This window comes from Shewanella sp. SACH (genome assembly GCF_001887095.2).
Lineage (GTDB): Bacteria > Pseudomonadota > Gammaproteobacteria > Enterobacterales > Shewanellaceae > Shewanella > Shewanella baltica.
The window spans coordinates 57,672-145,598 of the sequence record NZ_MPDG02000008.1; the positions used below are offsets into that span (position 1 = coordinate 57,672).

78 protein-coding genes and 1 other RNA gene (1 of these 79 cut by a window edge) are annotated in these 87,927 nt (G+C 46.9%); 31 read left to right on the top strand and 48 right to left on the bottom strand.

Annotation, left to right across the window (positions count from 1 at the left end; all coding sequences use genetic code 11):
• The 5 genes from prpC to BM607_RS20000 all read left to right on the top strand — a co-directional run.
• Positions 1–425 carry the 3' portion of a 2-methylcitrate synthase gene (prpC, locus tag BM607_RS19980; RefSeq protein WP_071940618.1) on the top strand. 703 nt of this gene lie to the left of the window's left edge, so 425 of the gene's 1,128 nt are visible here — the last part of the coding sequence; the start codon falls outside the window, past its left edge; the stop codon is at positions 423–425.
• Positions 426–506: 81 nt separating this feature from the next.
• Positions 507–3,110 carry a Fe/S-dependent 2-methylisocitrate dehydratase AcnD gene (gene acnD, locus BM607_RS19985; RefSeq protein ID WP_071940619.1) on the top strand — a complete coding sequence of 868 codons (2,604 nt, stop codon included), beginning with the start codon at positions 507–509 and terminating at the stop codon, positions 3,108–3,110.
• A gap of 160 nt (positions 3,111–3,270) precedes the next feature.
• Positions 3,271–4,494 carry a 2-methylaconitate cis-trans isomerase PrpF gene (prpF, locus tag BM607_RS19990; RefSeq protein WP_071940620.1) on the top strand — a complete coding sequence of 408 codons (1,224 nt, stop codon included), beginning with the start codon at positions 3,271–3,273 and terminating at the stop codon, positions 4,492–4,494.
• Positions 4,495–4,549: 55 nt separating this feature from the next.
• Complete coding sequence (locus BM607_RS19995; RefSeq protein ID WP_071940621.1) at positions 4,550–5,413, top strand: isocitrate lyase/PEP mutase family protein; 864 nt, start codon at positions 4,550–4,552, stop codon at positions 5,411–5,413.
• Positions 5,414–5,819: 406 nt separating this feature from the next.
• Positions 5,820–10,346: an EAL domain-containing protein gene (locus tag BM607_RS20000; RefSeq protein ID WP_071940622.1), complete on the top strand. Its 4,527-nt coding sequence runs from the start codon at positions 5,820–5,822 to the stop codon at positions 10,344–10,346.
• Positions 10,347–10,446: 100 nt separating this feature from the next.
• Here the strand turns inward: BM607_RS20000 and BM607_RS20005 are convergent, their stop codons facing one another.
• Entirely contained in the window at positions 10,447–11,538 is a 1,092-nt protein-coding gene (locus BM607_RS20005) for a branched-chain amino acid aminotransferase (protein WP_071940623.1), read from the bottom strand.
• A gap of 399 nt (positions 11,539–11,937) precedes the next feature.
• Between BM607_RS20005 and BM607_RS20010 the strand changes: the two genes are divergently transcribed.
• Together BM607_RS20010 and BM607_RS20015 are read left to right on the top strand one after the other, a co-directional pair.
• Positions 11,938–12,210, top strand: coding sequence for a Rho-binding antiterminator (locus tag BM607_RS20010; RefSeq protein WP_071940624.1), 273 nt, complete (start codon positions 11,938–11,940; stop codon positions 12,208–12,210).
• A gap of 12 nt (positions 12,211–12,222) precedes the next feature.
• Positions 12,223–12,564: a hypothetical protein gene (locus tag BM607_RS20015; RefSeq protein WP_071940625.1), complete on the top strand. Its 342-nt coding sequence runs from the start codon at positions 12,223–12,225 to the stop codon at positions 12,562–12,564.
• Between the two features lie 128 nt (positions 12,565–12,692).
• Here the strand turns inward: BM607_RS20015 and BM607_RS20020 are convergent, their stop codons facing one another.
• Together BM607_RS20020 and BM607_RS20025 are read right to left on the bottom strand one after the other, a co-directional pair.
• Entirely contained in the window at positions 12,693–13,046 is a 354-nt protein-coding gene (locus BM607_RS20020) for a RidA family protein (protein WP_071940626.1), read from the bottom strand.
• Positions 13,047–13,126: 80 nt separating this feature from the next.
• Entirely contained in the window at positions 13,127–14,620 is a 1,494-nt protein-coding gene (locus tag BM607_RS20025; RefSeq protein ID WP_071940627.1) for a Na+/H+ antiporter NhaC family protein, read from the bottom strand.
• A 179-nt stretch (positions 14,621–14,799) separates the two neighbouring features.
• Between BM607_RS20025 and BM607_RS20030 the strand changes: the two genes are divergently transcribed.
• The gene (locus BM607_RS20030; protein ID WP_006083484.1) at positions 14,800–15,021 is read left to right on the top strand and encodes a cell division protein ZapB; all 222 of its coding nucleotides are present in this window, start codon (positions 14,800–14,802) and stop codon (positions 15,019–15,021) included.
• Here the strand turns inward: BM607_RS20030 and BM607_RS20035 are convergent.
• The 7 genes from BM607_RS20035 to BM607_RS20070 form a co-directional block, all read right to left on the bottom strand.
• Positions 15,018–15,230: a DUF1107 domain-containing protein gene (locus BM607_RS20035; RefSeq protein WP_006083486.1), complete on the bottom strand. Its 213-nt coding sequence runs from the start codon at positions 15,228–15,230 to the stop codon at positions 15,018–15,020. The genes BM607_RS20030 and BM607_RS20035 overlap by 4 nt on opposite strands.
• A gap of 507 nt (positions 15,231–15,737) precedes the next feature.
• Positions 15,738–16,346 carry a thiol:disulfide interchange protein DsbA/DsbL gene (locus BM607_RS20045; RefSeq protein ID WP_006083489.1) on the bottom strand — a complete coding sequence of 203 codons (609 nt, stop codon included), beginning with the start codon at positions 16,344–16,346 and terminating at the stop codon, positions 15,738–15,740.
• Positions 16,347–16,476: 130 nt separating this feature from the next.
• On the bottom strand, positions 16,477–17,499 hold the full coding sequence (locus tag BM607_RS20050; protein ID WP_071940628.1) for a serine/threonine protein kinase: 1,023 nt from the start codon (positions 17,497–17,499) through the stop codon (positions 16,477–16,479).
• Between the two features lie 2 nt (positions 17,500–17,501).
• Positions 17,502–17,834: a DUF3630 family protein gene (locus tag BM607_RS20055; RefSeq protein ID WP_071940629.1), complete on the bottom strand. Its 333-nt coding sequence runs from the start codon at positions 17,832–17,834 to the stop codon at positions 17,502–17,504.
• Between the two features lie 13 nt (positions 17,835–17,847).
• Complete coding sequence (locus tag BM607_RS20060) at positions 17,848–19,302, bottom strand: protein adenylyltransferase SelO (RefSeq protein ID WP_071940630.1); 1,455 nt, start codon at positions 19,300–19,302, stop codon at positions 17,848–17,850.
• Positions 19,303–19,311: 9 nt separating this feature from the next.
• Positions 19,312–19,623, bottom strand: coding sequence for a hypothetical protein (locus tag BM607_RS20065; protein WP_012090451.1), 312 nt, complete (start codon positions 19,621–19,623; stop codon positions 19,312–19,314).
• A gap of 144 nt (positions 19,624–19,767) precedes the next feature.
• The gene (locus BM607_RS20070; protein WP_071940631.1) at positions 19,768–20,604 is read right to left on the bottom strand and encodes a hypothetical protein; all 837 of its coding nucleotides are present in this window, start codon (positions 20,602–20,604) and stop codon (positions 19,768–19,770) included.
• A 274-nt stretch (positions 20,605–20,878) separates the two neighbouring features.
• On the opposite strand from BM607_RS20070, the gene BM607_RS20075 reads away from it, so the two are divergent.
• The 4 genes from BM607_RS20075 to BM607_RS20090 all read left to right on the top strand — a co-directional run bounded on the left by BM607_RS20075 (position 20,879) and on the right by BM607_RS20090 (position 23,506).
• Positions 20,879–21,238 carry a DsrE family protein gene (locus tag BM607_RS20075; RefSeq protein WP_071940632.1) on the top strand — a complete coding sequence of 120 codons (360 nt, stop codon included), beginning with the start codon at positions 20,879–20,881 and terminating at the stop codon, positions 21,236–21,238.
• A 147-nt stretch (positions 21,239–21,385) separates the two neighbouring features.
• Positions 21,386–21,784, top strand: a complete 399-nt coding sequence (locus BM607_RS20080) for a nitrous oxide-stimulated promoter family protein (protein ID WP_071940633.1) — start codon at positions 21,386–21,388, stop codon at positions 21,782–21,784.
• A gap of 70 nt (positions 21,785–21,854) precedes the next feature.
• Positions 21,855–22,769: a hypothetical protein gene (locus tag BM607_RS20085; protein WP_071940634.1), complete on the top strand. Its 915-nt coding sequence runs from the start codon at positions 21,855–21,857 to the stop codon at positions 22,767–22,769.
• Positions 22,770–22,921: 152 nt separating this feature from the next.
• On the top strand, positions 22,922–23,506 hold the full coding sequence (locus BM607_RS20090; RefSeq protein ID WP_006083498.1) for a YSC84-related protein: 585 nt from the start codon (positions 22,922–22,924) through the stop codon (positions 23,504–23,506).
• Positions 23,507–23,996: 490 nt separating this feature from the next.
• Here the strand turns inward: BM607_RS20090 and BM607_RS20095 are convergent, their stop codons facing one another.
• From BM607_RS20095 to BM607_RS20105, 3 genes are all read right to left on the bottom strand, one after another.
• Positions 23,997–24,287: a hypothetical protein gene (locus tag BM607_RS20095; RefSeq protein WP_071940635.1), complete on the bottom strand. Its 291-nt coding sequence runs from the start codon at positions 24,285–24,287 to the stop codon at positions 23,997–23,999.
• A 120-nt stretch (positions 24,288–24,407) separates the two neighbouring features.
• Positions 24,408–25,274, bottom strand: a complete 867-nt coding sequence (locus tag BM607_RS20100; RefSeq protein ID WP_011848102.1) for a PhzF family phenazine biosynthesis protein — start codon at positions 25,272–25,274, stop codon at positions 24,408–24,410.
• A gap of 463 nt (positions 25,275–25,737) precedes the next feature.
• The gene (locus tag BM607_RS20105) at positions 25,738–27,114 is read right to left on the bottom strand and encodes a PLP-dependent aminotransferase family protein (protein WP_071940636.1); all 1,377 of its coding nucleotides are present in this window, start codon (positions 27,112–27,114) and stop codon (positions 25,738–25,740) included.
• Between the two features lie 161 nt (positions 27,115–27,275).
• Between BM607_RS20105 and BM607_RS20110 the strand changes: the two genes are divergently transcribed.
• The 3 genes from BM607_RS20110 (at position 27,276) to BM607_RS20120 (ending at position 31,143) form a co-directional block, all read left to right on the top strand.
• Positions 27,276–27,884, top strand: a complete 609-nt coding sequence (locus BM607_RS20110; protein ID WP_071940637.1) for an NAD(P)H-dependent oxidoreductase — start codon at positions 27,276–27,278, stop codon at positions 27,882–27,884.
• 101 nt (positions 27,885–27,985) lie between these two features.
• Entirely contained in the window at positions 27,986–29,053 is a 1,068-nt protein-coding gene (locus tag BM607_RS20115; RefSeq protein ID WP_071940638.1) for a redoxin family protein, read from the top strand.
• Between the two features lie 29 nt (positions 29,054–29,082).
• Complete coding sequence (locus BM607_RS20120) at positions 29,083–31,143, top strand: protein-disulfide reductase DsbD domain-containing protein (protein WP_071940639.1); 2,061 nt, start codon at positions 29,083–29,085, stop codon at positions 31,141–31,143.
• A gap of 497 nt (positions 31,144–31,640) precedes the next feature.
• Here the strand turns inward: BM607_RS20120 and BM607_RS20125 are convergent, their stop codons facing one another.
• The 7 genes from BM607_RS20125 to BM607_RS20155 all read right to left on the bottom strand — a co-directional run bounded on the left by BM607_RS20125 (position 31,641) and on the right by BM607_RS20155 (position 37,331).
• Positions 31,641–32,087 (bottom strand): GNAT family N-acetyltransferase, encoded by a 447-nt coding sequence (locus BM607_RS20125; RefSeq protein WP_071940640.1) that lies wholly within the window; start codon positions 32,085–32,087, stop codon positions 31,641–31,643.
• A gap of 190 nt (positions 32,088–32,277) precedes the next feature.
• Positions 32,278–32,883: a hypothetical protein gene (locus BM607_RS20130; RefSeq protein WP_071940641.1), complete on the bottom strand. Its 606-nt coding sequence runs from the start codon at positions 32,881–32,883 to the stop codon at positions 32,278–32,280.
• 94 nt (positions 32,884–32,977) lie between these two features.
• Positions 32,978–34,015: an acyltransferase gene (locus tag BM607_RS20135; protein WP_006083507.1), complete on the bottom strand. Its 1,038-nt coding sequence runs from the start codon at positions 34,013–34,015 to the stop codon at positions 32,978–32,980.
• A 2-nt stretch (positions 34,016–34,017) separates the two neighbouring features.
• Positions 34,018–35,415 (bottom strand): hypothetical protein, encoded by a 1,398-nt coding sequence (locus tag BM607_RS20140; protein ID WP_071940642.1) that lies wholly within the window; start codon positions 35,413–35,415, stop codon positions 34,018–34,020.
• A gap of 193 nt (positions 35,416–35,608) precedes the next feature.
• The gene (locus tag BM607_RS20145; protein WP_071940643.1) at positions 35,609–35,959 is read right to left on the bottom strand and encodes a YkvA family protein; all 351 of its coding nucleotides are present in this window, start codon (positions 35,957–35,959) and stop codon (positions 35,609–35,611) included.
• 49 nt (positions 35,960–36,008) lie between these two features.
• Positions 36,009–36,767: an AraC family transcriptional regulator gene (locus tag BM607_RS20150; protein ID WP_006083510.1), complete on the bottom strand. Its 759-nt coding sequence runs from the start codon at positions 36,765–36,767 to the stop codon at positions 36,009–36,011.
• 24 nt (positions 36,768–36,791) lie between these two features.
• On the bottom strand, positions 36,792–37,331 hold the full coding sequence (locus BM607_RS20155; protein ID WP_011848111.1) for a YbhB/YbcL family Raf kinase inhibitor-like protein: 540 nt from the start codon (positions 37,329–37,331) through the stop codon (positions 36,792–36,794).
• A 907-nt stretch (positions 37,332–38,238) separates the two neighbouring features.
• Here BM607_RS20155 and speF point away from each other — a divergent pair.
• The 3 genes from speF to BM607_RS20175 all read left to right on the top strand — a co-directional run bounded on the left by speF (position 38,239) and on the right by BM607_RS20175 (position 43,080).
• Positions 38,239–40,401, top strand: coding sequence for an ornithine decarboxylase SpeF (gene speF, locus BM607_RS20165; RefSeq protein ID WP_011848112.1), 2,163 nt, complete (start codon positions 38,239–38,241; stop codon positions 40,399–40,401).
• Between the two features lie 86 nt (positions 40,402–40,487).
• On the top strand, positions 40,488–41,807 hold the full coding sequence (gene potE / locus BM607_RS20170) for a putrescine-ornithine antiporter (protein WP_071940644.1): 1,320 nt from the start codon (positions 40,488–40,490) through the stop codon (positions 41,805–41,807).
• Positions 41,808–41,925: 118 nt separating this feature from the next.
• Positions 41,926–43,080 (top strand): porin, encoded by a 1,155-nt coding sequence (locus BM607_RS20175; RefSeq protein ID WP_071940645.1) that lies wholly within the window; start codon positions 41,926–41,928, stop codon positions 43,078–43,080.
• Positions 43,081–43,541: 461 nt separating this feature from the next.
• On the opposite strand, the gene BM607_RS20180 is transcribed toward BM607_RS20175, so the two are convergent.
• Positions 43,542–44,102: a gluconokinase gene (locus tag BM607_RS20180; protein WP_006084481.1), complete on the bottom strand. Its 561-nt coding sequence runs from the start codon at positions 44,100–44,102 to the stop codon at positions 43,542–43,544.
• An 85-nt stretch (positions 44,103–44,187) separates the two neighbouring features.
• On the opposite strand from BM607_RS20180, the gene gntU reads away from it, so the two are divergent.
• A complete protein-coding gene (gntU, locus tag BM607_RS20185) occupies positions 44,188–45,531 on the top strand; it encodes a gluconate transporter (protein WP_006083518.1) in 1,344 nt (447 codons plus the stop codon).
• A 60-nt stretch (positions 45,532–45,591) separates the two neighbouring features.
• Here the strand turns inward: gntU and gntR are convergent, their stop codons facing one another.
• The 3 genes from gntR to BM607_RS20200 form a co-directional block, all read right to left on the bottom strand.
• Positions 45,592–46,590: a gluconate operon transcriptional repressor GntR gene (gene gntR, locus BM607_RS20190; RefSeq protein WP_071940646.1), complete on the bottom strand. Its 999-nt coding sequence runs from the start codon at positions 46,588–46,590 to the stop codon at positions 45,592–45,594.
• A gap of 390 nt (positions 46,591–46,980) precedes the next feature.
• A complete protein-coding gene (locus BM607_RS20195; RefSeq protein ID WP_071940647.1) occupies positions 46,981–49,419 on the bottom strand; it encodes a YgiQ family radical SAM protein in 2,439 nt (812 codons plus the stop codon).
• A gap of 216 nt (positions 49,420–49,635) precedes the next feature.
• Positions 49,636–50,046: an MAPEG family protein gene (locus tag BM607_RS20200; RefSeq protein WP_063884632.1), complete on the bottom strand. Its 411-nt coding sequence runs from the start codon at positions 50,044–50,046 to the stop codon at positions 49,636–49,638.
• A 157-nt stretch (positions 50,047–50,203) separates the two neighbouring features.
• Here BM607_RS20200 and BM607_RS20205 point away from each other — a divergent pair, with 157 nt between their 5' ends.
• Together BM607_RS20205 and BM607_RS20210 are read left to right on the top strand one after the other, a co-directional pair.
• A complete protein-coding gene (locus BM607_RS20205; protein WP_006083522.1) occupies positions 50,204–51,424 on the top strand; it encodes a threonine/serine exporter family protein in 1,221 nt (406 codons plus the stop codon).
• A 180-nt stretch (positions 51,425–51,604) separates the two neighbouring features.
• Positions 51,605–53,251 (top strand): hypothetical protein, encoded by a 1,647-nt coding sequence (locus BM607_RS20210; protein WP_071940648.1) that lies wholly within the window; start codon positions 51,605–51,607, stop codon positions 53,249–53,251.
• Positions 53,252–53,381: 130 nt separating this feature from the next.
• Here the strand turns inward: BM607_RS20210 and BM607_RS20215 are convergent, their stop codons facing one another.
• The 5 genes from BM607_RS20215 to rsmI all read right to left on the bottom strand — a co-directional run bounded on the left by BM607_RS20215 (position 53,382) and on the right by rsmI (position 56,087).
• Positions 53,382–53,630 carry a hypothetical protein gene (locus tag BM607_RS20215; RefSeq protein WP_006083524.1) on the bottom strand — a complete coding sequence of 83 codons (249 nt, stop codon included), beginning with the start codon at positions 53,628–53,630 and terminating at the stop codon, positions 53,382–53,384.
• Positions 53,624–54,133 carry a hypothetical protein gene (locus BM607_RS20220; RefSeq protein WP_071940649.1) on the bottom strand — a complete coding sequence of 170 codons (510 nt, stop codon included), beginning with the start codon at positions 54,131–54,133 and terminating at the stop codon, positions 53,624–53,626. The genes BM607_RS20215 and BM607_RS20220 overlap by 7 nt, the downstream gene beginning before the upstream one ends.
• A 9-nt stretch (positions 54,134–54,142) precedes the next feature.
• On the bottom strand, positions 54,143–54,466 hold the full coding sequence (locus BM607_RS20225) for a DUF883 C-terminal domain-containing protein (RefSeq protein WP_006083526.1): 324 nt from the start codon (positions 54,464–54,466) through the stop codon (positions 54,143–54,145).
• Between the two features lie 361 nt (positions 54,467–54,827).
• An RNA gene (gene rnpB / locus BM607_RS20230) (RNase P RNA component class A) lies at positions 54,828–55,179 on the bottom strand.
• Positions 55,180–55,244: 65 nt separating this feature from the next.
• Positions 55,245–56,087: a 16S rRNA (cytidine(1402)-2'-O)-methyltransferase gene (gene rsmI / locus BM607_RS20235; protein ID WP_012090476.1), complete on the bottom strand. Its 843-nt coding sequence runs from the start codon at positions 56,085–56,087 to the stop codon at positions 55,245–55,247.
• A gap of 88 nt (positions 56,088–56,175) precedes the next feature.
• Between rsmI and BM607_RS20240 the strand changes: the two genes are divergently transcribed.
• The 4 genes from BM607_RS20240 (at position 56,176) to dolP (ending at position 59,669) form a co-directional block, all read left to right on the top strand.
• The gene (locus tag BM607_RS20240; protein WP_087486588.1) at positions 56,176–58,080 is read left to right on the top strand and encodes a penicillin-binding protein activator; all 1,905 of its coding nucleotides are present in this window, start codon (positions 56,176–56,178) and stop codon (positions 58,078–58,080) included.
• On the top strand, positions 58,077–58,403 hold the full coding sequence (locus tag BM607_RS20245) for a YraN family protein (RefSeq protein ID WP_071940650.1): 327 nt from the start codon (positions 58,077–58,079) through the stop codon (positions 58,401–58,403). The genes BM607_RS20240 and BM607_RS20245 overlap by 4 nt, the downstream gene beginning before the upstream one ends.
• A 109-nt stretch (positions 58,404–58,512) precedes the next feature.
• Positions 58,513–59,106: a phosphoheptose isomerase gene (locus BM607_RS20250; RefSeq protein WP_006083530.1), complete on the top strand. Its 594-nt coding sequence runs from the start codon at positions 58,513–58,515 to the stop codon at positions 59,104–59,106.
• Positions 59,103–59,669: a division/outer membrane stress-associated lipid-binding lipoprotein gene (gene dolP / locus BM607_RS20255; RefSeq protein WP_006083531.1), complete on the top strand. Its 567-nt coding sequence runs from the start codon at positions 59,103–59,105 to the stop codon at positions 59,667–59,669. The genes BM607_RS20250 and dolP overlap by 4 nt, the downstream gene beginning before the upstream one ends.
• Before the next feature lie 92 nt (positions 59,670–59,761).
• On the opposite strand, the gene BM607_RS20260 is transcribed toward dolP, so the two are convergent.
• Positions 59,762–60,646 carry a DMT family transporter gene (locus tag BM607_RS20260; protein ID WP_071940651.1) on the bottom strand — a complete coding sequence of 295 codons (885 nt, stop codon included), beginning with the start codon at positions 60,644–60,646 and terminating at the stop codon, positions 59,762–59,764.
• Positions 60,647–60,766: 120 nt separating this feature from the next.
• On the opposite strand from BM607_RS20260, the gene BM607_RS20265 reads away from it, so the two are divergent.
• Positions 60,767–61,639 (top strand): LysR substrate-binding domain-containing protein, encoded by an 873-nt coding sequence (locus tag BM607_RS20265; RefSeq protein WP_006083533.1) that lies wholly within the window; start codon positions 60,767–60,769, stop codon positions 61,637–61,639.
• A gap of 63 nt (positions 61,640–61,702) precedes the next feature.
• On the opposite strand, the gene trpS is transcribed toward BM607_RS20265, so the two are convergent.
• From trpS to rpe, 3 genes are all read right to left on the bottom strand, one after another.
• Entirely contained in the window at positions 61,703–62,701 is a 999-nt protein-coding gene (trpS, locus tag BM607_RS20270) for a tryptophan--tRNA ligase (protein ID WP_012090479.1), read from the bottom strand.
• A 70-nt stretch (positions 62,702–62,771) separates the two neighbouring features.
• Positions 62,772–63,449 (bottom strand): phosphoglycolate phosphatase, encoded by a 678-nt coding sequence (locus tag BM607_RS20275; protein WP_011848128.1) that lies wholly within the window; start codon positions 63,447–63,449, stop codon positions 62,772–62,774.
• A gap of 2 nt (positions 63,450–63,451) precedes the next feature.
• Entirely contained in the window at positions 63,452–64,126 is a 675-nt protein-coding gene (rpe, locus tag BM607_RS20280) for a ribulose-phosphate 3-epimerase (RefSeq protein ID WP_006084504.1), read from the bottom strand.
• A 276-nt stretch (positions 64,127–64,402) separates the two neighbouring features.
• On the opposite strand from rpe, the gene BM607_RS20285 reads away from it, so the two are divergent.
• Both BM607_RS20285 and BM607_RS20290 read left to right on the top strand, forming a co-directional pair.
• Positions 64,403–64,768, top strand: a complete 366-nt coding sequence (locus BM607_RS20285) for a hypothetical protein (protein WP_071940652.1) — start codon at positions 64,403–64,405, stop codon at positions 64,766–64,768.
• The gene (locus BM607_RS20290; RefSeq protein WP_006083538.1) at positions 64,768–64,953 is read left to right on the top strand and encodes a DUF2970 domain-containing protein; all 186 of its coding nucleotides are present in this window, start codon (positions 64,768–64,770) and stop codon (positions 64,951–64,953) included. The genes BM607_RS20285 and BM607_RS20290 overlap by 1 nt, the downstream gene beginning before the upstream one ends.
• Positions 64,954–64,971: 18 nt before the next feature.
• On the opposite strand, the gene BM607_RS20295 is transcribed toward BM607_RS20290, so the two are convergent.
• The 9 genes from BM607_RS20295 to BM607_RS20335 form a co-directional block, all read right to left on the bottom strand.
• Positions 64,972–65,811, bottom strand: coding sequence for a Dam family site-specific DNA-(adenine-N6)-methyltransferase (locus tag BM607_RS20295; protein ID WP_012588791.1), 840 nt, complete (start codon positions 65,809–65,811; stop codon positions 64,972–64,974).
• Between the two features lie 48 nt (positions 65,812–65,859).
• Complete coding sequence (locus tag BM607_RS20300) at positions 65,860–67,311, bottom strand: AAA family ATPase (protein ID WP_012197749.1); 1,452 nt, start codon at positions 67,309–67,311, stop codon at positions 65,860–65,862.
• Positions 67,312–67,329: 18 nt separating this feature from the next.
• A complete protein-coding gene (aroB, locus tag BM607_RS20305) occupies positions 67,330–68,406 on the bottom strand; it encodes a 3-dehydroquinate synthase (protein ID WP_006084509.1) in 1,077 nt (358 codons plus the stop codon).
• A 9-nt stretch (positions 68,407–68,415) separates the two neighbouring features.
• Positions 68,416–68,931, bottom strand: coding sequence for a shikimate kinase AroK (gene aroK / locus BM607_RS20310; protein WP_006083542.1), 516 nt, complete (start codon positions 68,929–68,931; stop codon positions 68,416–68,418).
• Positions 68,932–69,147: 216 nt separating this feature from the next.
• Complete coding sequence (locus BM607_RS20315) at positions 69,148–71,199, bottom strand: type IV pilus secretin PilQ family protein (RefSeq protein ID WP_071940653.1); 2,052 nt, start codon at positions 71,197–71,199, stop codon at positions 69,148–69,150.
• 21 nt (positions 71,200–71,220) lie between these two features.
• A complete protein-coding gene (locus BM607_RS20320) occupies positions 71,221–71,736 on the bottom strand; it encodes a pilus assembly protein PilP (RefSeq protein WP_071940654.1) in 516 nt (171 codons plus the stop codon).
• The gene (locus tag BM607_RS20325; RefSeq protein WP_063884614.1) at positions 71,736–72,359 is read right to left on the bottom strand and encodes a type 4a pilus biogenesis protein PilO; all 624 of its coding nucleotides are present in this window, start codon (positions 72,357–72,359) and stop codon (positions 71,736–71,738) included. The genes BM607_RS20320 and BM607_RS20325 overlap by 1 nt, the downstream gene beginning before the upstream one ends.
• Positions 72,356–72,940, bottom strand: a complete 585-nt coding sequence (locus tag BM607_RS20330) for a PilN domain-containing protein (protein WP_006083546.1) — start codon at positions 72,938–72,940, stop codon at positions 72,356–72,358. Before BM607_RS20330 ends, BM607_RS20325 begins: the two co-directional genes overlap by 4 nt.
• Positions 72,928–74,007: a pilus assembly protein PilM gene (locus BM607_RS20335; protein WP_071940661.1), complete on the bottom strand. Its 1,080-nt coding sequence runs from the start codon at positions 74,005–74,007 to the stop codon at positions 72,928–72,930. The genes BM607_RS20330 and BM607_RS20335 overlap by 13 nt, the downstream gene beginning before the upstream one ends.
• A 188-nt stretch (positions 74,008–74,195) precedes the next feature.
• Between BM607_RS20335 and BM607_RS20340 the strand changes: the two genes are divergently transcribed.
• On the top strand, positions 74,196–76,730 hold the full coding sequence (locus BM607_RS20340) for a PBP1A family penicillin-binding protein (protein WP_071940655.1): 2,535 nt from the start codon (positions 74,196–74,198) through the stop codon (positions 76,728–76,730).
• A gap of 100 nt (positions 76,731–76,830) precedes the next feature.
• On the opposite strand, the gene argH is transcribed toward BM607_RS20340, so the two are convergent.
• The 5 genes from argH to argC all read right to left on the bottom strand — a co-directional run bounded on the left by argH (position 76,831) and on the right by argC (position 82,319).
• Positions 76,831–78,198: an argininosuccinate lyase gene (gene argH / locus BM607_RS20345; protein ID WP_006083549.1), complete on the bottom strand. Its 1,368-nt coding sequence runs from the start codon at positions 78,196–78,198 to the stop codon at positions 76,831–76,833.
• A 109-nt stretch (positions 78,199–78,307) separates the two neighbouring features.
• On the bottom strand, positions 78,308–79,546 hold the full coding sequence (locus BM607_RS20350; RefSeq protein WP_006083550.1) for an argininosuccinate synthase: 1,239 nt from the start codon (positions 79,544–79,546) through the stop codon (positions 78,308–78,310).
• Between the two features lie 60 nt (positions 79,547–79,606).
• On the bottom strand, positions 79,607–80,512 hold the full coding sequence (locus BM607_RS20355; RefSeq protein WP_006083551.1) for an ornithine carbamoyltransferase: 906 nt from the start codon (positions 80,510–80,512) through the stop codon (positions 79,607–79,609).
• 12 nt (positions 80,513–80,524) lie between these two features.
• Positions 80,525–81,307 (bottom strand): acetylglutamate kinase, encoded by a 783-nt coding sequence (gene argB, locus BM607_RS20360; RefSeq protein WP_011848138.1) that lies wholly within the window; start codon positions 81,305–81,307, stop codon positions 80,525–80,527.
• Positions 81,308–81,338: 31 nt separating this feature from the next.
• Positions 81,339–82,319, bottom strand: coding sequence for an N-acetyl-gamma-glutamyl-phosphate reductase (gene argC, locus BM607_RS20365; protein ID WP_071940656.1), 981 nt, complete (start codon positions 82,317–82,319; stop codon positions 81,339–81,341).
• A gap of 624 nt (positions 82,320–82,943) precedes the next feature.
• On the opposite strand from argC, the gene ppc reads away from it, so the two are divergent.
• A complete protein-coding gene (gene ppc, locus BM607_RS20370) occupies positions 82,944–85,613 on the top strand; it encodes a phosphoenolpyruvate carboxylase (RefSeq protein ID WP_006084518.1) in 2,670 nt (889 codons plus the stop codon).
• A complete protein-coding gene (locus tag BM607_RS20375) occupies positions 85,613–86,158 on the top strand; it encodes a DUF1439 domain-containing protein (RefSeq protein WP_071940657.1) in 546 nt (181 codons plus the stop codon). The genes ppc and BM607_RS20375 overlap by 1 nt, the downstream gene beginning before the upstream one ends.
• A gap of 141 nt (positions 86,159–86,299) precedes the next feature.
• Here the strand turns inward: BM607_RS20375 and BM607_RS20380 are convergent, their stop codons facing one another.
• Entirely contained in the window at positions 86,300–87,574 is a 1,275-nt protein-coding gene (locus BM607_RS20380) for a CinA family nicotinamide mononucleotide deamidase-related protein (protein ID WP_071940658.1), read from the bottom strand.
• Positions 87,575–87,927 lie beyond the last annotated feature (353 nt).

The window sequence follows — 87,927 nt, forward strand, 5'->3', positions numbered from 1 at the left end:
ACATGAAAGATGAAGCCGATGCGCGCAACATCTTAATGGGTAAACTGGAGCGTAAAGATAAGATCATGGGCTTTGGCCACGCGATTTACCGCGATAGCGATCCACGTAATGCCATCATCAAAGAATGGTCAGAAAAACTGGCTGCCGCCAACGGTGACGACCGTCTATACCGCGTATCGGTTGCCTGTGAAGCCCTGATGTGGGAACAGAAAAAACTCTTCTGTAATGCAGATTTTTTCCACGCCAGCGCGTACCACTACATGGATATTCCGACTAAGTTGTTCACGCCAATCTTCGTGTGTTCACGCGTCACAGGCTGGGCGGCGCACGTAATGGAGCAACGCTCTAACAACCGCATCATCCGCCCAAGTGCCGATTATGTGGGCGTGGCCCCACGCAAAGTCGTCCCTATTGCCAACCGTTAAGCCAAGCTAACGACTCTTGGCGCGAGACTTCTGTTAAAGGACAGTCTCGCGCCAACTTCATTTTCCGAAATGGATGATGTTATGAACACTGCTATGAATACCCAATATCGCAAGCCCTTACCCGGCACCAAACTCGATTATTTCGACACCCGCGAAGCCATAGAAGCGATTGCTCCTGGCGCGTACGCCAAGCTACCTTATACCTCGCGCGTGCTGGCTGAAAACTTAGTCCGTCGCTGCACACCTGCGGACTTAACCGCCTCGCTGAAACAAATTATCGAATCTAAGCAAGAACTTGATTTCCCTTGGTTTCCTGCCCGCGTGGTCTGCCACGACATTTTGGGGCAAACCGCCTTAGTTGACCTTGCAGGCCTGCGTGATGCGATTGCCGCTAAAGGTGGCGATCCCGCTAAAGTGAACCCTGTTGTGCCAACACAACTCATTGTGGATCACTCGCTCGCCGTTGAGTTTGGTGGTTTTGATAAAGACGCCTTTGCTAAAAACCGCGCTATCGAAGACAGACGCAACGAAGACAGATTCCACTTTATTGATTGGACGCAAAAAGCCTTTAAAAACATTGATGTTATCCCTCAGGGTAACGGCATCATGCACCAAATTAACTTAGAACGTATGTCGCCTGTGGTGCATTCACGCAATGGCGTGGCCTTCCCCGATACTCTAGTTGGCACCGACAGCCACACGCCACACGTTGATGCTCTGGGCGTTATCGCCATTGGTGTCGGCGGGCTAGAAGCCGAAAGCGTGATGCTGGGACGCGCATCTTATATGCGTCTGCCGGACATTATCGGTGTCGAGCTCACGGGCAGACCGCAGCCTGGCATTACGGCTACCGATATCGTATTGGCCTTGACCGAGTTTCTACGCGCACAAAAAGTCGTTTCCTCTTACTTAGAGTTCTTCGGTGAAGGCGCAGCGGCGCTGACATTAGGCGATCGCGCCACGATTTCAAACATGACGCCTGAATTTGGCGCCACAGCAGCCATGTTCTACATCGACCAGCAAACCCTTGATTATTTGACCTTAACGGGCCGCGAAGCCGAGCAAGTTAAGCTAGTTGAAACCTATGCTAAAACCGCAGGTTTGTGGGCCGACAGCTTGACCGAAGTGCACTATCCACGGGTATTACGTTTTGATTTATCCTCGGTGGTACGCACTATTGCAGGGCCATCAAATCCACATGCACGGGTGCCAACATCAGAATTAGCTGAGCGCGGAATTAGCGGCGTAGTCGAAAACGAACCCGGCTTAATGCCCGATGGAGCAGTGATTATCGCAGCAATTACCAGCTGCACGAACACCAGTAACCCACGCAACGTGATTGCCGCAGGCCTCATTGCCCGCAACGCCAACGCCAAAGGCTTAAGCCGCAAACCTTGGGTCAAAACCTCACTGGCCCCCGGCTCAAAAGCGGTGCAGTTGTATTTGGAAGAAGCCAAGTTATTGCCTGAGCTTGAACAACTCGGTTTTGGCATTGTTGGTTTTGCCTGCACGACGTGTAACGGTATGAGCGGCGCGCTGGATCCTGTGATTCAAAAAGAAGTGATCGACCGCGACTTGTACGCCACCGCAGTGTTATCGGGTAACCGCAACTTTGATGGCCGTATTCATCCCTATGCTAAACAAGCCTTTTTGGCCTCGCCGCCATTAGTGGTCGCCTACGCGATAGCTGGCACCATACGTTTCGATATCGAAAAGGATGTGCTGGGATTAGATAAAGACGGCAACCCCGTCAAACTTATCGACATTTGGCCATCGGATGAAGAAATCGATGCCGTGATTGCGACCAGTGTTAAACCTGAGCAGTTCCGCAAAGTGTACGAGCCTATGTTCGATTTAGCCGTCGATTACGGCGAGCAAATTAGTCCGCTGTACGATTGGCGTCCGCAATCTACTTATATTCGTCGCCCACCTTATTGGGAAGGCGCATTGGCAGGTGAGCGCGCACTCAAGGGCATGCGACCACTGGCGGTGCTGGGTGACAACATCACCACAGACCATTTATCGCCGTCGAACGCCATTATGCTCGACAGCGCCGCGGGCGAATACCTGCACAAAATGGGCTTGCCGGAGGAAGACTTTAACTCCTATGCCACCCACAGGGGCGATCACTTAACCGCCCAGCGTGCGACCTTTGCCAATCCCAAGCTTAAAAACGAGATGGCAATCGTTGACGGTAAAGTGCAACAAGGTTCACTGACGCGTATCGAGCCCGAAGGCCAGGTCACCCGCATGTGGGAAGCGATTGAAACCTATATGGAACGTAAGCAGCCACTGATCATCATAGCGGGTGCAGACTACGGCCAAGGTTCGTCCCGCGACTGGGCCGCCAAAGGCGTGCGTTTAGCTGGCGTTGAGGCCATTGTTGCCGAAGGTTTCGAGCGCATTCATCGCACTAACTTAGTGGGTATGGGCGTGCTGCCGCTGGAATTTAAAGCCGGCGACAATCGCGCAACCTACGCCATCGACGGCACAGAAGTGTTCGATGTCCTCGGCACGCCAGCGCCACGAGCAGATTTGACCGTCGTCATCACCCGTAAAAACGGTGAGCGCATCGAAGTTCCAGTAACCTGTCGTCTCGATACCGCCGAAGAAGTCTCGATCTACGAGGCGGGCGGCGTATTGCAACGCTTCGCGCAGGACTTTCTCGAATCAAATCAGGCTTAAATCGAACCTTGTTTGAGTCGAGTCTTGAATCAAGGCTCGGCTCAAGTAAAACACGAATATCAGCTAAAGATAAGCTAGCTAAACCGAGCGCCAATAACTTCCCCCATTAAGTTACTGGCGCTCATTTGGATTCCATTGGGAGTCCTTTTGGAGTCAATCTATGAATGCTTCAACACCCCACGCGCCGCAAATCAAAATTGCTGCGACCTATATGCGCGGCGGCACCAGTAAAGGCGTGTTTTTCCGTCTGCAGGATTTGCCGAAAGCCGCACAAGTTGCTGGCCCTGCCCGTGATGCGCTACTGCTGCGAGTGATTGGCAGCCCAGATCCCTACGGTAAACAAATTGATGGCATGGGCGCTGCCACCTCAAGTACTAGTAAAACTGTGATCCTCTCCCCTAGCACCCAAACCGATCACGATGTCGATTACCTGTTCGGCCAAGTGGCCATCGACAAACCCTTTGTCGATTGGAGCGGTAACTGCGGCAACTTAACCGCCGCCGTCGGCGCCTTTGCCATCAGCAATGGCTTAATTGATACGGCCCGCATTCCACAAAATGGCGTCTGCACTGTGCGTATTTGGCAAGCCAACATAGGCAAAACCATTATCGCCCATGTGCCCATCACCAAGGGTGAAGTGCAAGAAACCGGTGATTTTGAGCTCGATGGTGTGACCTTTCCCGCCGCCGAAGTGCAAATCGAATTTATGAACCCGGCTGCTGACGAAGATGCCAATTCTAACGGAGGGAGTGGCAGCATGTTCCCGACGGGCAATGTTGTTGATGTACTAGAAGTGCCGGGTATTGGCAGTTTTAATGTCACTATGATTAACGCTGGCATTCCCACCATTTTTATCAATGCAGAAGACTTAGGCTACACAGGTACTGAGCTGCAGGATGATATTAATAGCGACACGACGGCTTTGGCTAAATTTGAAACCATTCGCGCCTATGGCGCTGTGCGTATGGGCTTGATTTCGCATATAGATGAAGCGATTACACGCCAACATACGCCCAAGGTCGCCTTTGTTGCTAAACCCAAAGCCTATGTGTCATCGAGCGGCAAACCCGTCAATACCGATGATATCGACTTGCTCGTACGCGCGCTGTCGATGGGCAAACTGCACCACGCCATGATGGGTACGGCAGCAGTGGCAATTGGCACAGCAGCAGCGATCCCCGGCACCTTAGTTAACTTAGCCGCTAGCGGAGACACTAAGGACAAAATAGATGCGGTGCGCTTTGGTCATCCCTCAGGCACGCTGCGTGTTGGGGCTGAGGCGTCAATGGTCAACGGCGAATGGACAGTTGTTAAAGCCATTATGAGCCGCAGCGCCCGCGTGCTAATGGAAGGTTTTGTGCGAGTACCGAGCGAGTGTTTCTAATCGTTTATCTGGTTTTAGATTCAATCGCTAAAGGCGCACAAGGAAGAGGATTCAAATGAAAAAAACAACGGCATTACGACAAATGCTCAGTGGTAGCGATATTCACGTCGCCCCCGGTGTTTACGATGGTATGACGGCACGTTTAGCTGAACAGGCGGGGTTTAAGCTGATTTATGCCAGTGGCGGCGCGATTGCGAGAAGTAGTGGTTTCCCCGATATAGGCATGCTGAGCTTTAACGAAGTGTTGCATCGACTCGAACAGATGGTCGAAGTGACCCAAGTGCCCATCATAGCGGATGCGGATACTGGGTTTGGTAATGCCATCAACGTGAGCCGCACAGTAAAAGCCTTTGAGCGAGCCGGTGTCGCAGCATTGCACTTGGAAGATCAAACCTTTCCAAAGCGCTGCGGCCATCTGAATGATAAATCTTTGGTGAGTACCCAAGAAATGGTACACAAAATCCGTGTTGCCAAGGATAGCCAAACTGACCCAGATTTTACCTTAATTGCCCGCACTGATGCGATCGCCGTTGAAGGATTCGATGCTGCAATGGAACGATCACATGCGTATTTAGCAGCAGGTGCCGACGTGATTTTTGTCGAAGCGCCAGAAACCGTTGAGCAAATTGAATTGATCGCTAAGCATATCAAGCAGCCTAAGCTCATCAATATGTTCCACAGTGGTAAAACACCGCTGGTGTCACAGGACAGACTGCAAGCATTGGGATACAAGTTCATTATTATTCCCTCTGACTTACAGCGAGCGACTATCCATGCTTGTCAGCACACCTTACGCACGATTCTTGAGCAAGGTGACAGTGGCAGTATTTCCGAGCAGATGGTGTCGTTTGTAGAGCGTGAACGGATCATAAATACACAAGCATATTTGGATCTTGACCTCGGCTATGGACGTAACTGAGTCAATGCAAGTTTAACCCTGACATCTAATCGCTAAAACAGTTCAACCAAAGACCTTGCTTCTCCCCCTTCCGGCAAGGTCTTTTTCTATTCGCCCTCATGATTTTAGTGACTCTGCGCACTGGTTTTCGCTGCATTTGTCGCAGCATCATATGTTGGCCTATCTTAAACAGTGCTAAGATTCTTAAGCTTAAACACGGGAAAAAAAGCTCGTTATAACCAGCACAAAGACACTGAAACGGCATATTTAAGCTATCGCATGATCGATGACTGAATCGCGCCCATCGATTTTGGTTGTTTTTAAACCAAGTCAGCAATTTAAGCTAAAGTTTTTACAACAAAATGGCATTTAAGGTCTAGGCTAAGAACTAAACTAAATAGAAACCTAATCAGGATGGGTCCGTTTTTTGGTAGGGGAAAATTTGAGTCAACTAATCCACAAGCTAGTGCTAGGCGCGCTTTGTATCCTAAGTTTGTGGGGGATCTCGTGCAATGGATTAGCGCAACCATTGAGCGCGGCTTTCACGCAGCTTAAATTTGAACATATTCGCAGTGAAGATGGCCTCAACCAGAATACGATTACCAGCCTGTTTATGGACAGTGCTGGCATGTTGTGGATTGGTACTCAAGATGGTTTGCATGCCTACAACGGTCATGACTTCACTATTTTTACCCACTCCCCCAACGATCCTAGCAGTATTTCAGAAAGTTATGTCTCTGACATTATTCAAGATTCAGAAGGCTACATTTGGGTTTCCACATTCAGCCAAGGGGTCAATCGACTCGATTTGAGTACAGGGACCTTTGAGCACTTTGGCCAAGAACAAGGTCTGACCGATCCCCGCACCACCAAACTCAGCATAGTGGGTAATACACTCTGGATTGGCACTAAAGCGGGACTATTTTCCCTATCGACCAAAACCAAACGTATTACCCAAGTGAGTTTAGGTAATAGCGTCGAGCCCTATATCACTAGCTTAGCCAATGTTGAAAACACGTACCTGCTCGCAGGTACCCAAGATAGCGGCACCTTTGCCGTCAGTGCGAATACCATCACTCGCTTGAACGTGCCGCAAAATGTCACTGCCTATCAAATTAAAGCGAACTCGGCCTACTCGATCACTTTAGCCCTAGATGGACAACTATGGCACTACAACTTGGCCTCGCAGCAGGGCCAAATACTTTGGCAGACTGACGATAACGTGCCTTACATTAAGGATTTTATCCAAACCGAACAGGGTGACTTTTGGGTCGTCGGGCCTGAAGCGGGTCTCATTCAACTCGAGAGAAACGATAAAACATTCACTGCGACCGACCATAGATACGACCCTAAGCGCACCAACAGTATCAGTGAAAATAACATACTGAGTTTGCTGCAAGATCCCTTTGGCAATTTATGGTTAGGCGCCAGTTATTCGGGTTTAGATAAAATTAATACCCGCCGTCAGTATTTTCAGCATATTTTCGAATACACCACTGAGCTGTCGCAACAGAGCAACAATATTCGCACCTTATTCCGCAGCAAAGATAATGCCCTTTGGATAGGCACCGAAGGTGCTGGACTTAAGCGCATGTTAGCTAACGGTAAATATGAGCACTATACGGAGCGATTTGCTAACGCCTTAGGGGTGCATCAACGCAATTTAAACCTCACCCTGCGAGATATTGCTCAAGACAAAGCGGGCGTGCTCTGGTTTGCCACTAACTATGGACTCGGTCGGCTATCGCCAGAGGGAGATTTCCAATTACTCAAGGTCACAGCAAGTACAGACCAAGGCTCTGAAGCCAATTACATCCGAAGTTTAGAAATTGATGATCAAGGCCATCTCTGGGTAGCAACGACCCACGCCCTCTATCGCAAGGCTATAGATACCGATGAATTTACTTTTATCTCATTGGCACATATTGATAATTTCTATCCGGCACAAAACCAGTTTTTAATCCTAAGAGCACACAAAAATACGCTTTGGATAGGCACACTCGATGGTCTACTGAAACTAGATATGAAAACGGGCATAGGTAAATCTTACTTCCACCAATCCTCAGATAAGAAAAGTCTAATTAACAATCGTGTCCGCGATATTCTAGTGACACACGCAGGTGAGGTATGGTTCGCCACCCATGGCGGGATCAGTAAGTTACCCTCACAAGATGCCGATACAAGCTTTACTCATTACACCCGCGATCAGGGATTACCAAGCGATACTATCTACGCCTTACTTGAGGACCAAGAACATAACATTTGGTTTAGCAGCAATGCCGGCATAGGCAAACTTAACCCTAAAACCAATCGCGTCATCATATTCAACGAACAAGAAGGATTGCAGGCACTGGAGTTTAACGGCGGCGTAAAACTGCAGGACAGCGATGGCGATCTTTGGTTTGGTGGCATTAATGGCATCAATCGTTTCAATCCCAAGTCGATTCCAGATCAACGACCCGATGTTAAAGTCGCACTCACTGGCTATAGCATTGCGGGAAAAGGCCATACGATTCTCGATTTAAGCCGCCCCCCTAGCATAGTGATGGACTATAGCGATCAGCTAGTCAGTTTTGAGGTGACCTCATTAGATTTCAGCTACACGGGTAAAAACCGTTTCAGCTATTATCTCGAAGGGTTTGATAACAGATGGCATGAGCTACCCACAGGCAATGAAATCACCTTTACTAACATCAATCCTGGCCATTACCGATTACATGTTCGTCATGGGCTGCAATATAACTCAGAAGGTGCCTATGCGCTGCTTGTCGATCTGAATGTGCAAGCCCCCTTCTATCGCACTCAATTCGCCTATATCCTCTATTTCTTACTCACTTTAGGACTGCTGGCTTGGGTCATTATCTGGCGTAGGAACAAACGCCAACAACAACGTGAATTTGAAACCAGTATCCGCGCCTCAGAAGAGCGGCTAAAGCTGGCACTTTGGGCATCTGGCGATGGCATGTGGGACTGGAACATAGCCGAAAACCAAGTCTATCGTACCAATATGGACTCTTCGATTCCCCATTGGAACAGCAGCAATATTGCCCATGAGAGCATGCACTCTGAAGACAGAGAGAGATTCAAACTTGAGCTAAACGAGCACCTTCAAGGCCGCTCGCCTTTCTTCGAAGCTGAGTACCGTGTCGAACGCTCACCGGGTAATTGGGTGTGGATTTTAGACCGTGGCAAAGTGGTTGAAAAAGATAGCCTAGATAACCCGATCCGCATGACAGGGACTAACCGTAACATCACCTCTCGTAAGCTGATTGAGAACGAGCTGGTATTGTCCTCGCAAGTGCTCAACAGTATGAATGAAGCGGTTGTCGTGGCGGGCCTAGATTATCGCATTCGCTCGGTTAACCCTGCCTTTTGTGCCATTACTGGCTACACAGAGCGCCAAATCACCGACAGGCATTTCATTCATTTAGCCTTTGGGCGCCAACAGCGTGAATTGTTCAATACCATTGAACAACAGCTACTGCGCCATAAACATTGGGTCGGGGAACTGTGGATCCGCAATAAACAACGGCAGGCGATTTTAGTCTGGCTTGAGATCAACCAAGTTATCGATATTAAAGGTGAAACTAGTCACTTCGTCGCCGTATTTACCGATATCACACAGCGAAAAAAAGCCGAAGAAGATCTGCGTTTCCTCGCCAGTTTCGACACCTTAACGGGCCTGCCAAACCGAACCTTATTCCAAGACAGGCTCAATCACGCGATAACCCAAGCGCATAGGGCGAACAATATCGTCGCCTTACTGTTTTTAGATCTCGACCGCTTTAAACATATCAACGACTCCATGGGGCACCATGTCGGCGATTTACTGCTCAAAGCAGTCGCCAGAAGACTGCAAAATGCAGTGCGCGATGGCGATACGGTCGCACGCCTAGGCGGTGATGAATTTACCATTATTTTAGAAGGGGTGGCGAAAACAAAAGCCGCCACTTTGATCTCAGAAAAAGTGCTCAGAGCATTCCAAACGCCCTTCTTATTGGACGATAAAACGCTAACCATTTCGACCTCCATCGGCATCAGTCTCTATCCAAACGATGCTGATAATGCCGACTCGCTGATTAAATTTGCCGATACAGCCATGTACCACGCGAAATCGTCAGGTAGAAATAACTTCCAGTTTTATACTTCGAAATTAAATGAAATTGCCACTCGCCATGTGCAACTCGAAAGTGGGTTAAAAGAGGCGATTCAGCGCAACGAATTGAGCTTAGTTTATCAACCTAAGTTCTGTTTAAAGGATGGTTCACTCACTGGGATAGAAGCGCTTTTACGTTGGCATCACACTGAACTTGGCCCCATTTCCCCCGTTGAGTTTATTCCGCTGGCGGAAGAAACCGGCATCATCACCCAAATTGGCCATTGGGTGATCAATCAAGCCTGCCAGCAATTAGCCGAATGGAACAGCTTAGGATTCAATGGTATCACTGTCGCCGTTAACCTATCGGCTCGCCAACTTAAGGCCGATATTATCTCCACTATAGAAGTTGCCTTGGCAGTATCAGGTCTCCCGGCACAATCCCTTGAGCTTGAACTGACAGAGTCGATGATCATGGGCAATCCGCAGGAGTCAGTCAGTATTCTCTCTAAACTCAAAGCCCTAGGCTTGACCATAGCGGTGGATGATTTTGGGACGGGTTATTCGAGCCTAAGTTATCTCAAACGCTTCCCGATAGACACGCTGAAAATCGATCGAGAGTTCGTCAGAGATATCACCAATGATCCCGACGATGCGGCCATCACCAGCGCCATTATCGCCCTCGCCCACAGTTTAGACCTGAACGTTGTCGCCGAAGGGGTAGAAACCCAAGAACAACTCAACTTCTTGGCGATGCAGGGTTGCGATCAAGTGCAAGGTTTCTTACTCAGTAAACCCTTAAGTGCCGCGGATTTTTTAACTTTACTCAAGAATCAATCTAAGCCACAGCCGATTTGATTTGGTTTGATTTGATTTGAGGCGAAGTCTACAAATGTCATCGTCAAAATCAGCCAATAAAAAAGGCTCCTAGGAGCCTTTAATCATCACCACAACATCCTTACTTTGCTAAACGTTCAACACGCTTAACCCAGCCTTCTGGACCTTGAATGTGGCCCTTTTGGATTTCGGTATACAGTTTGTAGATGCGCTGAACATGCTCGCCCACTTCACCGTTACCGACAGTGACTATGTGGCCATCTTCAAAAATGTAGGAACCCACAGCTGAAACCACAGCTGCTGTACCAAAACCACCCGCCTCGATAATTTCACCAGATTCGATATCGGCGATAAATTGATCAAGTATGACAGTCTCTTGGCGCACTTCACAACCAAGCATCTCACCCAATTCCATGATGGATTGCGAGGTGATCGACTTAAGAATGGTATCGGTGAAGGTCGGAATGATCACTGTGCCATCTTTTAAGATGTGGAAATGGTTCATCGCACCCGCTTCTTCAATCTGTTGATTGGTCGAGTCGAGATATAACACTTGCGATGCACCAAAGGCTGCCGCAGCTTTACCCGCACGCAACGACGCCGCATAGTTACCCGCCGCTTTTGAGGCGCCAGTGCCGCCCGATACCGCGCGATGGAAAGTTTTGCTGATCAGTAAGCGTATGCCTTTGTTCACGCCCGCTGCGTAATAAGCACCACTTGGGCTTAATACCACACAGAAGGTATAACGCGTGCTTGGGCTAACAGAGAGTCGGTCTTCAGTCGCAAAAATAAAGGGGCGAATATACAGACACGCACCTTCTTGCATCGGGAACCACAGGCGATCGACATCGATCAACGCATTGATCGCATCCATCTGCACTTGTTCATCTATATTAGGAATACAGACGATATCGGCGGAGCGATTCATCCGCTCGGCATTCTTATTAATACGGAAAGTATAAATCTCGCCATCTTCGTGCATAAAGGCTTTCGCGCCTTCGAAGATCGACTGGCCATAATGCAACGCCATTGCACCCGGTGCCATTTCAAATGGACCATAAGGAACGATGCGCGGATCGCACCATTGTCCGTCATGATAATCCATCAAAAACATATGATCGGTTCTGAGGCTACCAAAGCCCACATTCCCCTCGGGCTTGAATTGCTCAGTACGGCGCTCGGACGCAGGTTTTAAATTGTAGGTTATTTCCATCGCATACCACCTTGATTACTGAACAAGCAGACTAGGGAGCGACAGGAATAAAGTCAAGAGGGGCGCGCATATCTATACCCAAACAATCTGAAGATGCAGGATTCAGCGGCTGATGTTAACGGAATGGTAACGCACTTTAGGCAAGGCCCTTTATTGCTCCTGCATAAATGGCATTCACGCCATCCATGGCGATTGCGGTTATTTGCGGACCTAGTGGGCTAAGTTAAAAATAACCAACACAGCATAAAGTGCATTAAAACTCGCCGGGACGGAGCGCCTAGGGCTCAGCCTTTCACACTGTCTTAGATACTAGATAAAACAATCAGCATTGGGTCACGCATAATGCCAATGGCAAGTATTTTTGCCACAATGGGGTCGAACTCCCGATGAGATAAACCTATGTCTGACTATAAGATGATCCCCTGTGAGCACTACGATTACCTCGAACTTGCCTGCCTGCGCGGTTATCAACTCAAGATTGAGTTGATTGATGGCACGCAGTGCCAAGGTCAAGCCATCACCACGCAGACCAGAGCCGACAAAACCGAGTGGCTTGTTATCCAGCAGCAACAAAATAAACAATCTCTTAGGCTCGACCATATCGTCGCTATCACGCCTGTCGATGTGAATGCTGAATTTGGCAGGATGCAGATTGCCACTAAACAAGGTTAGCGAGGACAACACATGGCAAAGATAATGTTAGCAGTTGAAATCGGTCACTGGACCGGTGGGCATAATGGCCAATATCCCCAGCTGATTGAGTTTGATACGGCGCATCTTGATAGACCCTTTCAGGTCAGCGAGGGTTGGGGGCATGGTTTAGGTGGCGCGGCTTACTCACTCGCACAATTTGTCGCCACGCCTTATTACCTAAAGCTCAAAACTGAGGCTCCTTGGGCGTTTGCCATTATCGAACAGGGCTTAGCACAACAGAATATGGATGCGATCGCCGCGGCACTCTCAATCCAATATGTGGATCATCCACCGCTTGTGCCTGCACATTTAATGGAATACTTATTAGGTTAAAGCTGAAGGGTTTCGTTAGAAGAGAGTGAACGTGCTGAACAATGCAGGTTTAGATAGCGAGGTGTAGCTTCACCGAGTCATGACACTCGGTGACAGGATTCTAAACTGGACGAAAAATAGCTCCGCGCTTAAACAGCGACCGCCGCTATTACAGACACTTCAACCAAATATTCCGGCTCAGCAATAGCAGCTTGCACGCAAGCGCGGGCTGGCGCATGGCCTTTAGGCACCCAAGCATCCCATACGGCATTCATCGCATCGTAATCACCCATGTCTTTCAGATAGATAGTCGCTGACAATACATGCTCACGCGAACTCCCCGCCTGCGCCAACAAGGTATCGACTTCTTCAAGCATAGTGACGGTTTGTTCAGTGATATTTTGATACTTATCCTTCGCCACTTGACCACACAGATACACAGTACCTTGGTGAATGACTATGCTGCTCATGCGGGTGCCAACGTCTAAACGGGTAATGCTCATATTGATCATCTCTTAAATCAGTACATTTAAATAATTGGTTTAACTCAAACCGAATAGGCCATTTTAACGATAAACAGGCGTTATGTCTGCGCCGCTAACTTAGGCCAAGGCGAATAGAAGCGCGCCATCAAGGCAAATAAACCGAGACCACAGCTCACCACGGCCAACCACACTAACGGCGTCGCCACTTCTAAATTCACTAATTGGAATCCTACCAAGGCCGAACACGCCGCGATTAACGCAAAGGGCAACTGAGTCACCACGTGGTCATGGGGGGCGCAACCTGAACTGGTCGCACTGAGCACGCTGGTATCTGAAATCGGCGAGCAGTGATCGCCAAAAACTGACCCCGACATCACAGCGCTCAATACAGGCAATAACAGATGAGGATCTAAGTTATGGGCAATCTCGGCGCCAATAGGGATCATAATCGCAAATGTGCCCCAACTCGAGCCAGTCGCAAAAGCCATTATCGCGCAGAGTAAAAACATGCCCGCCACCAGCAAGTGTGGAGAAAGATAAGATTTAGCCCAAGCGGCCAACAATTTCGCCACGCCCAGATCTTGGATAACAGCGCCAATCATCCAAGTGCAGAGCAAGATCGCAATGGCGAAGGCGATCATGCGCACACCGTGGCTTAAATCCCCCACTAACGCCGTTAAACGTCGTCCAGACAAGCCCAACATAATCAGAGTGACCAAGGTCGCCAATAAACAAGCATCGCGCATAGAGGCGCCAATATCGGCCTTAGCCAGCCAGAGCGACACATCCCAAGAAGAGACCTGCTGGGCACCAGACCACAAAGTTAGTCCCACTGAAGCCAATAATAGAGTCAGCATAGGAATAGCGAGCAGCCAAGGATTGCCCTTGGTCTCGACCGCATTAGAGGATTTGACCTCTGTTGGGGCGACAAAAGAGCGAAAACCCACGCCATACCAAGCGACGAGCACGGACAAACCTAAGGTCACTATGGCGTAAAAGTTAAATAAGGCCACATCGATGAAGGCTTCCAGCGGCGACACGGGCAAAAAGCTGATCCCCGCGATAAGCGCCATCACATAGGGGCCCCAACTGGAGAAAGGCAATAGCGCACACAGGGGCGAGGCATTGGAATCCACCAGATAAGCGAGCTGCTCATGGCGAATGCCATAACGCTGGCTCAGTGGCTGACAAACATGACCGACGGCAAGGCAACTGAAAATCCCATCGATGAACACTAACCAACCGAGGAACACCACTCCCAGACGCGCCTGACGCTCAGTGCGGATACGGCTATATAGCCAATCGCCAAACTGACCCACGGCGCCGCCACGTGCTAACAATTGCGTCATGCTACCTAGCAGCAACATGGCCAATAGCACATTGAGGTGCCACGCTTGCCATGCGTCCTGGGCATAAAATTGTTTAACACCGATATCAAGCAAATACCGCCCAGTTTGCAGCGGATCAAATTGGGCGATCAATAGGGCGCCAGAGACGATACCAACGCCTAACGCCACCAGCGTGCGGCGTAAAAACAGGGCTAAAGTTAAGGTCAACAGTAACGGGAGTATGGCGAGCAGACTAGGCGACATGGACCATTCCGATAAAAAATAAAACCAAGAATACTAACGAGTTAATAACAAATGCAAAAAAACTTAATTTAGAACCCAGTAATAGGGTGTTTTTTAACCAAACGATAAGAATCGCTATTCCTTAAGTTCTAGGCACTGCTAGAATCACAGTCCCATCCAGAAACCATAGGACTCTCCAGATGAGCCTTGAATTACTGTCCAAACTGGAAACCAAAATCCAGGCTGCACTCGAAACGATCGAGCTTCTAAAAATGGAGCTTGAAGAAGAGAAGCAAAAAGCGTCTACGCTGAGTGAGCACAATCAACAATTGAATGCGCAAAACCAGCAACTACAAGAAGAACTCACTTCTTGGAACGAAAAAGTGACTGGCCTTGTTGGCTTGTTAAACAGCGAAATCTAAACAGCATTTGTTTGATGATGCTGCGCTTCGATCAGTTCGTTCAATTCTAAAATAGCCTGCTTCACTTTTGGCAGGCTTTTTCTTGGCAGTAAAAACCGCCCCTTCTCAAATTCCAATCGTCCTAAGTCTTTAACCCAAATAACACCAGTGAGAAAAATACGCGCGTGCTTAACGATAAGCTTAGGTGCGTAGACAGGAAAAACTCTCATATGACCACCTACAAGCATTCTTGTTGTTATTGATTACAGTTGTTTGACAGAAGCTTTACCACTTGAGTTCATCCTTCGGGGGCTTTTTTTCATATTTGATTGCCCAACACTGTTAATCATATGATTTAGTTAACTTACCAATATGCCATACTGCAAACCAAAAAAACCAAAACGCCATAATAATGTCACTTGCCAATTTTTTGACGCTCTGTTAAATTAGCAGCGTTACTCAGGGTAAAAATGAGTCCTCTGGCTCAAGTCCGTACTTTCCGTTATAAGAAGTACGGTTTTTTTTGCCCATTTTTTGCCTCGCCTTTATTCAATAAGTTCAAACGACTAACCGCTATAGCCGCCTACTGTGTGCCTTACAGCGGCTGTCTCAGCTCGTTTCGCCTTACTGTTGTTCTTTGCCGCAATAAAAAAGGAGCCTTAAGGCTCCCTTTAAAACGCTGTACGTGCAGTATTATCAACCGCTCACATTACAGCGGTGTGATAAGGTCATCCGAACTATTTTTTTGCTAAGTAGAAAGCGATATCTAACAGTTCGTCGTAGGATTTAATCGCACCGGTTTCAACACGATACTTACCGTTAACGACGAGAGCAGGTACGCCAGTCAGCTTAGCGTTTTCAGTGTCACGCTTCATTTTCGCCATTTGCGCCTTCACCATGAAAGACTCTGCGGCCGCATCGAAGGTTTTACCATCGACACCGTTAGCCACGAAAAGAGCGCGAATATCGGCAAGGCTAGTGAAGTGTTCTTTTTTCTCATGAATGGCAGAGAATAACGCCGCATCCATTTTATCATCGACGTTTAACTGATGCGCAACTGCGAATGCGCGTGACATTTCAACGCCCATTTCTTTACCAATAAAATCAACGTGTGCTTGGTTAAACGCTACGCCCTCAGGCTTTTCTGCGAGAATTTTTGGCACTACCGTTTTAGAGAAATTAAAGCAGTGTGGGCAATAGAAAGAGAAAAACTCGGTGATCTCTGGCTTAGCGGTTGCTGGGCCATCGTTAATCACTGTGTAATGCACACCTTCTTGGTATTCCACAGCCGATACAGCCAGTGGCGCCAGTAATAAAGCCGCGGCCATAAGTAATACTTTTTTCATGAACATTCCTTAAATCATTTTTGATAAATTGGCTGGAGACTAACATATTCCATTTTTTGAGTGTAACTCAAGCTTAAGAGTTCAATCTAATGTCACAAGATACGTCTGTGACATCATATTTTGCTCAATACTAATAAGGCACTAGGCTCAGTGGTGGCTCGCCAAGAGCAAAAAGTTGCTCCTTAAATGCCAAGATTTGCTGCTCCCAATACTTTTCATCCCCAAACCAAGGGAAGTTCATCGGGAAAGCTGGATCGTCCCAGCGACGACCAATCCACGCGTTGTAGTGCACCATACGCAGCGCCCGCAGCGGTTCAATTAAAGCTAACTGCCTTGTATCAAACTCACAAAACTCTTCATAGGCTTCGAGTAATATCTCAAGCTGCATCAACTGCTGCGCTCTATCACCCGTTAACATCATCCATAAATCTTGAATCGCCGGCCCCATGCGAGCATCGTCTAAATCGACGAATCCGGGACCATCTGGCGTCCACAAAATATTGCCTGGGTGTAAATCGCCATGCAAACGAATGGCCGCAAAAACTTGGCGATCCCAAATCGCATTCGCCTTAGCCAACACTTGCTCAACGACGGTAAAAAACGGCAAGCGTAGGCTATTAGGCACTAGATTAGATTGCTTTAACCACGCAAGCGGCTCGGCACCTAAAATCTGCGGATTCAGCGGTTCACGTTCAGCAAATACAGTTTGCGCCGCGTACTGATGTATACGACCGATGAATCGGCCAACTAATTCCAGCTGTTCTAAATTATCGACTTCAAAGGCGCGGCCACCCAAGGAAGGAAACAGGGTAAATCGATAGCCTTGGTACTTGTGTAACGTATGACCTTCGATGATCACAGGCACGGCAATTGGGATATCTTCTGCCGCGAGTGCGAGCGCATAATCATGTTCCTCTTGGATCTGCGCGTCGCTCCAACGGTCGGGGCGATAGAATTTCACCACATAACGCAGTCCTTCATCACTACGGAACTGATACACGCGGTTCTCGTAACTGTTCAGCGCGAGCAGGCCCGTTTCCGGGTACACGCCCAGACTTTCGATCGCATCTAAGATCAAATCCGGCGTTAGGGCTTGAAAATGGAACTCAGCGCCTCTAGAACTCGTGGCTGGTGGCGTCATATTCTGACTCATATTCAGTTCACTCTTAGGTGAGGTTGTAGCAAAGTGGCTAAGTATTCCAGCACCTCAAAATCGGCTTCTCGTTCGGTCGAGAGCCAGCAAATGTTGCCGTAAAACTCATAATTGAGCCATAACTGGCTGCCTTCAAATTCTAATAACCATTGATGCCTGTCGGCGCCCCACTGACGCTCGCGCACAGTGCAATCGAGCGCCGCGGCTAAAGGTTCGGCAAAGTCGGCGAAACGATCAAAATCGATATCCGCACTGACCGCTAAACTTAAGGCGCTTCTATCTAAGCGAATGGTATCTAAGCTAATGGCTTTTAGATGCGTGCTTGGTAATTTCATGCTTGTTATCCCATCAACTACTACATGACATGATCAAACCTTGGCCCCAGTCCGGTGGACGCTTGGCCAAGTCTTCATGCTCTGCGTGTTCGGCAAAGGGCTGAGTTAAGATTTTTTGCAGCAAATGCAGCGGCGCAAGATTACCCTCTTCTACTGCGATTATCGCCTCTTGGGCTAAATAGTTACGCAAAATATATTTGGGATTCACACTATTGCGCTCAGTTTGCCACGCGGGGATATCCGCTACTGCGCCCAATCTTTGTTGGTAGGCTTGATACCAAGTATCAAACTGACTGACATCGATAAAGTCATCCCGCAGCGCACTGTGTTTACTGGTTGGATCTAATTTGCCTAATTGGCGCCAAGTCTGAGTGTAATCGAGTTGATTTTTCTCCATCTGCACAGTGAATCGACCTATGAGGTCGAGATCCTGTTTGTCCTGCTCCGCCGACGGAACATCAACGGCAGATAGACCTAATTTCGCTCGCATCAAGCGCAAATAAGGCTGCACTAGCGCCTCTTGGTATTGATTAAGAATGGCAATTAAGTCATCGGATGGGATCACGGGCGTGAGCGCCTGCGCTAAACGTTGCAAGTTCCACAAACCGACACCCGGCTGCTGACCAAAGGCATAGCGACCTTCGGGATCCGAATGATTGCAGATAAAATCTTCTTGAAATGTATCGAGGAACGCAAAGGGACCGAAGTCAAAACTGTCACCCAGAATCGACATATTGTCTGTGTTCATCACACCATGGGCAAAACCGACCGCTTGCCAGTGGGCAATCATCTTGGCGGTATCTTGCACTACCTGCAAAAACCACGCTTTATAACCTGCGGCATCACAACTCAAATGGGGATAATGCTGAGTAATAGTGAAGTTGAGTAATTGAATCAGCTTATCGGCACGACCGCGTTCACTGTGGCAGAAAAACTCGAAATGACCGAAACGAATATGGCTACGGGCTAAACGCACAGTAATGGCTGCGGTTTCTTGGCTCTCGCGCCATACGGGTAGGTCAGAGCCAATCACCGCCAAGGCACGGGTCGTCGGCACATGTAAATGATGCAGCGCCTCAGAGACTAAAAACTCACGCACGGCAGAGCGCATCACAGCGCGGCCATCACCACGGCGCGAATAAGGCGTCGGACCGCCGCCTTTAAGGGCGACATCCCATGCGCCATTTGGGCCAATCGCTTCACCTAAAATGATCGAGCGTCCATCCCCTAAGCGCGGCGTGTAACCGCCAAATTGGTGGCCGCTATACACTTGAGCATAGTAAGTTGCGCCATCGACGGCGGCATTGCCAGACAAGCCCAATAACAGCTCATCGGTGGGTTGGCTCAAGCCAATCAATTGCGCAGCGTCATCACTCCATGCCAGCCATTCTGGCTTAGTTATACCTTGCGGGTACACTTGCGAGTAAAACTCAGGTAACTGCGTAAAAAAATCCTGTTTAAACTTCATCTTGTCCACCTATTGGCTCATGGTCTTGCAAACCAGCACCGACTTATCGTCGAACTCACATAGGTGCCCACATTGATACACACCAAGGCCAAAGCCACTCACGCCAGAGCTGCTTAGACGCTGCATGCCGTGGGCCTTGCTCTGGCATTGCGCTAAGGTGTCGTAGTAGCCATTAATATCCTCAGCCTGCAAAGGCGTCACCGGAATGGCACTCACATCGGGATAATAAAATAGGGTCCATTCTGGGGTTTTAGTACAGCCACTGAGTAGCAATAATCCAAGCCCGAATAAGACATTCGGTAAGGCATAGCTTAGTTTCATTTTTCCCCTATCAAGCCCATAAAAAAAGCGAACCTTAGTTCGCCTTTTGCGCATTCAGTTAGCAGGGATTCTACACTGCTTAGACGAGGGAAATAACCGCTTTTCGTTTAAGGGTTTACCCGCTAAGCGCTCCCAACCAAAGTGTTAAGCCGTAGTTGCTTTAGCCTGTGCTTTCTCAATCCGATTGATCCGGCCCTCAAAGCCAGTGACAGTGCCATCGCTCAGCCCAAGCTCTAATGCTTTACGACAAATGACAATGGCTGCATCGAAGGCTTGGGTATCATTTAGCAAGGTGGCTAAATGCAAGAAACCGGAAGACTTAAGCTCAGTATCTTTGCCTTGCTCGGCGCTAGCTGCTTGGAACAGTGCGACATATTCTTCAGCTAACTGAGCGCCATAGTTGAGATAATCCGCCGATTTACGCTGCTTGTAGCACTCAGCGACCATATTTTGCAGCGCGGTATAGCGAGCACTGGCGGACGTTGCCCCTTGATACTCTTCAAAGGCCCGAACTAAGGTTACATTCGCCCAAGCCCCTGGCGCACCGACCTCTGAACGCGTGCTCGATGCTGGCTCTGCTTCAGTCTTAACGTCAGCTTGTTCATCTGTTGGCGTGGTGCCTAAAATGATCACCGCCTCTTCATTATGGGCCGCAGGAATATCGACTTCGATGATATCTGTGTCTAGCTCCACCGAAATGTTCGCCGGCTCATTCGTCTCACGGGGCATCAATTCGGCTTCAACTTCGATGACAGGCTCAACTTCCACCACGCGAGTGTCCTCTGCCTGCTCAACTGGCTCAGGCTCTACTCGCTCGGACTCAGCAGCGGAGGAAATAGGTGCGTCTTCGGTAGGAAAAACTGGTTTTACCGTGGTCGATTTAGGTTTCATCGCCTCTTGTTCTTCTTTCGCCAATCGCTGCGCGCGAAGGAATAAAAACACCCCGACAGCAATTAGTATAAATACGACTATGATCTTCATTCTTGTTCACCTTTGATGGCCGCTTCTCGTCAGAAGCCGTGTCAATTGGTTTGCCAAAATCCATTAGGACAGTGTCCATGGCAACCGAGTCTAGCTAAAAATTGAGCAGAGATTAACCGCTATTAAAGTCCATTGTGTCGGTGTAAATCAAGTATTTATGCCTTTTTATACGATCTTGCGCTCAAATAGTTATAGCCAATTGCGCTAGACTGACGGAACCGCGTTGCCTTATCACCCCAATCGCCCAGTTTACGACAAATATAAGGAAAACCTGATGCAAAGTATTCTTATCGTGGCCCACGCTAGCCCCTACGGGACAGAAAAGCTATTTAACAGCCTACGCATCGCATTAGCACTGAAGGATCAGGATGAACAAGCCGTCGATCTTAAACTCTTTCTCATGTCTGATGCCGTGTTTGGCGCACTCAAAAATCAAACCACACCCGACTTAAGCTACAACCTACAACAGATGTTCGAGATCCTCTCAGCGCAGCAAGTGCCGATCCTGCTTTGTAAGACCTGCGCTCAAGCGCGAGGCGTCACGGCGAAAATGATTATCGAAGGCGCGCACATAGGTACGCTACAAGATTTAACTCGCTGGACACTGGCTGCCGACAAAGTGATGCATATCTAAGGTTTACTTTTAGGTGCGGATGCTAAGATGGCAGGATTGTTTAAAGCCCCATTTTGTGCGCACCTTCATAAATTGGCGCTTTCGTTTTGTCAGCGCCAATTTCACTGCCTATGATGGGATATCCGAGTGACAAGCTAAGGTATTCCAATGGGCACAGCCACACTGCTTACGGGCAAACTCCTGTACGAACACCAAACCATTGCCGCTATGGTGACGATTTATTGCAAGGCGAAACACCAAGGCCAAGACGCGACGAGCCTATGTGCAGATTGCATTGAGTTATTGGATTATGCCGCAACACGGCTAGATCGCTGCCCCTACGGACAAAACAAACCCACCTGTAATAAATGCCCAGTGCATTGCTACAAACCCGCGCAGAAACAAATCGTCAAAGAGATCATGATCTTTTCTGGTCCACGGATGTTATTACCGCATCCCGTTCGTGCAATCAAACACTTACTCGCGGAACGCATTCCCGTTCCCAGCGTTGTGCCTGAGGCGGCTTCAAATCGCCATCAGCGCATAGCAAGCCAACAGAAAAACTAACGGCGATACTTTTACAGAGCCGATTTCCCTGATATAACAGGGCTCGATGTGTCGTATATGAACGAATTTAATGAACGAATTTAATACTTTTTTCGCTGAAGCTTACTGGTGGTTGTCGTTATTTGGAGGCGTACATTGCCTCGCGTTAGCTATTTATATTCGCTATTTTTATCACCCAGACGCTAACCAAAAACTCCTTGCAACCTTCTTAAATCTCATCGCCCTATATTTCCTCACGGGTATGCTGAACCGCGATAACAGTCCAATTCCCATTCATATTCTATTCAACCTGATTAACCCTGTTTATTTTTTGCTTATGCCTTTGCTCTATCTCTATTGCAAACGCAGTTTAGCACCAACTAATAAACCGCTGGGGTTTTCAAAGCATTACTGGCCATTTGCATTAACATTAGTTTTCGCCATTTTAGATATTGCCCTAAGATTAACTGCACATCCCATCAACGAGTGGCAACCCATAGCTCTGATGCTTAAAGAAATGAGTATCAGCCAATGGGGCGCTCTACTCCCAGCGCTGTTATCTGTACAAACCTGTTGTTACTTTATCGCGCTGTGGATGTTGTTTCGTCGACATAAACGCAATCAAAGAGATGTCACTCAAACCCAAGAGGCGCTCGGCACCATTCGGTTTCGTTGGCTGATAAGCTTGACCTTGGCCATGTTGTTGAATTGGTTAATCCGCGTATTTGTGGTGATTTTGCCTTTCTATCTTGGTGATAATCTATCACTACTTTCCCACGCATTGCCAAGGCTGACCTTACTACTGAGCATGTATATGCTGGCGGTGTATGGGCTAAAGCAAATCACCCGCTCTGCCTACTTAAAAGGCCGCATGGCCGAACCAGAGTTAGAGCAACGCCCACTCGTCATTGAAAATGTTCTCACCCCAGAGGAGTATGAATTTTTACATCAAATTCAGCAGGACGACGCAGAAAAACCCCAAGCTTCTTCACCACCTAAGAACTAATTGGCGAAACCACACTCCAATAATCACCATCAATATCACTCCAACCATTGAGTCGAACACTGAACCTAAGCTGACACAGGAGTCACTTTGGGCTGTCATTTGTGTCGATAAAGGCTAGTCTGGAGCAACTGAAGACTTGAAGAGGCGTTACCATGAAATCATTTTTAACTGCCATTGCGGCATCGACATGCCTTATCGTGAGCCTATTTGCGGCGCCCACTGCACATGCAGATGAAAGCTATGATCAGGCAGTAGTCAATTTCCAAAAAGCGAAAGAAACCAGTAAGTTTTTCGACACAGCCTATGGCTATGCGTTATTCCCGACTGTGGGTAAAGGCGGCATAGGCATTGGCGCAGCCTATGGCAAGGGCCGAGTCTATCAAGGCGGTGTTTATATGGGTGATTCGAGCCTGACTCAATTATCCATCGGTTTTCAATTAGGTGGCCAAGCCTACAGCGAGATCATCTTCTTTAAAGATGCTAAATCCTATGAAGCCTTCACGAGCGGCAGTTTCGAGTTTGATGCCCAAGCATCAGCAGTTGCCATCAACATGGGCGCGAGTGCTCAAGCGGGAACCACAGGCAACTCAGCAGGCGCAGGCCAATCGGGTGGCAATCGCTCGGCAAGTGGCTCGTACATTAACGGCATGGCGGTATTTACTGCAGCGAAAGGCGGTTTGATGTTTGAAGCAGCGCTTGCGGGTCAAGCCTTTAGCTTCGAGCCTAAAGCTAACTAACACGAGCTAACACGAGCCATTAAACGGTTAACTCAAACGGCGAGCCTTAGTGCTCGCCGTTTTTTGTTAAAGTTAATCTAACGTTCTGATTCAACATTTCTCGTTTAAACCTACTTGTCGCAGAACCCTAACCATGACATAACAGTGTCAATAGGAACAATTACTTAGCTAAATAATGTAACCCTACATAGACATAAAATGTACCCATAGTCTGACAAATAGGAGTAACCGAAAATAACTCAAGTGGGAAAGTGTGATGTTACAACGAATGTGATTTAAACCTTTGCAAACTTACAATTGGACAAAAGCGAGTGAGGTATCTGCTAGAGATAAATGACAGGTTTCAGCTTGTAAATCAAACTTGCCTAGTTAGATTCAAAGACACAATTAGAGGCTAAACAATCATTAGATAAGCTATGGTTAACGCCAAATGAACAAGCTGAAGAATAGGCCACCGTTTTTAGTCATATTAATACTTGTTAGTTCCGATTTACTCCAAACTACTCAGGGCGGTATATGAATCAAACCCTATTTCCTGATAGGTACCTTTATCCAAACTCACGGTATGAAATTCTGGCTTCCCCTCACCATTAATAAAATTAACTTCAAGCCAAACTTGCTCGTGCTCATCAATAAGCCAGACTTTCCAAAGTAGCTTAGAATCTATGAGCAATTTATATACTCTATAAGTTCTGTAGAGCTCTGACTTTGTATTTTGAGACGCTTCTAGTAGATCGCTAGGTAAGTTGGTTACTTGAACCAAATAGTCGATGATTTTCATTTTCTATCTGCCTTTCTCATGCTTCTCCCCAAATAAGTATTTCCACCAAGTCACTGCACACCTCTCAAACTTACTGCAATCCCATAGCGCCAAGCGTTACAGATTTGCTTAAATTATTTGTTATACGGAGATTTCCTGCAGCCCAACCTCATGCGCAAATCCACCAACCATAACTTTGAGAATATCCTGCTCCTTCGACGTAACTGACGCCGTAATTATTGAAATACAGTCCATTGCCCTGCCCTGCTCGAAAGTAAAACGACTCGTATGTTCACCGCCAAGGTGCTTGGTTAGATAACATGCTAATGCTCCACTAGCACTCCCCGTAGCGGACTCTTCTGGAATACCAAACAAAGGAGCAAAATTCCGACAACTCGCTGTCAACCCGCTGTTTTCATCACATAATTCAAAAGCATGAATACCAATAACATCATGTTTTTTACAGAAGTCACTGAGCAAACTTTCATTCACTTGGATTCTATCTAGATATCCACATGGCACTGGAACAATAATATCAGGCAAGCCTGTTGAAATAACCTCAATAGGTAACTGAGTTGACTCTAGTACTGCCGGATCAATGCCAATTAACTCAGATATTGCCTCGTAACTAAACATCCCAAGGTATTCAGGTAACTTCAGCTCCATCACTATATTGCCATTAGACTCTATCGTTACGGTAAGTAAACCCGCTTTAGTCCTTTGCACATATTGCCCTTCAGCTACCATCCCTTTTTGATGCATTGTTGAAAATGCCGCTAATGTTGCGTGACCACAGAAATCAACTTCACCCGTTATGGTAAAAAAAGACAACTCAAAGTCGACTTCGTCATCTTGAGAAACAAAGGCAGTTTCTGAATAACCAACGGCTTGTGCTATTGCTAATTTTGCTTCGTTAGACAGATTATCGGCGTTCAACACTACGCCTGCAGGGTTTCCTCCGCTTCCATTGGCAGTAAAGGAATTAACCAAATAAGCTTCAACTTTCATCAATATCAATTTCTCCGTATACCGTCTTAGTATTTATGCGTTGCGCTGATAGCAGGGTATAAATCGCGTGTTGACTCAATCTCAACTATGGCCGTTGCCACGTCCATGCTAACTGATGTTAATGAGCTATAGAAACTTGCTTTTGGGGGATAGCTGTTTCATGCGGCTTTGAGCGTAATCATTTGATATCGTTTTTGCTTTTTTTATTCACTCTGGCTCACCTAGAGTGATTCACGGGCACGATTTAACGCATTAATGTCAATGGTTTCTACTTCGAAACAAAACTGGTAGCCTTTGTTTTTGTGAGCAATGTCTTTGCTATAGAGCCTGTTTAATGCAGAACAAATGCTCCATTGCGACTATGTGACGCATAGTTTTCAACTAAGCTCCACTTTCGCAACTACTTCAGTTCATTTCTCCATAATAAAATCAAGCCATTTCTATAACTCTCTCTCACGTACAATTAGCATTGCCCTAAAATATCTTTGAAGCGAGAAACTAAGGTCCGACATTCTTCTTCAGTACTAATATTGGTGAAACTTAAAATTAAGCTTGGGTGAACGGGTCTTGATGACCATTGCGATAACCCTTGAGCAAATAACCCTGCCTTCATCATCTTGTTGGCCAGCTCTGCATCATCAATATTGGGGTCGGTCAATTTTACCATCATATACATTCCACCCGGTTGTGGTTCAATCGATACCTTATCGCCTAACACTTGTTTAAAGACTCTGGCGGTTAATTCTCTGCGCTCTCTATATAGATTTTTCATCCGTTGAATATGCCGGGAAAGATGGCCTTCCTGCATAAAAGCCAACACGCAAGCTTGGGTAAGCCCCGAAACATTGCCGGCATACAGTTCAGAGCATTGCTCGAACGCTGACACTTTGCTTTTGGGCACCACTATATAAGCCATTCGCAAACTGGGGAAAAGCACCTTACTGAAGGTGCCTGAATATATAACCCTATCAAAGTTGTCCAAACTTTTTAACGCCGGTAGAGGCTGACCTGTATGGCGATACTCACCGTCATAATCATCTTCAATAATCCAACTTTGGTTAGTCTCTGCCCAACTGAGTAATTCCTGTCGACGCTGGAGCGATAAGGACACGCAAGTTGGACTCTGGTGAGCTGGGGTCACAATCACCGCGTCCGCTTGGGTGTTGGGCGGTAAATTTATGCCTTCTTTATCGACAACGATTGGCACAATATTAAGATTCTGATTCGCTAAGATTTTCCGAGTCAGTGGGTAACCGGGATCTTCTACGGCGACATTGGCTTGTGGCGTTAGCAGCACATGGGCTATCCAGTTAATGGAATGGACATATCCAGAGGTGATAAACACTTGGGTGGGCTCACATTTTACCCCTCGGGAAAGCTGTAAATACTGCGCTATGGCTATCCTGAGTTGCGGGCTACCATAAACAGAAGGATAAATCAGATCATCCATCTGGATGTTACGGGCGCATCTTGCCGCCATTCTTGACCAAGCTTGCCTTGGAAAGGCATCTAACGCTGGAATACCTAGCTGAAAGGGAAGTACGACAGAAGTTTCTATTTCAGTGTGGAAACCGGGCTGGCGAGTGTTTAGCTGAATGGTTTGGACCTTAGCTAGCTCGAAAAAATGTCGACTGACCACAGTACCAGCTTGGCCTTTAGACTCAATGTAGCCTTCTGCTTTTAAGATGGCATAACCTTCCTCTACCGTTCCGCGTGCGACCCCCATTTCCTTGGCAAGGGTACGAGCAGAAGGGAGCCGCTCACCGGACTTGAGTATCCCTTGCAAAATCGCAGTATGAATGCGTTGATAGACTTGCTTATAGGCCAAGACTTTAGTCATTCCTCTGCTCCTAGAACTCAGTAGTAAGCGACACACACCTGCGAACATGGTCCACTAAAAAAATAACTTTATGGCTCTTATTATGAGCCATGGGTATTTGTATCATATCGGCGTATTGGGGAAAACTGAAACATGATAATGCTTATCTGTAGAGAGAAAATATGAAGATTTTAGTGATTAACTGCAGTCCGCAACAGCTAGCGTCCTCGACCTATAGTGTGGCGCAAGCCATGATTGACCAACTCACTGATTTACATGAACTCAATATCGATATGCTCGATGCCACAGGACTGCCACACATCGACAGTGATTATGCTAACTCACTCTGCGCAGCTGACAGTACTCATGATCTTAACAAGGGCAGTTTAGCCATTTCGGATCGATTAATCTGCTCACTTGAGAGGGCAGATCTGGTGATCATAGCTTCTCCTATGCATAACTACTCCGTACCTTCCTGTCTTAAAAGCTGGCTAGACCACGTGGTTCGAGCCGGCAAGACCTTCAATATTACCGCCACCGGAAAGCAAGCATTATTGGCCGATAAGCCGGTTTATGTTTTAGTCTCGTCGGGTGGGGTGTTTTCTGGTGAAGCCGCCTACCAACCCGATTTCTTTACCCCCTATATCAAAGCGATCTTGGCCACCATTGGTCTCAATAGAGTCTTATTTTTCACGATTGAAGGCACAGCAAATCGCACTGACTTAGTACAACAAAAAATCGCAGATGTTCAACGTCGAGTATGTGAGCATTTAGCGACCGCCTTAGCTTAATCAACTGTCTCTACGGCCATTTAATTCATGACCTTTTGGCACTGGGACACCCAGGCTAATAGGTATCTTACGCTTTCAGTAAAAATGATAGGAAAATTGTTATGACAACCGGCTTTAATACCTTGTTAAAAGCACCATTGATCGCATTGTTATGTTTATTTACCTTGGCTCAAGTGGCCCATGGCGCAGACGACGATTATTCGGCTGAGGGTGAACGAAGAGCTAAAGCAGCTGGGGAGTCCTTGGTTGGCACACCAGCCCCTCAAATGAAGATGACAACCATTGATGGTAAGGCGATTGATCTTGCTGATTTGTATGGTAAGAAGCCGGTTTATATTAAGTTCTGGGCAACCTGGTGTGTCCCGTGCCGTGAACAAATGCCGAGCTTTGAAGATATCTATAAAAAGTACGGTGACAAGGTTCAAGTCATTGCGGTGAACACAGGTATCAGCGATAACATAAAATCTGTCACTGCATTTAGTAAAAAAATGGGCTTGACCATGCCCATTACTATTGATGATGGCAAGCTAGCACGTGCGTTCCACTTACGTGTTACCCCTCAACATTTATTGATTGATAAAAATGGTAAATTTGCTTATTTCGGTCATAAGGATGATAAAGAGTTTCATCAGGCTTTGGATAAAGTAGTCGCTGAAAAAGCGACAGGTAAACCTTTACATAATCCGACCTTTGTAGCGAAAGATTCAGGTTATAACTTGGGCGATACAGTGCCTGATCTCGCTTTTTCTACCATTGACGAAAAGCCGCTTAATATTCAATTTAATACCGCCAGCAGTAAAAAAGTGGTCGCGGTGTTCTTTGGCCCTTGGTGTGAGTGGTATTTGGAAACAACAGAGCCTAAGACGTCACAGGCCTGTACTCGGGTGCGTGAGCTGTTGGAGAAAAAATCGCAAGCATCCACAGTGCAATGGGTAACGGTTTCGACCAACTTATGGTCATCAGTTGCTGAGCTTAAGGATTATCGTAAGAGTTATGGCACGACTATGCCAATCGTGTTTGATCGCGATGGTGAGTTGTTCAAGCAATTTGGTGTTAACCAAGTACCAAGCATTAGTTTAATCGACGCTGACGGTAAGGTTATCCTAAAGTCCTCGATTCAAGATGATGATTTTGATGCCGTTTTACACACGATTTCAGCATTAAAATAACCCCTTCATCTTGATAATAAAGGCGTGACATGAAACGTTTAGCTCAGTTTATAACAGGATTTATTATCCTAATATGTTCGTTGCAAGTTATGGCCAATGAGCTAAGTCAGTCTCAGCGCCTAATTTCTATTTCCATGATGATGGAGTCTGACAAGCCTGCAGCTGGAACCCACGAGCTCGCTATCACCATGACACCTCAAAAAGGCTGGCATGGTTATTGGCAAAATCCCGGTGATGCAGGCTTTCCAACGCGGTTTGATTGGCAGTTGCCCGAAGGCGTGACAATAGGAGAGGTGCAATATCCGGCACCGAGTCAGCTGGTGACCAGTGATATCATGAATTACATTTATCACGGCGAATATACCTTGCTTGCGCCTATCACTATTGATAGCAGCATTGCAGTTGGTACTTCGTTGCCCATCAAGCTCGATATCAGCTATCTAGTATGCAATCCAACAACCTGCTTGCCAGAACAACAGACGATCGAGCAAGACTTCATGGTCGGGGATGGCAAGGTTGAGCAGAATCATCAGCGGCAATTTAGCCAATGGCGTCAGATGCTACCTAGACCATTGGATGCTAAGGGGCAGTTTGCAGTCGAGAACAATACTCTGACGCTGTCTTTACCGCTACCCGGTTCAGTCGACAGCCGTAATGCCCATATCTATCCCATAATCAATAATACCCTAGTAAACAATGCACAGCAGATCCTGAACCATGAAGGCGATGTGCTGAGTATGCAAACGCAAGTGGGTGATGAATTAGCTGATTTATTTCAAGGAGTTTTAGTATTAGAAAATGGTACCGCATTACGCTTTGATGCCCATAAAACTGACCATGTCGCGTTTATTGTACCGCCGATAAATGAAGATAATACCAGCAATCAAAACATCTGGTTGATTGGCATCACGGCTTTTGTGGGCGCAATTCTAGGCGGCTTACTACTTAACATCATGCCCTGTGTATTTCCGATCCTGAGCTTAAAGATTTTGAGTCTGTCACATCAAGGCTCGGAAAAAGCGGCGAGGATAGGCTCAGTTGCTTATACCTTAGGTGCGGTGTTGGTCTGCATTTGCTTAGGTGGCGCTATCTTAGGCCTTAGGGCCTTGGGGCATCAAGTCGGCTGGGCATTCCAGTTGCAAAGTCCAGCTGTAATTGCCGCATTGATCCTGTTAATGAGCGCGATTGGGTTTAATTTGGCGGGCTTGTTCGAAATAGGGACATTAACCTCAGGTTCTAAATTGCAAGATCAAAAAGGCCCCATGGGAGATTTCTGGACTGGGGTATTAGCGGCATTTATTGCAACGCCTTGTACCGGGCCCTTTATGGCGACAGCTTTAGGTGCCGCCTTAGTATTACCAACGACGGTGGCATTGGTAATTTTTGCTGGCTTAGGTTTTGGCATGGCATTACCGTTTCTATTGGTGGGTTTTGTGCCGGCATTACGTACTCGCTTACCTAAGCCAGGGGCTTGGATGGTCACCGTAAGGCGGATCCTTTCTTTGCCTATGTTTATTACCGTATTAGGCCTAGTGTGGATTTTGATGCGTCAATCAAATGATAATTATGTCTTGTCTGTACTTGCAGCCACCATGCTATCCACCTTTGGTCTATGGCTAACTGGTTTGTGGCAACACTCGCAGCATAAAGGCCAGTGGTGGCCTAGCCTCTTATTGACGTTACTGCCTCTGTTGGCACTCATTTATTGGGTTCCACAGGCTGAATCCCATGCACAGGGTGAACAAAAAGAGGTGGCGGAAGCGCTTGCCTTTAGCCAAGAACAACTCAATATCTTAGGCGCGCAGCAAGATGTGTTTGTGTATTTTACGGCTGACTGGTGTTTAACCTGCAAGGTAAATGAGAAAACATCGATTGAGCGCCAAGAAGTCAAAGCAGCGTTTAAACAACATAATGTCGCGACTATGATTGGCGACTGGACGAACGGAGATAGTCAGATCACTGAGTTTTTATCACAACATGGGCGTTCTGGAGTACCTTTGTATTTGTGGTATAAAAAAGGCGTAAACAAACCGATTGTTCTACCTCAAATATTGTCTCAAACAATATTAATTGAACAGGCCAAAGGATAAAAGTTTAAATACGACACTGTAATGTCACATTTTAAGCATTAATTTAACCATCTGCACTTAGTGTTGGCTTTGCTGAATAAATCCTAGCATTAATCAACTTTGACGTAATAAGCAGTCCTGATGACTCATTAGGACTGCTATCACCTAGATGCCATTAAGATATAGATCGTTGATTACTTGGAATTTACTCTATTCTATCCCTGAATATTAAGGAAGCTACCTCACAAAGATGCACCACCAAACATCCGATCAATCACGAGTGTCATGGCAGCGCACGTTCCTCCGGGCGACAATGAGCAGGACATCGCAGCCCCCCTATTTTCCGCTTAGCCCTTCGGGCAACTCGAACAGCAGTGCTTTAAATATCGTGGAGGTGATCAGGGAGTGAGCGTAGTCCATGTCCTGCGGTAGCAATGGATTAGCCCCCAGTTTGCATTCAACCAGTTAGTACAGGAACTGGCTCGCATGCGGACCGGCATTGATCAACAAAACATTATTCATGCTTGTTCCCCACCCCGAAGTTTCTGGGTGAAGTGCATACCACGAGCCAGCAACCCATGACGAAAATAGAAGCGTTGTGCTAAGGGCTTATGCAGGCCGGTATCCAAGACAAAGTGATCACATTGACGCTTCACAGCCTCATCACGCACGGCAGCCAACAGTCGTCCTCCCAAGCCGCTGCGTTGAAGGTCTGGGCTCACGACTAGGTCATCGACGTAGATGAAACGTCCGTAGATCAGGTTTTTCAGCTCGCGGTAACCCGCCAAGCCGACGATGTGAGCACCGTCCCACGCTGCGAGCAAACGGTAATCTTGCTCGGCCTGACGCGCCAATTGCGCGACATAGACAGCTGAAGAGGTGATATGCGGCCGCAAGATACGCATTAGGTCAAAACTGGCCCCAAAGGCCTCTTTGCTATCAAGGTGTTGAAGTGTGTAAGTCATGCCCGTTGTCGGCTAAAAAGTGATGGTCAACTTTAAAGCCGCAATGACTTAAGCTACAGGGCCAAAAAGTGCATAAATGACTAGGCCATGAATGCTCCATTCAAATAATACCGCTGAAGTGGTCAATAAAAATTGGCCAACTTTATAGAGCTATGTGGATAACACTACCAACGGTATGGGTTCAGCTAAACTACTCATGCCCCCAAGGTTTTGGCGGTAATACAACAGGTTGAGTGAGATCAAAATCGACTTTGAAATCGCGGTTTTCGCGCGTGAGTTGATAACTAAACGTTGTTGGCGTAATTTCCATGTGCCACACATTCGTGATCGACTGAGTGAGCCCATTCTTAACGAAGTTGTCGATAGATTCCCTATCAATGGGAAACGATTGTTTCAACACTGTCCCATCATTCATGGTATCGCCGCCATACATAGTCACAGCATCTTCACTGCCATCTTGATGGCGATGGTCGTGTTTCAACTTAAGCCCTTGCTGCGTTTTAGTCAGCACCCAAGTACGTGAATGGTCATCACCGACATGGAACGGGATCTTAAGCTCAGTGTCGCTGCATTCGCGCACGTGCATAATTAAAGACTTACCGCTAAAGGCCGAGTCCGCAGTGTCATCCGAAACCACTTTTCCCGCAAAAGCTTGGCCACAATGGGCAGCAATTTGCGTGAAGAAAGTATTCTGCGTCTCAGTGGATAAGGGCTCAGCTTGAGCCGCTATGGATGGTAAGGCAATCGAAGACAAACTGGCGAGCGCGAGACTTTGTAGGGCAATTTTGGACTTCATCATGTTCTCCATTTTTTAGATGAAAAACACCCTAACACTAGGAAATAAATTCAAACTGAATTTTCCCTAGTGTTAGTGATGATAAGCCAAGTAATTACCAGCCGATATACGTGCGTGAACGGTTACCGAGACGCTTCTTGATAAAGCGAGCTGTAATAATACTGCCCATCATCAGGAAGATAAAAATCCCCGCAGAGAAGAGCACGCTAGTGACCCAAGATCCCGGCGGTAAACGGTAACGCATTAAGGTCGCAGTGGCGTTAAACATCATGTCGAACAGCGGATGAATAAAGAAAATCGCAAAACTCATCTCAGCCACTTCCACTAACCAAGGCAATCGACTGCGCCCCGACAACCATTCGCAGAAATTCAGCACTAACACACATAAACAGAGCTTTTGAATAAACTGCCAATCGATGCCGTTATATTCAAACGGAGCCTTATGGTAGTTACCAATATGCTGCACTATGTAAGTTTGCTCGACTAAGCTCACCACTAAAAAAATCATCGCGAGGGCAGTAAAGATAGAACCAAAGCGCGTCACAATATGTTCATCTTGCGAATATAAAATACCAATCAAATAGAAAGGCATAAAATACACCACTGAGTGGATGAAATTGACGTTGCCTATGGGTCTATGCAGCAGAATAGCCACCACACAACTCAGAACAAATAGCGTCCAACGCATCTGCTGTGAGCAACGGATAAACCACAAAAATATCGGCGAAAATAAAAACACCGCCATGATGAATGGAATATACCAATGCGGATACAGGATATAACCGTTACGTATTGTGTAAAAAATACTCAGCAAGAGTTTATCGAGCGACTGGTGCTCCATAAAAATCCAGCGCAAACACAAACAGAATAAACCGATCAGAGAGACGACTAAAAAAGGATAAAGTACGTTCTGTACTTTGTTCTTCATGAACTTGCTGTAGTCGAAATCCTTATAAAAAATACGATGGAAAAAGTATCCCGAGATAAACACGAACAAGGCCGTGCCACCGCGTAATAGGTTTTCCAATAACAGCGGGAAACCTTCCCCAGAGTTGTAAATACTGTGGCCAAGCACGATAAAGATAATCGCAATGCCACGCATGTAGGTAAATTCGAGCTGATTTTTTCTCATTATTAATTCATCGCACAGTAGAGGGTTCTTCCATCAACAACACTCGCAGAAACCCTAATAGTTCCATGGACTTCTGCTTCATTGAATACCAGATACTGACCCTCACGCTGAAAGGGGAATGCCAAAGGTAACAGAGTTGCAGCCTCAATGCCCTCACAATAATTTTGTACAGGAACATCGAGTAATGGACTGCCACTCACTGACAAGTTACTAAATTGCGCGCTCATCCCTAGGTAGGCTTGCGTCATTTCATCTTGGTACGGCACAACATAAAAACCAGAACGCACATCACCCACATCAATAAAACTACTGCTATCGCTCACGCTCGGCATCACCAATAACGGTACTCTAACGTCCTGCGCATTCAATAATAGCTGCGACAATTTCGCTTGAGTGGCGGGATAATACGCCAGCATTTCCTGTAACGGCTTCTTCTGTTTATTGTCTTTTCTTTCTACGGGCGGCACTGGTTTCACGCGATTTAACAGTAAATCTAGCGGTAACATGCCCGACATGACGGACTCTTTCCACACATAAGGATCTTGAGTGCTATCCAACAATATGCCCGCCAAGGCGCCGATGTTTTCCGCCTCAGCCGTCCAACCACCCAACATTTTCCTCTGCTGGTAATAGTCGTGCACATATTGGGTCAGTATTTGCTGATAACCGAGTAAGGTTTGATTTTGGCTTAAGATACGTGCGCCAGCGGCCAATTCCACATACTTAGCGCTGCCTTCGACGAGGTCGTTGATGTAACCGACTCTATCCTCGTTTGGCGCAATTTGACGCCATTGCTGCAACCAATAGGCCGCATGGCTCAAGTGTAATGACTGCTGCTCGGGTTGTGCCAGCGCCGCCATTAAGGCATCAAACAACTGTAAACGGTAATAACGGGCATCGAGGCTGAGCGGAAACACTTCGCCCTCGTAACGCCTGCCCTCTTCTAATACTCGCCATTCGGATTGCGCATAAAAATGGAAAGCTTCATGCAGACCATTACTGGCCCAGATTAAAAAGGCTAAATCCGTGGGCTTAGTGTCGGAAGTGAATTGGATGTTCGGCGCTTCGAGTTGGATTAATACCCCTGGCTGACCTTGATATTGCGGAAAACCGAAATTAACAGACAAACCAGACTGCAGGTTGACTGACTCTAAGACACTATTATCTTGAATGATTTCGCCACCGGGCTGACGCAGCCAGACGTTGCCGCCATAACTAAAGAGGTGCACTTTATCTTCGAGGCGAAAACCCGGCCACAAAGCTTCGCTCTGGCGACTATTCTGCGCCATAAAATCGAGGTAAAGACGGGCGAGTTGTTCCGGAGAGGCCTCATCGGCAAACGCGGGGGTAGCGGCAGAGACACCTAAAAACCATAGGATCACTACCATAATATTTTTCATTTATCTGCCTAAACAAACACAAGGGGTTTACAAAACAGCGCTAGCATATAGCGCAATCAAGCAATAGTGAAACGTTTGCAAAAAAATATTTTTACCCCAGAAAATCTAAGTAAAAACCAAATCCACGACTCCTAATAAAATCATATTTTTAGCGCAATTTAGCATCACTTAGGTCTTGTCGCGCCCATTAGGCTTAAACCTTAGTTTCCGTCGGTTTATCGCCAAACCAGAGCGCCAGTTTATCCGCCGCGAGGGATTTCACTTCGTCATCGATATATAAGGTCACCATAGTCAAAGCTGCGGCAAGGGCACCTAAGTCATCGGTAAAACCCACTAAAGGTGTGAGATCGGGGATCGCATCTAAGGGAGAAATAAAATACGCTAAGGCGCCGAAGATGACAGACTTGGCCCACTTAGGCGTATTCGGCTGCTGCGCCGCATAATAAAGCCACAGGGCACGCTCGATCACTTCCCTACCCGCCTGACGGCTAAAGAGTTTAACCTTGTTCCAAAATCCGCTGTCAGTAAATTGCTCATCCGCCATCATATCGCTCCTGCAGCTTGAGATTGTTTGAGTATCAATCTATTCCTCCTCACAGTGTACGACGATAAGCCGCAGGGGTCAGGCCAAATTGTTGCTTAAAACGTAAGGAAAACTTTTCCGCCGATTGATAACCACAGGCTAAGGCCACTTGTAGTAATGGCTCGCCCGAGTTTTGCAGCATGGCCAAACCATGGCTCAGCCGGACTTCGACTAACAACTGCCTAAAACTGGTGTCTTCTAACGCCAATTTACGCCTAAGGCTGGCCGTGCTCATGTGTAACTTGTCGGCAATCTCCTCCTGCTGCCATGGCGCCGAAGGACTCACGCTCATCAAAGCCAAGGCCGCTTGAGTCACGCTGCGTTGCGTGTGACCATACAACCAGTTCACACTGCGTTTATCAGGCAAACTGAGCAGTAACGCAGCCAGATAATGCAGCTGAACAGAATCAGCCAGCGACAAGCTCAAACTCTGTAATAACGCATTCCAAGCTAAGTCCACCGCGCGCGATACGTTTTGGACTGGCATAGGATCGCGCCAATCGGCCGTGCTCGATAAAATGCCTTGGGGTAAATCGTGGGGAAGCAATAACTGCACTGCCCGATAGCGCCCAAGAAAAGGCCGATTCACAAAGCTGATATGCGAACCCGCAGGAATTAACAGTAACTGACCTTGGCCCACCAAAACGGATTCATCTTGCCAGAGTAAAGACTTTTCCCCATGGATAACCCGAATAATCGACGGCTGGTGCACAGGTACTTGAGATAAAGATTGTGCCTGCTTCGAATCATATTCAAACAAACGGATCATGACACCAGCCTAATTATCAATGGATTATCGGTTATATACCGCAGTCAACTTGGCGCTACCTAAGGCTTGTGCTCTGAGCATAAAGCCTAATAATGCAGGGCTAGCGTCCTTTGGCAGATCTAATGCACTGGGCAATGCCCACACAGTGAATTCATACCTATGTACGCCATGACCTTCGGGCGGACAAGCACCACCAAAGTCTGTGGTGCCGAAGTCGTTCTTCAAAGCGATAGCGCCTTTGGGCAGTGCATCTGCATGCGAACCCGCGCCTTGCGCCAGTGATGTTTGCGCTGCGGGTAAGTTATATACCGCCCAATGCCACCAACCGCTGCCCGTTGGTGCATCAGGATCATAAGCCGTCACCGCAAACGCTTTCGTCCCCGCTGGTACTTCAGTCCAAGTCAATTGCGGCGAAATGTTTTCACCTTGGCAACCGAAACCATTAAATACTAATTGCGATGTGAGTTTATTGCCCTCGCTCATATCTTTGCTCGTTAACGTCATAGCATGTGCCTGTCCAAATAAGCCCAATACTAAACTCGCCCCTAGCCACCATTTATTCATGTCTATCTCCCATTGATGTTTCGACCTGACTAATCTACGTCAATCCAAAAGATCACATCTGCCCTAAAACGGCAATTTTCTGCCCCAAATGCTCAAATGTGAGAAAAAAACTGTCACTTTTGCAATCTTTCAGCATGCATGTGATTTTGTAAAGAGAATTTATGCATAACTATGCAGGCGCATCGTGCGGTATAAATCAAGAAGCTTATTACTACAGCCTTTTAATTAAAATTAGAAAAAAAGAATAAAATGTTTTATGCAAATTTATTATTTAAATAACACTGACAATATTTACTTTCATAATTTAGATAAAGATACTTAAGTATGATTGACTCAGTTTAATATCGATTAAATAAGTTAAATTTAAGTGCTGATTATTAAAAAGTAAGACATAGGTCATGATTTTATTTATAACTCACATATAAACTTCACTCCGTAATAAAAACCTAACTATTTTCTCTAAGTCATAATGGAGTCGTATATGAAGAGGAAATCTAAAATCATGGCGCATATCCGGCGCACGCGGCATATCATGATGCCTAGTCAACGTGACTATTTCGATCACTCCTTTATCTTCCTCCGCTAATCTCAGCGCAGGTAGTAGGCCAACGAACAGGTCTAAAGTGCTATTGCTCTAATTTTTGCAAACACTTAATGTACTGTCTTTTTTTGGTTTATTAACTTGCGTCACTATCAAAGCATTCTTTTATCAGTGCAGTTTTACTGCGGCTAAGCTATTTGCACGCCAAATAAATATATTTCAACTTTTATTTATTTCGCGACATTGGCATAACCACATCTAATCTGCGTACGGAATAGCTATATCTAATTTTTATGCCATTAATGTTTTTAATTAGGTATAGGCACACTTGTATCTATTTTTTAAAAAGTAAAAGGGAAATTAACTATGAAATCATTAAAAGTAGCCGCTAGCTTATCTGTTAGATCTTGTTTCGATATCGACAGAGAAGTCGTCAATGTATTAACCACAGATTTTTGCGATGTGGGCGCGGCTGTAGTCTCTGTTGATGATGTTAGAAATGGTATTGTTGAAAAGATTAAAAACACCGGATTGAAACTACCGATTTTCGTTTCAGTTTGCTGCGAAGAAACTTTCCCAGACGATGTTTGCTCATCTATTACTGGGGTATTTGAACTCTGCGGCGATAACACTGACTTCTACGGAAAACAGGTTGAAACTGCGGTCGATAAATATGAGCAAGCGCTATTACCTCCTTTCTTCGGCACACTGAAAAAGTACGTTGAGATGGGTAATTCCACCTTTGCTTGTCCAGGTCACCAAGGCGGACAATTCTTCCGTAAGCATCCTGTGGGTCGTCAGTTCTTCGACTTTTTTGGCGAAACGATTTTCCGCGCCGATATGTGTAATGCCGACGTCAAATTAGGTGATTTATTGATCCATGAAGGCGCACCACTTGCAGCGCAGAAATATGCTGCCAAAGTCTTTAATGCCGATAAAACCTACTTTGTACTTAACGGGACTTCATCTTCAAATAAAGTGGCGACCAATGCGCTGCTTGCTAAAGGTGACCTGGTATTATTCGACCGCAATAACCACAAATCAAACCACCATGGCGCGTTAATCCAAGCTGGTGCAACACCCGTTTATTTAGAAACCGCACGTAATCCCTTCGGATTTATTGGTGGCATCGACGCTCATTGCTTCCAAGAGTCCTATTTAAGAGATCAAATTCGCGAAGTCGCCCCAGAAAGAGCCGATGAAAAACGCCCCTTCCGTTTAGCGATAATCCAACTCGGCACCTATGACGGCACCATCTACAATGCTCGCCAAGTGATTGATAAAATTGGTCATCTGTGTGATTACGTCTTGTTTGACTCAGCTTGGGTCGGTTACGAACAGTTCATCCCTATGATGAATGACTGCTCGCCACTCTTGCTCGAACTGACCGCTGAAGATCCGGGCATTATCGTGACTCAGTCGGTGCATAAACAGCAGGCGGGCTTCTCGCAAACATCGCAAATCCATAAAAAAGATAAACATATCAAAGGCCAAGATAGATATTGCAACCATAAACGCTTCAACAACGCCTTTATGATGCATGCTTCTACCAGCCCCTTCTATCCTCTATTTGCGGCGCTAGATGTGAACGCGAAAATGCATGAAGGCGCAAGCGGTCGTTACCTGTGGCGCGAAGCGGTAAAAGCCGGCATAGAAGCACGTAAGCTACTGTTGAAAAAGTGTAAATATATCAAGCCATTCGTGCCAACCATGATAGATGGCCGCCTATGGCAAGACTATGAAACTGAGCAAATGGCCGATGACTTACGTTTCTTCGAATTCGAACCTGGTCAGAAATGGCACTCCTTCGAAGGTTATGACAAAGGCCAATACTTCGTTGACCCTTGTAAGTTCCTATTAACAACACCAGGCATAGATGTAGAAACCGGTAAATATACCGACTTTGGTATTCCAGCGACTATTCTGGCTAACTTCTTACGGGAAAATAATATTATTCCTGAGAAGTGCGACTTAAATTCGATTTTATTCCTGATGACGCCTGCGGAAGATATGGCCAAGATGCAACATCTGGTCTCGCAAATATCTCGATTCGAGAAATTAGTCGATGAAGATGCGCCATTATCTGAAGTTTTACCTAACGTCTATAACGCGAATAAAGCACGTTATCAAGACTATACCATACGCCAACTTTGCCAAGAAATGCACAATCTTTATGTCAGTCATGACGTAAAACAACTGCAGAAAGAAATGTTCCGTAAAGCGCATTTCCCAACCAAAGTCATGGATCCACAGGAAGCAAACCTAGAATTCATTCGTGGCAAAGTCGAATTAGTCCCGCTATCACAAATTGAGGGAAGAATTGCCGCAGAAGGTGCACTTCCTTATCCACCAGGTGTGCTATGTATGGTACCAGGTGAAATATGGGGTGGCTCTGTTCAACGTTATTTCCAAGCTCTCGAAGAAGGTATCAACTTATTACCTGGATTCTCGCCAGAACTACAAGGTGTTTATCTCGAAAACACCCCTGACGGCAAAATTCAAGCAATGGGCTATGTACTAAATAAATAATGAAGACTGACTGCAGAGTTTATTAACCCCGCTCTGCAGTCAATTTCATACTCCCTATAATAAGTCACCTACATTAGGTTATTAGTATGAGTAAATCAGAAAATAAAATTGGCGTCGTCCAATTAACTATTATCACCATAGTCAACATGATGGGTTCGGGCATTATTATGCTGCCAACCCAATTAGCTCAAGTCGGTACTATTTCGATTTTATCTTGGTTAGTCACGGCGGCGGGCTCAACTGCCCTCGCCTACGCTTTTGCCAAGTGCGGTATGTTCAGTAAGAAATCCGGTGGTATGGGCGGTTATGCCGAATATGCCTTCGGCCGCTCTGGCAACTTTATGGCTAACTACACCTATGCCGTTTCGCTGCTCATCGCCAACGTCGCCATTGCGATCTCGGCCGTGGGTTATGCCGCCGTGCTGCTTGATGTAAACCTAAGCCCAATGGCCATTTGTCTTGCAACCGTTGGCGTGCTTTGGCTGGCAACGATTGCTAACTTCGGTGGTGCCCGTATCACAGGTCGTGTGAGTAGCGTGACTGTGTGGGGGATTATTCTACCCGTGATTGGCGTGTCGTTAATTGGTTGGTTCTGGTTCGACATCGACCTCTACAAAGGTGCATGGAACCCGCATGATATGCCATTCTTCAAAGCGTTAGGCGGTTCTATCGCCATGACTTTGTGGGCATTCCTTGGTTTAGAATCGGCCTGTGCCAACTCCGAAGCCGTCGATAATCCAGAGAAAAACGTCCCTATCGCAGTAATGGGCGGTACTTTAGGCGCGGCGGTAATTTATATCGTCTCTACTAACGTCATTGCCGGTATTGTGCCAAACGCCGAACTTGCCATGTCAAACGCGCCCTTCGGTTTAGCCTTCGCGCAGATGTTTAACCCTGTGGTCGGTAAAATCGTGATGGCCTGCGCCATTATCTCTTGTACTGGCTCGCTACTAGGTTGGCAGTTCACTATTGCCCAAGTGTTTAAAGCCTCTGCAGATGAAGGATTCTTCCCTAAAATCTTCTCTAAAGTCAGTAAAGCCGATGCGCCAATTTGGGGTATGACCATTATCGTTTGTATTCAAACCGTTTTATCTCTGATGACTATTAGCCCATCACTGAGCAAACAGTTCGAAGCACTCGTTAACCTCGCCGTCGTCACCAACATTGTGCCTTACATACTATCGATGGCCGCCCTTGGCATAATGCAAAGACAGCAAAAAGTACCGGTTAATAAAGCCCGTATTGCCAACGTGATTGCCGTGATCGGTGCCTTATATAGCTTCTATGCCCTGTATAGCTCAGGCGAAACCGCAGTAATGCTTGGCGCCATGGCCACCTTCTTCGGTTGGACTATCTTCGGCGTGATCTCAAACAAAGCACCCGTTGCCGATACGCGTCCAGCCTAAATCCGGCTAGCGCATTATCGAAAACGATTAATTACACCATCTAAAAGAACGGTTACTCAGGGATCATAGGTTAAGCCTATGATCCCCTGGAGAATACTTGCTCATTATCGGGGGATTTATGAATAAGACTTGTCTCGCCTTAGTGTTACCTATGCTATTAACGGCCACCAGCAGTCAGGCAGTTGAGCTCTATAAAGATCAAAAAAACACATTAGATTTAACTGGTTGGTTGGGGTTTGCCGCCCTGAATGACAGCCACGACACCTCGGTTATCGACGATTCATCACGCTTAAGATTTAGCTTCGAGCGCAGTGAGAGAAACGGCTGGACCGCCTTCGCTACCACAGAATGGGGGATCAATATGGTCTCCAGCGACGATGGTTTAGTGATGCAAGGGGGCAAACTCGCCGCCGAAAAGACCGATGATTTTCTCTATAACCGCTTAGGTTATGTCGGCATGTCCCACGATGTCTGGGGGAGTTTGAGCTTTGGTAAACAATGGGGCGCCTATTACGATGTCGCCGGCACCACAGATTTACCCAACGTTTTCGCCGGTTACAGCGTTGGTGCCTACACCTTTGGCGATGGCGGCCTCACTGGCACTGGCCGTGCCGACTCCGCCTTTATTTACCGCAATAGTGTCGGCCCAGTGCAAATTGCACTGCAATATGCCGCCAAAACCAATGGCGATGTCAGCTTAAAAAATGATGACGGCAGCGAGATGAGTAACTCTGAGTTGAGTTTCGACAGCAGTTACGGCGCCAGCATCACCTATGCGGCAACCGACAAATTCAAGCTACTCGCAGGCTTTAACCGCGGTGATTTTGAAGGCCACTTAGGTAATACCCAAGTCGATGAGACCAATGAAATTATTGGCATTGGTGCCATGTACGGTGACTACTATCACTATGCAGAAGGACGCGAAGCCAGCGGTCTCTATGTGGGTTTTAACGCTCACCAAAGTAAGAGTAATGAACTGGTCAATGGTGATCTCTACGACGCCACTGGTGCCGAGTTGATGACAGCCTATCAATTCGACAACGGTTTTGTGCCTTTGGTCGTGCTCAGTTATTTAGATTTAGACACAGATGCAACTACGCCTATCCAAGGTAAATGGACCCGCCAATTTGCCATGCTGGGTCTGCACTATCGCTATAGCAACGACACTGTGATGTTTGCTGAAATGAAGTTAGATTTCAGTGATATGGATGATACCGCGCTCGAGGCCCAGGAAGACAACAGCTTCGCAGTCGGGATTAATTACTTCTTTTAAGGCTCAAGGGAATTTGACTAAGGTGGCTAAAGCGCTCATTCAACTTTGGCATACCTTGGTCATATATAGCGGGATTGTTTTAAATAACAGTCTTCAGTGGCTGTTTTAGTCACATGTTTAATTGAACCATGTTTTGCAGGACAGGCAGCTCGCGTCATCGCTCATATGCGTGAGCTTATTTGAGGCTGAGGTGCGGCGCACGTTTCGTCTACAAACGCTCGCCGTAACACTCATTGGATGGTACCGCAGGCTTACCATTATCTCTACGCCACTCCAAGTCAGTTTCTGGAGTGGTTTTTTTTCAATTTCGAGCGGCTAGCTCCAGATTTGCTTCGACCTTCAGCGTCACTTATTAATGCCGACGACTGTCGTTCAGCTACCCCTTCGCTTTAAAGGCTAATCTGCAACATCATGATAAAGCAGACAAGCCTCGCGTTAAGTTCCCAATAACCGACGTTTGTCTATACTTCGCCATTTATCGCCTGAATACAGCGCTGCACGACTTCTTCGAAAGTGCCATCTATGCTCACTTGGATAACGTCAGCTTCATCGGTCGCGGGCATTTCCAGCGTATCGAACTGACTCTTGAGTAGCTCAATCGGCATAAAGTGGGCTTTTCTGGCAAACATGCGTTCTTTGACTAATTCAAAATCACCATATAGATGAATAAACACCAGCTTACTGTTGTTCTGACGGATTAAGTCACGATACTGACGACGCAGCGCAGAGCAGACAATCACCCCCTGTTCACCTTTTTGTTCAATGCTATACACAGCATCGTTGATGCGCTCAAGCCAAGGTGCGCGATCGCTATCGTTAAGCGGTGAGCCAGATTTCATCTTGATAATATTGGCTCTAGGATGCAGATCATCACCATCGATAAATTTCGTCTCTAACGCCTTTGCGACCGCAGCACCAATCGAAGATTTGCCACAACTAGAGACGCCCATGAACACATAGCTATTGCCTTTTTTTCTCTCAGTCACTTTGTTAACCTCATGCCAATTCTCGAATTTAGTCACTTCCCACTCTATCATATTACGGGTAACATGTTACCGGTAACCTACAAAAATGTGGACAACTTAACTAACAAGGAAAAGTCCTCTTATGTCTGATATGTCATTGATTCTGACAGCGCTGGGTTCAATCGCCCTGCTACTGTTCTTAGTGATGAAAGTGAGATTACATGCAGTGGTATCACTGATACTGGTGTCGATCATTGCCGGCCTTTTCTCCGGCATGAACCCAGCCGATATCACTAATACTATTCAACAAGGTATGGGGGGAACACTGGGCTTTGTGGCGGTGGTGGTCGCTTTGGGGGCGATGTTTGGTCGCGTCATGGAAGAGACCGGCGCGCTAGATCAGATAGCCCATACACTGCTGAATAAATTTGGTAACGACAAAGCCCACTGGGCGATGACCTTTACTGGCTTTATCTGTGCGCTACCTCTCTTCTTCGACGTTGCTGTGGTGTTGCTGATTGGCATCGCCTTTGCCGTGGTTCGTAAAGGGGGCGGTAGCGTCGTTAAAATTGGTATTTCGCTGCTCGCGGGTATTGCCACATGTCAGGCGTTTCTTATCCCTGCACCTGGGCCTATTTTGGTCGCTTCACAGCTCAATGCCGACTTTGGCTACATGATAGTATTTGGTCTGCTGGCATCGATTCCGGCGATGATTCTAGGCGGTCCACTCTTTGCCAGTCTCATCTCGCAAAAAGTCCATGTTGAGCTACCAGCCCACGAGCAGCAAGAAAAAGGTGAACGAGAAGGCGGACCTATCCCCTCATTCGCGCTCTCAATCAGTATTGTGATTTTTCCACTGCTGCTTATCGGTTTAAAGACGGTGGTGTCGCGCTTTATTGATGAAAAATCCGATCTGCATAATTGGCTCGCCTTGATAGGTCATCCTTTCACCGCCATTCTGCTAGCCTGTTTAATCGCATTTTATGTGCTGGGCGTGAGACGTAACATTCCCAATGACCGCATCATGGAAATCTGTAGCAGTGCGCTCCAACCTGCTGGGGTTATTATTCTCGTCACCGGTGCTGGCGGCGTGTTCAAGCAAGTGCTGATTGATTCGGGTGTCGGCGATGCTTTAGGGAATATGTTGGCAGGTTCTGGATTACCGATTGTGATACTGGCATTTATTTTGTCGGCTTCGGTGCGCGTTATCCAAGGTTCGGCAACCGTGGCCATGTTAACGGCTTGCGGCCTTATCATCCCGATACTTGAACCATTGAACTTAGATGGTGCTCAATTGGCGGCGATTACGATTGCCATTGGCGGTGGTTCGATTGTGCTCTCGCACGTTAATGACTCAGGCTTCTGGCTCGCAAACCGTTTTCTTGGATTGTCAGAAAAACAAACGCTGCAAACGTGGACGGTAATGGAAACCATTATTGGCACGACGGGCGGCATAGTTGCAGTCATCATCTCAGCGTTTCTCTAACGCTAGCCAGAGATCAAAAACATTAGGCATTAGCCGTTAAGCGAAAGATCAAGGGGAAGTCTACAATGTTTCCCCTAGATCAATACGATAGCCCAGATCGATAACCGATTCTGCTATCTCTTTGCCATTTAATCGGTCTAATAACTCAGTGGCAGCAATTCGACCTATCTCCTTTCTCGGGGTAATAATGCTCGCCAATTTTGGCGTCATGGATTGCCCAATATCATGGCCATGAAACCCTGCAACGCCTATTTGTTCGGGGATCTTGATGCCTTGTCTTTGACACTCAAATATCACCCCCGCCGCCAAATCATCGTTGGTGCAGAAAAAGCTATCCACATAGGGATATTTCGCTAAGGTTTGTTGCAATAACGACGCACCCAAGGAAAACGACGAGGCCTCATTTGTGGTCATCGCCAAAGGTGTGAGCTTGGCTTCCTGCATCGCTAACTCGTAGCCTCGCATCTTAAGCTGAGTGCGAATATCCATGCGCGCGCCTAAGTAAGCAATGTGGCGATAGCCTTGTGCAATCATGGCCTTAACCATTTCGCATGCAGCTGCTGTGTTATCGAACCCCACACACTGTTGAATTGAAGACGACACACTATCCATCATTTCAATGACCGGAATGCCCGCCGTTTCAATCATTCGCACGGTACGCGGCGTGTGGTAACTTTCGGATAAAAGTAAGCCATCAATATTGTAAGAAAGCAGTGATGCCACCCGCTCCTCTTCTAATTCTGCCTGATATCCGTAGTGAGCCAGCATGGTTTGATAACCGCGTTTGCCAGTCACATTCTCAATACCGCGCAGCACTTCGGCAAACACTTGGTTGGTTAACGACGGCACTAACACGCCAATGGCGCGGCTGGTTGCTTGCGCCAAAATTTCCGGAGCGCGATTAGGTATATAACCTAAGGTTTCTAGCGCGATAGCTATCTTTTCTTGAGTGCTTTGCGCCACCCTTGTTGGATTTTTTAAATAGCGGCTCACCGTCATTTTGGTGATCCCAACTTGATCGGCAACGTCTTGAAGAGTGGGTCTACGCTTTTTATTCATAGTATCTAATGTTAGTTAACAAGCCGCGGGTATGGGTGAGATGTATAGCTAAAATATCGAATATAAACAAATAGTAGACATAAGCATCAGACGAGATTTTATAATAGTTCGCCCTGCGATACCAGTTAGGACTATTTTATCGCGGCGCCGCTCATTGTAAGCATTTATCGGTAAAGATGATGAGGGGCTGATAACAAAAAGCTCAAGTGCTAGCACGTATATGCATTAACTTATTTCAGACTGAGCTAAGGTAAACATACTGGAAAAATTGTGGCGAAATCAAAAAGGATTGTAAAAAAGGAGAGTATCGCAGGATGATCGTGCTAACTAGGCCACTCCAAGCTCATGTCTGGAGCGGCCTTTGTACATTATTGTGATAGCTAAAAGTGATTACTTAGCCTGTTGGCGACCTTGGGATGGCTTACCTGCTGGTTTACTACCACTTTTTGATGGACTTCCAGCTTTAGCCTGAGAACCGCTTGCCTTAAAACCAGACTGGCCGAAGGGCGCTTTCGCTCCGGGACGGCTCGAATGGGCTCCGCTAGGTTTAGAACCACTGGGTTTAGCTCCCGCTGGCTTAGAACCGGCAGGCTTAGCGCCATTCGCTGCAGGTTTTCCACCTTTGCTGGCCGGTTTTGATTCCGCGCCCGCCTGAGCTTGCGCGCCGCCTTTAGCCGCACCTTTAGATTTGCCATCGCCCTTGCGGTCATCAAACTGATTACCCGAGAAGCGCGTAAAGGCTTTTTGGCCTTGGTTGGCATCTTTCATCCACTTAGGTCCGCGCTCATTTCGACCTTCTGGCGGCACTAATTGATGTGGGCTATTGCCGATCAAGTCTTCACGCCCCATGGCAGTTAACCCTTCACGGATCAATGGCCAACCCGCAGGATCGTGATAACGCAGCAATGCTTTATGCAAGCGACGTTGACGCCCTTTCTTCGGCACAGATACCACTTCGCTGGTGTGCTTGACGTTTTTCAGCGAGTTTAACTCGGTATGATAAATCGTGGTCGCATTCGCCATTGGTGACGGATAGAAGTTCTGCACTTGGTCGAGCTTGAACTTACGCTCCTTCAACCACAGCGCTAAGTTCACCATGTCTTCGTCGGTCGTGCCCGGATGCGCCGAAATAAAGTAAGGGATCAGGAACTGCTCTTTGCCCGCTTCCTTCGAAAACTTATCGAACAATTCTTTAAACTTATCGTAGGCGCCCATGCCGGGTTTCATCATCTTGCTGAGCGGACCTTCTTCGGTATGCTCAGGGGCGATTTTTAAGTAGCCGCCCACATGGTGCTGCACTAACTCTTTTACATAAGCCGGATCTTCGATCGCCAAGTCGTAACGCACGCCAGAGGCGATCAATACTTTCTTGATGCCAGGTACAGCACGCGCTGCGCGGTACAAGTCGATAGTGTGTTTATGATCTGTGCCTAAGTGGCCGCAAATCGATGGGAACACACAAGAAAGACGGCGACAGGTTTTTTCGGCCTTTTCGCTAGTACAGCCTAAACGATACATGTTGGCGGTAGGGCCGCCTAAATCGGAAATCACCCCAGTAAAGCCTGGCACTTTTTCCTGAATATCTTTGATTTCTTTAACAATCGATTCTTGTGAACGACTCTGAATGATGCGGCCTTCATGTTCGGTAATCGAACAGAAAGAACAACCACCAAAGCAGCCACGCATGATGTTAATAGAAGTCTTGATCATGTCATAGGCAGGGATTTTTTCCTTGCCATAGATAGGATGAGGAATGCGCTGGTAAGGTAAATCGAATACGGCGTCCATCTCATCGGTATTAAGCGGCCATGCGGGCGGATTCACCCAAACGGCGCGATCGCCATGGGGTTGGAATAACGCACGGGCACAACCAGGGTTTTGCTCTTGGTGCAAAATCCGTGAAGCATGGGCATATAAATATTTGTCTTCAGAGACTTTTTCAAACGCTGGCAGCAGCACATAGGTTTTATCCCATGGCTTAGGTTTAGGCGGCTGAACGCTAATTGGCTTAGGGGCTTCGTTATCGAATATCTTCACATCCGACGGGCCAGACAAGTTAGCACAACCCACATCATCGGCGCCGTAAGGATTCGGCAGCGGCTCTATCTTATGCAGTTGGTCAATCTTGCGCGAGTCCATACCGCGCCATTCGGGCAGCGGCTCTTTACGGATAACAGCAGTGCCGCGCACATCGTGCAGCGAGCTAATCGGTTCGCCCGCAGCTAAGCGGCGTGCCACTTCAACTAAAGGACGCTCGGCGTTGCCGTACATCAGAATGTCGGCCTTGGCATCGAAAATCACACTGCGACGCACTTTGTCCGACCAATAATCGTAATGGGCGATGCGGCGCAAACTGGCTTCAATACCGCCAATGATCACAGGCACATCTTTAAAGGCTTCTTTACAGCGCTGGGTGTACACAGTCACAGCGCGATCTGGGCGCTTACCGCCAATATCGCCAGCGGTATAAGCATCGTCAGAACGTAAACGACGGTCAGCGGTGTAACGGTTGATCATCGAATCCATGTTGCCGGCGGTGACGCCAAAAAACAGGTTCGGACGACCCAATTGCATAAAGGCGTCTTTGCTCGACCAATCGGGCTGGGAAATAATGCCGACTCGGTAACCTTGGGCCTCTAACATACGGCCGATCACTGCCATGCCAAAGCTTGGGTGATCCACATAAGCGTCGCCTGTGACTATGATAATGTCACAGCTATCCCAGCCAAGCTTATCCATCTCCTTGCGGGACATAGGTAAGAAAGGCGCAGTGCTGTCGCCTGTAGCCCAATACTTGGGATGACTAAAGAGTGTGGATTCAACTTGCATCGATTATGACCCGAAAACGTAATGTCAAATAAAGGCGCCACTGAAAATAAGTTACACCAATTTAGGGACGCGGAGTATAGCAGGCAACGAGGGATAAGTGCGATTAAAAAAACATCAATCAAGGCGTTTTTCGGGGTATTTGAGCCTGAAGCCTAATACCCCTAAATCCGCTATGGATATGGCTTAGGGCGGAATCAACCGCCCAATCCCAAGCGTCTAGAGACCCTTTCCTAATCCTTGGGCAAAATGCAGCAAATTCACCAATGCCAGACTGATGATCACTATCCAAGTGAGCAATACGCCCCAGAAACGTCCAAAATGGTAACCGCCTTGGCCTTGGGTTAAGCCGATAGCATGGAGCAGGCGCGCCACTATCCACACAGTTCCAAAGCAGTGGAGATAAAATACGGGTAAGCCACCGGCTTCGGCCACCAGCATGAGAATCAATACGATAGGCGCATTTTCGATCAGGTTTACATGGACGCGATTCGCTAAGGCAAGCGCATTGTTACCGCCATCCCCTAGGCCAATCTTGTGACTTTTTCTGACCTTCACCACGCGATAGGCTAAAGCGACAATTAATAGCCCAGTGAGGCTGGCGTAAAGACCCGTTACCATCAAAGACATATCTATTTCCCCTTATCAAAAAGCTGACTATAGCCCGAGCTGCAAAAATTCAGCAATTTATTTGTATTAAGGTTAAAAGCCGTTAACCTTTTATAGACAAGATAGGTTAATATGCGCGCGTTAATCCCTACAACTTTTTATACAGTGAAGACCCCGATTGGATAACGACGAGTTTATCGAAAAACGCAGATTTATCATCAAGCTAGGCAAGGCATTGCATAAGTTTGGCACACCCGCTTATCGCCTAGAAACCCACTTACAAACCGTTGCGCGCACCTTAGGTATCGAAGGCTACTTCCTTATCTCGCCAACTTCGATGACCTTCGTTTTACAACACGATACAGATCAAGAATATAACCATGCCGCTCGGGTCAAGCCCGGCGAACTCGATTTAGGTTCACTCGCCCGCACCGATGAATTAGTCGATGAATTAACTTCGGGCAAGCGCACTTTGGCCGAGGCCTTAGACCGCTTAGAAGAAATCGCCAACAAACCCAATCCCTATGGCCCAGTGCTAACCTGTTTTTCCTTTGGTACTTCAGCCGCTGCCTTTGCCATGTTGATGGGCACAGGTTGGAACGATGTATTTTGGTCGGGGTTATTAGGCTTATTTGTCTATGGCTTGGTATACCGCGCCGAACGCTCGGCACGCATGGCCGAAGTGCTCGAACCCTTCGCCACCATTCTTTGTGCCATCGCCGCCTGCGGCATAGCACGTATCGATCCCAATATTAATATCCCGGTGGTGATCCTCTCATCGATCATTATTTTTATTCCCGGCTTAGCATTAACCTTAGGTCTGGCCGAACTCGCCGCGCGGGATTTGATTTCCGGCACGGCGCGCATCATGGATGCGATTATGCAATTGTTTAAACTGTACTTTGGTGCAGTGCTCGGCATGGCGATTGGTAAAGCCGTGTTTGGCGAAGCGATTCATATCGAGCCAGAAGGGTTGCCGCGCTGGGCAATTTGGTCGGCGGTGCCGATTTTATCTATGGCGTTAGTGTTTATCTTCAAGGCACGGATGCAAGATTCGCCTTGGGGCGTATTAGCTGGAATTGTGGCGTTTTTCTCGGCCATGCTCGGCGGACATTATTTTGGTGATTCGGTAGGCATTTTCTTTGGCGCCTTGGCCGTAGGGATTTACTCCAACCTCTTCGCCCGCTGGATGAAAGCTCCCGCCTCCATCGCCCTGTTGCAAGGCATAGTGATCTTAGTGCCCGGCAGTAAAACCTATATCGGACTCAATGCCTTAATCTCGGGTGAGACCATGCTCAATCAGTCCCATATTGGCTCACAAATCTTTTTAATTTTTATGTCGCTGATCGCAGGATTGATTTTTGCCAACGTCGCCGTCCCGCCAAGGCGAACATTGTAACAATTGTGAATTGGGCTGGAGCCCGCGCCCAGCCGCCACCTTAAGTTAACCTTAAGTAAAATCATAAACTTATTAAAATGTTTTCTTGACTAACACCCGCTTTCCATGTGTTATTAAATTGTGAATTGCAGAGTGAAATTGTTTTCGCTGCAGTCGTCAATTTCATGGGAGTGGCCTTTTATGCAGAAATTCATTCAGTATGCATGCATCCTACCTTGTTGTGTTGGCAGCCTAATCAGTGCTGCCCAAGCAGAAGACGCTAAGCTCGCCGATCCCGCAACACAGGCTCAAGCAACCAAAAAAGTCAGCAAGATAGTCGTAGTTAACAATCCTATTTTTGATGAATCCGATCCCGATGCTTTTTTCATCCACCGCTGGGCGAACGCTTTACACATCAACACCAAAGAATATGTGGTGCTCGATAAACTGACCTTCGGCGAAAATGATACTGTCGCCCAGAAAGACCTCGACGAATCGCAACGACTGTTGCGGGCGGTGCCCTATATCCGCGACGCCAAAATTTATGTCGCCGAAAAAGATCCCCTAGCCGATACCGATCCCACGGTGGAATCCGTTGTCGTCGAAACCTGGGATAACTGGTCATTATTACCAACTGCGAGCCTGAGTAGTTCAGGTGGCGATACTCGTTATTCTTTTGGTGTTAAAGAAGACAACTTACTCGGAACAGGTATCCGCACTCGACTCAAGTACCAGTCCAACGAATCCCGTAATGGCTACAAATTTGCGTTCGAAGCTCCGCTGAGCATTATCGAGCACGGCACGGTTGCCGCCGAGTTTTACGACAATAGCGACGGCGAAGCTAAGCACGTTTATGTCAGTAAGCCTTTCTATTCTCTCGATACCAATACCATGTATTCGGCGGAGTTTTTAGACGAAAACCGTATTGATACCCTGAGGCAAAATGGGCAAGAGATAAATGAATTCGAACATACAGTCGACTACCTTAATCTGCAATATGGCTGGTTAATTAATAAGAACAGTGAGCATCTTTCTCGCTTTATTACCGGTGTTACCCAAGACAAACACGAGTTTGCCAATTCAGATCTCTACCCCAATTCGATGCTGCCTCAAGACCGGGACTTTATGTATCCTTGGGTCGCCTACGAGTTTATCCAAGATGATTTCCATGTACTGAATAACGTTCACCTGATCACCAACAACGAAGACTTTAACTTAGGCTGGCATCACTATGTGCAACTCGGCATAGAAACCAACGATATAGGCGACAACAATCCTGTCGGCTACCACGTCAATTGGCAAAGTACTGGCGGCTATAAGTTTGACGACCAACTGTGGCTGTTAGAAATGGGCGGCACTAGCACAATCGGCACAACCCAAAAAGACACTTACAAGATCGATGTCCAAGCCGAGTATTTCTATCAAATCAATCCTAAGTGGACAGCCTACGGCAAAGCATGGGCCAGCCTTTCACAGAACACTTATCTGGATCTGACCAAAGGGCTGGGGGATGAAACTGGCGTGCGCGGTTATCCAAACGAATACCAACAAGGGGACAATCAGTGGTTATTGACCGCCGAGATACGTAATTACCCCAACATCAACTTATACCAATTGGCTGAATTGGGCTGGGCCGTCTTTACTGATTTGGGTCAAGCTTCCGGCGGCCAATTTGCCGAAAATAACGAAGTCAGCGGTCCACTGGGCAGCATAGGTATAGGCGCGCGGATTTATTCCTCTCGCTCCAGCTATGGCAACGTCGCCCATATCGATTTTTCGATTCCTTACACGGGCGGCGAGTCAGTGAACAGTTGGGAATGGCGATTCCTAGTGAAACGCAGTTTTTAGCAGCTGATTTACGAATTGCAAATAAGGTAGGGTGCCGAGTTAAAGCGCATTGATAAGATGTTGATCTACAAAATCATGCCGGTTAGCCCTACAAAAGCAAACGCTAACCGTCCAGAGAATGACTGGGCAGTTAGAGTTTGGTCATCCAACGCAGACCGAAGGTACTACGCAGCAGTTTTACTGTGCTGTTGTGGCGCATTTGAAACAGACAACCCAAGCTAAAACTGACAATAAGACCGGGAGTCGAACCGATGAAAGCACGACCGCTTTGCGCTAGTTGTTGTTTCCTCACCTGCAATAACTCATGCTGCAGCTGACCTTGGTCGGTGAGCACAGTGAGCTTCAATTGCTGTTTTTTCAGTAACTGTTGCACTAGCATTGTTGATCTTCCTGTTGTTTGTGGGCTGATTTTTGAGTAGAAAACAACAGCCGTAACTGCTGCCAAGTCTTTGAGAAACCCGCTTGCGACAGCACATAGCTCAGACTACGCCAACACCAAATCAATAACACAAACTGCAATACCACTAACGCGCTCGCGGTAATCAGCAACGAGCCGCTCAGTTGAAACAGCAAATAGCCCAGCAACAACAAAATACTGCCCCAGAATAGGGTAATACCCGTCCCAAAACAGACAACCAAAGCCGCAGCAACAATCAAGCTGCGACCCGTTAACTGCCATTCTGCCGTTGCTATTTTCCCTGCCAAATTTAACTGATTGATATAGGCTTGCTTCACCGAGCTGCTCTGTGCCGCTATCTCAGCCAATTGCTCAATGGCCTGATCAACCACTTTATTCTGGGCAGCGGATGTTGGCTGCCCAGTGGATTCAGCATGCTGGGCAGGTCTTTGCTCTGGCGCCTCTGACTGTGCACGGTTTTGCATAACCCCACCTTAGCGACGGCGTAACAAAGCCGTCAACACTACACCAGCAGCAAACGCTATCCCGGCTGTGGCCAGAGGATTTTGCGCTGCAAGCTCACGGGTTTTACTGTAAGAGCTTTGCAGTTGCTGTTTGATTTCCTCTTGCTTGTGCGCCAGCGTTTCCTGCGAGCTGGCGGCGGTTTTACGCAAAGTATCCTCTGCAACAGCGGCTTTCTCTGCCACAGCGTCAACGGCATGATGCGTCACTTCGCTGGCTTTCGCTGTGGTTGGCGAATTTAACGCGCCGTTATCTTTACTGTTAGTTTGTTCTGTTACACTTTTTGAACTGGCCATTAGCAGACTCCTTGATGAACTGAGTGCAATGCAACAAAATGCTGCACTTTGCATATAAACCAATGCAATGGCTAAGCCAATCGATATAAGCAAACAAAAACAAATGTTTAGATTGAAATGCTTTATATCCGCGCCCTCAGTTAACGGTAGATGTTACCTACATAGGGTAATTTTTACCTGCAGCGAAGGATGATAAAGAGAGCGACAGAACAGACAACTAAATAGGATATAGATTGGATACGGACGGGGAATTCAATACTTTGATTTTTAATAGTTTAAAAAGTAACGGTCACTTAAAACTGCAACAGTTAAAAAACAAAAAGCCCGTTTGTCATTACGACAAACGGGCTTTTTATTGAATGAGGTGAGTTGGCCGATAAGCCGGGTCCTGTCTTGGACAGTCATTCATCTAGGCCTGCAATCGCTCACAGGCTCAAGCGACCTACCCGGTTCCAACGCGAGCCACGCCATACGGAACCCTATTTGGTCTTGCTCCGGGTGGAGTTTACCTTGCTACGAACTATTGCTAGCCGCACGGTGCGCTCTTACCGCACCCTTTCACCCTTACCGACCTGATAAATCAGGCAGGCGGTCTACTCTCTGTTGCACTTGTCGTCGGTTCACACCGCCCAGGCGTTACCTGGCACCCCGCTCTTTGGAGCCCGGACTTTCCTCCCCGTTCTTGCGAACGCGGCGACTGTCTGGCCAACTCGGCGCGGATTATAGCCTAAGCCACCCTGATGCACCACAGATAATCCGCTCGCGGCCGTTTTAGCGCTTATAAATCAGACTCTAGGCCGTATTTATACAAGGCATTCTTTTTAAGTCCATGAATTTGCGCGGCAATTGCAGCGGCTTTCTTCAATGGCAATTCTTCACATAAGAGTTTGAGCGTGTTGATGGCGACCGTGGGAATCGCTTCGTCATCACTCAAATGGTAGCCATGCACCATAAGAACGATTTCACCCTTCTGCTGATTAGGGTCAGTACTCACTTTAGCGAGCACTTCTGAAACTGGGCCAGATAAAAAGGTTTCGAAGGTTTTCGTCACTTCGCGCGCCATCACCACATGGCGATCACCGCCCAGCACTTCGACCATAGTCGTTAAGCTATGCTCGATGCGGTGGGGTGATTCGTAAAAAATCAGCGTGCGCGGATCTTCTTTCAGTGCCAATAACTTATCGGCGCGGGCTTTTTCTTTAGAGGGCAGAAATCCTTCAAAAGTAAAACGGTCCGATGGCAAACCCGAGGCGCTTAAGGCGGTAATCGCCGCGCAAGGGCCTGGCAATGGGATCACATTAAACCCAGATTGGCGCACATGTGAGACTAAGTGGTAGCCAGGATCGGAAATCAACGGCGTACCCGCATCGGAAATTAATGCTATCGACTGACCCGCTGCAAGCTGATCCACAATCCACTGGGCACGCGCACGCTCGTTGTGGTCATGCAAGGCCGTGGTTTTAGTGGTAATGCCGAAGTGGCTCAACAACTTACCGCTGTGGCGAGTGTCTTCACAGGCGATCAATGAAACCTGATTCAGCACCTCTATTGCCCGCGAGCTCATATCGCCCAAATTACCTATGGGAGTAGGAACTATGTAGAGTGCGACGCTTTGGTCCATATATACCTCTGTAATGACAGTGCCAAGACTTTCGTCAAGCGCGAGAGAAGGTTAAACTAGAGGCCGCATCTTACCAGAGTGAAGCCCAGTGTTAAAAAGCCTGAATACAACTAAGTTCGTTTCCGTGGCCATTTTATCGGTAATCTTGGCGGGTTGTGGTGTTTCATCGCCCAATTCCACTGGAACAACCGCCACATTGGCTACCTCATTAGCATCCGCACCTTTGGCGGCAAATGTCTATTTGGCGCAAGCGGCCAATAGTAAAGATCCGCAGCAGCGCGATACTAATCTGCTGCTAGCAGCACATGCCTATATTAATGCCAATGATTACGCCGCGGCGCAGAAGCTACTTAAATCGATACAGCCGAGCTTAACTCAGAACCCAACATTACTGGCCGAACATAAATACTTAACTGCACGTGTGCTTGAACACACGTCCACCTACAGTGATGCCCTTAAAACCTTAAATTATCCAAGTAATTGGAGCCTGCCAAGCTGGCAGATGACGGCCTATCACCAGTTCAAAGCGCATTTATATCAATTGAATAAACAGCCAATTGAACAAGTACGCGAGTTGAGTTTACTGACAACTTACTTGCCACCCACCCAAGCCAACGAAGTGAATAACACCATTTGGCAAGTGCTGCAGCCGATGCACGAACAAACCATAAAGACGTTTACCCAAGATGCTAAAAGTCCAGTGTTTGCAGGCTGGTTACAACTGGCTTATATCGCTAAGCATTATGCCGTCGATCCCACCCAGTTAGTGCGCTACTTAGGTGAATGGCAGAAACAAAATCCTTATCACCCAGCTGCGGCAAAGTTGCCTGCCGATTTAGACAGAGCCCTCAACGCTAAGCCTTTTACACCGAAAAATATTGCCGTACTATTGCCGCTGACGGGCCCAAGAGCGAACGCCGCCAATGCGATTCGCCAAGGCATATTAGCCAGCTATATGGCGAAGCAAAACGATAAAGTCGCAGTGAATTTTTACGATACGGCCAACGATGCGGCGAGTGCCTATCAACAGGCGCTGATGGCGGGAGCCGAGTTTATTATTGGCCCATTACTGCCGACTGAAATCGAACAACTACAAGTGATGAATGCGGCAAATACTGCCGCCACTAATGCGGTGGCCAATGCTGCCAACCCAGACAAAACGGCCAATACGGTTGCAGCGGCTCCTGCTGCGCCTGTACCACAACTCTTTTTGAATCAAGTTGATAAGTTCACCCCCGATCCAAACAAATTCTACTTTGCGCTATCGCCAGCCCAAGAAGCAGCCGATGCCGCCGAGCATTTATATCAAGATGGCGTCACTATGCCATTGCTGCTCGCCAGCAATGATGCCCTTGGCAAACGTATGGCCGAGAGCTTTATTCAAGCGTGGAAAAAGAAGAGCGATAACGTCGTCGAAGTCTATTACTACGATGGCGGCGACCAAATGAAAACCACAGTGCAAGATGCCCTTGGCGTTCGTGATAGCCAAGCCCGTATCGCACGCATCAAGGAGCTGCTGGGTAACTCAGTGCAGGCTGACTTCCGCTCACGCCAAGATATTGATGCCATTTATATGATTTCAACGCCGCAGGATCTGACTCTGCTCAAGGCCTTTATCGATGTTAACTTCAGCGTGTTCACTCAACCTGTGCCCTTGTATACCTCAAGCCGCAGCCGAGTTGAGAACGAAAGCACACAAACGGCGCAGGATTTAAATAACCTCACCCTCAGTGATGCCCCTTGGCTGATGCAAAACGGCGAAGAAAACCTAATGGTTAACACGTTATTTTCGGGCTGGAATAACAGTCAGAAACGTTTGTTTGTTATGGGTTATGATGCGATGGACTTGATCGGCCGTTTAGCACAAATGCGCTCATTTACGGGTTACCAATTCAATGGCCGCAGCGGCGCTTTATCGGTTAGTCCAGATGGCATAGTAAACCGCCAATTAAGCTGGGGACGTTACCAAAGAGGCAGCTTCCGCCAGCTATGACACTCGGACAGCAGGCAGAAGCGCACGCACAACGTTACCTTGAACAGCAAGGGTTAACTTTTGTCGAACGTAATGTCCGCTATCCGTTTGGGGAAATTGATTTGATCATGCGCCATAAAAGCCATTGGGTATTTGTTGAAGTGAAGTATCGCTCGGCAACCCAATATGGCGGCGCATTACAGGCTTTAAGCGCGGCGCAAATCACGCGAATTCGCAAAGCGGCCAACCACTATTTGCAACTCAATAGACTCGATGTGCACTGTCGTTTCGATGTCATCGCCATGGAAGCCGATCAAATTCATTGGCTCGTCGATGCCTTTTAAGCGCCAATAGTGCGAGAGTAGCGACACAAATTATTTTTAACGTCTGTGCCTCAACACGCTTGTGGAAATATGGCATGATAGCAACACTTTATCCTGAAAGGATTTATCCATGTTAGAACGCATTAAAGACAGCTTTACTGAATCTATCCAGACAAAAATCGATGCAGCCGAAGCACTGCCAGAATCAATCGCCAAAGCGGCCGAGATGATGGTGCACTGTCTTTTGGGTGGCAATAAAATCCTTGCTTGCGGTAACGGCGGCAGTGCTGGCGATGCACAACATTTCTCAGCCGAACTGCTAAACCGCTACGAGATTGAACGTCCACCCTTACCGGCCATCGCCCTGTCTACTGACACTTCAACCATCACAGCTATCGCCAACGACTATAGCTATGATGAGATTTTCTCAAAACAGATTTTTGCCTTAGGTCAACCGGGCGACATTCTGCTGGCAATCTCAACCAGTGGTAACTCAGGTAACGTGATTAAAGCCATGGAAGCCGCATTAAGCCGCGACATGACGATCGTTGCACTAACGGGTAAAGATGGCGGCGCTATGGCAGGCCTGTTGAGCGTGGGCGATGTGGAAATCCGCGTGCCTTCAAACGTCACCGCACGTATCCAAGAAGTGCACTTACTGGTGATCCACTGCCTGTGTGACAACATTGACCGCACACTCTTCCCGCAGGACGAGCAGCAATGAGACACGCTGCCCCGCTGTTAATGGTTTGCTTGCTGCTACAAGGCTGCGCCGGTGCCGTTATGGTGGGCGCAGTGAGTGGCGCTATGATGGCCAACGATGAGCGTACTGTTAAGACACAGATTGATGATACTAATACCGATTTTAGGATCACTAGTGCGCTACTAGAGCAAGAAGATCTTAAAAAACAAACTAATATCACTGGTGTGTCCGTCAATGGCAATGTGCTTATGATAGGCCAAGCCCCTAACTCTACGTTAAGGGATAAAGCCATCAAGGTCGTACAAGATCTTAAGCTAGGCGGCAAGATCCACAATCAGATCCGCATTGGCAACCCAACGTCTTTCACCACACGCAGCAACGACACTTGGATCACCACCAAAGTGAAGGGCCGCATGCTAAACGAGAAAGATTTGGATATGACTCGCATTAAAGTCATCACTGAAAATGGTGAGGTCTTCTTGCTTGGCGTTATCCATCGCTCGCAAGCAGACTTAGCCGTTGATATCGCGCGCAATACTGCAGGCGTGCGTAAAGTGGTAAGAGTATTTGAATATACAGAGTGATTTTACAATTTGAGCAGGTTGTAATTTGAGCGTAGTGGAAGTGAAGCCTAAGTCGCGAGTCAACTCGTACACTTAGGCTTAAACGCTCACCATTATTTCCCCGCTAGCGTATCCGCTATCTTAGGTGTCGATTTTGATAACAACGACCCTAACCAAGGTAAAAACAACGAAGGCAACACAATCAAAGCGGCGCCAAGCCAGCTTAAATTATCCAACCATTCATCGAACAACAACCAGCCTAAAAAGACAATAAATAACAAGCCACTATATTCCGCAATCGCGATATCGCTCGCCTGTGCTTTACGGTACGCCAGCACGCAGAACCAGTGATATACAAGTAAGAATACGTTGCTCAGCAATGCCACGCCCACCAGCTCCCAACTCAAACCTTCAATTCCCTGAAACGCCGCAATCACTAACGTCGCCGGAATACCCAGCAAGTTATACAACATCAGCGTTAATACGGGATGTTCAGCATGGGGCACTTTTTTCAGCGCTAACTGATTCACTGCAAAGGTAAAAGCAGAAAATAGCACAGCAATGCCATACCAGTTCATTTCACTCGGTCGCAGGATAATCAAAATACCGACAAAACCTAAGCCTGTGCAGATGGTCTGGGCAGCAGTGATCCGCTCTCTCAGGAAAAAATACCCCATCAAGATGATCATCAAAGGCGCCGAGTAAAACAATGAGCTAACCGTCGCGAGTGGCAATGCCATCAAGCCAATAATTAAAAAAAGCGCGCCAACTGAGCCTATGTTGGCACGCCAAAGGTGAACTGAAATATGTGTTGTCATTGGCCGCTGTGAATACAACCACACTGGCAACAGCATAAAGACTGAGGAAATTTGCCTGACAAGGAGGAAAGTCGAGGCATTTGCATCGTCCGGCAACCACTTGATCGACACATCATAGAAGGCACTGAATAGATTACCTACTATCAATAAAATCAAACCGATAACAACTGGGCGTTGCATTTTTTAACATCCATAAATCTCAATGGCGGCATGATAATCCTCGCAAAACTTAAGCTGAAATGATGCTTTCTCATGCTAGATGAATTAGATTCATACTAAAGCCTTTAGATATTGAAAATAATGAGAAAGCTCCCACCATTACGCGCTCTGCAAGTGTTCGAAGCCGCCGCCAGACAACAGCATTTTTCTAAGGCGGCCGATGAACTGTGCATCACCCAAAGTGCGGTTTCTCACCAAGTGCGAGTATTAGAAGAGTATTTTGGCGAGCAACTGTTCGACCGTCAGGGGCGTAAACTGCAGTTAACCCCAAAAGGACACGGACTATTTCTAGAGTTAGAGCGGATATTCAACGAGTTAAGTGATCTTAATTTGAAGGTTCGCGACACGCCCAATCAGCAGCTGTGCTTAGCTGTTTACAGTTCCTTCTCGGTGAAATGGTTGATCCCCAGACTCACCGATTTTCGCCGCCAATATCCGAGCGTGAAAATCCGCCTCGAAATGATCACCCAAGATCCTGATCTCAGCACTAGCACGGCGGATATCTTTATCGCAGGTAAACTGAATCAACGCGGATACTGGCAACAGTTACTGCATAAAGAACGGTTAATCCCAGTGTGCAGCCCAAATTTCTACCTTAAATGGCGCGACATTAGCCTGAGCAATTTCCAGCAACAAGCCCTGCTGGTTGTCGATGAAGGCCCACTCGGACTCGACTGGCATAAGTGGTCATCGGCACACCAGATCCCACTCGATAACGAACAGCAGCATGTGTTTAGTCATATTGTGATGGCGATTGAGGCGGCGATTGCAGGCCAAGGCTTAGCCCTAGCGCCGGACTTTATGGTCGCTGGCGATATCACCACAGGGCGTTTAGTCGCTTTGAATCTTCCCGATGTGCATACCGGATTTGAATTTACTTTCTTTTGTAAGCAACGCCGTTTATCAGAACCTGCGATTGCTGCCTTCTCCTCTTGGCTAAAGTCACAGGCCTAAGGTGAATGGACAGACACAAAAAAGCCGACGCTGACGTCGGCTTAATTTATCGATATCGATTGATTACACTAATAAACCAATCTTCTCGTACACTTTTTTCAATGTCACTTCGGCGCGCGCCTGCGCACTTTCAGCGCCAGCTTTCATCACTTGGTCTAAGTAAGCACGGTCGGCACGAATCGCGCGGTAACGCTCTTGCAGCGGCTCTAACATGCTCACAACCGCTTCGCCTGCTGCACCTTTCAAATGGCCATACATCTTGCCTTCAAACTCGGCTTCTAGGCTTGCAATGCTTTGCCCCGTCACACCCGACATGAGACTCAGCAGGTTAGAAACGCCTGGCTTATTCTCCATATCGAAACGCACGACTGGCGGCTCATCACTGTCTGTCATAGCTTTTTTCAGCTTCTTCAGCACGGCTTTTGGATCTTCTAGCAGGCCGATGACGTTGTTACGGTTCTCGTCTGACTTAGACATCTTCTTCAGCGGCTCCTGCAACGACATCACTTTCGCGCCATGTTCAGGAATAAATGGCTCAGGAATGGTGAAAGTATCACCGTAGGCATTGTTGAAGCGAGTCGCGATATCACGAGTTAACTCAAGATGTTGCTTCTGATCTTGACCAACTGGGATTTCGTTCGCTTGATAAATCAGAATATCCGCCGCCATCAGCACTGGGTAACCAAACAGACCTACGTTGATGTTGTTAGCATGCTTTTGTGACTTATCTTTAAACTGCGTCATGCGGCTCAACTCGCCCATTTGGGTGTAGCAGTTTAATGCCCAACCTAATTGCGTATGTTGTGGTACCTGTGACTGGATAAACACTGTGCTCTTTTTAGGATCGACGCCACAGGCCAAATACAGGGCTAAGGTGTCTAAACAAGCTTCGCGCAACGCTTTAGGATCTTGACGCACGGTAATGGCATGCAAATCGACCACACAATAGAGACAGTCGTGGCTATCTTGCATCGCAACCCATTGACGCAATGCACCCATGTAGTTACCTATGGTTAATTCGCCGGACGGCTGTGCACCGCTGAGTACTATGGGTTTGGTCATTACGTCATTGCTCCACTATCTATATATAAAAAGACTATAAAAAATCGACTAAAGAACGGGTAAACATCTATTACTTGGTAGGTTTTACCCAATTCAAAATCTCACTAAATTGCTCACATACGGCATCTGGGCCACTGAGCCCAATATCTTCACCGTAGTTGTAGCCGTAGGTCAAGCCGATTGACGCTATCCCAGCCGCTTTCGCCGCTAAAATGTCGTTTTTAGAGTCGCCGACCATCAATAACGCCTCTTTATCCAATTGCCACTCATGTAATAAGTGCTGTAGCGGCAAAGGATCGGGCTTCATCTTAGCGAGAGTGTCACCACCTAACACTAAGCTGAAAAAGTCATTAATCCCAAAGGCATTGAGTAATGGCAAGGTAAAACGATAGGGTTTATTAGTGACAACGGCGAGCTTAAAACCTGCATCGAATAAGGTTTGCAGTACTTGATGCACGTCGCTATACAGCGCACTGTGCTTCTCAAGATTCTCTTGATAGTGATGCATAAAAATCGGCATGGCCGCATCAAGCGCGGTTTGCTCAACATCCGATCCCAAGGCATGGGTCATGGCGCGGCGCATCAACATCTCTGCGCCGTTACCGACCCAAGTACGCACTTGGGCCTCAGAGCAGCTCTTTAACCCTAGCTCGGCTAAGGCTTCCTGCGTGGCAACGGTTAGGTCAGGCACACTGTCGATCAGCGTGCCATCAAGATCAAACGCAATCGCTTTAATCTTATCCCACATACCTATGCCCCAACTTTAGCAAGTTCGGCACGCATCTCATCAACAACGGTTTTGTAATCTGGCTTGCCGAAAATGGCAGAACCCGCAACAAACATGTCGGCACCGGCGGCCGCGATTTCGGCAATATTGTCAACCTTAACGCCGCCATCCACTTCTAAGCGAATATCAAAACCACTGGCATCGATACGCGCACGCACTTGACGCAGCTTATCTAAGGTCGATGGGATAAAGGATTGACCACCAAAACCAGGATTCACTGACATCAATAGGATCACGTCGAGTTTATCCATCACATGGTCAAGATAATGCAGTGGTGTCGCAGGATTAAACACGAGACCCGCCTTACAACCGCACTCTTTGATGAGCTGAAGAGTGCGATCGACGTGTTCTGAAGCTTCTGGATGGAAAGTAATAATAGACGCGCCCGCTTTAGCAAAATCAGGCACGATGCGGTCAACTGGCTTGACCATCAAATGCACATCAATATCGGCGGTAATACCGTAGTTACGCAGCGCTTGGCACACCATAGGGCCAATTGTTAAGTTAGGAACATAGTGATTATCCATCACATCAAAATGCACTACGTCGGTCCCCGCATCTAACACGGCTTTTACATCATCGCCCAAACGGGCAAAATCGGCAGATAAAATCGATGGAGCAATCAAGAATGGACGCATAAAACACTCGCTGCTATTTGGATAAAAAGTGCCTTATTTTACCCTGAGCCAAGCTAAGCCTCTATAGCTAAAGCCACATTTCTGGCAATTGATACGCGATGCAGCTGTCAGCAAAGCAACACATTCTGCAACTATCGTAGTCGATAGGGGTCTAGATAAGATGAAATTTGCTAACATTTACGCGCATTTTGGCGGCAATTGATAAATTTTTGTTCATAAACTAGGCGAGTTTGTTATACTCGAGGCGCAATGCTGGTTCATTTCAAAGGAAGCGTTATGAAGGGGCGGTTTAGTTTGTTTTCACACTATGTTAGGTCGGTGACATTTAAGTCATCTATGATGTTGGCATTCACTGCAGTTGTCGTGGCCACGTTAGCCTTTGGCGTTGAAAAACTGACGGAAAATACCGAAACAGCTTCTTGCGCTTGTAGCAGTGACACCCGTTACAATAGTGCTTTACCTAGTAGTCATCCTAATAATCGCTGCGCCGATCAAGCGCAAACCCTAAGCTGGAAAACGTGGCTCACAGGTAAAAACCGTTCTAGTCAGTTCCACTTTGTCGATCTGCTTGAGCTATTACACGGTCATCAAGATAAACCTATGGATGATCTCAAACCCACTACGTCGCATCTCGCCTATTAATGCTTAGCCGTATCTGGCAAGTATTCCACAGCACAGTCGCCGCCTTTTTCGGGGTACAAACTGACGACAATCGAAAAAAAGATTTCCAAACTAGCTCGCCATTACCTTATATCGCAATGGGAATCGTGTTGGCAGTCATCTTAGTGGCAAGCCTGATGTTTCTCGTAGGACAAGTGCTTAGCTGAACGTAGGCTATGTCAAACCTAGTCATCCTTTGGATCGTAATTTTCATCATATAACGCCATCAACTCATCCACTTTGTTACGACCACTGCCATTTTGGCTAATGTTACGTTGCACTTGGATTTTCGCTAAGTGAGCGCCGCGGTATAACTCGCGAGTCAATGGAATATCGTGATTACTGATCAACACTGGAATACCACGTTCTAGTGCTGTATGGCGCGAATGACGGGCCAGCAGCGCTTGGTCGTCTAGACTAAAGCCCGCACCGACATACGTAGTGAAACTGGATGTGGTAGATAATGGCGCATAAGGAGGATCGCAGTAAACCACATCGCCGCTACGTGTCTGCTCAAAGGCTTTTTCGTAGCCTATGCATTTAAACTCGGCACGTTGCGCTTTTTCAGAAAAGGCCCAAATTTCCTTTTCGGGGAAATACGGCTTTTTATAGGAACCAAAGGGCACATTGAAGCCGCCTTTACGGTTATAACGGCATAAGCCATTAAAACCATGACGGTTTAGATAGAGGAAATACACGGAACGTTGGAAAGGGTCGCGACATTTATTAAAGTCGGTCCGCACCTGATAGTAAGCGTCTTTTTGATTCATCTCATCAACAAACATTGCCTTAGCCGCGGCAATGTAAGCTTCTGGTTGATGCTTCACAATCTGGTATAACTCAATCAAGTCCTGATTAATGTCACAGAGCAGGTAGCTAGGATAATCCGTATTTAAGAAAACGGATCCTGCACCCACGAATGGCTCGACCAAACGGTCTCCTGTGGGTAAATAACTGGCCAAATCATCCACCAATTTAAATTTACCGCCAGCCCACTTAAGGAAGGCTCTGTGTTTTTTTATCATTTAACTTGATGAATGCCGACAAAAATAAAGGCCATGATTGTACTCTGTTTATTCTGAAATTTCACGATTTGGCAGACTTTCTTCTAGTTGATAATCTTTTAAATCCGCCCACTTTCTTACCCAAGGCTGCTCGAAACGATACTCTTTAACCAATTGTGCCGCCGCATTCGAAGCTGACTTGCTACTACCGTAGTTGCCAACGAGGACAACCCAACGCTGCTTATGTTGTGCAACGCGAACGCCCTCAAGATGCTCAATACTCTTTAATGTTGCACGCAGGGTATCCAACTGAGCAACACTGGCAATCTGTATTGTGTAACCTTTGAGCGGCTTTTGCGTATCCAAGCCCGCTTTAGCTACCGGCTTATCGGCCTTTGCAGCATCAATGGTTGCGGGTTGAGTCTGAGCCGCTTTAGCTTGTGGTTCAGTATCCTCAGGCGGCTTATCCTCACCAAAAGACTTGCTACTCACTTCACCCACACTCACTAAGGCAGCATCGTCAGGCATGGGATGTGGCGCTTCACCGTGGAATTCACTTAAGGGATCGACGGCTTGTTCAGTTTTGGCTTCTTCTGCCGTCTCTATTTCAATAACTTTCGCAGTCTCCGCGGCGAGCTTCAGTTGCTCAGCGCGCAGCGTAAAATACGGCGTTAAGACTTTTTGCCCGTAGGACAAAAAGGCGGGTGAATCTATCGCAGGATAAGTCGCAGCCTCTAAGGCTTGCTCCTCAGAAAAAGGCTGAGTAACGCCAAACCAAATACCTAAGGCGAGTAACATACTCACTGCAGTCACCATCACAGCTTTATATTTCACCAAGGAAGATGTCTTCTCAGGCGCGCTATGCAAGGCTTTATCTAATAAATTAACCACTTCCTGCGGCGTACCGGTTTGCTTCTCAAGCTGACTGCGCACAATTTCCCTTGGCGTAAAAGGATTTTGTTCGCTGTATCTCAGTAGCGTTTGATACAAGGCCTCACGCTCAGGCATGGTTAACGGCTCAATACTGATAGGCAATATTTGCCGCCGTAGTTGCTCCGGTAATTGTGGCAATAGGTCTGCTAAAAATGCCGGTGGAACCGTGAGTGTGACAGCGATATTCTTACCCGCACACTGAATTTGATTGAGAATAATGCACTCAGCCCATAATGCCTTAGGCAATAAATGCGCATCATCGATAATGATATGTAAGGGTTTAGTTTGCGTGCTCGCAAGCCGCAACAGGGTATCGGCAAGGGGAATATCGTCGTCAAAAATAGGGGATGAAATTAACTGGACCAGAATTTTACGGCGGATCTCAGCGTTATCGGCATGCATAGGACAAATCACAAATGCCGCATTTGACTCGTCAAAATCGGTCGCTAATCCGGTCACTAAGGTGGTTTTGCCTGAACCGCTGACACCAGAAAGCACCAGTAGCTGATCGCTATAACTGGCAACATGATGCATTCTTTGTATGAGGGCTTCCTGAGAAGGAAGCAAGACAGAACCTTGAAACGTCACTCGCCCACCACACAGTTTTTATGCGCAGCGAATAACCTGTTCAAGGGTAGATTCTGTGACTTGACTAAACACATCCGCGCGGCCTATTGCCGTTGGGAGCACCAGTCGAATCTGACCGCCTAAAACTTTTTTATCGCGTCGCATATGTTGAATGAAACTGTCGAAATCCATAGATTCCGGCGCACTCACTGGAAGATCAAAAGCTTGTAGTAACTGTATGATACGACAAACTATTGACTCATCGATAAGCCCCAGTGCCTTAGCTGTTTGAGCAGCAAGGACTGTGCCAGCTGACACGGCTTCACCATGCAACCAATTACCGTAGCCCATTTCGGCTTCAATCGCATGACCAAAGGTATGACCTAGATTCAATAAAGCACGTACACCCTGCTCAGTTTCGTCTTGGCTAACCACATCGGCCTTAATCTCACAGCAACGGGAGATAGCATAAACCAATGCTTGGGCATCTAAGGTTTTTAGTGCCGTTACATTATCTTCAAGCCATTGAAAAAAATCAGCATCCCACATGATGCCATACTTGATGACTTCCGCCATTCCCGCCGCAAACTCGCGCGCTGGAAGCGTATGTAAACATAAAGTATCGATAAGCACGATTTGTGGCTGATAAAAGGCCCCAATCATGTTTTTACCAAGAGGATGGTTAACAGCCGTTTTACCGCCGACGGAAGAATCCACCTGCGACAATAGGGTTGTCGGAATTTGAATAAAATCGATCCCACGTTGATAACATGCCGCGGCAAAGCCCGTCATATCACCAATTACGCCGCCACCCAAAGCCACCAGCACAGAATCTCGACCATAGTTTTGCTGCAGCAATGCAGTAAAAATTGTATCTAGATGCGCTAAGTCTTTGAATTGTTCGCCATCGGGGAGGATAACACTCTCTACCTCACCAAACGAAGCCATCGTCTCTTGTATCTGTTTAAGATACAAAGGCGCGACAGTTTCATTGGTGACGATAAGAATACGTTTTTTAAGCAGGTAGCGAGACAAGGTCTCGCCATCACTCATCAAATTCTGGCCAATGTAAATGGGATAACTACGTACACCTAAATCAACCTGAATTTGCTTCATAAATTCTGCCTAAAAACCTAATTGCTCAATGATCTGATTGGCGACAATCTTTGCGCTTTGATCATCGGTTTTGACAATCACATCGGCAATTTCTTCGTACAATGGATTACGGATCTCTGCAAGATTCTCCAACACTTCTCGAGGATCATCCACTTGCAATAATGGGCGTCGCTTGTCTCTTTGAGTACGAGCGACCTGTTTGTCGATAGTGGTTTCCAGATAAACCACAATGCCACGAGCAGACAGATGATTACGGATATCTTTGCTTTGTACTGAACCACCACCGGTGGCAAGGACAATACCTTGTTTTTCAGACAAATCAGCAATAACCTGAGCTTCACGACGACGGAAGCCTTCTTCACCTTCGACGTCAAACACCCAAGCAATATCAGCGCCTGTGCGTTGCTCAATCTCTTGATCTGAATCGTGGAATTCTAAATGCAGCATTTGCGCCAGATGGCGACCAATTGTGCTTTTACCTGCGCCCATAGGGCCTACCAGAAAAATATTACGTTTTTCAGCCATTTCTTGTACGTCTGAATCTTATTGAAAAGTATGCCTATATCGACTCAAAATCAAGCCGACCTATATGTTACCTTGCTCTTATGAGACTTGACCGAGGATTATCTCAGCTTAGGGTCTACTATGGCAAGCCATGTGCGCTATTTATGCAAAGAATTGTATAACTGTAATAATAAAGCCAGCAATCACTGCTGGCTTTAGTCGATACATAGCAAGTGCTTAGATCTTCTCACCGACTATTTTTGGGGTAACGAAAATAAGTAGCTCTTGACGCTCATTTTTGTCTGTTGTGTTCCTAAACAGGAAACCGACCAGAGGAATGTCACCTAGAATTGGTACTTTACTCACACGGCTGATCAGATTTTGCTGATAAATACCGCCAAGCACTATAGTTTCACCGTTATTAACGAGCACTTGGGTGCCGATACGTTGAGTATCGATGGCAACTGCGGGACCCGTTGGAGTATCAACGGTTTTACCCTGAGAATCTTGAGTGATTTCTAAATCTAAAATGACTCGGTTATCAGGCGTAATTTGGGGTGTAACCCGTAGAGACAACACCGCCTTCTTAAACGTGACTGACGTTGCACCACTCGAAGTCGACTGCACATAAGGGATCTCGACACCTTGCTCAATATAAGCCGCCTTTTGGTTAGAGGTGGTGATACGAGGGCTAGCGATGATCTCACCTTTGTTTTCTTGCTCTAACGCACTTAATTCCAAATCAAGAATGGTACCGTCCGCCAATTTAGCGACATGAAAGGCAATACTCGCTGGATTGGTGGCTGCCGCGGGTAAGTTAACGTTCAAACGCTGATCGGGAGTGGGAATAATCCCATTGGCAATACTCTGTGCACCTTCTAATGTGCCAGAGGTTCCCTTGCTACCCTGCTGATCTGTGACGCCCCAACGAATACCTAAGTCTTCGGAGACATCATCTTTCACTGTCACCATGCGTGACTCGATCAACACTTGGCGGATGGGGATATCAAGCACTTCGACTAAACGGTGAATGTTCTCAATCGTTTCAGCCGTATCTTTCACTAACACTGTGTTAGTACGTTCATCGACCGCGACTGAACCGCGTGGTGAAAGTAAGCTTGAATCCGCGCTTTTCAATAACTCAGCAATATCGACTGCTTTAGCATAATTAATTTGCAAGTACTCAGAATAGAGCGGTGCTAACTCTTTAACCTCTTGTTTGTTTTTGAGGTTCTGGCTTTCACGAATTGCCAGTTCTTCGCTCGGCGCCACCATTAAGATGTTGCCTTCGATACGCTTATCTAATCCTTTGGTTTGCAAAATTAACTCTAAAGCTTGATCCCAAGGCACATCGTCCAATCTTAAGGTGATATTGCCTTCCACAGTATCGCTGGTGACTAAGTTAAAGTTGTTATAGTCGGCGATGATCTGCAACACAGTACGCACTGGGATATTTTGGAAGTTAAGCGATAAAGTTCGACCATTGTACTTTTTAACATCTTTCTTGGCGGCGGCCCTCTCGACTTTATTCATTGAGAGTCTAAAGAGGTTATCTTCTTGTTTGTAAGTGAATTCATACTCGCCAGCGATATCAACTAATATGCGCGTTGTTAAGTCTTCTTTAAAGGTCTCGAAACTTTTTACCGGTGTGGAGAAGTCTTTCACATCCATAACATACAGAAGATCGTTATTAATATCTGTGTTATATAACTTCACTTCGAGCTTAGCGCCCACTTGCTCGACATTAGCCGCAACCGAGCGATTATTTAGATAGACTAATAATTCACCGCCACCATTATCATTACGACGGAAATCGATATTTTTAATACTATTAACGAAAGGGTTTTCAGCTTGGGCTTGAGTGCCCGCCACCTCATCGTTAATTGTGAGTCGATATGAATTGCCCATGACAGAACCTTGGTAAGGTTTCACTTTGGACATACCTAAGATGACTTTAAGGTGAGTATCTTGTTGCTCAGTGGTGATGTCTGTCACCCCGACCTGGTTAATAGGTAAACGATCCTTAGATAAACCTGAGATACTATTATCGAAGGTCAGCACTAGCTCTGCGGGCGAGGCATTTGAGTCTATTGCAGGCGGAGTGACCGCATCTTCAAAGACCAGCTCTAGCTCCAATTGATGGTCAATCAAAGCATGGTATTTAACATCCATTAATCGATTTGCCGCAAAACTCGATGGCAAAATTCCAAATACCAGTGCGATCCCTATAACAGACTTGATTAAGCCTGAAGAAATTAACGGGACTTTTATCGCGGCAGAAGATTTCATTATTTCCTCATCCTTCGCTCGTTATTCTCCAGAAAGTTCTAAATTGCTTGTCCTTTCAGACCAACAACCAGAACCATCTGGAATTAATTCTACTACTTCAACATTTTGTGAAGTAACTTTAGAAATGCGTCCATTAAACAGACCTAAATACTCACCAGCTCCCATCCGATACACACTACCGTCATTTGTCTCGACTAACGCCCAAGTCGTATCAGCTTCACTTAAGGTGCCGCGCATTTTTAAATTATCTAAAGGATATGTTTCTAACCGCCCTTTTCGACGCTTTAAATCCGGTTGTAAACAATCTTTGCTGGTATCAACAACCTCTTCCGTTAATTCACGTGAAGGAGGAACAAAGGGACTACGCATTAACTCAGCTTGATAGGCAAAGTGCTCAAATCTCGGCGGTTCTTTTAAAGGTGGAATATGAGCAACGTGTTGAGCTTTGGTTGTAGTAACAAATAGCTCTAAATCACTGCGATCGCCAACACAACCCATTAAAAAAAGGCTCAAAGCTAATAGAGGTAAGAATTTCATTATTTCTTCCCCTTCTTAGCAGGCTTTTCTGGCGGTAATTCAGCCCCCTCTTTAAAGCGATAGGTCTTGGCTAAAATGTCCATTGCTAAGTTGCCAGCATCATCGCGCTTAATGGTAAAATCATGAAGGCTGACAATACGTGGCAGTTTTGCTACGCCACTCACCATATTACCTAGCTGATGATAATCGCCCGTCACGGACATTTTGATGGGAAACTCAATATAGAAATCCCGCTGAATTTCAGGCTCCCAATCTAAGCTCTTTATTCGAAGTCCTGCATCGGTCGCTACGAAGGTTAAATCGTCTAGCAAACCAGGCATTTCATTCTCAGAGGGCAGCATCTTCAGTAACTCGGCAAATTGCACTTCCATCGTTGCTAACTGCTCACGATAGAGTTTTAAATTTGCGGCAAGTTGATACTTATTCTTAAAGTCATCTCTGAGTTGTACTTCCTTATCTTGCTCTGCGGTATAAGTATCAACCGAATCTGAAACGACTAAGAAATAACCCGCAGCAAAAACACAAAGTGCTAATAGGACCGCGAAAAAACTTTTAACTTGGTTAGGCCAACCACCAATATTTTCAAAGTCGATATCATTAAACTGACTTAGATCGAGTTTCATTTACTCGCTCCTTTTGTCATTTTCTCAGGCTCACCCACATTCGCGCCTTTAATCGTGACTCTTAAACTGAATCGCTGTAATTGCCGTAATTCTTCATTTTGGGTCACGATCGATTGCATATTCGGATCGGTTAGCCATTCAGAGGTTTTTACCTTACGCATCATATTAGCAACGTTATTATTTGATTCGCTACGCCCTTCTATCAGTAACAAACTGCCCTTTTTCTCTAAGCTAGAAAGGTATATTCCAGGGGGCACTATTCGCACTAGCTCATCCAACACATGAGTAGGCAAATTACGGGATTGTTGTAAATTGAGAATAATTTCAGTGCGGCGCTCGATGTCTTTCTTGCGCTCGGTAATTTTCTTAATCTCAGAAATTTGTGTTTCGAGCAGGCCAATCTCAGATTGCAAATAACTATTACGCGCTTTTTGCTCATCAGTCATAACGTCCAATAGAGATACTGCCACATAGACTAAAATCGCCGACGCTAAAAATACCGCAGCTAAAATACCAATATAATCGCGCTTTTGTTTTTCTCTCGCCTCTTCTCGCCAAGGGAGTAGGTTTATGTTCGCCATTGACCGTAACTCCTCAATGCTAAGCCACAAGCAACCATATATTTGCTGATTGTAGGTTGCAGCATACTTTTAACCGACTCATCGGCGTGCAAACATCCTTGAAATGGATCGGCGATAATAGTGTGAACCCCTAATTCATTAGTCAGTAAGTTTGCCATACCTTCTAATTTAGATGTCCCACCACATAATACGAGATAGTCGACTTTATCTTTACCGCTTGAAGTACAATAGATTTGTAGCGTACGTTTTATTTGTTGTAATAGCTGAGTTTGGAAAGGTGACAAGACTTCAAACATATAATTTCGTGGTAGGTCGCCTTCAACTTTTGCTTTCTCAGCTTGATCGTAGGACATGCCATAGAAAGATAAAATTGACTGAGTAAATTGCTCACCACCGAAGGCTTGCTCGCGAATAAAAGTCGTCTCACCCGCTTCAACTACAGAGAAAGTGGTCATATTCGCGCCGATATCAACCATAGCAACGGCCTTATGTTTCGCCCCTTCGGGTAGTTGTGCCAGAATCAATTCGGCGGCGCGGCCTAAAGCATAACCCTCGACATCAACAACTTTGGCCTCAAGCTCTACGCTATCGAGCGCATCGACTCTGACATCAATGTTGTCAGTACGGCATGCGCTCAACAACACATCTACCTTGGTTGGATCTGTACTATTTACGCTGAGGGTTTCAAAATCTATGCTGACTTCATCGAGTGAATACGGAATAAGGTTGTCGGCTTCAATTTCTATCTGCGCCTCCATTTCTTCCTCGATCAGCGAAGCATCCATGTAGATCACTTTGGTCATCACAGCAGAGCCTGAAACACAAACCGCCGCATATTTAACCGATTTAGGTAAATTGCGTTTTATTTGCCTAAGGCATTCGACAACGGCATCAGCATCACGAATATCATGATCGTTAACGGCCCCCTTTTTAATGGGTACCGCCGCATGACTCAATATCTTGTATCCATCAGCAGTCTTGCTCAACAAAATGGCCTTAACTTCATGGGAACCTATGTCAATTCCCACCATCTGCGGAGCCTGACGCTTCCATAAATTTGAAAGCATATCCATTGTCACTTTTTTATTTATATTTCAGTAAAAGAGATTAGCACAAAATCAACTTGTTATACTTACTTGTATCGAATGTTTCATCATTTTACAAACGCTATTTTAAGCTTCTCACGTTTTTACTTCACCAAGAGGTGTACGCCTTATATACTGTCGCACTTAACGGAACATTAGGATAAATTTTGGTGAAGTGGTTAAAACGTATTGTTATAGCACTATTCAGTCTAGCCCTTTTGGGAGTAGGCGCCATTGTGGCAGCATACTTTTATGTTTTGCCGGATTTGCCGGATGTTTCAACACTAAAAAATGTGCAACTTCAAACACCTTTACGCATCTACAGCAGTGACGGCAAACTTATTTCACAATTTGGTGAGAAACGTCGCATTCCATTGAAGTTAGACGAAGTACCAAAACCCCTACTTCAGGCGTTTATCGCAACTGAAGATGCGCGTTTTTACGAGCATGGCGGTATAGATCCCGTTGGCGTACTTCGCGCCGCATTAGTGATGTTGACCACAGGTGAGAAAAAGCAAGGTGCCAGTACCATTACCATGCAGGTTGCGCGTAACTTCTTCTTAACCCGCGATAAAACCATTATTCGTAAAGTGAAGGAGATTTTTATCTCCTATCACATTGAAGAATTACTCACCAAAGACGAGATTTTAGAACTCTATGTGAACCGCATTTACTTAGGCCAACGCGCCTATGGTGTTGGTGCCGCTGCACAAGTTTATTTCGGTAAAGATGTTAAAGACCTTACACTCTCAGAAATGAGTATGATCGCAGGCTTACCCAAAGCGCCTTCGACACTCAACCCTGTGACCTCACTTTCTCGTGCCGTCGCTCGCCGTAATGTCGTCCTCATGCGGATGAATGAAGTAGGTTACATCAGCCAAGCTGAATACCAAGCCGCACTACAAGAACCGCTGGTCGCTAAATACCACGGCGCCGAAATTGATCTCTATGCCCCGTATATTTCAGAAATGGCACGGGATTATATGGTGCAGAAGTACGGTGAAGAAGAAGCCTATACCAATGGCTACAACGTCTACACGACCATTTCATCGGATATACAACTGAAAGCTCAGCAAGCATTACGTAATAACGTTTATGCCTATGATGAGCGTCATGGCTACCGTGGTCCTGCCGCCGTTCTGTGGACAGATGAAAAACCAGATCAAGCTCAAATCAAGGCTGAACTTGCTAAGGTGGCTTCAATTCAAGAACTGCAACCCGCAGCCGTCATCAGCGTGGCAGATCAACAAGCCAGTGTCATGACCGCCAAGGGCGAGACAAAAATCATTACTTGGGATGGTTTGAAGTGGGCGCGTAAATTTATTACCGATAAGCGTCAAGGCAGTGTACCTAAGTCAGCTTCTGACATGCTCAAGGTTGGTGAGCGTATTTGGATCCGTGATAACGGCCAATATTTGCAGTTATCGCAAGTACCAGAAGTTGCCAGCGCGACTGTGTCACTCGACCCACAAAATGGTGCGATTCGTTCTTTAGTCGGCGGATATAGCTTTAGCCAAAGCCAATACAACCGTGTCACTCAAGCAAAACGCCAATTAGGTTCGAATATCAAACCTTTCATCTATGCTGGCGCATTAGAGAAAGGCTTTACCTTAGCGACCCTCATCAACAATGCACCGATCAATAAACCCGATATCAGCCAAGGCACCGCATGGCGCCCTAAAAACTCGCCTGATATCTATGGCGGCCCAACCCGCTTACGTGTGGGCTTAGCGCAATCAATCAACGTGATGTCTGTGCGTGCAATGCGCCATGTTGGACTCGATGCCACCATTGCAGAATTGATTAAATTTGGTTTCGACCCTAATGACTTACCGCGTAACGAGTCGATTGCATTAGGTTCGTCTTCAGTAACGCCATTACAAGTGGTCACGGCATTTAACGTGTTTGCTAACGGCGGTTTCTTACTCGAACCTTTCTACATCGATCGCGTCGAAGATGCCTACGGTAATGTGATTGAAAAAGCGAATCCAACATTGGCCTGTAAGCCTAGCCAAAGTCTTAGCCAACCAATTACACCGAGCGATCCTATGGCGTTCAGTGTTAATGGAGACTCTAGTGCTGAATCGAGTGCACCTATTGCCCAGTGTTTCGAGCAAACGGGTCGCTTTGCGCCACAGATCATTTCAGAGCAAACGGCATTCCTCATCACCGAGGCGTTAAAGAGCGTGATCTGGGGTGGCGGTGATTGGAGTCACGGTACTGGTTGGCAAGGTACGGCTTGGCGTGCTGCAAGATTAATTAAACGCCATGATATTGCGGGTAAAACAGGTACAACCAACGAATCTCGCGATACGTGGTTCAGTGGATTTAGCCCTGTGCTCACCAGTACGTTCTGGGTCGGTTTCGACGATCACGGTCGACAACTGGGCAGAACTGCATGGAATGCCAGCGCAGAGAAAGATCAGATCACCGGCGCCGAAGCTGGCGCGAAAACGGCAGGTCCGGGTTGGAACGAGTTTATGAACAGTGTCTTACAAGGCACACCTGAAACTACATCGATTCCACCAGAAGGCATTGTATCGGTACGGATCGATTTAGCAACGGGTAAACTCACGCGTAAAACCGACTATACCAGCGCGTTCGAATACTTCATTTCGGGCACTGAGCCGAAGGAATACATCAGCGAAACTCAGGATGAGAATAACATCTTCATCGATGCGCCAACTGACGACCTATTCCAATAAACAACACATAGAAAGTCATTGCCTATACGGATAATGACCCAATAAAAAACGCGACTTAAAGTCGCGTTTTTTATTGGCTTGTTGATTTGAATAACTTGCCTTAGCGGGCTTTCTTAGCCGCGATCGCCTGCTGAATTTGCGGCAGAGCAGTCCCACCAAGCACATCGCGTTTCGCTAAACAGGCTTCAATGGTGAGGTTGGGATAAACGTCATCCTCAATGATGGCGGCAAAGGTTTTTAATTCGGCCAAGGAGAATTCCTCCAGCGGAATTTGCTTCGCTATAGCGGCAACAACCACTTCACCCACAACGTGGTGCGCCTCACGGAAAGGCATACCCTTAGAAACTAGATAATCAGCTAACTCAGTAGAGTTGGCATAACCTTGCTGCGCAGCTAACAGCGCATTAGGACGATTAACTTTCAGACCCGATAACACTAACGCCGCCATATCGAGGCAAATTGCCCAGCTATCAACTACGTCAAACAGGCCTTCTTTATCTTCCTGCATATCTTTGTTATACGCCAAAGGCAGCGCTTTCATGGTGGTGAGAATACCCACTAAACTGCCATAAACCCGGCCCGTTTTACCACGGATAAGCTCTAATGCATCAGGGTTTTTCTTCTGCGGCATCAGGGATGAACCCGAGGTCACTTCATCACTCAGAGAGATAAAGTTCGCTTCGCCCGAGTTAAAGAAAATCAAATCTTCGGCCATACGACTTAAATGCATCATGCTGATCGATGCCGTTGAACAAAGCTCTACTACGTGATCTCTATCTGACACACTGTCTAAACTATTGAGCGTCGGTGCGGCAAAATTCAGCGCGGCAGCCAGTGCATGTCGATCCATTTTATAGGCTGTGCCAGCAAGGGCACCCGAACCTAATGGACAGGTGTTAGCGCGGGTTAATGCATCGGCTAAACGGCTGATATCACGCTCATACATTTCCACATAAGCTAAACACCAGTGACCAAATGTCACAGGCTGGGCGCGCTGCAAGTGAGTGTAACCAGGCATTACCGCATCAAACTCACGTTCAGCCAACGCCAGCAATTCAGCATGTAAGCTTTGAAGGCGCACGAGTAATGCAGCCCCTTCGGATTGACACCAAAGCTTTAAATCGGTGGCAACTTGATCGTTACGGCTACGGCCGGTGTGCAATTTCTTACCGAGATCGCCCACTTTGGCAATCAAGGCCGACTCGACGAAACTGTGAATATCTTCAGCGCCCGACGCGAGAATAATCGCTGGATCGCCATTCACTTCCACTAGCAAATCATTGAGTGCTTTTTTCAAGTCGCTGCATTCAGTGGCTGTGATAATACCCACGCTAGCAATCGCATCAGCCCAAGCGATAGAGCCGACCACATCCTGTTCGAACAGGCGATAATCCACGGGTAGCGAATCGTTGAATAATTTGAATAGCGCGCTCGTTTCGCCCTGAAACCTTCCACCCCATAAAGCCATGCTAACTCCCCTTACTCACTGCTGATTTGAAATCGACTCATCTAAATCAAAAAATTTGATCAAAACCTAGAAACAAAAAAGGGCGCTAGGCGCCCTTTTAAACGACCTATTACTTAGACTTAACATCATTAGCGTTGAGTGCGCGGATGCGGCTCGCTAATGAGTACAGGCGGATAAAGCCTTCTGCATGTTTTTGATCGTACACCTGATCTTCACCAAAGGTGGCAAACGCTTCGGAGTACAAGCTGTTAGGTGAACGTTTCTTCACTGCCGTTGCTTGGCCTTTGTAGAGTTTAACCACTACTTCACCGTTAACTGATTCTGCCAGTGACTCAGATGCTGCCAGCAGTGACTTACACAGTGGCGTGAACCAACGGCCGTCATACACTAAATGCGCCATTTGTGCGGCAACTTGCTCACGCCAGTTACGGCTAGTTTTGTCGAGTACAAGCTCTTCAATCGCACGCAGTGCTGCGAACATCACAGTGCCGCCGGGAGTTTCGTAACAGCCACGAGACTTCATGCCCACTAAACGGTTTTCTGTGATGTCGATACGACCCACACCGTGTGGCGCAGCAATCGCGTTTAATGTCATCAGCGCAGCATAAGGCGTTAGGGCTTCACCATTCACTTTAGTGATACGGCCATGTTCTACTTCTAGCGACACATATTCAGGCTTGTTCGGTGCATCTTCAGGATCGGCGGTCAGAGTCCACACACCTTTGCTTGGCTCGTTCCATGGATCTTCTAACTCACCACCTTCATGGGAAATATGGAAAGCGTTGGCATCACGGCTATAGATTTTAGTCGCTGACGCTGACGTCTTAATGTCACGTTCGGCTAAATAGGCCAGCAGATCTTCACGGCTCTGCATGGTCCATTCACGCCATGGTGCAATCACTTTTAAATCAGGCGCTAATGCAGCGAAGCAACCTTCGAAACGTACTTGATCGTTCCCTTTACCGGTACAACCGTGGCACAGAGCATCGGCGCCCACTTTACGAGCCACTTCAACCTGCGCTTTGGCAATGATAGGACGCGCCATTGAAGTACCAAGTAAATAAGTGCCTTCGTAAATCGCACCGCTCGCAATCGTTGGGTAGATATACTCTTTAACGAATTCTTCTTTCAGATCGACGATATGACACTCAGACGCACCCGAAGCTAAGGCTTTTTCAGTCAAGCCAACCAGCTCTTCTTCGCCTTGGCCAACGTCGGCGCAGAATGCGATGATTTCGCAGTTATCGTAGTTTTCTTTTAACCAAGGAATAATGGCCGAGGTATCTAGACCACCTGAATAGGCTAAAACCACTTTTTTCACACCAGTATTTTTTATCTCGATAGACATCTTAAATTCCTATGACTCATTTCTCACCTAGGAGAAAACAGGCTGCTAAACAGGGTTAATTTAACTAAATAAGGTTACCAGTACCGCATTTTGGGCATGCATCCGATTTTCGGCTTGTTGCAGAATTAAGGAGCCTGCACCGTCCATCACTTCATCAGTTACTTCTACACCACGGTGGGCGGGCAAACAATGCATAAAGAAGTTAGCGCCCGCTTTCGCCATCAAGGCTTTGTTTACTTGGTATGGTGCAAACTTCGCTTTGATATCCGCCAGCGGCGTTGGATCGCCCATTGAAATCCAAGTATCGGTATAAATCGCATCGTGACCTTCAATCGCATCGATATCTGAAGTCAGTACCAGCTTACCGCCATATCGCTTAGCAAGCTCTTGCACTTCTGCCACTACGTAGCCATCAGGAAAGTGACCCGCTGGGCAGATCACTGTCATGGTAGCACCGAGAATAGCCGCACAGTACATCAGCGAGTTAGTGACATTATTACCATCACCAACATAAGCTAATTTGGCTTTGCTGACATCCTCAAACTGCTCGGCCAGTGTTAAAAAGTCGGCTAATGCTTGGCAAGGATGATAAAGATCCGACAAGGCATTAATCACGGGCACTGTGCCACACTCGGCTAATTGCTCAATGGTGGTGTGCGAATAGGTTCTCGCTACAATCGCATCGGCCCAACAAGACAGGTTAGCAGCAAAGTCAGCAACCGATTCCCGTTGACCTAGCGCACCATTTTGTTGGTCTAGGTATAAACAGTGGCCACCGAGCTTATTAATACCAATATCAAAGCTAACGCGTGTTCTGAGCGAGGGCTTTTCAAATAACATCACCACACTCTTACCATCCAGCGCGTGGCGATACTCAGCCGGATTGGCTTTGATCGTTTTTGCCAAGGCAATCAGATCGAGTAACTGCTGCTGGGTTAACTCTTTTATCGATAGTAAATGCTTCATAACCTACTCCACTTATGGTTGGATTTGTGTTCCTACGGCTTCACCTTTTGCTAATGCGATTAATTGGCTTGCATCACGCCACGAGGCAACTTGAACCGCCTGCCCCATCCACTGTGCAACTTCGAGCGCAGCTTCAACTTTGACCTTCATTCCCTTTTCGATCACACCTTGTTTAACAAGGTCTGCTATCTGCTTGCCATTTAAACTATGGATGAGTTGGCCTTTACCATCGAGCACACCAGACACATCCGACAGCAGCACTAATTTGCCGCCCACTAATTTGGCTAAGGCCGTCGCAGCTTGATCAGCATTGACGTTAAGCATTTGGCCATCGTCCATCATGGCGATAGAGCTACAAATCGGCATCCAACCTTGGGCGAGGATAAACTTAAGATAAGCGCCATCTTTTGGTGTCACTTCACCTACTAGGCCTAAACGTTCATCTTTAATCTTTGCCGATACAGTATTGCCATCGGCGAGGCTCATACCCACACTCACAATCCCAGCTTTAGTGGCTGCGCCTTGGAGGATCTTGTTCGAAGTGCCCGCAAGTGCGCCGGCAATAATCGGCATTTGCTCAGGAGGAGTCACACGTAAACCTTCTAACTTGACGGTTTCCATACCGTTTGCCGCTAACTGTTCATCCACCAAACAGCCACCGCCATGCACCATCAACACTTGCTGACCATTGGCTAACATAGCCGCAGCCGTATCCATTAACCGCGCCATCCCCATTTCACACTGCAGCAGCGCGCCACCAACTTTAAGAACTAATACTGAGTTGTTTGTAGACATCTTGACGACTCTCTTAAATAAGGATGAACAATTAAAGGTTAAAATGAATCTTTATGCATTGCAGCGCTTGGCTGGCAGCACCTTTCATCAAATTATCGATTGCACTGGCGACCACTAAGTAACCGCTATTCTCATCAAACTTCCAACCTAAGTGGCAGTTAGGTGTCAGCACCACATCGTCCACTTTAGGGAACTGATTGTGCTTCACAGTGACCAATGGCGCCTGGTCATATACGCTATAGGCCGCTGCCACATCGGCAGTCGTAGTGCCTGGTTTTAGCTGCACGGTAATAGTTGCTAAAATGCCACGCTTAAAGTTGCCAAGATGCGGGGTAAATATCACTTCTTGACCAAGCTGAGTGGCGATCTCGGGTTGATGTCTGTGGCCTAATACGCCATAAGGTGTCAGGCTTACTTCACAAAAACTGGTGTGTAACTGCGCCTTACGGCCCGCACCCGTTACGCCGCTTACGGCATTGATCACCGGATAAGCCGATGTCAGTAAACTCGCCAGCGGTTTTAACGCTGTAAGTGATGCGGTTGGATAACAACCTGGCACGGCGATCATCTTAGTCGCCGCGATTTCTTTAGCATTCCATTCGGCAAGTCCGTACACAGCTTTGGCTAAAACTTCAGGATATTCATGCTCAAAGCCATACCACTTAGGATATTGCGCCACATCGCTAAAACGATAAGCACCGCTTAAATCGAATACCGCTAACCCTTGGCTATAAAACCAAGCGGCTAAATGTAAGCTCACTGAATGCTCAGTCGCGAGCACCACGGCATCAGCTTCGGCAACGATTTTTGCCTTAGCGTCATCGGACAATGGCGACAGCGTTAGTCTGATATGGCTATAGCTAGGGTACAAATCCGCTAAAGGCTTACCTTTATCTAAACTGTTTTCAGAAACATACAAACCCTGAATCGTCAGATCTGCTTCTGCATGGATTAAAGCGGTCAGTTGTGCGCCTGTGTAACCACTGGCACCAATAATGGCGATATTTTTCATGTGTTGTTGTCTTATTAACCGAATCAAAGAAACTTAAAGAATAGATGAATAGCGTACACGCAACTGCGCGTATCTATGATGACAAGATTATCGTCGCAGGAAATCGTAATTGGTTGTTATTTTATTCACTGTCAGGTTAATGCTCTGAATCATGATATTTACTCTACAGGTCACAGGGGGTGACTCATCTCAACTGCAGGCTAGACTACCACAAAGATCTACTTATGCAATATATGTGAATATATATTTTTAATTTATTTTTATATTTCTTACTGAAATGCAGATCTCGCCCGCCTATCATCCGTTCAGCTAACTCGTTAATAACTCAGTTATCTAGGGTTAATTTCCGCCAAAATCAGTCCTTTTTATTAACAGCTAAGATACATGCCTGCAAAGCCTAAAATGATGCACTTCATATTCACTTACGCTAATCATCACAAAATATTGCGTAGCTTCGCATTTATATTGAATATTCCTCAACGATCATTGCGATTAGTTGCATATTAGATAAGCCAGTCGTATAAGTTATAAGTTCTTCTGTTGACCATTGCCCCAAGTGATAGGTATTGTGCTAACGGGCTAAATGCAATGCGGAATTTTCATGTTTTTCTATTCGGAGTAACTATGGTTGTAACCAAGGCAGACAATATGACCGATATGTATGCGTCATTAAGATCGAACGTGAGTATGTTAGGACAAATCCTCGGTGACACTATGCGCACCCACCTCGGGGACTCTTTTCTCGAGAAGGTTGAACAGATCCGTAAACTTGCTAAAGATTCACGCCGGGGCGATCAAGCCGCTAGAGAGCAAATGCTCGAGTTACTCACCGCCCTGCCAGACGAAGAATTAGTTCCGTTTGCAAAGGCATTTAACCAGTTCCTCAACTTAGCTAATTTATCTGAACAATTTCATACCATTAGCCGCAACTGCGACGAACTCGTCTGCGTGCCTGATCCCGTGGAACAACTCCTAGGCCGCATGTTAAATGGCCGTGTAGACCAAACGAAAATGCTCGACTGCCTTAAGACACTGGATATCGATCTAGTGCTGACAGCGCATCCCACAGAAATTTCACGTCGCACCTTGATCCAAAAGTACGCCGCCATTGTCGACTGCTTAACTGAGCAAGAAAACGACCAATTATCGGATAGAGAACGTCAGCAAATCAGTCTGCGCCTACGCCAATTAATCGCGCAAATCTGGCACACCAATGAGATCCGCCGTGAACGCCCAACGCCTGTTGATGAAGCCCGCTGGGGATTATCGACCATCGAAGAGTCACTCTGGCATGCGGTGCCAGACTTCTTAAGACAGCTTAACGACCAAGTGCAACAACGCACGGGTCAACAATTACCGATTGATATCGCGCCAGTGCGTTTTTCAAGCTGGATGGGCGGCGATCGCGACGGCAACCCCTTTGTTACCGCGAAAGTCACCCAAGAGGTGCTCGATCGCAACCGCCATGCCGCCGCCAGATTATTCTTAAAAGACATAGTCCTATTGGTTGGCGAGCTGTCGATGGAAGAAGCCAATGATGAGTTAAAGGCTTACACCAACAATAGCTGCGAGCCATACCGCCACGTGTTGCGATCTATTCGTCAAAGACTGCGTGACACCATAGATTATTTAAATGCACGCATCGAAGGCCACAATCCTGAAGTCGATAAGTCGAGCCTGATTTGGCAAGAAAGCGATCTCAAAGCGCCGTTAGAAATGCTTTATAAGAGTTTGACCGACTGCGGTATGCGCTTAATCGCTAACGGTTTATTGCTTGATATTCTCCGTCGTCTCGCCTGTTTTGGCATTCACATGCTCAGACTCGATATTCGCCAAGACGCCAGCCGTCACAGCGATGTGCTCGCCGAATTAACTCGCTATCTCGGCATGGGTGATTTCAACCATTGGGATGAAACCGAGAAACAAGCCTTCCTATTACGCGAACTCAGCAACCGTCGTCCGCTGATCCCAAGTAACTGGCAGCCGTCAGCCGATGTGGCCGAAGTGCTTAATACCTGTCGTTTGATCGCAAAACATCCGGCTAAGGCACTCGGATCCTATGTGATCTCGATGGCGGGTAAGCCATCGGATGTCTTAACGGTTTTACTGTTACTCAAAGAAACGGGCTGTTCGCACCCAATGCGCGTGGTGCCGCTGTTTGAAACCCTAAGCGACTTAAACAACGCCGCTGCCTGTATTACCGATTTACTCGATATCGACTGGTATCGTGGTTATACCAAGGGCATGCAAGAAGTGATGATTGGCTACTCTGACTCTGCTAAAGATGCCGGCGTAATGGCGGCGGCTTGGGCTCAGTATCACGCTCAAGAGCAGTTAGTGGCCGTCTGTAAACAAGCGGGCGTCAAGCTCACACTATTCCATGGCCGCGGCGGCAGCATTGGTCGCGGCGGCGGTCCTGCACACAAAGCGATTCTATCCCAACCTCCGGGGTCGGTAGATGGCCGTATTCGTGTCACTGAGCAAGGCGAAATGATCCGCTTCAAGTTTGGCTTGCCAAAACTCGCGGTTCAAAGCTTAGCCTTGTATACCTCTGCCGTATTGGAAGCAACCCTGTTACCACCGCCAGAGCCTAAACAAGAATGGCGCGATTGCATGCAACGTATTGCAGAAGAATCCGTGGGTGCATACCGTGGCATAGTGCGTGATGAACCTGATTTTGTGGCTTATTTCCGCGCGGCAACGCCAGAAGTGGAATTAGGAAAACTGCCACTCGGCAGCCGCCCAGCTAAACGTCGTGTCGATGGCGGGATTGAAAGCCTACGAGCTATTCCATGGATTTTTGCTTGGTCGCAAAACCGTTTGATGTTACCTGCATGGCTTGGCGCAGGTGAAGCGCTACAAGCCGCCTGTGAACGCGGTGAAATGGGCTTATTACAAGAGATGGAACGGGAATGGCCCTTCTTCAGCACTCGCATTTCAATGCTAGAAATGGTCTACGCCAAGGCGGAACCTAATTTAGCCCGCTACTACGAAACCTGTTTAGTACCGAAAGACTTGCATCACTTAGGCGAAACCTTGCGCCAACGCTTAGATCTGGGCATTAAAGTCGTGCTTGAACTGACAAAATCAGATAGCTTAATGGCGCATACGCCGTGGAATCGCGAGTCAGTAAAACTGCGAAATCCGTATATCGATCCATTAAACTTCTTACAAACCGAGCTATTAGCGCGGACACGTAAGGAAACAACCGAAACTCCCGCGTCTGAACATGTGCAGCTAGCGCTAATGCTGACTATTGCAGGTGTGGCAGCGGGAATGAGAAACACTGGTTAATGAAAAAACTTTCCCGCACGATTTGCTTGGGACTGACTGTACTACTTGGCGGCTGCGTCTCGCAGTACAGTATCAGCGAGCACGAAATGGAGCAGTACCTCAGTAAAGAGATCCATTTTGAGATTAAACAAGGCAATCAATTAGTTGGCGCAGAAGTGCGCATTAACGACATCAGTGTCAGGCTAGGTGCAAAACCTGACACTATGAGCGTAAGTGCTGCAACTCAAGTATCAATTAAGAATCCGATCTTTCCATTGAGTGCCAAACTCACGACGACTTTTGAGGCCAAGCCTTGGTATGACAGCGCAACGCACAGTGTCTATCTGCGCCAGCTCGAATTAGTTAAAGTGGAGTCAACACCAAAAGATATTGAAAAAGCGATCAGCAGTGCCACACCGCAGGTGATGGGTTATCTAAGACAATTCTTAGAAAACCAGCCTGTGTATGTGCTTGATACTAAGGACAGTAACCAAGCACTAATGGCAAAAATGACCGAAAGCATTCAAGTTGTCCCTGGCAAATTAGTGCTTAAGTTCACTAAATAACTGATTTTTTGTGGATCATCCGCCATAAAAAATGCTCCCTCGGGAGCATTTTTGTTAATAGGTTTAAACTGACGTAAACCGATAAATATTAAAGCTTGTATAATCTTTAAGCTTATATAATCATTAAGCTTGTATAAAAAGTTACTTACTGAATCGACCAATAGACTGATAATCAACAATCACGGCTTCAGCTAAAAGCTCACGTCTTAACATATCGTAAGCCACCGCAGCACTTAAACTACGCACCAGATCCCGCGAACGTCGTGGCAGTTTAATCATCTGGCTATAAACACCGCCGCGAGTTGCTAAGGCAATCGCCACAGTGCCCACAGGCTTCTCGTCTGTGCCACCATCGGGTCCCGCAATACCACTGGTTGCCAGCGCATAGTCACTGTCCAATATTTGCCTTGCCCCCTTTGCCATTTCTTCTACAGTCGCAATGGAGACAGCGCCATGATCATCTAAGGTTGAAGGATTTACACCTAACACGCGCACTTTAGATTCATTACTGTAAGTCACTAATCCGTGCTGCAAGTATGATGAACTACCAGGGAAATCAACTAACTGACTGGTGATCATGCCGCCAGTGCAGGATTCTGCAACACTTAAGGTCAAGCCGGAGTTGAGTAACTTATAATGAATTTCTTCGGCAAGTGTGGCTTTATCTTCCGCGACAACCGCAGTGCCCAGCACCATTTTGATATGCCCAGCGACCCGAGGTAATACCGCAATCGCCTTCTCGCCACGGGCAAAAATCTTAATCTCAATATGCGGCATAGAAGAACGGTAACCAATAGTAATGCCTTCTGGCAGCTCTAATGGCTCTAACTTATCCGCCAACGCCGACTCACCTTGGCCTATCGTTAATAATTTCTTTAATGCGACCTTGGAATCAAGATTAAACTCATCGCGAATAAAAGGCACAAACTGCTCTGTAACCATGTGCTTAAGCTCGAAAGGCACGCCCGGTGTAAAGAATAACCACGCGCGGTTAAGCTTAACTCTAAAGCCACAGGCGGTTCCCACAGGGTTATCAACCATCACAGCCGAGGCTGGCAGCATAGCTTGCTTGAGATTACTTAAAGGCATTTCACGGTTATTACGAGTAAACCACTCCTCTAAACGCTCACGCCATTCCACATTCTCAACCAATGGTTCGCCCTTAGCCTTCGCCATCGCTAAAGCTGACATATCATCACTCGTCGGCCCGAGGCCACCATTAACGAGAATAACATCGGCATGTAAGCTACGTTCTTGGAAAACTGCAATCAAATCCTCGAGGCGATCGCCGACAGTCACTCGACGCTGGATCTCGACACCATGCTCCATCATAGTACTGGCAAACCAAGCGGCATTGGTATCAACAATCTGCCCCGCCAACACCTCTTCCCCAGTACAAATCATCTCTAACTTCATCTCAGATCCTTATCTACCCCAACAAATTAAAGCATAAGGTAAGTAACCGCTTAACTAATAGCAATAGTTAGGCGCGATCTAGAACTCAGATCGCTGTAGCGAAATCGAAGCATTGTCAGAATAACTGCTGAAATAAAAGCCAAGCGGCACGGATTATTAATGTCGTGGAGCGTGAAAGAAGGTAATTGTAGAGAGAAAATTGAAGAGAAACTAATAAATTGAGGACAAACTAGGCTGAAATTAACAAATTCTAGACGCAAAAAAGCCAGCTTATTCAGCTGGCTTCGTTACATCTCAATGAGATAATTAGGCGCTTGGCGATGACCTACTCTCACATGGGGAGACCCCACACT

Coding starts and splice junctions, on each gene's coding strand:
- acnD (WP_071940619.1), top strand. CDS start 507: ATGAACACTGCTATGAATACCCAATATCGCAAGCCCTTACCCGGCACC.
- prpF (WP_071940620.1), top strand. CDS start 3,271: ATGAATGCTTCAACACCCCACGCGCCGCAAATCAAAATTGCTGCGACC.
- BM607_RS19995 (WP_071940621.1), top strand. CDS start 4,550: ATGAAAAAAACAACGGCATTACGACAAATGCTCAGTGGTAGCGATATT.
- BM607_RS20005 (WP_071940623.1), bottom strand. CDS start 11,538: ATGGAAATAACCTACAATTTAAAACCTGCGTCCGAGCGCCGTACTGAG.
- BM607_RS20010 (WP_071940624.1), top strand. CDS start 11,938: ATGTCTGACTATAAGATGATCCCCTGTGAGCACTACGATTACCTCGAA.
- BM607_RS20015 (WP_071940625.1), top strand. CDS start 12,223: ATGGCAAAGATAATGTTAGCAGTTGAAATCGGTCACTGGACCGGTGGG.
- BM607_RS20020 (WP_071940626.1), bottom strand. CDS start 13,046: ATGAGCATTACCCGTTTAGACGTTGGCACCCGCATGAGCAGCATAGTC.
- BM607_RS20025 (WP_071940627.1), bottom strand. CDS start 14,620: ATGTCGCCTAGTCTGCTCGCCATACTCCCGTTACTGTTGACCTTAACT.
- BM607_RS20030 (WP_006083484.1), top strand. CDS start 14,800: ATGAGCCTTGAATTACTGTCCAAACTGGAAACCAAAATCCAGGCTGCA.
- BM607_RS20035 (WP_006083486.1), bottom strand. CDS start 15,230: ATGAGAGTTTTTCCTGTCTACGCACCTAAGCTTATCGTTAAGCACGCG.
- BM607_RS20045 (WP_006083489.1), bottom strand. CDS start 16,346: ATGAAAAAAGTATTACTTATGGCCGCGGCTTTATTACTGGCGCCACTG.
- BM607_RS20050 (WP_071940628.1), bottom strand. CDS start 17,499: ATGAGTCAGAATATGACGCCACCAGCCACGAGTTCTAGAGGCGCTGAG.
- BM607_RS20055 (WP_071940629.1), bottom strand. CDS start 17,834: ATGAAATTACCAAGCACGCATCTAAAAGCCATTAGCTTAGATACCATT.
- BM607_RS20060 (WP_071940630.1), bottom strand. CDS start 19,302: ATGAAGTTTAAACAGGATTTTTTTACGCAGTTACCTGAGTTTTACTCG.
- BM607_RS20065 (WP_012090451.1), bottom strand. CDS start 19,623: ATGAAACTAAGCTATGCCTTACCGAATGTCTTATTCGGGCTTGGATTA.
- BM607_RS20070 (WP_071940631.1), bottom strand. CDS start 20,604: ATGAAGATCATAGTCGTATTTATACTAATTGCTGTCGGGGTGTTTTTA.
- BM607_RS20075 (WP_071940632.1), top strand. CDS start 20,879: ATGCAAAGTATTCTTATCGTGGCCCACGCTAGCCCCTACGGGACAGAA.
- BM607_RS20080 (WP_071940633.1), top strand. CDS start 21,386: ATGGGCACAGCCACACTGCTTACGGGCAAACTCCTGTACGAACACCAA.
- BM607_RS20085 (WP_071940634.1), top strand. CDS start 21,855: ATGAACGAATTTAATACTTTTTTCGCTGAAGCTTACTGGTGGTTGTCG.
- BM607_RS20090 (WP_006083498.1), top strand. CDS start 22,922: ATGAAATCATTTTTAACTGCCATTGCGGCATCGACATGCCTTATCGTG.
- BM607_RS20095 (WP_071940635.1), bottom strand. CDS start 24,287: ATGAAAATCATCGACTATTTGGTTCAAGTAACCAACTTACCTAGCGAT.
- BM607_RS20100 (WP_011848102.1), bottom strand. CDS start 25,274: ATGAAAGTTGAAGCTTATTTGGTTAATTCCTTTACTGCCAATGGAAGC.
- BM607_RS20105 (WP_071940636.1), bottom strand. CDS start 27,114: ATGACTAAAGTCTTGGCCTATAAGCAAGTCTATCAACGCATTCATACT.
- BM607_RS20110 (WP_071940637.1), top strand. CDS start 27,276: ATGAAGATTTTAGTGATTAACTGCAGTCCGCAACAGCTAGCGTCCTCG.
- BM607_RS20115 (WP_071940638.1), top strand. CDS start 27,986: ATGACAACCGGCTTTAATACCTTGTTAAAAGCACCATTGATCGCATTG.
- BM607_RS20120 (WP_071940639.1), top strand. CDS start 29,083: ATGAAACGTTTAGCTCAGTTTATAACAGGATTTATTATCCTAATATGT.
- BM607_RS20125 (WP_071940640.1), bottom strand. CDS start 32,087: ATGACTTACACACTTCAACACCTTGATAGCAAAGAGGCCTTTGGGGCC.
- BM607_RS20130 (WP_071940641.1), bottom strand. CDS start 32,883: ATGAAGTCCAAAATTGCCCTACAAAGTCTCGCGCTCGCCAGTTTGTCT.
- BM607_RS20135 (WP_006083507.1), bottom strand. CDS start 34,015: ATGAGAAAAAATCAGCTCGAATTTACCTACATGCGTGGCATTGCGATT.
- BM607_RS20140 (WP_071940642.1), bottom strand. CDS start 35,415: ATGAAAAATATTATGGTAGTGATCCTATGGTTTTTAGGTGTCTCTGCC.
- BM607_RS20145 (WP_071940643.1), bottom strand. CDS start 35,959: ATGGCGGATGAGCAATTTACTGACAGCGGATTTTGGAACAAGGTTAAA.
- BM607_RS20150 (WP_006083510.1), bottom strand. CDS start 36,767: ATGATCCGTTTGTTTGAATATGATTCGAAGCAGGCACAATCTTTATCT.
- BM607_RS20155 (WP_011848111.1), bottom strand. CDS start 37,331: ATGAATAAATGGTGGCTAGGGGCGAGTTTAGTATTGGGCTTATTTGGA.
- speF (WP_011848112.1), top strand. CDS start 38,239: ATGAAATCATTAAAAGTAGCCGCTAGCTTATCTGTTAGATCTTGTTTC.
- potE (WP_071940644.1), top strand. CDS start 40,488: ATGAGTAAATCAGAAAATAAAATTGGCGTCGTCCAATTAACTATTATC.
- BM607_RS20175 (WP_071940645.1), top strand. CDS start 41,926: ATGAATAAGACTTGTCTCGCCTTAGTGTTACCTATGCTATTAACGGCC.
- gntU (WP_006083518.1), top strand. CDS start 44,188: ATGTCTGATATGTCATTGATTCTGACAGCGCTGGGTTCAATCGCCCTG.
- gntR (WP_071940646.1), bottom strand. CDS start 46,590: ATGAATAAAAAGCGTAGACCCACTCTTCAAGACGTTGCCGATCAAGTT.
- BM607_RS20195 (WP_071940647.1), bottom strand. CDS start 49,419: ATGCAAGTTGAATCCACACTCTTTAGTCATCCCAAGTATTGGGCTACA.
- BM607_RS20200 (WP_063884632.1), bottom strand. CDS start 50,046: ATGTCTTTGATGGTAACGGGTCTTTACGCCAGCCTCACTGGGCTATTA.
- BM607_RS20210 (WP_071940648.1), top strand. CDS start 51,605: ATGCAGAAATTCATTCAGTATGCATGCATCCTACCTTGTTGTGTTGGC.
- BM607_RS20215 (WP_006083524.1), bottom strand. CDS start 53,630: ATGCTAGTGCAACAGTTACTGAAAAAACAGCAATTGAAGCTCACTGTG.
- BM607_RS20220 (WP_071940649.1), bottom strand. CDS start 54,133: ATGCAAAACCGTGCACAGTCAGAGGCGCCAGAGCAAAGACCTGCCCAG.
- BM607_RS20225 (WP_006083526.1), bottom strand. CDS start 54,466: ATGGCCAGTTCAAAAAGTGTAACAGAACAAACTAACAGTAAAGATAAC.
- rsmI (WP_012090476.1), bottom strand. CDS start 56,087: ATGGACCAAAGCGTCGCACTCTACATAGTTCCTACTCCCATAGGTAAT.
- BM607_RS20245 (WP_071940650.1), top strand. CDS start 58,077: ATGACACTCGGACAGCAGGCAGAAGCGCACGCACAACGTTACCTTGAA.
- BM607_RS20250 (WP_006083530.1), top strand. CDS start 58,513: ATGTTAGAACGCATTAAAGACAGCTTTACTGAATCTATCCAGACAAAA.
- dolP (WP_006083531.1), top strand. CDS start 59,103: ATGAGACACGCTGCCCCGCTGTTAATGGTTTGCTTGCTGCTACAAGGC.
- BM607_RS20260 (WP_071940651.1), bottom strand. CDS start 60,646: ATGCAACGCCCAGTTGTTATCGGTTTGATTTTATTGATAGTAGGTAAT.
- BM607_RS20265 (WP_006083533.1), top strand. CDS start 60,767: ATGAGAAAGCTCCCACCATTACGCGCTCTGCAAGTGTTCGAAGCCGCC.
- trpS (WP_012090479.1), bottom strand. CDS start 62,701: ATGACCAAACCCATAGTACTCAGCGGTGCACAGCCGTCCGGCGAATTA.
- BM607_RS20275 (WP_011848128.1), bottom strand. CDS start 63,449: ATGTGGGATAAGATTAAAGCGATTGCGTTTGATCTTGATGGCACGCTG.
- rpe (WP_006084504.1), bottom strand. CDS start 64,126: ATGCGTCCATTCTTGATTGCTCCATCGATTTTATCTGCCGATTTTGCC.
- BM607_RS20285 (WP_071940652.1), top strand. CDS start 64,403: ATGAAGGGGCGGTTTAGTTTGTTTTCACACTATGTTAGGTCGGTGACA.
- BM607_RS20290 (WP_006083538.1), top strand. CDS start 64,768: ATGCTTAGCCGTATCTGGCAAGTATTCCACAGCACAGTCGCCGCCTTT.
- BM607_RS20295 (WP_012588791.1), bottom strand. CDS start 65,811: ATGATAAAAAAACACAGAGCCTTCCTTAAGTGGGCTGGCGGTAAATTT.
- aroB (WP_006084509.1), bottom strand. CDS start 68,406: ATGAAGCAAATTCAGGTTGATTTAGGTGTACGTAGTTATCCCATTTAC.
- aroK (WP_006083542.1), bottom strand. CDS start 68,931: ATGGCTGAAAAACGTAATATTTTTCTGGTAGGCCCTATGGGCGCAGGT.
- BM607_RS20315 (WP_071940653.1), bottom strand. CDS start 71,199: ATGAAATCTTCTGCCGCGATAAAAGTCCCGTTAATTTCTTCAGGCTTA.
- BM607_RS20320 (WP_071940654.1), bottom strand. CDS start 71,736: ATGAAATTCTTACCTCTATTAGCTTTGAGCCTTTTTTTAATGGGTTGT.
- BM607_RS20325 (WP_063884614.1), bottom strand. CDS start 72,359: ATGAAACTCGATCTAAGTCAGTTTAATGATATCGACTTTGAAAATATT.
- BM607_RS20330 (WP_006083546.1), bottom strand. CDS start 72,940: ATGGCGAACATAAACCTACTCCCTTGGCGAGAAGAGGCGAGAGAAAAA.
- BM607_RS20335 (WP_071940661.1), bottom strand. CDS start 74,007: ATGCTTTCAAATTTATGGAAGCGTCAGGCTCCGCAGATGGTGGGAATT.
- argH (WP_006083549.1), bottom strand. CDS start 78,198: ATGGCTTTATGGGGTGGAAGGTTTCAGGGCGAAACGAGCGCGCTATTC.
- BM607_RS20350 (WP_006083550.1), bottom strand. CDS start 79,546: ATGTCTATCGAGATAAAAAATACTGGTGTGAAAAAAGTGGTTTTAGCC.
- BM607_RS20355 (WP_006083551.1), bottom strand. CDS start 80,512: ATGAAGCATTTACTATCGATAAAAGAGTTAACCCAGCAGCAGTTACTC.
- argB (WP_011848138.1), bottom strand. CDS start 81,307: ATGTCTACAAACAACTCAGTATTAGTTCTTAAAGTTGGTGGCGCGCTG.
- argC (WP_071940656.1), bottom strand. CDS start 82,319: ATGAAAAATATCGCCATTATTGGTGCCAGTGGTTACACAGGCGCACAA.
- ppc (WP_006084518.1), top strand. CDS start 82,944: ATGGTTGTAACCAAGGCAGACAATATGACCGATATGTATGCGTCATTA.
- BM607_RS20375 (WP_071940657.1), top strand. CDS start 85,613: ATGAAAAAACTTTCCCGCACGATTTGCTTGGGACTGACTGTACTACTT.
- BM607_RS20380 (WP_071940658.1), bottom strand. CDS start 87,574: ATGAAGTTAGAGATGATTTGTACTGGGGAAGAGGTGTTGGCGGGGCAG.